This window comes from Scytonema sp. NUACC21, assembly GCF_054684315.1.
This window is the reverse complement of sequence record NZ_BAAFZH010000076.1, coordinates 1-109,549: the sequence shown is the minus strand read 5'-3', so window position 1 is coordinate 109,549 and position 109,549 is coordinate 1. Positions and strand designations below refer to the sequence as shown.

Here is a 109,549-nt window from a genome sequence, read left to right as displayed (position 1 = left end):
CGCGTCAGCATATCTGCAATTGTGTCGTTAACCGCCATCTTTTCCTCTTTAAATCAACATTATTGCTCTCGAAAAGGCATTCCCATTTCTTTTAGTAACGCCCGACCCTCTTCGTCGTTTTTCGCTGTAGTGATAATGGAAATGTCCATACCACGGATTTGGTCGATGCGATCGTACTCTACTTCTGGGAAAATCAGTTGCTCTCTGACACCGAGAGTATAATTACCCCGACCATCAAAACTTTTAGGGCTAACACCGCGAAAGTCACGAATTCTTGGTAGTGTCAGGTTAATCAAACGATCTAGGAAGGCATACATCCGTTCGCCCCTGAGTGTTACCATAATGCCTACGGGCATTCCTTGACGAATTTTGAAGCCCGCGATCGCTTTTTTTGCTCTGGTCACTACAGGTTTCTGACCGGTAATGAGTGCAATTTCGCTTAAAGAGGCTTCTAGTGCTTTAGCATTTTGAGATGCTTCCCCCAAACCTCTGTTCACGGTGACTTTCAGCACCTTTGGTACTTGATGAATGTTTGTGTATTCAAACTGCTTCATCAATTTGGGGACAATAGTCTCTTGGTATACAGTTTTAAGTCTTGTTGCTGCCATAGTCTTTTGTCCTTAATTTCCCTGGGCTTTGTCAGGGAATACGGTCTTTTTTATGAGTGTCCATTGTCACTTGTACGAGGGTCATTTGCTTTTTTACTCATGACTCTTGACCAATGACTTTTGACTATTGATCGATAATTTCGCCAGTTTTCTTGAGCATTCTAACTTTCTTCCCTTCGCTGGTGAAAGTGTAGCAAACACGACTGGCAACGTTTTGCTTTGTAGAATAAAGCATGACGTTAGAACTGTGGATTGGGAATTCCTGGTTAACAATTCGTCCAGACTCCCCTTCCTGCTGGGGTTTAACGTGCTTGGTTTTGATATTGACACCTTTGACGATGACTTTGCTTTCTTGGGGAAGGGCTTTGAGAATTTCACCCACTTTGCCTTTGTCTTTCCCAGCAATCACCTGCACTGTGTCTCCTGCTTTCACGTGCATTTTGTGGAACTTGGGTTGATTCTTCTTTTTAGTTGCCATTACAGCACCTCCGGAGCCAAAGAAACAATTTTGGTAAAGTTTTTATCACGCAGTTCCCGTGCGACAGGTCCAAAGACCCGTGTTCCTTTGGGGTTTCCATCTTTGTTAATGATGACTGCAGCGTTGTCATCAAAGCGAATGCTCATACCACTGTCTCTACGTATATTGTGGCGAGTGCGAACTATCACTGCCTCGACAACGTCAGATTTTTTGACAGCCATGTTGGGGCTCGCATCTTTGACAACAGCGATAATTCTATCGCCCACAAAACCATAACGACAGTTACCCGCGCCTAAAACGCGGATACACATTAGTTTGCGAGCACCGCTATTATCTGCGACATTGAGGTAAGTTTGGGGTTGAATCACTGTTTATCTCCCTTTCTCTGTTGTTAGCTAACTAACAACTATTTCTTTACATCGCTGTTTTTAGTAGACAGGATTTCCGCGACCGTCCAGCGCTTGGTTTTACTCAAAGGTCTTGTTTCCTGAATACGAACGCGATCTCCAATTTTGCACTGATTTTCTTCATCGTGAGCTTTATAGCGTTTGGTTTTCACGACGATTTTGCCGTACTTGGGATGGGGGGAGCGGTTTTCTACGGCGACGACTACCGTTTTTTGCATTTTGTCGCTCACTACCAAGCCCACTCGTTCTTTTACTGCCATAATTCCCTACTCTGCTTCATTAGTGGCTTGATTTGAAGATGCCCGTTTGCGCTCATTTTCTACTGTTAATAATTGAGCTAGGCGGTGTCGGGCGTGTTTGAATTGGTGAGGTTTTTCTAACTGTCTAGTTGCTTTTTGCAAGCGCAATTGAAACATTTGTTTCTTAACAGCAATAATTTCCTCAGCTAATTGTTCGTCAGTTAATTCTCTTGCTTCTGAAATTTTGGGAAGAGCCATAACCTACACCTGTTGCTGTTGCTCTTCTTCAGAGCGTTTAATGAACTTAGTTTTGATAGGAAGTTTGTAAGCAGCCAATCGCATGGCTTCACGGGCTGTTGCTTCGGGTACGCCTGCAATTTCAAACAAAATTCTTCCAGGTTTGATGACAGCTACCCAGTACTCTGGAGAACCTTTACCCGAACCCATACGAGTTTCTGCGGGACGCATGGTAACTGGTTTATCTGGGAAAATACGAATCCAGATTTTACCACCCCGGCGGATATAACGAGTCATTGCCCGACGGGATGCTTCAATTTGACGGGAGGTAATCCAAGCCGGTTCTAAAGCTTGGAGAGCAAAATCACCGAAGTTTAGGGTACTTCCACGGGTGGCTTGCCCGCTCATTCGCCCGCGCTGTTGTTTGCGGAATTTAGTTCTTCTTGGACTTAGCATGACTAATCAGGTGTGAAGTATGAAGTATGAAGTATAAAGTCAAAAGTTATGAAGTATGAAACCTTAATTTTTCATCCTTCATCCTTTATCCTTCGTTAGACCTGTCTTCAAATTGCTGGCGACGGCGATTTTGACGGCGAGACCCAGGACGGTCGCGGTCGCGGTCGCGGTCACGATCGCGGTCACGGTCGCGATTGCCTTGCGCTACGGGAGCTTCTTCTTGTCCGGGAATGATTTCGCCTTTAAACACCCACACTTTAATGCCAAGAATACCGTAAACGGTTTTAGCAGTGCAGTAAGAGTAGTCAATGTCAGCTCTTAAAGTATGTAGCGGTACGCGACCTTCACGAGTCCACTCTGTCCGAGCAATTTCCGCACCATTGAGACGACCACTCACTTGAACCTTAATACCTTGTACGCCAGCACGTTGAGCCCGTTGAATAGCTTGGCGTACCACTCGGCGGAAGGAAACCCGGCGTTCCAACTGTTGAGCAATGTACTCAGCAATCAGGTAAGCATCAGCATCAACTCGTTGTACTTCAACTACGTTAATGCGGATCTGACGATTGCTTCCCAACAATTGTTGAAGACCAGTACGTAAAGATTCAATACCTTGCCCACCTCGACCCACTACGACACCAGGTCGAGCCGTCCGAACTTCTAAATCAATTTGGTCTGCTTTGCGCTCAATCCGCACTTCAGAAATTCCAGCGTTGTTTTGAGCGTATCTACCCAGCTTTTCTTCTATATATTTACGCAGTTTGCGGTCTTCTTGAAGAAGTTCTGGATAGCGATTCGAGTCTGCAAACCAACGCGATTGGTGCTCTTGGGTAATTCCCAAACGAAAACCTACTGGATGTATCTTCTGTCCCACAAATACTTCCTCTACAATTTCTTCCTTGGCGCTAGTTGTTATTCATCAGCAGTTGCGTTGGGGTCTGCGGCAACAGCTACAGTAATATGACACGTTGGCTTGCGAATTTGATAAGCCCGACCTTGCGCCCTAGGCTGGAATCTTTTCAACACCGGACCTTGATCCGCGTAAGCTTGAGTAATGACCAAACTAGCCCTATCTAACCCAGAATTGTGTTCTGCGTTGGCTGCAGCACTTCTCAATACTTTTAATACTGGTTCGCAAGCGCGGTAAGGCATGAATTCCAGGATGATGAGTGCTTCTCGATACGAGCGTCCCCGAATTTGGTCTAATACGCGACGCACTTTTAGGGGAGACATACGTATATAACGGGCGCGAGCCTTCACTTCAGTAGTATCAGTTGCCATAATTTTCTCCATCTTTGCCATTTGTCATTTGTCATTTGTCATTTGTCAGTCGCAAAAGACAAAGGACAAAGGACAATTGACAGTTATCTGCCTGATTTTTTATCACTCTTAGAGTGACCTCTAAAGGTACGTGTAGGTGCGAATTCGCCCAATTTATGTCCCACCATCTGATCGCTTATGAAAATAGGGACGTGCTGCCGTCCGTTATGAACAGCAATGGTGTGACCTACCATGACGGGCAAAATTGTGGAAGCCCGCGACCAAGTTTTAATAACTTCCTTTCTGTTAGCGTCATTGAGCTTCTCAATTTTTCTAAGAAGATGATCGGCAACAAAAGGACCTTTTTTTAGAGAACGACCCATAGTAAAGGATGAAGGATAAAGGATAAGGGATAAAGTCATGAAGAATAAAGCATGAACAGTACTTCATACTTCATACTTCATACTTCATACTTTCTTATGATTCACGTCCGCCACGTCCGCGCTTAGAAGATTTACGACGACGGCGTACAATCAACTTACTGCTAGCTTTCTTGGGTTTGCGAGTCTTCATACCCAAAGCAGGTTTACCCCAAGGGGTGACAGGACCAGATCTACCGATAGGTGCTCTACCTTCACCACCTCCGTGGGGGTGGTCTACTGGGTTCATCACGCTACCTCTAACTTGAGGACGGCGACCTTTCCAACGAGTTCTACCAGCTTTACCCGAACTGAGGTTTCTAGCGTCGAGGTTACCGACTTGTCCAATCGTCGCATAGCACTCGCGTCGTACCATGCGGACTTCAGTAGAAGGCAACTTTAAAGTTACGTAATCACCTTCTTTTGCCATAACCTGAGCCGTAGCACCAGCAGCCCGCACGATTTGACCGCCTTTGCCCGGTTTCAATTCCACATTGTGAACGCTAGTACCCAGGGGAATATTAGACAGGGGCAAAGCGTTGCCATCTTCAATGGGCGCAGTAGGACCTGCAATGATTGTTCTGCCTACAGTCACTCCATTTGGTTGGAGGATGTAACGCTTCTCGCCATCTTCGTATTGCAATAGAGCAATCCGTGCATTGCGGTTCGGGTCGTATTCAATTGCTATCACCTTAGCAGGGATATCGCGCTTATCCCGCTTAAAATCAATAATGCGGTAAAGACGCTTGTGCCCACCACCACGGTGACGGGTGGTAATACGCCCCTGATTGTTCCGACCTTTTGCACGATGGATCGATCTCGTCAGGGATTTTTCGGGTTCGGTTTTCGTGATTTCCGAAAAATCAGAAATGGTGACTTGGCGAGTACTGGGGGTATAAGGGCGAAAAGAACGAGTACCCATTTTCTTAAACCTCTGGGAATAGAACTTGTCTTATCTTCTCTACATCCCCAGCTGCCACTGTGACAATAGCTCGCTTGTATTGGGGCTTAAATCCAATAAACCTACCAACACGCTTCTTTCTGCGTGGTGGTTTTGCAGTGTTGACTCCTAAGACTTTGACATCAAATAAGTCTTCGATCGCCGCTTTGATTTCTGGCTTGGTCGCTTTTGGAGTCACTTCAAAAGTGTATTTATTTTGCTCCATCAAGATAGTCGCCTTTTCAGTCACAATTGGGCGACGTACAAGATCCGGGAGCTTGCGGGGGTCAAATTGCTGGGGTATTTTAGCCACCGTAGACCTCCTGAATCTTTTCTAAAGCTTTTGCTGTAACAACAATCTTGTCAGCGTGGAGTAGATCGTAAACGTTGAGGTGGTCGGCTGCAAGCAGTTTGACGTTCTCTATATTACGGGCTGACAAATAGACGTTTTCAGTGCGTTCTGACAATATCAACAAAGTTTTATTTTCTGGGTTCGATCCCCAACGAGCGATCGCGCCGACTAACTCTTTTGTTTTAGGACGCTGGATTTGATCGCTAAATTCCTCTACTACAATCAAATCATCAATGCGGCTGGCAAATGCTGTTCTCAGCGCCAAGCGTCGCTCTTTGCGGTTCATCTTAATTTCATAATCTCTGGGCTTTGGTCCAAAGATTACACCACCACCGCGCCACAATGGCGAACGAATAGATCCAGCCCGTGCTCGACCAGTTCCTTTTTGCCGCCAGGGTTTGCGTCCACCACCTCGAACTTCCGAACGAGTTTTTGTACTGGCTGTTCCTTGGCGAGCATTAGTCATTTGTCTAACCAAGGCTCTATGCACGACGTGAGACGCCGTTGTTTCCTTGGCAACTTTCAAGTCGAACGTTTTTTGTCCGACTTGCTCTCCTTGCCAATTTTTGACTACACACTCAAACATTTTTAATCCTTCGTCATTAGTCATTAGTCATTAGTCATTAGTCCGTCTGGCGATCGACTTATGACTTTCTACCAACCACGTTTGTTGGAACGATATTTACTAAAGCTCCGGGTTTACCAGGAACAGCGCCCTTGATCAGCAACAAGTTACGTTCTGGATCTACTCGCACCACAGTCAATTTGCGGATTGTCACCTGACTTCCTCCCAAACGTCCTGCCATCCGTTTTCCGGGATAAACACGACCGGGAGTTGTACCCGCACCAATCGAACCCGGTTCTCTATGGTTTTTTGAACCGTGGGACATTGGTCCTCGACCAAAGTTGTTGCGCTTTTGGTTGCCCGCAAAACCGCGACCTATACTTGTACCAATTACATCTACAATTTGACCCGCACTAAAAATATCTGCTTTAATCTCTTGACCTAAAGCATAATCACTAGAATTATCGATGCGATATTCCTTTAAGTGACGCAGTGCTGGGGCTTCTGACTTGGCAAGGTGTCCCAACGCTGGTTTGTTCAGTGCTTTTGGCTTTACTTCGCCATAACCTACTTGGATGGCGGAGTAACCGTCGGTCTGCTTTGTTTTAACCTGGGTAACGGTGCATGGTCCTACTTGAATGACGGTGACAGGAAGTGCTACTCCATCACCATCAAATATTTGGGTCATGCCCAGTTTGGTGCCGAGAATACCGACAGACACAGTTACTGGCTCTCCTTACTTAACTTTGCTTCCGTTCACATCGGACTTTAGACAACAGCTTCCCATACCCTCACAAGGGCGTTTTCAACTGTTCTTGGTTGATCTCTGAAGTCGAATCTGCTAGGTAATCACAGTTACAACTTCTTTGGATCTCCACAACTGTCCCTACTGTTTGGTGAATCCGATTTGTGTTTGTTTCCCACCAAAACAGCCAGAACTTTCTTCCAATATGGAAGAATTTACTTCTGGATTTGATGCAAGGCATAAGAGCTTTGCGTTTCGTGCAGCAACTCTTTTATCTTTAGGAGTTGCCTTGGCACTTTTTTACTGCAGATTCGGGACTTAGGCAGCCAGCTACCCAGTATCCATCAACTGAGACTCACACAATGCCAAAACCAACATTTTTGCTCAGTTTTTTCCCTACTGCTAACCTTAAACTAATCTTTAAGGTTTTCCGGTCTGTTCCAGAGGCTAAGAACTGAGTGTACTGTGTACCTTAGACTAACCTTGGTTGTCCAACCAATAAGCTGTAACTTAGCTTCTTTAGTTTACCAGTCTTTAAAACCATTCTTTCCAGTATATCCCAATTGGGACTTTGTCATCACCTGGGATGGCAAAACCGGGCAAAATGGCAAACACAATGGCAACTATTGACTAAATCTCACGATCCAATAATATAACGCACAGAATTATCTTTGTCCACAGTTTTTCTAACTTTTTTTACTGTAGCACGCCTCTTGTAGGAATAAAGGAGATGAGGGGACAAACCGACAAGAGGAATAACAGATGACTGATGACTAATGTCTAATAATAGAGATATCAAAGTGGGATAGAAATAAAGATAAATCTATGGCACTAATTACCACCGGCAATGGTTTAATTCGCGATTTGGAGAAACACGGTGCTCTTGGTGTGTACGTACCTCTAGAAGGAGGTTTTGAAGGTCGCTACAGAAGGCGACTCCGTGCAGCAGGCTATGTTGCCCTCAATTTGTCTGCAAAGGGACTGGGCGATGTAGCTGCCTATCTCACAAGAGTTCATGGTGTTAGACCTCCACATCTTGGTAAGAAAAGTACGGGTAGTGGTGCGGCTGTAGGTTATGTGTACTACGTTCCGCCAATAGTCACCTCTCAGCTAGAACAACTACCACCAAAATCAAAGGGATTGGTGTTATGGATTATTGAAGGGCACATTCTTTCCGATCAAGAAGTTGAATTCTTAGCAACTCTACCTAGCATAGAACCAAGAGTGAAAGTTGTCATTGAAAGGGGTGGCGATCGCTCCTTCCGTTGGATGCCTTTACAAAAGACTCTGTTAGCTAGTTAACGACAGGTTGTCAGGGCGAACAGTAATAGGAGACGCGCCTTGGCGCGTCTCTACTTTTAATTCCATATTAGAAACTTAGTCTTGATTTTTTGCCCGCACTCCAAAAAACTCACAAGTTGACTGACTGCGGCAAAGTTCCAGAAGCTTTACGTTTGGCACACCTTATTAGTGCAGCAGTAATCAAAGGAGAGAGTAGTAGTTCGGCGTAGTCAATATTACTTTTGTGAACTACCCACCACTAACCCGGAGTACCGGGTATAATGGGGGCTTCCAGTTTCACGGGGGATTGCCTTGTCTTGGACTTTCGTCCTCGATTTGGTCTGACATCCCCTCCACTGGCAGGCTCCCCCGTCCCAGAGGAGATTAGCATTCTGATTCCTTCTGCCCTAATATTTTTTGCGGCGTTCTGGTCCCTATCATGGTGAGTGTGACAACTAGGACAAGTCCATGCACGAAGGTCTAACGGCATCTCATCAACTTGGTAATGACAACTAGAGCAAAGTTTAGAACTGGGGAACCATCGGTCTATTTCCACCAAAACCTTACCTTCTTTTTCTAACTTGTACGCCAAGAAGTTGGTAAAGGTTCCCCATCCTACATCAGATATTGCTTTTGCTAGTTTATGGTTACGAACCATGCCCTTGACGTTGAGGTTTTCGACTACTACAACTTGATTGTCATCTACAACTTTTCGTGACAACTTATGTAGAAAATCTTGGCGGACATTGCTAACTCGTTCGTATACCTTAGCTACTAACTTTGATGCTTTTCTTCTGCGATTACTTCCTTTTTGTTTTCTAGCTAACTTTCTTTGTTTCCTAGCTAAATTCTTTTCATGTTTAGCTAGATGCCTAGGATTACTATATTTTGATGTCTTTTCACCATCATAAGTAATAGCAAAATCCTTAATACCTAAGTCAATTCCAATCACCTTACCATCTGTACTTGATGCAGGATTCTCACCTTCATATTCCATTAACACAGAAGCGTAATACTTGCCAGAAGGATACACACTGACTGTAACTGTTTTAATTGTGCCGTCTAATGGTCTATGTACTTTGGCTTCAACTACTCCAAGTCTGCCTGGAAATTTCAAAAAATCATCGATTTGTTTTACCTTTTGAGGGTATTGAATGGATTGATGATGATGCTTAGATTTGAACTTAGGGTACTTTGCACGACCTTCAAAAAAGTTTTGATAAGCACGGGATAGATTAAGACTCACAGATTGTAATACCTGTGAATAACACTCTCCAAGCCATTCAAACTCTTTCTTAAGTGCTGGCAGCATGGAGTTCAGACCAGATTGAGACAAGCTTTTGCCAGTTGCTTTATAGGTTTCAATACACTTATTTAACCCATAATTCCAAAACCATCTAGCACAGCCGAAATGCTGTGCTAGTATCTGTTTTTGTTCCTCCGTCGGGTATAAACGTACTTTTACAGCCCGTCTCAACACTAGTCATCACCTGCTTAGTGAGGCTTTTACTATTATATACTATTCATAGTAACCCAATTCCGGAAAATTTTCACGACGACTCATACATCTTTCCCCTTGAAACCTACGGTTTACCTTTGGGGAAAGATGCATTCGTCGCCGTCCGGCTTATATCCCGCCACTAACCCGGAGTACCGAGTATAGTGGGGGACTTACGCCGATGCCCGTTAAACTGCAGATAATGGATGCACTCGCATAGAACAGTTTGTGTTGAGAGTGCATCCCTCTGCGGTAGAAAATTTTTTCAATCTTGCTGATGTGAAAACAGGTAAGCACCGCGCAAAGAAATAGCGATCGCCATTACCAACAAAATGGGTACACTGTACCAAGGAAACTTAGACAACGGCAAATAAGCTGCTGCACGCAATCCAATGCTGGCGTAAGTGAGGGGTAATAAGTAAACAACAACTTTGAAAGCAATTGGTAAAGTACTGGGGTCAAAAAACGTTGCTCCCAAAAAAGACATGGGGATAATAATAAAGTTGTTGTAAAGCCCCACGGATTCGAGTGATTTTACAGTCAATCCCACAATCACTCCCAACCCTGCAAAAACAGCGCAACTAAGAAATAGTATCAGCAGAAAGAGTGGGTGGAGAAAACGCCAGTTACCTGTAAAAGCCAATGCCACTACAATCACACCGAGGGAAGTCATTAACCCCCGCGTTACTCCTGCTAGCATCTTTCCGAGATGTAGTGCAAGGGGATGCACGGGAACAAGCAACAATTCCTCAAAGTTTTTGGTAAAGAGCCTGTCGCCACAGATGGAAAATGTTGTTCCAACAAAGCTGACTGTCATTGATGACAATGCTACCATCCCAGGCAAAATGAAATCTAAGTAATTATTAAAGTTACCACTTATTCCAACTCCGGGTTTAATCGAGCTACCCAAACCAAAACCAAAGGCTAAAATGTATATTAGTGGAGATATCAGCCCTGATGAAGCAATTTGTACAAGTCGTACACGTAACTCAAGCCAATCCCCCCAAAAAACTGTGAGGCTATCCGCTAGGAGCGTTTGAAGGTGTGAAATTTTAAAACCCCTGTTTAAGAACAGCACTTGTTGAGTTGCCACTTGATTTTTATAAACGTAAGATTTTCTTTATAATAATCAGTTTACAATTCTTGATACATCAACGGCGAATGGTATGAAAATGCAATGCTACCTGGAAGATTTGCTGATTTTGTCTTTCAGGGCATACTAAAAGAGGGAGCAAAGTTAAAACCACTCCCGACTGTCTTAAACGTAAACTTAATTAAACACTTATGAGACGTAAACCCGCTAGCAGAACAGCTACCCCTCCAAGACCTACAACGACCCCTAAATCCTCTATTTTTCAATCCCCTTTATTTAATCTCACTACCATCGCAATTTTGGCAGGGGTATTTGTTTTGGGTATTGGCATTGGTATCGCTTTTAGCTCCACAGCAACATTTACTCCATCTAACGTCGCTAGCAGAGAATTCATTGATACCAAAGCACCCAACCCCGAGCTTTGCGTGCAGTTTGGAGCCAGCGCTATGGTAATGGATACCCGGTTATTTGTGACTCTCAACCCTTTTAAAGTTTACGTTGGTCAGCCCAGTATGCGTTAATTGGGTGTCCAAGTCAAAATACCAGTTTTGGGGTCAAATACCGCACCACCAGGAAGATTAGGAGCCCAATAGGTTAGTTGATCGCGATCGCTGTCATTGGCAGCCACTTTTATTTGTAGAGTTTTACCTGACGCAGCACGAATCAGAATGGGGGAGTAGGAGAGGGGGAAATTTGCCCCCTATGAAGTGAGTTTGTTAGGACCAAATCTCATCAAAGTCTTCTAACTCACCAAAAATCTCGTCAAACTCCGGACTCCCATCAGGAAAATCCATCTCATCCAAATCAGTTGATGGGGAAGTGCTACCAACGTAGACTGTCACTGTTTTGGTATCTGATGCACCAGTCGCATCGATGACTGTGAGAGTGGCAGTATATTCACCGCTTTGGGCAAAGACGTGGGTGGGTGAGATCCCCACAACTTGTTGTGTGCCATCGCCAAAGTTCCATTGGTAAGTTAATGTTGCATCATCAGCAGCACTCACGCTAGCAGTAAATGCCACTGGGTCATTTTGGTAGACCTTCTTGGGCACTGGTATATCTGTAATCAAAGGTACAGCGTGATTGTTGACATTGACAGTTAATGTTTCTTGAGTGGAAGCACCATCACTATCGACTACTGTCAGGGTAACTGTATAAGTTCCAGCTTTTGTAAAAATGTGGCTGCTATTTTGACCCGTGGCTACCTCACTACCGTCACCAAAGTCCCAGGTGTAGATGAGAGTATCGTTACCTCTATCGGTAGCACTGGCGCGGAAGTTGGCAGTTGCTCCAGAGTTGAGGGTGGTGTCGCCCGATAGATTGGTAATGGTGGGTGCAACGTTATTGACTCTTACACTAACTGTATCACTCGATACGCCACCATCATTATCTGTCACAGTGAAAGTGACTGTGTAGTTGCCGTTGTTAGTCCATGTATGGGTTGGGTTGAGGTAAGAGGAGGGGGGGAGAGGGAGAGTGGGGGAGTGGGGGAGAGTGTCAGTATATTCCAAGATAGTTCCGTCGCCAAAATCCCATTTAATACTATGGGTATCTAAAATACCTGGGTCAGTGAAGCTACCGTTCACGGAGATCGCAGTTCCTTCATTAACTGCAAAATCGTCAAGTGCTTGAGCAGTAGGTGCGACATTGTTGACATTCAGTGGCAGCGTTTGAACGACAGATGCGCCCATTGAATCAGTCACCGTGAGCATTGCAGTGTAAGTGCCATTGTCAGCAAAGGTATGGCTGACAGTTTGTCCCGTAACTGGGTTGCTGCCATCCCCAAAATTCCAAGTGTAGGTCAGGGTATCATTCCCATTGTTCGTAGCAGTGGCGCTGAATGTGGCGGCGATACCTTCTTTGAGGTTGCGTTCTACTGCAATATTTGAGATGGTGGGTGCAACATTGTTGACTGTCACTGTCACAGTCGCTTCATTTGAAATAGCGCTATCGTTGTCGGCAACAATGTAGGTGAAGGTGTCAGTGCCGATGAAGGTGCGGTTGGGAGTGTAGATGATAGTGCCGTCACTGTTGATAATGATGGTACCTTTCGTTGGGGCAGCGCCAATCTGTATACTGTTGGGATTGATTGTACCGTCAGCGTCGCTGTCGTTACTTAGAACTGCGATCGCTACGGGTTGTCCTGGAGCGGTGGTGGCGGTGTCATCATTGGCAATGGGGGCGATGAAGTCGTCTGACAGTAACATCACGTTATCGATAACGACTTTACCATCTCTTGCGCCAAAGCCCAAGAGGTCGAAGTACAAGGTGGCAAGGGTTCCGGGTGTAATGCTACTAATATCTACTTTCACAGTACGCGGTGTGTCCAGAGCAACGTGCGAGCCAGAACTGCTAGCACCAGCGACGCTGACAGTTGGGCTGAAGTAAGTTTGACCGTTGTGTTGCAGGTTGAACAAGGAATCGGTTTGGGTTAGACCGGTGGGAGTGCCAACTAAGGGGGTGAGGGTGCGTGCGTCAAGGAGAGCAACTTCAAAAGCATCGGGTGGAGCGATATCGTTTGTTCCCAAGAAGCTATCAACGATGGTGAACTGAAGGTATTTTGCTCCAGATGGGACAATGAAGCTTTGAGTGAAGTTGCTCAGTAATTGAGATTCCTCAGTTAGTACTGCTTGTCCCTCAATAATATTGGCAGCGCCTCTAGTTGACCAGTCGTCTTTTGAGTTAAAATCACCGTTGAGGATACTTACCAATAGTGTGGAGACCAGTGGTGCGAATAATCCTGCTATGCTGCTGTTGGCAACCGTGTCACTACGGATGGCATTGAGCATTTGCAGTTCTAAGAGCGATGGGATTTTGCGAACACCAGGTGATAATGTGGTGTTCATCAAACTGAATGGATGCGCTTTAGTATCTAAGTGACTACCATCATTCGTGAGGGTGGCACTAAAGTTGTCTCCCACGAAGGTGCGCTTGCCGTTAACAGTTTGGACGTGACGGTCAAATCTTGGGTTACCGTTGATTAAGCCCAGCAGGTGCCCCATTTCATGGAGGACGGTGGTCAGTAGGTCGTACTTACCTACAGCATCACCTGTTGTGGCACGGAAGGCAGTTTCAGTAAGGATTTGAGAGAATTCACTGTTTTCCCAGGGGGTGGGGTCAATGAACCAGCCAACATCGTTGGCATTATCGTCTATGAGGATGGTTCCTCCATTGGGGCGACCAAAGGAGTCAAATTTGGTAATTTGGGCTTCAGCTAGTTGCCCAGTGGGAAGGTCGGTGATTTGAAAGCTTAAATTCAAGGTAGGGTCTAAGGGGGTAGACCATAAGTTGAGTAGGTTATCGTTATACGTGTTATTTGATGAGGGAGTTAAATTATGGACGCTAAAGAGTTGTTGGAAAGGTACGCTGCTGGGGAAAGATGTTTTAGTAGAGCGAATCTGAATAGGATTGATTTGAGTGGAGCTAATTTGTCTGGAATTGACTTGGATTGCGCTGATTTGGAAGGAGCTAACTTGAGTAGAGCGTCCTTGAGTGGGGCATCCTTGAGGGAAACCAACTTCAGCTTGGCAAATTTGGAAGGGGCTAACCTGTGCCGTGCTAATCTTGCTGGTGCTGTTTCCGAGTGTGCCAACTGGAGAGGAGTTAACTTGAACGATGCCCATATGACGACTGTTTTCTTCAAAAACGTCGATCTTGAAGGGGCTACTCTCCAAGGTGTTCGACTGAATTACATCAGTTTCATTGGATGTAACATGAGGAACGTTAATTTTGAGGGGATGATTTGGGATGATACCAGTAGTGGAGGTATATGGAACGTCGATTTGACGGGAGCCATCGGGTTTAATCCAGACGATATTGCTGGGAATAACATTATTCTGCCCAGTGGAGAGTTCCTCAAAGATGCTTGGGAGTTTATTGTGCGAAAGCGAAAGCTGAGGGGAGAAGGATGAAAAGTGATTCTCAGTATCTGCTAAAAGAGGCGCATTTAGTGCAAAATTTGTGTTGCGACGTGCCTCAATAACATTCTGAAGTTGCTCAGGAAGTTGGGAAAAAAAGTTATAACCTGTTAGTTCTTCCACATCGTCTACTGTTACTGCATAGGTTTCCCATACACCAGGATTACTTAGATTTATAACTGTACCATTCTTTAATATTAATTGATTATTTGGGAATTTTCTAGGGTCTACATTGGGCATTATGGCAGCAACAATTTGCGTGTTCTCATTAATATCTGCAAGTCCTTGACCAGGACGTAAGGGAACAATTATCTTCCATAAAAACTCTGGTATCCCAATCTGCTTGGAATTTTCTAACCACAAGTAATTTTTACCTTCATCTCCACCATTTCTTGTCAAAATTCTGCCTAATCGGTCTCTCTCAAAAATTAAATTTCCATCTTTTTCTTTTACTGCGACTAAATTTCTTACTACACCTGGAAGCGGATCTGGATGATCTTCAAAGGGATGACCGGTTGGATAAGCATCATCAGGATATTTCCTCTCAAGGTTGTATCCAGCCCCACCTGCAATAATGTAAAGTTCTACATTATTCTTACTAACAAAACTATTACTTTCGCCTTCTAGATTATTCCAAGGCGTCTTGTTCACATAATGCTGAATTGGAAATAAATTTGTTGTAATGTAAGTTGACAACGCATCTTTGAAAGCTCGAGTGCGGTCATTAATTGGTGCTATATGTCCTTTTTCATATCTTCTGTCTGCATATTTTTCAGCCCTACCTGGTAAATAGAAAGTGTTATTTAAATAGTCAGCTGCTTGAGTTTTAATCCATTCAGTAGGTAATGATTGGTCTGCTACCCACGGATAAGTTAATGGATTCCGATTACTGTAGGCAAGAGGACTAAAAGTAGCATCGACAGGCTTAATACTTTCAGGATTTTCAGGAAAATTATTATCTAAACCATCATCATCAAAGCCAGGGGGATAATTTCTTCCATAATTATTTCCATAACTTGCAATGGGTATTTGTTCTACATACGGATGATATGGGTCGTTAGGTTCGTCTTTCTTAGGTCCACGTCGAACATCTCCCAACCATGCTTTATTTAACTGCCAGCTTACCCAATTAGCACCTTTAGTTTCATTGTTATAAGACAAGGAATACTGCGGTCTTTCAATTAAATAGTTATTTGCATTATTTACTGCATTAGGTCTAGCATCATCTGGATTATCTAGTTTTAAATTCACACTTCTAAAGAAAACATCGTCTAGATAAATTATGCTATTCCCCTCCAATTCAAACTTCAGTAATGCTGATTTACCACGCAAGTACTCTGGTATATCTAAATGGAAAGTTTCAAAACCTTCTGTAGCATAAGCAAGTTTATAGCTATATGGGTCGCTATATATACCATTGCTATAATCATAGTAACCGATTGCATTTTTGCGGAAATACTGAAGTTCACCTTTCTCATTTCTATCATTTGGATTAAGTGTGTGCGGGTCATAAGCCAGATTTAAATCGATAGGAGTTAATTCTTGCCATATGTTAGCGTCAGCTTCTTTAATGGAGACTTTGAGTCTGCCATTACCAGGGTTGGGTACGTGTAGGTCAAATCGCAAAACACCCCAGTCAGGTACAATAAAGCGGTTGTGTGTAATACTTTCGCCAGCGCCTAGTTCCAAAGCATAATTAGGTTGAGAATCATCATATCTCAACTTTTCTCGATGTTTTTGTAAAGAATTAAGTTTTAGCCAATCTACTAAGTCTTCTATGGTCAGTGAATTGCTTAAAGGTATGTTGGCTACTTCTGGAGCGTTGTGTAAAGACCAACCTGGAATGGGCTGTTTCTCCATAATATTAGTAATCGCATCAAAATTGCCATTAAAGAGTGTAGGTACTGCAAAATCACCACGCATCCTAGCTTGAGAAGTATTATCAAAAATCAACGGAGTGCGTACACTTTCTACTTTTGGTAGCTCTTGGCGCTTGTTATAACCGTTACCCAGCACAGAATAATACCAGCCTGTACCAACACCCTCCGTTTGTAAAGTTGAATCTATTTCAATTGGAGGATTTGGTAAATCTAAAATCGGATCTGGATTTGGATTAGGCCCAGGAACAACATTATTTCCTGCGTGGTAAACTTGATACCAAGGTTTGGCATCAGGGAAATTGGGATCGTATAAATCGCTATAACTGAAATCCCCCTGTCGCCGATGAATTGGAGAATTAAGATCATCCCAACTCAAGTTAGCAGTACCACTATACCAAGACAAAGTTCTAGCATGAGGATTTTTATTGTCATCTTCTAATGTAAATCCAACTCGATTGTCGGAATTATTTTTACCTCCAAGATGAATTGATAAATCCGCTCTGTTCTCATTGGTTTTAGTACCTGGTGGTAGCAACTCAGTTGGAATTAAATTGATAATATCCCGTCCTCTAGGATGACTATTTGTGGCTGTTTGATAGTAATTATCTGCAAAGGTAACATTTGACCAAACCTGAACTTTGGGGTCAAAGTAATTATTGATTTCTCCCTTCAAATTTTGCTCAAAATCATGAGGATCTATTGTTGTCATCTGAAGGTCAGGGAACATATCTGGATATTTCTCTTTTGGAAAGAAAGTTCCTAGACGCTGGATAATCTCGCTGTTGACTACTGCACCACGACCAAAGCCAACAAAGTGCATTGATGAATTGAAGATGGCATCCTTTTGAGTTGTATCAAAACTCTGGTTTAACGTAACTAGAGAAGCAAACATACTATCTGCCGCACCTTCAGCAAAACCGGAATTATAGTTTTCTTTTGTAGAATCTGCACTCCAATCTGCTATTAATACTAAAGCTTTACCAAATCCTTTATCTCCAGAAAGCAGTTGCCACTCACCAGTAGAAGGTAGGTATTGCATCACTGTGCCGTCAAGACGTTCCCCTGTTTTCGGGTTAACGTCATCGACAATACTGTCAGCCATTTTTTGAGCTTTTAAAAGTCCATTGGGGTCAAATGGAACACCATCAGGTGCTAAAAATGTCACGCTACTATAAGTTTTGGAGGTGTCAGTGGCTGGTAATGGTAATGGGAGATAGAACTCTCCAGATTCTTTCTTGATTCCACGTTTAGTTCGACTTTTGGCTTCAATACCCCAGTAGTATTGCTGTCCAGCAGTCAGGTTAAGTTTTTCGGCAAAGGGAAATTCATTATTTTTGTAATACCCTGCTATAGTTTCTCCGCCAATCTTCCACTGACCGAAATTTGCCGTTAAATCTAATGCTGTCCAACTAGCTGTTACAACTCGGTAGGGATTGTAGTCGTCTACTCCATCTTTGCGGGTTTTCTTTAATTTATCTTCTGGTACAGGGCTACCAGGTCTTTCCACAAAGCCGTCTTCTCCTGGGAAAAGACCTGAACCTTCTGGGTGTGTACTGATTGTGAGGTTAACTTCAACAACATCAAATGTTTTGATGAATTCCCAGATCAAAATCGGGAGCAGAACTATAGGAGATATAGGTTTTCCAGGGAAAGGTTTTCCAAGTGCTCCAGTCGATGATGGTGATTGTGCAGCTCCTTTAAACTGTACCTGTTTCAAATCCAACCAATCCGGTGGAGTAGTGGCAAGATTAGAAACATAAGTACCAATGGAACCACGATCGCTTTGAGTCCATCCACCAGTAGTATCGGGTACTTCTAGCACACCATAAGTAAACTGATTTCTAGCGCGGTCTTCCTTAATAATCCCGTAATCAGCCGTAACGCTAATAGACGGATTGATATCATCGATTGGTACTGTTAGAAAATCTTTAGGGCTAGCATTCCTAGTGTTGATACCAGGCAATTCAGGTATTTCTATATTGGCTCCAAAAAAATTCTGGGTCAAGTAGTAACGCGAATTTTCCGATCTATCTAACCAATCAATTTTAAACTCACCAGGATTTTTCAGCGTGTAAATAATTTGCTCGACATCATAAGTGAGCACCCCTACACCATTGGGATTAGCAACATAGAGGAATTTATCGTCTCCTGACAGTGCCAAATCAGTTGCAAAGCCAAGGGGAATTGGACGAGTTGCAGCAACTAAACGTGGGTTTTCTCCTAATGGGTCTTCAATAATACCAATATTACTTCCTGCTTGTACCCCATCAACATCTTCCCGAATTGCTCCGTTTTGAAGGAAAGGACCACCGTTATTACCAACCACAAATCCATACTTGCCATTACGGGTAACAGCTACAGAGATTGCATTATTAACATCAAAGTAATCATCTGCCGGACCAAGTTGTAAATTGGCATAGCGAGTTACAGCAGCAAAACTATTGGGGTTATTATTAATAATTTCCAGTACACCATAGCCTTTTCTATCATTTTGGCGATTGGTAAATACCATTTTATTGGCTACTGGAGTTTGACCACTAATATCAAACGGAGCTGCTGCAATACCTTCAACCATACGGTCAGCTTCGATCTTACCAATTTGCTTGTGCCAATTCTTTGTATTTTGAGTGGGTTTAACAGGTTTGTCATCCGGGTCGATATTGACGACAATAATTTGGCTCTTTGCTTGTGGGATAGTATTCGCAAAAACAGTACTAGGTGCAGTAACAAACAAGCGACGACCGTCAGCACTTATTGCCATCTCCCGCAAACCATAAGGTGCAGGTTCTACTTGGATTTTTTCAATAACTTTATGGTATTTTTTCGATCCTGGGTTAATATCAAGTACGTAAATAACCCCCATACGACTATCAGCAATGTAAGCATACCTATCCTGAGAGTCAATCACTATTGAGCGAGGCGATGCATCACTACCCAACTCGATTGGGTTTACAATATCTTTTGAAGTAGGATTGGTGTCGATTTGTTGCAACATCATTGTGTCGATTAATGCGACACGACCTGAATTTTCTAAAGTGACATAGGCTCGACTACCGCTATTTGTAATTGCAATATCGCGGGGGCGATCTCTTATATCATCAGAACCCACAGGAATACGAGCTAGTAGTAGGTCTTTGCTACCTTTAGTCAAATCGGAGAGTAACTCTTGAGTTTTGCCAGCATTAATAACAGAGACTAGATCTGATAATCTCTGCGTACCGAATACATATTCCCCTGTTCTTTCTAGCTGAATTGAGTTGCTGTTGTACTTCACCTCTTCGTAAATTGGCTGCGTACCATTTTGACCTACCAATGCATTCTGCGTGCGTGTAATCGCAATCCTTGAGTCAGCTAAAACAACCGTATTGGGCACCTTAACTGCAACCTCAAAGCGATTGTCCTCTAGCTTGCGGCTATAGTCCTTTAATATCGTACCTTCATAAGCACTATCGCCCATATGGAACTTAACAATTAAGTCCTCAAAACGGCTGCCTTTTTCATCGTTCAATTTTTGTCGCTCGATTAAGATATTGCTGCCTGTTAAGAACAATACAGGGTCAGCAAAACTAATTGTTTCGGTTTGAGTTTTTAAAGACACTTCCGTCAGAACGGGCGCGGATGAAGGATTAGAGCCAGTTGGAGTCGGTATGTTAAGTTTAGTTTCAAAGCTAAAACCATCAAGCGAGCGTTGAACACCAGTTGAAGAGACTACAGGTAAACCCACTGCAGGTACTGCCACTACTTCTAACGAAGAGATATCGTAGGTAGTAGAAAATCCAAAAATGCTTGAAAATACCTCTCCAACAGAGTTGGTTGGGTCTTTGATTGTATCTACAAACCTATGGGCAAAGCCGCGAGTTCTGTCAACCATCCCAAACCCGGTGAACGGGACACCATAACCATGAATAATGGTCAATTTACCTTTAACCAGACGTACACCACCATTACCACCAACACCCATCATGTATTCCCCAGGACGTACAACACCGGAATATGGTGGCGATTGGGTGCGAATATAACCATTTTGAACGATGCCGTACTCTTCAGAAATCCAAATTGGCTTCCAACTGCCAGTTGCATCAGGCAGCGCACCTTTTCGCATAAAGTAGACGGTTGTACCCTCTGCTAATCCTATTGGTGCTTTCACCGCTAATTGTGCTGGTACATCTAACAGGTCGTCGTTAAACTCGAGGTGAAAACCACCAACAAACTCAAAGTCTTTTGGCATTTCAAGCGATAAGTCTTCCAAACGACCTATTTGCTTTATGCTAACGGCGGTATTTTCAGTTAAGGCACCAGGTGCAATCATAACTTGGTAAGAGCCATCGCTCGTTTCTACTGCACCGCCATTTTTACCAATGTTTGCAGAACCGACAGATGGAGCCAAAACAAGCACGGGAACAACAAATTCCGCCCCGCCGTGAATCACAGTCACTGAAGCGATACCGTTATTCTTCGTAGTTATCAACCCATCAGGACTCACCTCTAGGATGTTGGAATTGCTCACAAAATAACGAGTCCCCTTAGCCTCTGTCTTCAAATCAACAGAAGAGGTGACACCATTGAGACCAACCAACAACTGTCGGGTCATATCTTGAGTTAAGGTAACGGCTTCTGGGTATAGATTCAAACCATACTGTTCGGCAATTGAAACGTACAACTGTTCTTGATTCGTAGGTAACAACTCACCCACTCGAAGTGCAGTTACTGCTGTAATACCATTGCGCGATGCACTGAGAACCGACACCCCATCGCTCAATCCAGTCACCTTAGCCGCATTTGATACTGACGCTACGGCTTCCTTATCTGAGGCAAACTGCAAATATGAGTAAGGCAGAATTACGTCTTCTTGGTCAGCAAAATCGCCCCATACAACCAACTCAGTACTCTCACCTTTATCCAACCGCAAGCCGCGTTTGGCAAAATCAAGATTAATCAACGCTGCATTGCTGACATTGACATCCACTTTCACGGGTGTGGATGTACTGTATCCATCATCTGCAACCAGTGTAAAGCCCGCCGCCCCAAAATAATTATCATTGGGTGTAAACAATACTGACTCTCCATCTGCCGTTAAGCTTGCATTCCCATTTTCTGTACTTACAATACGGAAGAATACTGGGTCTCCTTCTGGATCGGTAGCTAATTTATTCAACGCCACCGTTGTATCTAAATCAACGTGGGTAAGTACGTTTGTTGGTGTGACAACGGGCGCACGATTAGCTCTAAAACCATAGTTACTACCCAAAATCTGTACATCAGCTGCATTTAATACACCATCTCGGTTGAAGTCGTAACCCACGTTATAACTACCACTAAGAATTGCTACATCAAGTATGTCGCTATCAACACCATCAACTAACCCATCACGGTTAATATCTCCGGCGATTGTTAGTTGTAAATTATACGTTCCGTTACTAGCGACTTCAACTAAACTCAATCCGGTCTTAGCGATCGCATATAAAGCATAACCCGATTGGCTTACCACCGGAGTCAACCCATTGAGAGCAGACACACTACTTCCAGTAACATCCACACCAACCAAGACAATACCTGTCGCGGTGGAATTGAGTTCGCCCGACCTCAAACTGAAGGTGTAACGTTCATTACCAACACCAGTCGTAGTCTTACCATTCCACAACACCGCACCACCCAAATCACCTTTGATAGCGGACACTTGCGGTGTAGCACCATAACTAATTACACTACCGGGAGTACCGGGATTGCCGGTGGCTAGGGTGAGGAGAGAAGAGGAGGGGGAGAGGGGGGGAGTGGGAGAGGGGGAGAGGGGTTTGGGATTCAACTTTGATAGTGGAGTATCTAGACGAGACTTATCCTCAACCCAGTTTTTACCCCAGCAATCCCATTGAGCGTTTGCGCTGTCGTCAGGGGGAAGAGTTAGCAGACACCTTGATAGACAATGCTGTAGGATTGTGGTATCAAACTCGCAAAGGACATCAAGCTGATTCAGACATCCAAGCTAAATATCAGTCCACCATCAATCGCATTTTGGGTGTTTTTGAGCAAAAGTTGACCAACGAAACCTACCTATTAAACGGAACCTTCAGTGCTGTTGATGTTGCAGCCATATCAGGATTGGGTTATTACAGTCTGAGATTTGGCAATGATTGGCAGCAAGAATATCCTCAATTAAGTCAATGGTTTGAGTTATTGCACCAACGCGAATCAGTGCAGTCTACCATACCACAAGCTTGAGCGCTCTCCATAGCGAAATCTCAAGCAGCTTGACCACAACTAAACTTAACAACAATCAGAGTCTCAAAGGGCGACCCTGATATGCAAGCGCTGCAAAAGACCTTGCTAATTGATTCTGAAGGTGATTACTGTGCTTACGGAATTTTCAAAATGCCTGGTGTTAATTGTGTAGTAGAAATGAGGCAACCGTGACAGATTAAGAAACAGCGCATTTTGTCAATTTGTCACGGGTGGAAATGAGGGCAGGTTGCTGAATTTGATATTTTCAGCTTACCACCTGCCCCTTTTTCTATCCCGAACTGAGGTTAGTCAAGGTAGTCAGAATGAACCCAACCACGCGCACCAACAAGCTTGAGCCAGTCTCCAGAAGAATAGCTCACTCTGACATAACTTCCGTGACGTATGCTGCCGATTCTTTGATAATCAGAACCCGGACCTGAACGGATAACCACTCCAACAGGTGCATTCACCCGTAGCGTGTAAGTCTGGGGACGACGACCGCCAGTACCACCAAGATAATCAGAATGAACCCAACCAGGACCACCAGCAATTTTTACCCAGTTCCCAGAAGAATAACTGACTCTAACATAGCGTCCTTGAGGTATGCTGCCGATTCTTTGATAATCAGAACCCGGACCCGAACGAATAACCACTCCAATAGGGGCGGTCACTCGTAGTGTGCGAACAGGGGCACGGCGACCACCGGTTCCGCGATAATGGTGGCTAGGATAGCTAGGATAGTTACCGCTTATTTCGTAACCAGCTTGAGCCGGACTCATACCAGCTGCAAATGCTGAGCTTGTTGCTGTCACAAACAACATTGCAGCAATAGCCGCCTTCTTTTTAAGAGAAGATACGCCAAAATTGTCATTTTGGTTAAGAGTTTCCATGTGATTAATCTCCTTAATTTGAATTTAAGAATAGTGGTTAGTAAGTTGGTACAAATAAAGTTAACTGAGGAGAGTCGTCCTTGGTCCTTTATCATTAGTCCTTTGTTCTTTACAAATGACTATTCACTAATGACTGATGACAGTTAACATAGTTCCATTTATTTTTGCCCACCTACTCTTGTTTGTTTTGAATAGTTACTTTTATGCCAACTATCCTGTTGTTTTGCTCTTAGTTTCTACTATCGAGTGCTTTTAATGGCTTCAGTTTAAGTCTCTACAATTCCGGAAAAGTTTATATAAGTTGTACCAGGAAAAACAGAGGTCAACTTTGCGATAGGTCGTCCTTTGTAACTATAATGCCAACACTCAGTAACGCTATTTCTAGTAAAATAAAATACTATATATTAAGTATAATAGAATGATTTTTATTTGCAAAACAATAAGTAGACATATCCGACAAAGAATGTAGAGAAGCACCATGGTGCGTCTCTACAACGATTGTAGATAACGCAGGGTTAATTTCTGGAGATATCTAGGTTCTAGAATTTCATAAATTCCTCAGAAATTTTGTAAGGCTCACTTGCTACTATGGTGTCGCATATATCGTTTGGATTAACAGGATAGGCAGGAATGCCCGTCCCACAAGAGGAATGTCCATCCCACAAGATAAATCATTAAATTCTTGCAAATAAGATAATTTTCCTGAATTAACCTACCTTTGGTGGAATTAGTAAAACGGTTAGTTAATCTGTCGATTTTTGTCACCGTTGCCATCTGGTTGATTGCTATTTCGTTGCGATCGCATTTGAGCAAGCTGTTTGAGAGAATCACTGATTCTACGTGGTTTTGGCACTTCACCCCTTCCTGCTGGCCATCCCTCACGCTGACGAGAGCGATCGCCATCTGTTTCCTCTGTTTGGTCGTGGAACAATATTTGTGTAGTGGGGAACGGTAAGTCAATGCCGTTAGCTGTCAGCTTATTCTTAATAGCAGTTAAGACTTTATCCCTTGAATCAAGACTATCTGCTCTTCGCGGTGGAGCTACCCACCAGCGGGCGCGAATGTTCACGGTACTTTCATCAAGCTCCATAACCAATGCATCAGGTGCTGGGTCTTTCAAAACTATATCCACACTATGCATTGCTTCCAGAATCAACTCCTTCGCCCGTTCAATATTGTCACCGTAACCAATGCCAATGTCATACTCCAAGCGGCGGTTATCAAAGGCTGTATTGACAGTGATTGAATTTGTAAACAGTTCAGCATTAGGAATGACTATACGCCGACCATCATAGGTTCGGATAGTTGTGGCACGTGTCTGAATATTTTCTACTGTTCCCTCAAAATCTTTAAAGATAATTTGGTCATTGATTTGGAACGGTTCAGTTAAGAGAATTAAAATACCTGCTAAAAAGTTTTGCAAAATATCACGAAAAGCAAAACCAATTGCCACTCCACTAATACCTAACAGTTGAACTAAATCGCCCGCTTGAAATGTTGGAATAACAATCGATAAAGCGACAAAGAGACCGACTAAGATAATAGCTCCCTGCGATAAACGTCCGAGAACTAGCCCTAGATTTCGTGCATAGCGATACTTTCGGGTAAGACGTCTGACAAGAAACCGAATTGCTCTAGCCGCAAACCAAAACAAAATAAAGACAACCAATGCCAACACAATATTAGGCAGCATGATGATAAAACTATTAATCATGTCCTGTACTTTTTCCCATGCTGCCGATACTGATTTTTGAAAATTCATCACACCTTTTTGCTATACTATTGCTAGAAAGTATTTTAATGAAAACCTACAAAAATATCTCTATCTAAAGTCATGATTTTGTTTATAGAAATCTAGTTGGATTTTTGAAAAAATCTAAAGATTTGTAGGGTGGGTAGTGCCTAACACAACTTAGATTTGGTGGGCAGTGCCCAACGCCACTCCTCTCAACGCGGGAAACCCACGCACGAGGGTGGCTCCCCTACGTGTATTTCAAAAATCAAATAGTAATCCTATAGTTTTTTCTCCATATACGTTTAAACTATTTTTTACTATTTCAGTTAGAAATTATTACTTTAGCAAGATGAAGCGATCGCAAAAATGTAAAATAGCTAAAAAACATAGATGTTTGAGAAACAGTATTACAATATAAATTCTCTTGTATGATATGTAAGAGCAAAGACAAATAGCACCTGTTTATGCCATCCACTTACCCAACTTTCCATTCCCATTTCTGGGAAATAGTATGTTACAGCTGATTCTTGTTGTAATTTCTGTTATTTTCGGTTCAGCGCTTTGTTCTAGTGTAGAAACAGCGCTATTTTCTGTGTCTACTGTGAAAGTAAGACAATTAGCTCAATCTAATAACCCCTCCGCAGTCGCACTTTTGGCAATTCGTGAAAATATGAATCGACCGATTGCGACCATTGTCATACTGAACAATATTTTCAACATCATTGGTAGCATTCTCACAGGTAATCTTGCTGCTAAGGTGTTGGGAAATAGTTGGCTGGGTATATTTTCAGCAGTATTAACCTTCCTGATTATCATTTTTGGGGAAATTATCCCAAAGACTATTGGAGAGCGCTATGCAGAAAAGATAGCCACACTTGCAGCTTTACCTGTGACTGGACTTACCATTGCTTTCACACCCCTAGTCTGGATTCTAGAAACCGTGACTGCACCCTTTACTAAAGGTAAGAAACGACCGACAACAAACGAGGCTGAAATAAAACTATTGGCAAATATCGGTCAACAAGAGGGAATCATTGAAAAGGATGAAGCAGAAATGATCCAACGGGTGTTTCGATTGAATGATGTAACAGCGTCTGATTTGATGACACCCAGAATCATACTGACATATATAGATGGAAATTTAACTCTTACTGAAGCAAAAGCAGATATTATTGCCTCACAACATACCCGAATTATAGTGGTTGATGACTCTATCGACCAAGTCATGGGATTTGCTTTAAAGCAGAACTTGCTGACAGCAATGGTTGAAGGCAACAACAATCAAAAAATTGCTACTCTGACTCGCAAAATTCGCTTTGTTCCTGAAACAATTCAAGCAGATAAACTGCTAAAAAGCTTTATAGACGCTCATGAACATCTAGCAGTAGTTGTAGATGAATACGGGAACGTTGCGGGTGTGGTCACCTTAGAAGATGTTCTTGAGGTCATAACCGGTGAAATTGTAGACGAAACCGATCGCACTGTGGATATGCAAGAAATTGCACGCAAGAAACGAGAAAGAATGTTGCAGTCGATGGGTGCCAAGTAGCTTTTCCTACCCGTTACATTTTTGGTCAAATGAATATCAATGCCTATACCATTTGGGAAGACATACAAAAAATCCGTGACTCCGTCCCCTTAATTCATAACATCACCAACTATGTTGTGATGAATAACACTGCCAATGCTCTTTTAGCATTAGGAGCATCACCTGTCATGGCACATGCCATAGAAGAAGTAGAAGAGATGGTTGGTATTGCCGGAGCATTGGTAATTAATATTGGCACGTTGAGTGAAGCATGGATAAAAGCGATGCAAAAGGCAATGCTCCGAGCTTATGAACTGAACAAGCCGATTGTTCTTGACCCGGTTGGTGCAGGTGCTACAACTTATCGAACAGCAACAATCCGACAGTTTTTTGAAACTGTTAATCCCACAGTGATTCGGGCTAATGCTTCTGAAGTGTGTTCTCTTGTGAGGGAAGAGGCTCAAACTAAAGGAGTGGACAGTAGCCAAAAATCTGAATCTGCTGTAGAAGCTGCAAAGTTAATCGCTCACAGCTCTCAATGTGTTGTGGTAATTAGTGGTGCAAAAGATTTTATTGTGAATCCCAAGCAAGTGATTCAGATTGACAATGGACATCCATTTATGGCAAAAGTGACGGGCATGGGTTGTACGGCAACGGCACTAACAGGGGCATTTTTGGCGGTCAATACAGATGCTTTTATGGCGGCTGCACATACTATGGCAGTGATGGGTATTGCTGGTGAAATCGCTGCACATAAAGCTACAGGTCCTGGCACCTTGCAAATCCACTTTTTGGATGCTCTATACAATTTGAGCAAAGAAAATATAGAAGACAATTTAAGATGGTGTAAAGTATAAAAAATTACTCTGAAATGCTTATCTTCCTTGGGAGCACCCCACAGGCAGCGCACCCCCCCGTTATGAATGGAAGAAACACTTCCCTCACTCCCTCCCTCAAGAGTATTTCTCAAGAGGCAGTTCAAACTGTCCTCTTTTCTAACAATAATAGTTAGTGTTTGTACTGGCAATCGGGATGATGTTAAAGTGAACAAACACAGGAACTATGCTTTACACAATCTTACCAAAGCATCTTCAAAAGGAATGCTTTCTTTAAAAGATGCGATCGCTCTGATTGTGGGCGTTGTTATCGGTGCAGGTATTTTTGAGACACCATCTCTCGTGGCTAGTCATCTGCAAAGCCCTGCAATGGTGATGTTCGTTTGGCTACTAGGTGGTGCCATGTCATTAATTGGGGCTTTATGTTACGCCGAACTGGCAACAGCATATCCTCATACTGGTGGTAATTACCATTACCTCATGCGTGCCTTTGGAAAAAACTGGGCATTTTTATTTGCCTGGGGGCGGCTGGCGGTTGTTCAAACGGGTTCGATAGCACTTTTGGCGTTTGTGTTTGGTGATTATGCCTCAGAGTTATGGCGACTGGGTGAATATTCCCCGTCCATTTATGCTGTGGCTGTCATCATCATCTTGACTGCTGTCAATGTCCTTGGTATTCAACAAGGTAAATCAACCCAGAATTGGTTAACAGTCGCTCAAGTTCTCGGCTTGCTTCTCCTTGCTCTTGCGGGGTTAATTTTTGCTACACCCCCTGCTACAGCTGCGAGTCCTACATCCGGGGGAAATTTTGGTTTGGCGATGGTTTTTGTGTTGCTGTCTTACGGTGGTTGGAACGAAGCAGCTTATATTTCCGCAGAACTACAAAACGTGAAACGGAATATGGTGCGATCGCTCATCTGGAGTCTTAGCATTATCACAGCCATTTACTTACTTATCAACCTAGCATACATACTTGGATTGGGGTTACCTGGTATGGCTTCATCGAAAGCCGTAGCGGCAAATTTGATGCGTCATGCTTTTGGTGAACCTGGTGCTGTGTTTATCTGCTGCTTAATTGGCATTGCAACACTGAGTGCCATTAACGCCACAATTTTTACAGGTGCTCGGACTAACTACGCATTAGGTCAAGATTTTACGCTGTTTTCCTTTATGGGAAGGTGGAAAAGCCGTTCAAATGCACCAACGAATGCTTTACTCGTACAAGGAGCCATAACCCTTTTGTTGGTAATACTGGGAACTATGACGCGTAAAGGCTTTGAAACAATGGTGGATTATACCGCCCCCATTTTTTGGTTCTTTTTTCTACTAAGTGGTTTGTCACTAATCGTGTTGAGAGTGCGAGAACCACAGGTAGAAAGACCATTTCGCGTGCCTTTTTATCCCCTGACACCTCTCCTGTTTTGTCTTCTGTGTAGTTATTTACTTTACTCAAGCCTTGCTTATACTGGCATTGGAGCAATTATGGGAGTGGTGGTGGTGCTCGCTGGTATCCCTTTATTATTCATGACTGACCATCATTAAGGGATCTCATTCTTCCTTCAACTAGTTAAAATAGACTATTAAGCTACATTTGGGTATCAGCTTTGGAAACTGCAACTTGCCCTCGCTGCCATCAACCTGTTAACTCTCAAGCAGTCAAATGTCCCCATTGCCGCGCCGAGTTAAAGGCTTACGGACATCCAGGTATTCCCCTACATCGAGCAACTGGGGAAGGGTATCTCTGCGATACCTGTACTTATCACGCTGACGATACCTGCAATTTTCCCCAACGTCCCTACGCTACAGAGTGCATCCTTTACCAAAACATTGAAGAGAGACAATTGGAGTTACAGCAACAAAGCCAATCTAGCAGCTTTGGTGTCACTATAAGAAACTGGATGCGGCGCAATCAGGCTTTGCTGCTATTGCTTGCTTTATTATTCGTTTGTTTTCTGATTGCTTTATCTACTTCTTGAGTCCTTGAACAGAAATGTTGAGCGGAGATTTTGTAGGGTGGGCACTGCCGACCAAGAGTAGATTTTGTAGTTTGTAGGGTGGGCAGTGCCCACCAATAGTCTGAGTAGTTTGTAGTTTGTAGGGTGGGCACTGCCCACCAATAGTCTGAGAAAGGCGATAAAGTGTGACGCAGGGACGTAATGTTGTATGCCCTTAAAATGTAGTTTATTAACTCAAAAAATGCTGCAAGAAAAAGCCTGGTTACATAAAAGAAAGCAGGCTTTTTAGCTAAAATTGTTAAGGAGAAAATCAAAGATTGTGCGATACGCTGGCACCCTTCACTTTAGCTGGTATGATAATGCCATAGTAGGCAGTAGCGATCGCTGTTAAAGCGTTGAACCAAACATTGTTACCGAACAGTGGCATCAAGCCGAACATGGTTTTAGCCAAGGGCAGGCACCCCATAATGGCGATTACCGTATAAGCAACTGCAAAGACACGATTGAATAGTCGTGCGCTGCTCAAGCTGGGATAGGACGCAATTCCCAACACTCCAACAGCACAGTGTACAAGGTTATGCAAGAAATTAGTGGGAAACAGCCCAAATACGTAGCCAAATCCCATAGCGTAGGCGCTAGAAGTTGCATCAATCGGGACATAAGATGCCGTAGATCCAGGTAACAAAACCAAAGCTGGTACAAATCCAGCCAAACCTAAAAGCAAAAAGAGAATTCCGACGATCAGAGCACAATAGCGCTCTGTCGCATTTGCTGCGTTGATATTTTCCATATTTTCTGTTACCCGAGTTTCGTGCAAATTTTCACTTAATAAGAGCAGCTCGCAAAAATGCTATTTTTACTGATTGCCTTTTACAGACAAAAACAAATTCAATCAGCTTCCTGCGAGACATAACACTTTCCATTCAACTTACATTCCCTCGCAGTAACTCTATCCAAAGGAAGGATTAAATTTTCTCAGCTATTGTATTCATATATACTAAAATAAGCATCTGTGCATCACTTTTACTTAGGGAGTTACAGATAAAAAATCTTCAACTTTACTTAGGAAGTTCCAAATTAAAAAATCTTCAACTTTTTCTTGTGGAACGGGCGTCCTCGCCCGTCCTATATAAGTGGCTCTCTGGAAGCATCCTGTATAAGTATAATGTGCGGGCTGGAAGCCCGCACCACAAAAAACTTCAATGGTGTTTAACGGCAAAACCTTCTTGACCTGTAAACCTCGTACATGAGGAGACTTCCTGCTACAGCGAGATTGAGAGAGTCAGCCGTACCTACGATTGGAATCCGTAGAAGATGCTGGCACAAATCCCGCTGTTGTTGGGTGAGACCTTGGCGCTCCTCACCTAGGAACAGAAGAGTCGAAGGTGGGTAATCGAACTGATGAAAATCAGTTGTTCCGTCTGGTGAAGCACCGATCGCATGGCAGCATTGGCGGCGTATCCACTCACGGAGTGAGGGAAAGCCCGTGCGTACAAACTTCTGGCGGAAGAGTGCGCCCATAGATGCCCGAACAACATCGGGATCGAACGGGTCTACATGCCCACCAATAAAGATAAAGCCAGCACCACCCACAGCCTCCGATGTCCGAATCAAAGTTCCTAGGTTTCCTGGGGAGCGAACGGTTTCAAGAGCCAACCAACACAACCCAGCTTGTGGCGAGACATCACGCAACTTGAACCAGCGCTGACGCACAATAGCACCCACACCTGAAGCACGCTCGGTATAAGAGATCTGCCTGAACTGTTCCGGTGTGACAGGGATACTAGCCACACCCTTGCGACGAGTGTGGCGAACTAGCTTTCGTGCCACCGGTGCTGTCAGCAATTTTTCGCTAAACAGGATTGTCGAAACATCAAAGCCATTGTCAATTGCTTGTACGAAGTTCCGTACACCTTCAATGTAGAACAATCCAGAGGCATCACGATATTTGCGGTCAAACTGAAGCTTTTGTACCTCGGCTAAAGTAGCCTCAACATCTAGCCGATACTGACCGGAACCTTTAGCGCCGGTCATCCTCCTTTTGGGGAGCCATCTTACTCCCTACAACTAAGTTTCCAAAAAGCATAGCTTGTAGCGGAAAAAAACCGCAGAATCTGTTTATAAATTAAAAGATATAATATCACAGATTATCAATAAGGCACTGTTAGTAGTCGGTATAGATAAAGTTAACTACTTAATGCTGTCCTTTATCATTTGTTATTGGTCATTTGTATGGGTTTGGGCTCCATTACATTTCTTAACATAGATGCTTCTATTCTCATCTAGCTACTGGCATTTAAGGATGAATTATCTTTTTCCTATAGCATTAAAGACAATTCTTACTTACCCTATGTTATGCCCAGTTAATAATAGAAACTTTTCTTAATAATCTCAGAGTCAGATACTTCAGCTGTTGGCGATCGTGGTGTGAGAACATGGAGACAGTTAACGACAGTCAACGAAGTCTGAACAGAATGGAACAGCATCGGAAGTCAACGGTCGCGATCACGGGCGCATCTTCGGGGGTCGGTTTGCAGGCAGCGAAAGCTCTTGCCCAAACCGGGCAATGGCATGTGGTGATGGCCTGTCGGGATCTGCCGAAGGCGGAAAAAGTTGCTCAGGCTGTGGGAATACCGAAGGACAGCTACACAATCATGCACCTCGACTTGGCAAGCTTAGAGAGCGTGCGACAATTTGTAAAGAACTTTAGGGAAAGTGGCAGAACTCTGGAGGCTTTAGTGTGCAACGCCGCAGTGTATATGCCCTTATTAAAAGAGCCATTGCGAAGCGCAGACGGATACGAATTGAGCGTTGCCACGAATCACCTCGGGCATTTCCTCTTGTGTAACCTCATGCTAGAGGATTTGAAAAACTCCAAAGCTTCGGAACCGAGGTTAGTCATTTTAGGAACCGTGACGCACAATCCCAAGGAGTTGGGAGGAAAAATTCCACCGCGTCCGGACTTGGGAGATTTGAAGGGTTTGGCAGCTGGATTCAAAGAGCCGTACACGATGATTGACGGCAAGAAATTTGAGCCAGTCAAAGCTTATAAAGATAGCAAGGTCTGCAATGTGTTAACCATGCGGGAACTGCATCGGCGCTATCACCAGTCAACTGGTATCACCTTCAGTTCTCTTTATCCTGGTTGTGTGGCAACAACTGCTCTATTCCGAAACCACTATCCCTTATTTCAGAAACTTTTCCCAATCTTTCAAAAGTACATTACTGGAGGGTTTGTGTCAGAGGAGGAGGCAGGTCGGAGGGTCGCGGAGGTGGTCGCCGATCCTGCGTATAACCAATCTGGTGCCTATTGGAGCTGGGGGAATAGACAGAAGAAAGATGGCAAGTCGTTTGTTCAAGACGTCTCGCCGGAAGCAAGCGATGCTGAGAAAGCGAAGCGCCTGTGGGAACTAAGCGAAAAGTTGGTTGGGCTTGCTTAACGCGACAGGAGTGCCATTTTTTCACAAACTTTTCCCTGTCTGGGGATGCTGCATGACGCAATCTATTCTTATTCGTTATCTTCAGCATCCCGCAGGGTCAAGTCGCTTCTCGAAAATCGTAATTTGTAGTTCGTAATGATTACCACACAGAGAAATCTGGAGCTTGAATAAAGTTGGCAACACCTTTTTTCTTTTTCATAACTAAAGTTATTCATGCATTTTTGATTACGAATTACGAATTAGGATGAAGGATAAAGGATAAAGGATGAAAAATAGGTTGATAGATGGATACTAGCCCTTTAATAAATTGATGGGAACTACCATCTACTTCATACTTCATCCTTAAGTTGACCAATGACTATTGACTATTGACAGATGAATGCAGCGACGAAGATAGAAGCAATTCTCTATTTAAAGGGTAAGCCCCTGTCAATCGGTGAAATTGCCGAGTATGCCGCCTGCGATCGCGCTACAGTTGAGGAAGGCATAATTGAACTTATTGACGAATATGCCCGACGAGATAGCGCTTTAGAAATCGTAGAAACCTCAAATGGTTACAGCTTGCAACTGCGGTCAGACTTTCACGATTTAGTGCAAACTCTAATTCCAGTAGAATTGGGATTGGGAGCATTGCGGACTTTGGCGGCAATAGCCTTAAATAGCCCAATACTCCAAAGTGACTTGATAGATTTGCGTGGTTCAGGAGCATACCAGCACGTTCAAGAACTGGTTGAACTCGGTTTTGTTAAGAAACGCCGTGACAGCGAATCACGTTCATACTCGTTACAAGTCACCTCAAAATTTCACCAGTATTTTCAAATTGAGCAGCTTCCCCAACCCTTCAACACTCAGGAGCAAAAACAACTAGAGCTTGAACTTCAACCACAAACTCAAGGAGATTGAGTTCTGTCGTGAGAATGCATGCTAGTACTCCTGACAGAGGTCTGTCCTTTCTAGTATGGTTTAGAGTAGAATAAGCAACTCAGCTAAAAAATTTGCCAATGGTGTTTGATCCAAACTTTCTGAATGACTACCCTGAGGAACACCCCAGTCAGCTTCTCAATGACGGCTTTGAGGATGATCCCAATAAGTTGCTCAAGTATCTACAGCATCAGCCGCCTGAAGTTTTAGCACGTGTAGCCCAGTCCGTTAGCCCCGAAATTAAACAAATTATTTCGCAAAACGTTCAAGGGCTTGTTGGGATGTTACCTGTTGAAAATTTCAACGTGCAAATTACAACGGATCGGGATAATTTAGCTGGGCTTCTAGCATCAGCTATGATGACGGGGTATTTTCTCCGCCAAATGGAACAACGGATGCAACTAGATCATTTGACCAACGACAAATAGCCATTTGTCACCTGTCGTTTGTCGTTGGACAAATAGCTAATGACCACAGGCTATTGACTATTTATGGGGATAAGCGCCGGATTGTACTTCAAAAGTTTGAATTTTTCCGTCGCGGTTAACTTCTAGTTGCAAAATGTCGCCTACAGCACTGGACTCTACCAGTTTCTGTACTTGCGCTGCAGTTTTGACTGCTTTACCGTTGACTTTTTGAATCATGTCCCCAGGGCGGAGTCCTCCTCGTTGTGCTGGAGAATTTTCTACAACGCCCTTAATCGCAACGCCAGCACTTTGTGTAATGCTCAGGTTGTATTCTTGATTTAACTGCTGTTTTTTCCCAGGGCTGAGGTCCACCATTTCAATTCCCAAGAACGGGTGTTCCACGCGTCCTTTAGTAAACAGTTCATTAGCTATGCGAGCAGCAGTTTCGATGGGGATGGCAAAACCTAATCCTTGTGCATCGGCGCGAATAGCAGTATTTACACCGATGACTTCACCTTGGGCATTTAGTAAAGGACCACCAGAGTTACCTGGGTTAATAGCTGCGTCGGTTTGAATGAAGCTCACTCGCTTGTCTGGAACACCAACTTGAGCGCTTGTGCGGTCTGTAGCGCTGATAATACCAATGGTCACCGTGTTATCCAAGCCCAAAGGATTGCCAATCGCGATCGCCCACTGACCGGGTATTAAGTTTTGTGAATTGCCCAGTGTAACTGTTGGCATATCGTTTGCTGCAATTTTGACCACAGCCACATCTGTTACAGCGTCAACGCCTACAACCTTTCCTTCAAAAGTTCGTCCATCCTTAAGGGTCACTTGTACAGTATCTGTGTCTGATACTACGTGAGCGTTGGTGAGAATTCGTCCATTCTTGCTTAAAATAAATCCAGACCCCGTACCGCGCTCTATTCGTTCTCTGGGAAATGGTTGCTCGTCCTCTCCAAAAAACCGTCGCAACAGAGGATTTTTCAAAGCATTAGAGATGGGATTTGCGACTTTACGGGTAGCGTTAATTCGCACAACCGCAGGTCCAGTTTTTTGAACAGCCGAAGCAATAAAATTCACGTTATCGCCATTGGGAAGCCCAATCTGACCTCCAATGGGATTTGGCACTGCGTTTTCTGGGGGCAACGAAACTGTTACATTTTTTAACTCACGAAATAAACGATTTTGTGACGGGATATATAAACTACCTAATAAGCCAGCAGTGCTGCCTATGGATAGTAGGGATAAATAAATAGCCAGTTGCTTTAAGGATAATTTCATAAAATATTGCAGGAAGTGTGGAAACCCAAAATTGTGGTTTTGGGAGGAAACACGACGCCATACTTTAGTTAGTATGCGTCAAAAACAGAAATTTGTTAGTGGTTAGTGGGCTACTAACTACTACAACATTTCACCCGCCTCTGCCGTCTAAAATCTAGAGTTGAGTGCCTCCTTTATATACATGACTCTTCCCTATCGTCTACTGTTTCTCATTACCATAATCGCTAACATCGTTGGTGTGGTGTATTCGTATCCAGAGCGATCGCTTGCACAGGTTTCTGCTACAAATTGCAAAACTTCGGCGCTAGAACGCTTTCAACGCCACAAAGTAGCTCCAGGCGAAACTTTGGCAAGTATAGCCCAACGCTACAACCTCACCCCAACAACCATTATCACCATGAATCCGGCTTTACAAAACAGCAAAGTGACGGTTGGAAGTGAAATTCAAATTCCTCCCTACAACGGAATTGTTGTTGAAGTGCCGAGGGGTCAAACCTGGCGACAGGTAGCAGCAAGATACAAAATCCGTCCGGATGCACTTTTTGAGGTGAACGGGTGTCAGAAAAACCCTAAAGTTGTGTTTGTACCCGATGTCAAGCAATCGCCAAATCTTCCTGTCACAGAAACTCCAAATTCCACTCTCAGCCCCAGCCAACTGATTGGTTATCCATTGCCACAAGTCTCAAACGTGGCGGTATCCTACGGATGGCAGACCAATCCTACTAATGGTGAGGTTTTCTTCCATAGTGGCATAGATTTGTTGGCAGAAAAAGGAACCTCAGTACAAGCTATTGGTGAAGGAACTGTTGCTTTTGCGAAAGAACAAGGTACCTATGGCAATTTAGTGATCGTTAATCACAGTGGAGGATTGCAAAGCCGTTACGCCCATCTTGACAGCATCCAAGTCTCAGTTGGTCACCGGGTGAAAAAGGGGGATTTAGTCGGGACTGTAGGTACAACTGGAACTCCTACCATCAACCAACCCCATCTTCATTTTGAAGTTCGTTCGAGTTCTTCCCTGGGTTGGACCGCTCAAGATCCACGGGGGTATTTACAGAGGTAAGTAGGTCGAGAGGAAGTGAGGGAGTGAGGGAAGTGTTGCTTCCATTCATAACGGGTGGTGCGCCGCTTGTAGGACACTTTCAAGAAAGCACTGCCCACCATAAATCTCAATCTTTAAAGAAAGTTGGGTGGGCACTGCCCACCATAAATCTCAATCTTCAAAGAAAGCCCACCATAAATCTCAATCTTCAAAGAAAGGCACTGCCCACCATAAATCTCAATTTTCAAACCAATCCAAAATAGAATCTGTAGATTTAACCAGATGCATCCCAGCAGCAGCAAATCGTTCAAAAGCTGCGTCGGCTGCTTCCGTATAATCGACTACATTAGGAACGACAACAGGGGAAGTACAGTCTTCCAGCAAATAAACTTTTCTCGCTAAATTGGGATCTACCTGCTGAATTTCTGTTAATAAATCCGCAATTGTCCAAGCAACACAATGACTTTTAGCTTGACCGGCAACAATCACCCCATCAAATTCTAATAATTGTTGAATTAAACGAGTATTTTTTTGAGCAATAGGGCGTCGGTCGAAACCGTCTAAAATTTCCGGGCTTAAGACAGAATAATTTTCTGTTAAAGGATTATTACCTTTTAATTCAAACTGAGTTTGGCTGTGACGAGCAATACAGTGGAAAAAGATTGCCTCTTCTACAGCAGAAACTAAAGCATGACCGATACCTCCTAACATGGAGTGATAAGACCAAACTGTCAGTGGGTATTTACCGCCTTGGCTTAACTGCTGAAGGTAGTGGTAGGCGTGTTTTTCCAGGAATTCATATTCATACCCAAGGCTGTCAGCAACTCCAGCGTTAACTTTCCAAATTCCTTTCTCCATGTCAACTGGAGTGATATTAGTAGCAGTAGGAATGGGATGTTCTCCTGCTTGGTTAACCCAGAAAATAGGATGGAAAATTTGCATGGTCATGTGAGTATCCATTGTAGGCACAATTGTAGCGATCGCACCTAAATTACGATAAATAAACTCACACAAACGTACATTATCATCTACTGCCCCCGATCCAGATTTCCCACCTACAAATAATTCAAACTCAGGTATGCAAAATGTATTTTGTACATCTATTAATAGCAGACAAATACGAGTTTTATCTTCAGACGCTGGATTGATGCTATATTTCCTTGCCCAATCTCTTGCTTCTTCCGCGCATTTCTGATAAGGTACACGCCAAACTTCAGCAACTTTTTGACAGTTAAAGTGAGGGGGAATTGGTAATTGATTTGTTGTTTGTTTGTTCATAATTTTACATCATGCACAGTGCGTTTTAATTAAAGTCAAGATTGAAGGAATAGAATGTACTACAGGTCTTGGTTACTGATGCATAAAATCATTTTCACGAGCAATAATCTTTATTGCTTATTTAAACAGAAGATTTTAAGTAATGGGTTTAAGACAATTCTTTATGCTTTTAACTTAGCATTAAGGGCATTTTAGCGTAAGACTAATTTACATGATAGCCAAAATATGCTTTCTCGGATTTTACTTAAAAAACATGTAAATTAATTTACTCTAATGTTCTCATTTTCACACCCTGTAGAAAAATGAGCGTTCTTACCTAACCCCTCAACCCCTTTCCTTGTAGGGAAGAATCCAAAGCCTCTCGCCCAGAGGGATAGAAACAGAGAAGCGAGGTTTTCCAGATCCCGTAAAAAGCCAAGAATAAAGCGAAGTGACAATGGAGTAATAGAAGAGCTATACTGAGAACTGATTTAACACAACTTTTCCATGATGGCAATATCTCTTTCGTTAGAAAAACCAAAATACAGAACGTCTTAGGGAAATTGACCAAAAATGGATAAATTGCCAGAAAAAATTTTAATCTGACAAAATATAAATTTATTTATGGTTGAACTACCAGGGATTCAAGTATTAGTACAAATTTATGAAAGTGCTAAATCTCTAGTCTATCGTGGCATCGTAGAAGAAAATAATCAACCTGTTATCTTAAAGCTTCTTAAAAAAGACTATCCTACCCCTGCGGAACTTGTGCGCTATCACCAGGAATATGAAATTACGCGTAATTTAGATTTAGAGGGAGTCGTTAAATCTTACAAATTGCAAAAATATCAGAATACATTGGTAATGTTATTGGAAGATTTTGGTGGTGAATCTTTAGATAGATTACTAGCAAAAAGGCAGTTAACCTTAACGGAATTTCTCAAACTTGCTATACAAATTACTGATATTTTGGTTAAAATTCATCAAGCAAATATTATCCACAAAGATATTAACCCATCAAATATTGTTTTTAATGCTGAAACAGGGCAATTAAAAATTATCGATTTTGGGTTATCCTCTATTTTACTTCGTGAAAATACTGAGCTAAAGAATCCTTATGTTTTAGAAGGAACGTTAGCATATATTTCTCCAGAACAAACAGGCAGAATTAATCGGACGGTAGATTATCGTAGTGATTTTTATTCTCTAGGCACTACTTTTTATGAGATGCTGACTAATCGATTGCCTTTTGAAACTAATGTGGATGTTATGGAGTTAGTATATTGCCATATTGCTAAACAACCAATACCAGTAAATATTATTAATCCACAGGTTCCTCTAGTAGTTTCAGAAATAGTCATGAAACTCATGGCGAAAACAGCAGAAGAAAGATACCAAAGTGCTTACGGAATTAAAGCGGATTTAGAAGTTTGTCTCAATCAATTGCAGCATCAGGGAAAGATAAGTAATTTTGAATTATGCAGTCAGGATATTTCAGATAAATTTCAAATATCTCAGAAGTTGTATGGGAGAGAAGAACAAATTAAGACTTTATTAAAAGCTTTTGAAAAAGTGAGCTTAGGGCAGAAAGAATTCATGTTAGTTTCCGGTTATTCTGGCATCGGCAAATCAGCATTAGTACAAGAGATTTACAAACCAATAACCGAGCATAAGGGTTATTTTATTTCTGGAAAGTTTGACCAACTCCATCGAAATATTCCTTACGGTGCTGTAGTGCATGCCTTCACTCAGTTAGTAAGGCAACTACTTGTAGAAACAGAGGAGCAACTACAAGAGTGGCGAGATAAACTCCTTGTAAGTCTGGGGAGTAATGCCCAGGTAATTGTTGATGTGATTCCGGAAATTGAACTAATTATTGGTAAACAACCTGCACTTGCAGAATTAGCTCCTGTAGAGGCTCAAAACCGTTTTAATTTAGTTTTTCAAAATTTTATAGGAGTGTTTTGTCAAAAGGAACATCCCTTGGTGATTTTTTTGGATGATTTACAGTGGGCTGATTTGGCTACTTTAAAATTAATCCAGTTAATGATGACAGATATAGATAATAAGTATTTGTTTTTAATAGGTTCCTATCGAGACAATGAAGTCAATACAACCCATCCTTTAACTCTTACTTTATCGGAAATTAAAACTTCAGGAGCATCTATTAATACTATTTTACTTTTGCCTTTGGATTTTAATTATGTCAATCAGTTAATTGCTGATACTCTTAAAATGAGTTGCGATCGGACAAAGGCGTTAGCAGAATTAGTTCTAGAAAAAACCCAGGGCAATCCCTTTTTTATGAATGAGTTTCTCAAATCTCTTTATACCCAAGGGCTGTTAGTTTTTGATTTTCAAACACGGAGATGGCAATGGGATTTACAGCATATTCGAGCTAGAGACATTACGGATAATGTAGTTGAACTGATGGCTAAAAAGATTCAAAATCTGCCAGAAAAAACACAGGAAGTTTTAAGATTAGCTGCTTGCATTGGCAATTATTTCGATTTGAAGACTTTGTCCATTGTACATAAAAAAAAGCTGTCAAAAGAGACAGCTGAGCATCTGTGGTCAGCAATACAGGATGGTTTGGTTGTACCCCTGAGTTCTGATTATAAGTGTCTGCAAACAGGCTGTAACTTAGATAACTTAAGTATCACTTACAAATTTGTACACGATCGCGTCCAACAAGCTGCATATTTTCTCATTACAGACAATCAAAAGCAAGCTATTCATCTGCAAATTGGACAACTCTTACTTAAGAATACACCATTAAAGCAGCAAGAAGAGTCAATTTTTGATATTGTCGATCAATTAAATTTAGGTTGTAAGCTGATTGATAACCAAGAACAACGAGATGAATTAGCCAAATTAAATTTAATAGCTGGAAAGAAAGCGAAAGCATCTGCTGCTTTTCAACCTGCCTTTACTTACCTAATACATGGTTTAGAATTGTTAGCGGCAGATAAATGGCAGAAACAATACAAAATGACCTTGGATTTGTACGTAGAAGCTGCAGAAGCTGCTTACTTAAGCGGTCAGTTTGCTGAAATGGAAAAATTAGCTTCTGTCGTGTTGCAAAGTGCTGACCAACTATTGGATAAAGTGAAAGTTTATGAAGTTCAAATTGCAGCTGCTATAGCACAGGGTAAGCTAGTACAGGCTATTGATATTGGGATAAGTGTTCTCAATCTTTTCGGGCTCAGATTACCAAGAAAAGCAACTCAAGTTGATGTTTTATTTTCTATCTTAGAAACAAAGTTTGTTTTATTGGGTAAACGGGTTGAGGATTTAATTCATTTACCTCAAATGACTGTTACTGAAAAAAAATCTGCTATTTCTCTTCTCTGCAAAATTTTTTCTGCTTCTTATCTTGCAGCAACCAATCTCTTACCAATTGTTATTTTTAAAACAGTTACTTTACTAGTAAAATATGGAAATGTTGAAATATCCGCTTATGTTTATGCTAGTTACGGTACAATTTTATGTGGAACATTAGGAGAAATTGAATTAGGTAATCGTTTTGGTGACTTAGCTTTAAGTTTTTTGGAATTATTTAATTCTCGTAAGTTGAAGACTAGTGTGGTCTTTCTTGTTTATAGTTTTATCAAACATTGGCGACAACATGGCAGGCATTCATTACAACCTTTAAAGGAGAGCTATATTAATGGGATAGAAACTGGAGATTTTGAATATGCTGCTTATTGCGCTCATCTTTACTCTAACTATTGCTGTTTTCTCGGTGAAGAATTAGCTGTAGTTGAACGAGAGATGTACCATTATATTAATGCTATTAAAAAAATCCAGCAACAGCGGAGTGCTGATAATATAAGTATTCACAGGCAAATGGTTTTAAATTTGCTAGGTCAATCTCAAAATCCCTGTTATCTAATTGGGGAAAGTTATAATGAGTTGGAAAACATTTCTCTAGCTATTGAGGCAAGAGATTATAGCAAAGTATTTAATATCTTTAGTTATAAATTAGTACTAAGTTACTTATTTGGAGAATACGAACAAGCTATAAACAATGCCATGATGGCAGAAGAACATTTAAAGGGAGGGCTGGGAACGCTGGCTATTCCCGCAGTTTATTTTTACGATACTTTAGCTCGATTGGCTGTTTATCCTTCCTGGCAAACAACGCAACAGAAATCTTGGCATCAAAGGATAAAAGCTAATTACAAAAAATTGAAAGAATGGGCAGCCTATGCTCCCATGAACCACTTACACAGATTGTATTTAATAGAAGCAGAATGGCAAAGAGTTTTAGGTCAAGAGTGCAAGGCAATGAAATCTTACGAGAAAGCCATTGCTTTGGCTAGAAAAAATGAATATCTTAATGAAGAAGCGCTTGGTCACGAGTTAGCAGCTAAGTTTTACCTCGCACAAGGCAACGAAAAAATTGCTCGAGTTTATATGGAGAATGCCCGTTACTGCTATTTGTGCTGGGGTGCAATGGCAAAAGTTCAAGATTTAGATAGCCGCTACCCACAATTATTAACAAGAAAGTTTTCAGAGCGGCGATCGCATGGCTGTAAGGTAAAATTTTCTACCCCACTATCTATTTCTGAGAGAAATACTTCCTCCAGCCTAGATTTAGCTACAATCATCAAAGCATCTCAAACCCTATCTGAAGAAATTGTCTTGGAGAAATTATTAACTAAATTGATGTTGACTGTTATCGAAAATGCCGGAGCACAAAAAGGAGTTTTAATTCTAGAAACTCAGGGTAAATGGTTTGTTCAAGCTGTAGGAGAATTAGATAATACTCCAGTTGTCTTACAGTCAATTCCTCTAGAACATTGTGAAATAATTCCTCTATCCATTATTAATTATGTAACCCGTATTAAAGGAAGTGTAGTTTTAAATGATGTGACTCATGAAGGAAAATTTACTTCTGATTCTTATATAAAGAACTATCAACCGCAATCGGTTTTATGTGCGCCACTGATTCATCAAGGTAAACTAACTAGTATTGTTTATTTAGAAAATAATCTTACTACAGGTGCTTTTACCTCTAAACAATTAGAAATAGTCAAACTCCTCTGCTTCCAAGCCGCTATTGCTCTAGAAAACGCCCTACTTTATGCAGAAAAAGAGAAATACGCATATACCCTGGAACAAAAAGTGGCAGAACGGACAGAACAATTGGAAAAAGCCAATCAAGAATTACAGCGCCTCGTTAGTATAGATGGTTTAACTCAAGTTGCCAATCGTCGTCATTTTAATGAAAGCTTGTCCCAAGAATGGAAGCGTCTGTTAAGTGAAAAACAACCTTTGTCTTTAATTTTGTGTGATGTGGATTACTTCAAACCTTACAACGATTTCTACGGGCATCAGAGAGGCGATGAATGCTTGCGACAAGTGGCAAAAACTATGGCTGATGCTATTAAGCGACCTGCTGATTTAGTGGCGCGTTATGGTGGCGAAGAGTTTGCAGTCATTCTGCCCAACACTGATATTGAGGGTGCTTTAAAGTTAGCTGAAGAGATAAGAATAGAAATTCAAAATCTGAAAATGCCTCATGCCCAATCGGATATAAGTCATTATGTTACTTTAAGTCTGGGCGTTACTTGTGTGGTTCCTGTACCAGAATTATCACCGGAAGACTTAATTGCTACTGCTGATGAAGCACTTTATGCAGCTAAAAAGCAGGGACGAGATTGTTCTGTTGCTAAAGATCTGACAAAATACGTAAGTAAACCAGTGAAAAAAACAAATTAGTGTAACAAAATTTACAATTCATATGTTGTTGACAAATTATCAATATTAATTGCTACTCCATAAATTCATTGACATGGCTGATAGTATTTATTACTTATTTCAATAGAAAATTTTTGGTATTGGATTTGAGAAAGTTCTTTCATGAATCAACTTTTTCCTGTAACTTTGCGTCTATTTATCTTTCTATCTCCTCATCTAAAACATTTTTAACTTTTTTTTCTACAACTTCATTAACCAAATTTGCCCCTGGTATGGCACTCTGAGAAGCAGAGCGTTCTCAAATTTGACATCCTCGCTACAAAAATCACTTGTATTAGGTTATGCAGACCCTGCCCATACTGACAGATTCCAATACTGTGCCCAGCCAACCAACCTTTGACACCACAATCAAACGGCGCAAAACCCGTCCTGTCAAAGTTGGTAATGTCACCATTGGGGGCGGCTACCCAGTGGTTGTGCAGTCAATGATTAACGAAGACACCCTAGATATAGATGGTTCTGTGGCAGCAATTCGTCGTTTGCACGAAATTGGTTGCGAAATTGTCCGCGTTACCGTCCCTAGTATGGCTCATGCCAGAGCATTGGCAGAAATTAAACAAAAGTTAATCAAAACCTACCAAGACGTGCCAATTGTTGCCGATGTGCAATATAATCTTGAGCTACAAGATATCGTAGAATGTCCTTGCTTTCCGGGCTGCTACGCAACGCTTCTGAAATGATTTGCATAGAGGTTCTGGTTCCTTCCGCTTTCTTAATTGCGGCTTCTCTTTCCCCTTCTGCTGCCATAATCGCAGCGCGACTTCTAATTTCAGCTGCCCGTTGTTCTTCCATTGACCTCTGCACGCTTTCCGGTGGTGTAATGCTTTGAATATCCACCCGTATAATGTGAACCCCCCAATTTGATGTTGCCTGGTTCAACTTATCCAAGATTTCTCTGTCCATCGCAGATCTAGAGGCGTTTGTCACCTCAAAAGTATTCTGGGCAATAATTTCTCGGAGAGTGGTTGTAGCTAGTTGGGAAAGAGAGCCTTGAAGATCATCGACTACGTAATAGCTGTCCTTCATGTTTGTAATCTTCCAGAAGACAACAGCGTCAACTTCTAAGTAAATATTATCTTTGGTTATGATATTTTGAGGTTTGATGTCTAAAAACTGTTCTCGTATTGTGTCCTCCATTACAATCTGGTCTACTAAGGGGACAATAAAGTTCAATCCCGCATTGAGTTTGCGATGATACCGCCCCAAGCGTTCGACCAAGGCTTCATTCCCCTGATTTATAAGTTTTGCAGATCCTAATGCATACCCTATCAGCACTAAGACTATTGCAATGATTGGTTCCATGTATGCTCCTAACTAAGTGTTTGGTAGAATTTACCATAAGGACACGGTACTACCATGTCCTATCTTCAGGATAATCTCCAGAATGAGTATTGTACTTATCACAAGTTGCAGCGCTAGGCAAGCCTTTTTAATAAGACACAAAAAGTTACAGCGAGTTGCCAAAGAACACCGCTATTAAATCACTAAGTGGTAACTCTTGCAAGCAATTTATTTTGTTTTTAAATTTACCTGTACACAATCCAATCCGGTTGCGTAGGTTGGGTTGAGGCACGAAACCCAACAAAACGGTTCTCTAGTTGAAAACCCAAACCCAACACAATCGTTCCCTGTTGAGGAACCAAACCCAATAAAATACGGATTGCGTTGGGTTTCGCTTTGGCTCAACCCAACCTACGATTGCGATCGCCCTTGTGAAGGAACCAAACTCAATAAAATACGGATTGCGTTGGGTTTCGCTTTGGCTCAACCCAACCTACGATTGCGATCGCCCTACAAGGTTGTGTTAACTTAATCCTGTTTTTTTCCAGATTCCAACCAAGGTTTGATACTGGCTGGCAACTCAGAAACAAGGCGTAATGGCAATTCAGCTGTAGATAGAGACTGTGCGTAAGCAGGTGTCAAAAAAAGTTGGTAGGTTTTTGCCTCTGGTGTCAGTTGTTTGATAAAAGCCAAAGTGATGCCTTGAGTTAATCGCCGTAAAGATTTGGCTTCCTCACCCCGCCTTTCTTTGACAATAGAATAAGCAGCACTTGCCGGATCGCTGATACTGAGGTGAGTACCCCCAATAGCAGTTAACAGATATTTTTCCCCCTGCAATTGGTTAAATGGTTCTAATTGATGTTTCAAAGCTGGGGTGATAGCGTCTTCGGTTCCTGCGACAATCAGGACTGGTTTAGTAATTTGAGTTATACCTTTTTTGCCAAAGATTTCACCTATAACTGGATTGAGTGCGATCGCACTTTTAACACGCTCATCTTGCAATCGTAGTTTTTTATCTCGTAAAGAAGCTGCCGTACACTGCAACCAGTCACCGGGGGATTTGTCAATATTGAGAGAATCTTTGCAGAATTTCCGCAACTCCTCTAAGTTTATCTCTGGTGCTACCAAAGCCAGAGCAGTATAACCGCCTAAAGAATGACCGATGACAGAAACCTTTTCCGTATTGAATTTTCCTTGAAATTCTTCGGATTGAGTATTGAGTTTTGCCAGTTCATCCAGCACAAAGCTGACATCTTTTGGTCTGTCGATAAATTCAGATGGCGGTAGCAGTTGTGCTAAATTTGCCCCATCTGAAGCTCTATTAACCGATATGGCATTGCTACCAGGATGTTCGATCGCAACGGCAGTTATGCCATGAGAGGCAAGATGATTTGCTACATATCTTAAGGATTTCCGATTTGAGCCGAAGCCGTGGGACAGGACAACCAAGGGGTCTTCAGGGTTCCCTCTACTCCAATAAACATCTACAGGTATGGTACGGTTGCGCTGTCGGTCGTAAAAGTTCACCGTCTGCTGTTGTACGACTTCATTTCCCACTGTAGCTGGATCGAATGGTGCTTTAAAGGGTATGTTACTTTTAGCGGATAACTCCCGTTCCAATAAAAGACCCAGGGCTTGGCTTTGGAGGTGAGTGGGATTGAGTTCCACAGCCAAACCGATAAGTTGAGTTGCATCCAGTGTCACATTTTCCTGGGGATAGGCTCTTAAGAACCCAATTGGGCTCAAACCGTTAAACTGTCTGAGGGCTATGTTGAGGGCGGCTTGTAAGGTTTCCACCGTACTACCCGGTATCGCAGATCCCAGGGATGCTATGATTTGTTTGCCTTGTGGTGTTTGCCGCAATTCATTAATAAATTTGTCTGCAAAAGCTGGATCTATAGAGAACCGCTTGGTCAAAAACTCTCGTACTTCCGTTGTCAAAAAGGGTGACAAAACTTCCATCCCTTCTGGTAGTTTCCCGGTTTTAGCAAACTTTTCTAAGTCTGCGATCGCTACCGACTGCTGAAATGGACCCAAGCGGATTATCACTGTTTCTGCTGCCAAAGTAGAGGAAATTCCTGCACCCCAACTTAAAGCGAGGGTCAAACTAAACAGCAATCCTTTGACCAAGGATGCTTTAGGCTGAGGTTTGCTTACCTGAAACTGCATATAAGTTACTAGTCACTAGTCATTAGCTATTAGTAGCGCATTTATCAATGACGTTATCGCTGAAATACAGTTTCATTTTCTTGCTTAAATTGGGAGATTTGAATACTTTAGTATGTAGAACTTTTGTATTCAAAGCTTTAAGTTTGTATTTATGCAAGCTAGCAAACTAGACACTATTTTGGGGCTAGAAATACAGCGTCGTCGTACAGAGAAAGGTTGGTCGCAAGAATATTTGGCAGAAATGACAGGTCTGCACAGAACTTACATCAGCCAGCTAGAACGAGGATTAAAAAGCCCATCTGTGAGAGTTCTCAGTCATATTAGTCATGCTTTAGGTATAAAAATGAGTGAATTTTTACGATCTGTGGAGGAATTCTTGGGTGCTGACTGAGAATGAAGTTGAAAGATTGAGGAAAGCTATAATTGCCACTGTGGCATCTCCGGTTATCGGCTCAATAGAAGATTATGCTTGGGAAGCAATTTTTCATTACATCAAAGATATTCCTCTTTCAGATCCTGCTTTAGGACGTAGCAAACTGCTCTATGATGCTGTTGATATTTCGACTCAAACAGGTTGGTCGCTAAAATCGCTTCAACTTAATAATCTCGCCGTAGGAAGCACATTTTTATTTGTCATTCAAAGAGCGGATGTGATTAAAAAAGCTGTTCAACTTGGTTTTCCCGGTCTCACTGAACGCTCTTCACCAGAAGAGATAGGAGCAGCTATTATTCAGCATTGGAATGAAAAAATTTTAACAAGCCAGTCAGTGCAAGGAGTTGTAAATAGTTACGAAGGTATACTTTTAAAAACGATTCAAGGTAATGAATATGCCTACTGTGAATATGCACTAGAACCGCTCGATCCAACAACCTTCTCTTGGGCTTGGACTGTCAATAAAACTTCTGGCAAAGAAGGAGTAGGATTACAAGGAAATGTTGCAGGCAAAACAGATTTAGTGTGGTATAAAAATCAAAAACAACTTTTCAAAGCCAGAATAATTCTTCCCGAAGCCGTTCTTATTAGTATTGAACGAGTTCGCCTTGTAAGCGATCGATATGTAGATACTATCCTAGAAGCATTACGAGCACAAATTAGCAAGCCTCTGTTTGATAACATTCCTGAAGCAAACAAGTAGCGATCGCTTTAGCTAAAAGTGGTGGTACCGATTCTCCGATTTGAGAAGCCATATCAGTATAGGTTCCTAAAAAGTGAAATTTGTCTGGGTAAGAATGTAACCTCGCAGCTTCGCGTATCGTTATAGTTCTATTTTGTGTAGGATGGAAAAATCTACCAGAGCCGGGATGAAACATCCATCTTGTGATTGTTCTTGCTGGTTCATCCCAGTAAAGTCTTCCATAGGCACCACTATAGTGCTTCTTAGGGGCTAGTTCTGGTGGCAAATCTCTTGCATCTTGCCCTTCTTTTAAAAGACTGACTCTTTTTGTTTGAATTGGGCTTAAAGCACGAGCAACGTGGTTAACAATTTTTGTACTTTCACTACGCATTATACTTTGATATATGGTTTGTGGTGGTGATGGATAACCTTGATTACAGTACTTTTGCCCTGCATACAATGGAGGTAAATCTCCAATTGCATCTCTAACTGTAACAATAGGAGAAATGGGTGACTCGAATAAATTCATCTGGAAAGTAGAGAATTGCACATTTTTACGTTCGCTTTTGATATCGTTAAAGTGTGTTGGTTTGGGAAAGTGAGGCAATTGATTCAAACTAGCTATGAAAAAAGCCCTAGTTCTTGTCTGCGGTATTCCATAGTGAGCAGCATTTAATGAAGTTGAGGCTACTCGATAGCCAAATAATTTCAATTGCTCCGTTATTTCGTTTTTGACTACACCATCATACGCTTTCAATATTTCAGACACATTTTCTATAACTACATAAAGAGGTCTAAACTCTTGTACGAATTCTAAAAAAGTTTTATGTAGTTGATTTCGAGGATCGTTCAGATTCCTTTCCCCTGCGGGGGTATTCTTTGAAAACCCTTGACAAGGAGGACCGCCAATTAACGCTGTTAGTTCTTCTGGTTGTAAGCCAAGCCACAACCGCAACTCTGAAGGATTTACTTTACGTATATCTTGATTAATAACTTTAGTTTCTGGGTAATTTAGCTCATAGGTTGCTAAAGCTTTTTTATTTATATCAATGGCACATAAGGATTTCCAGCCCGCCAAATGAAATCCCGTAGTTAATCCACCTGCACCTGCAAATAAATCAATTAATTTGTACTTCATATTTTGAATACTATAGTACTCAATTCGTATTGTCAACTGATTTTATAGTCTCAGACACGCTTTTTGTCTGCCATGTTGATTTTAAGGCGCTGCAAGACACCCGGTTTCTCTCAGGAAGCCGAGTATCTGACTACTTTAGTCAGTTATTGACAACACCAAGGACAAATAACTAAGGACAAAAAATATACAAGCTATAAGCACCTTCACTTATTCTTCTTCATTCAAAAAACTTTCTTCTAGAAATAGCATTCCCGATTTATTAGTAGAGATTTCAAGAATAAGTTCTTCATAAGCTGCCATGCGCTGTGTCACCGTTCTATAGTCATCGGATTGGGTACACAATTCCTCCCAGAGGTCTTGAGTGCGAATGGTAGCACCATCAAGAACATCTTCTGGATCGATTCTGAGAGTGCGTTTTTTCACCCAGTCAAGAGATTTAATAAACTTGACCATTGCATCATAACCTCCAGTTCCTTCGTCTGAGTACTTGGGAGTGGAAGGCATTGTTGCCATGTCACTAACTGCCCCGGTAAACATGCAGACTGTATTGGGTTCTTTGAAAAGAGCGATGAATGAAGCGACTCCAGAATCAAAACCCAAATCGCTTCGATTTTGCAGCCACAGTAAAACGTAAAACTGTTCTTGATATTTTTGAATAATTTTTATTAAGTTGTACGCTCCAGAAGTCATGCCTTTGCCAGCCATCGGGAATAAGTTAATTCTCATATTTTTCCTCTTGCTAACGAATAAAGCCCGCACAGGCGGGCTAAAAGGGTTAAAAAGACTGGGTCTGGTAAAACTTCTAGAATCCGTCAAATATAGTTCTTATAATCCCTAACACAGCACCTATAGGATTAAAGATTGTACCGATAGTATCACCAGCCTTAGCTGCGCCAGAACGGTAGACGACGATAACATCATTATTGCGGAGTATGGGATTCGTATCCTCATTAATTCCCGCTTTAAAATCCATCTTGACTTTACGTTTTGTAACAGATCCATCAGGATTGAGGCGAATCAAATCCACAGCCGAGCTGCTAGATCTTGCATCGTTGAATCCACCAGCGGCTAGCACTGCTTGGTTCAAGCTGCTGTTGGGCTGAATCTCCACTTGTCCGGGTCTTTTTACCTCGCCTACAACACCCACTTGTATGCGGCTGGGAGATAACGTTGTTGTCGCTAATTGAGTAGCCTCTGCTCGGTTAACTTCAGTTGCTGTCGGAAACACAATTGTATCTCCGTCTTGTACAATCACATCCTGATTGATATCAGCACTCTGGATGAGTTGCCAAAGATTGACATTTATGGTTTGTTCTCCACCGGTTCTTGTAGATCGGCGGATGAGGACATTACGAATATCAGCTTGTGGTGTAATTCCTCCTGCTAATTGCAGTGCCCGTGTTAAAGTCGGTAAACCAGTTATGGTTGGCGCACCAGTAGGTGAGGTACCGCCACCCCCGTCTCCAGCACTTTGGGTGATCAGATAAGTTCCCGGACGAATCACTTCACCAATAACTGCTACCGTGCGGGGTCTGGTAGGGTCGGCGGCGAAGCTGGCTGCAGCCATATTGCGTGCGCTTGCCAAGTCTAGATTAGTTGCTGTTGGCACATAGATGGTGTCTCCATCGCGCAGGGTAATATCTTGCGGTAGTTTACCCGTGCGGATGAAGTCGTTTAAATTGAGATAAGTGACTTGTTCTGGTCCTCGTCCTAGCTTACGTCGTAATTCTACCCTAGTTATATCGGCACTCATTGTTGTCCCTTGAGCAGTCGTAATTGCTGCTAGGACTGTTGGGTATTGTACGCCAGGATTGTCGCCTGCGCCTCCTTCTAATCTGAGGGAATAAGCGCCGGGACGCGTGACTTCTCCTGTTACAGAAACGTTAATCGGACGGGGCGATAATAAATTGACTGAGATAATAGGACGTTTGAGATAGCGGGAGTATCTTTGAGCCACTAAGTCAGCAGCTTGTTCCGTTGTGAGTCCCAGAACGTTTACGCTACCAATCAAAGGTAGGTTGATTCCCCCTCCGGGTGGAACTTGGTACTCGCCTGAATATTCGGGAACTTCAAATACACTCACTCTGATGCGATCGCCGCCTCCTAGTGTGTAGTTTGTGTCTACCTGAAAAGTCTGCCGTGCAGGTGGTTTTTGTTGAGCGAAGCTGGCGGTTGGAATAGAGATATTTACAACAGCACTTAGCAATACCACACCCACTACTGATTGGGTGAGCCATTTCAACATACTTCTATTATGCATGCTTACCTGAGACTACTATCAATAACATGACTGTCTACACATTTTTAGCGTGATTGACTATTTTTACGTATTCTAGTTCCCTGATGTTCATATATTCTTCAATTAAATTATCTTTCAGGAAGGTAATTATTTATTATCTTTTAAATTTTTTTAAAGTTCATTTAAAGTTCAACTTCTATTATGCAAAATTCCTGTAAATATATTGATATTCATTATCTTATTTCTTAATATTTATAATAAGCCACATTGGTATGAAAAGTATGATTGGACTACAAAGTACACTCGGTCATCAGGGGATAATTATTAACTGTTATTTGTTCATTGTTGACTTATTTTCAAATCTTGGATTTTTTGGACAAAAAATTTCTCTAACGATGGACGTGACAAATTCATGGCTATAATTTGCCCTCCCATCAGGCGAAGACTTGCCAGAAAATCATAATAGTCTCCATTGAGTGTACCCTGCCAAGAACCATCTGCTTGGTATTCCAAATTGTCAACCCATTTATTGAGAACTTCCCTGTCACCGCCGTGACCTTTGACTGAATACACATCAGTTGTTCCCAAAAGTTCATTGAGGGAACCAGTACACACTAACTCACCTTGAGCGAGGATGGCAACGCGATCGCAAATTTGTTCCACTTCACTCAGGACATGACTGTTAAAGAAAATTGTCTTACCCGCCGCCTTAAGGGACAGGATAATTTCCCTCATCTGATAGCGTCCTACAGGGTCCAGCCCGGACATTGGTTCATCTAAAAAAACCAGTTCTGGGTCATTGATCAGTGCCTGCGCCATACCGACCCGTTGTAACATTCCTTTCGAGTAACGTCGAAGGAGTTTTTTGCGGGCATCAGATTGAGATAATCCCACCAGTTCAAGTAATTGGGGAATTCGTTGGCGTTGCACCTTCTTGGGAATTTGAAATAGCCCAGCTGTTAGCTGTAAAAATTCCCATCCCGTGAGATAGTCATATAAATAAGGATTTTCAGGTAAATAACCGATACGTGCTTTGACACTGCAATCCCCAAGTGGTTTGCCTAGTAGCAACCCCCGACCTGATGTTGGACGGACAATCCCTAGTAACAATTTTAACAAAGTTGTTTTCCCGGCACCATTTGGTCCAAGCAAGCCAAAAGTTTCTCCCTTGTAGACTTTTAAGGAACATTGTTTGAGGGATACAACTTTCTGATTCAAAAAGAAGCCGGTGCGATAGACCTTTCGCAACTCAGAGGTGAGGACAACTGGCGGACTATCGTGAGTGTTCAGTTGAGGATTTGGGGCGTCTGCAACAGACTTCATCTTTTGGGTCGGGCAACAACGGAATATGGTGGTTTGGTTTATAGGTTACCCAGTTGACTGTCAATAATAACATTATCGCAGCAGTAGGGAATGGGAAATGGGGAGTGGGGACTGTAAGAAAGTAAATAAATATTGACTTTTTTTTCCCCTACTCTCCACCCCCAACCTAAAGCATTCCCTTAGAACTGGGGATTGTACCAGCACGACGGGGATCGATTTCCAATGCCATCCGCATTGCCCTAGCAAAAGCTTTGAATGTTGCTTCAATAATGTGATGGGAATTAATGCCATCTAACTGACGAATATGTAGCGTCATTTGACTGTGGTTCACTAGCGCTACAAAAAATTCGCGCACCAGTTGAGTATCATAAGTCCCCACCCGTTGGGTAGGGATCTCTAAACCATAGCTTATGTGGGGACGACCGGAAAAGTCTAAGGCTACCTGAATTAATGCCTCGTCTAGAGGTGCAAGGAAATGACCAAATCGGACAATTCCTTTTTTATCGCTGAGTGCTTTGCTAATGGCTTGACCTAAAGTGATACCCACATCCTCATTCGTATGGTGAGCGTCAATGTGCAAATCTCCCGTCGCCCTCACCTCCAAGTCGATCAACCCATGAGAAGCGATTTGATGCAGCATGTGGTCCAAAAATGGGATACCAGTTGCGACCTTGCATACCCCTGTACCATCAAGATTGATTTTAACGTACACATCCGTCTCGCCTGTCGTGCGGCTAACTTCGGCAATTCGGGCGGTCTGGGTTGGCGAAATGTGTTGTGGGGAGGAAACTTGGCGTAGGGCATTTTCCTTGCTGGAGGCATCGCTAATTTGCATAAAGACCAGAAATCAATACTTTTTACAGGATAATGGGTCAGAGCCATTTGCTAATGACCAATCACTAATGGTAAATACACAATTAGGTCGGTCGGTACAAATCAAGGTAACTCTTTAGGGTTTATCTTGGTCATTAGTCATGACTCAATTGTGATTTACAAAGGGCAACTGACGCAGGACTAAGGACAAATAACAGTCAACACAGTTATTTTTATTTGCACCCACTTCCTTGTTGAGCAACTCGCTGTATTATTTTCTTACATTCCCATGATTTCATATCCTGCATCCACATATAGAACTTGCCCGGTGATTCCACTGGACAGGTCACTACATAAAAAAGCTGCTGCATTGCCTACTTCTATCTGAGTGACAGTGCGACGCAAGGGAGCAACTTGCTCCACATGGTGAATCATATCCAAAATCCCTCCCACCGCACTAGAGGCGAGAGTACGAATTGGACCTGCGGATATGGCGTTTACCCGAATATTAGCAGAACCCATTTCAGCAGCAAGGTAACGCACGCATGATTCCAACCCAGCTTTGGCTACTCCCATTACATTGTAGTTCGGAATAGCCCTGACTCCGCCCAAGTAAGAGAGGGTGACAATGCTTCCTCCCTCAGTCATTAAAGGTTTAGCATAACCTGCTAATTGTACTAGAGAGTAAGTACTCACTTCCATTGCCGTAATAAAGCCAGAACGGGAGGTTTTGCTGAAATCTCCACTGAGGTCATCTTTATTGGCAAAGGCGAGGCAGTGGATAAGGATATCTACCTTACCCCACTTCTGGTGGATTTCTTCAAAGGTAGACTTAACCTGCTCGTCGTTTTGGACATTGCATGGCAGAAACAACGAGGGATTAAGAGGTTCGACCAATTCTGCTACTTTTTTCTCCATTTTGCCTTTCTCATCCGGCAAATAGGTAATGCCAAGATTCGCTCCTGCTTTATGCAGCTGTTGGGCAATACCCCAAGCAATGGAGCGGTTGTTTGCAATTCCCGTTACAATGGCGTTTTTTCCTGTCAGGTCTAGCATATTAATTCTTAATGTGAACATTCATGCTTGAGCATACTAGAATCTGACGCTATTTTGTCTGGCGTTTTGACCACTGTTAGTAAATATGATGATCGGCACCCCTGTTGTTTACCACAAAATTGTTACTGAATCATGAAGAAAATCTCAATATATCTTCGGTTTTTCTCGAGAAAACTGTTTGGCTAAAACTTTTGTAATTAACTGCTAAAAAGTACTAGATCTAAACAGGAAAAATTATGTATCATGATGAACAAATAACTATGAGCACCAGAGGATAAGTATAGGAAAGAACAGAAAGGTTGACAATGTGTGATTGATTTTTCAGGTGTATTCTTAGGAAATTAGTTTTATTTTTTTTGGCATTGGGTAGGGGAAGGGAGATGATGACACAAGATAAGGCCCTAGCAAATGTTTTTCGCCAGATGGCAACTGGAGCATTTCCTCCAGTTGTAGAAACGAGTAAAAAATACTCCGGGATTAGCTTCACGCTTCATAAATGGGGTATTGGCAATCAAGCCTTTAGCCAACCTAGCCAAGTACCAAGCTAGGCAAATGATGATCGAACGTGCTCAGAAAATAGGTGTTAATTGGTCTCAACAAGTAAGAAACCTACAAGCACGAGATTGGGCAAGTGATTTGGCTAAGGTACAAAACCCTCAAATAACTTACCCAGAATACTATCTAACGTCTTTCCACGCTTATGAAGGAGGAAATCTCAGTTGGAAAGCCGCCCTGGAAGTAGAAGTGGCAGCATACACTGTCCACGCTGGCATTTGGCCTAATTCTGGAGCACAAGGCGATCCCAAACTGCGCCAAAGTTATCATGAGATTTTGACAAAGAAATTGACCAAAGCGCCGCAAGACATCCTAGATGTGGGATGTAGCGTAGGACTGAGTACTTTTGCACTACAAAAAGTTTATCCCCATGCTAATCTGACGGGGGTGGACTTATCTCCATATTTCTTAGCTGTTGCTCATTATCGCACTCAGGAGCGCCATGCTAATATCAACTGGATTCATGCTGCAGGTGAATCTACAGGGCTACCAAGTGCTTCATTCGATTTAGTTTCAATGTTCCTCATTTGCCACGAGTTACCCCAGTTAGCAACCAAACAGATTTTGGCTGAAGCCAAGCGTCTGTTGCGTCCTGGGGGTCACTTGGCAATTATGGATATGAATCCACAATCAGAAATCTACAAGAAAATGCCACCATACATTTTCACTCTGCTTAAGAGTACGGAGCCCTATTTAGACGAATATTTCACTTTGGACATTGAGCAAACATTAGTTGATGTTGGGTTCAATCCCCCCTCCATCACCCCCAACAGTCCCCGTCACCGCACGGTCATTGCCCAAGTGCGTGGTTGATTTTTATCTAGCGTTGTGGGCAGTGCTACCGCCACTGCTCCTTCTGGTGTACTACTACAGCCGTATTCCAACAACTATATCTTTGTTGCGGCTGTTGTTATTCTTTTTTATTGGGTCTATATCTGGTTTCCTCGCTTTTTATTTGCAGTCGGTCTTTGAAACAATCTTTCAAGGGGTCGTAAATTGGCGATGGATACAGAGGTCGCTATTTGGTGTTGCCCTGAGGCAGCTCGTTGAGATCGGTCCAATTGAGGAAGGCTGCAAGTTCTTAGCACTTATGGCTCCCATCGGCTATTTTCAACGTCAATATCGGTTACGTTCCAGTACAGTTTTTCTTTGTAGCATATCTGTTGCATTAGGATTTACTGCTGAGGAAAACTGGATCTATCTTTATCACGGCTTTCAGGGCACAGCGTCCATTTTGGAACGGCTCATTAGTACGCCGGTACACGCCATGTTTTCTGCTCCTTGGGGATATGCCTTGGGAATGTTTATTGGTTCTAACATTCACTCAAATCAATTGAAAAGGCAAGTTTTGAAAGCTTGGTTCAATTCCGTTGTGTGTCATGCTCTGGTGAATGTTCTCTCTCTTAGCGGTCGCTATCCATTACCCCTGCGTTTCCTCAGCTACGGTTTGTTTCCATTTTTGTTGTGGATGTTTTGGCGACTAGAACAATTGTTGCAAAGGGTGCAAGGTCAAAATCCAGTCACCCTTATTTCTGGTCGTGCCTTCAAACTACGTCTGTGGAAATGGGTTTTGACGCTATTCACCCTCATGTTCGGTGGACATGCAATTTTTGTGCTGTTTGCCTTAGCCAGAGATTTGAGCTTCCTCAATGTGTCACAGCTTTTTTACACTGAGGTTGCATTATCCATATTGAATCGTTTGTGTTTCAGTCTGATTCTTGGTTTTCTGGCTCGGGCAATCTACCGACACTTGCGACGGTTAGCAAGCCGCCGCCGATATTTTTAGGTTGAACAGCTAGAAGTCCCACATCTGACTCGATAGGGCGGTGTAGGTAGTTCAAGTTGCTAAGAATTTCCGTGCCAAGGGTCGTGGAATTAACGAAAGTGCAAATGCTGCTAGAGTTCTCAGGTTGAACTTTTGCCATCGCAGGGCATGCAAAAGATAGGGTCTTGCTTCTTGAGCTTGTTCAGCTTTTAGCAAGCCTATAGCTAATGTTGTATGTGCTTGTAACCATTTTTCTTGGAAATAACCTTTAAATTCCTGCAACTGCTCATCTTCCATAAATTTACGGTAGCAGTAGATTCCAGCTTTTCCAGCCCTAATCTTTGACTGAATGCTCATAGCTCCATTTACAAAGGTTTCTGATGCAGTATGCACGCGGTATTGAGCCAGTCGTTCGGGAGAGTAATATGCTCCTTTTCCAGTGCGGCATGCAAGGTAAGTGAGGTATAAATCCCAATAAGAACCCATTTGGGGAGAAAAATCATCCCATTCAATCGCATCTTTGCGAATAACGGTTGCCACTGCACTAGGAACAGCCTGATGGACTAGTCCTATTTCATAAAAAGGCTGGTAAACTCCTTCATTCAGTCGATCTCGCCGCCAACGCTGAGTGTTTTCTTCTGTGGCTGTGTCATCCACTTGACCCTTAGAATCAATGATGTAGTGGTCGCTAAATGCTGCTGCTAGATTCGGATGTGCCTCTAGTTGTGAAACCAGCTTTTCCAAAAAGTCCTTGTTCCAGATATCATCATCATTCAAACTAGCAACATATTTCCCTCGAGCTTCTTTGAATGCACTTATAACATTTAAGGCTATTCCTAAATTCCTTGTGTTGCGTCGGAACCGAATCCTTGGGTCTTGAAAAGATTCAACAATATCTTGTGGATTCTGGGCACTTCCATCATCTGAAACAATAATTTCTATATTTTTATAAGTCTGGTTAACAGCACTTTCTATAGCTTCTCTCAGATAACTGGGACGATTATAAGTGGGAATGACTACACTGACCAGAGATTCCTGTAAATGGTGTTGCGCTTGTAGCATTTTAACTCCTTTCGGTTAGCTCAGATTTTCCCAGCAGACGCTACTTTACATTCTTAATTTTCTTATTTAAAGAAAAGTTAAGGAATAACAAACATCGGATTAAATAATAGCATTTGTTCAAGTTATAAATCTGCCAAAATGAATTTTATAATTTATTCTTCCTCGATTTCTTATCTTGCTACAAATAAACTCATTAAACTACAGAGATATAACGATCGCTTTTTTACTGCCCGTAACCCTTGTAAAATCAACCTTTTCAACAATGCTACTACATTTATCTCTGTTATTTTGCTAACATATGCGGTCTTATATTTGTTTTCAATCGAGTTTTTTTATACATATCTGTAATCGCATATTACAAATTGGTTTATAAATGTATTTTCCCCAAGAACCGAGCTTCTACATTGTACAATCATTAGATTCTATTATATTTTTATAAAATTTGATGCGATCCGTCTTAAGGAAGACTTTGTTAAACCTGAGATTAATAAAAACTTAAGCCATCCAATACTCTCCTTAATTAGATAAAGTTTCGACAGACCAGCCATTTTACAAGAAAATCCCTTTTTTTCTTTTTATAAAGACTATTAGAAAAATTAATGGACTAGTCATAACATCTTCACAGTTATATGAAAAGATAAGGAAAAAAGGATGCAGCAACTAGCCAGTTGGAGTATGGAGAAGATAAGCGAAGAAACTTGGTTTATTGTCAAAAGCTTATAAAATTCTAAAAGCCTATCGCAATGGATAATTTTTGGATAGCCTTGATATTTCTTTAGCTGTTAAGTAAGACACTACAATTAAAGTTAACTGCATTAAAATTTTTTATTGTTCTGGTCAAGGTAGTTTGACACATCAAAACACAAGACATCACAATTGCTGCACACAATTTAGGGTGAGCAATGCCCACCCTACAATCGAAGATAATTAAATAAATATTAAGAGTAGGGAGTAGAAAATTCTTGACTTTTGGAATCTACTTCCCGCTGAAATCCTAAACACGCAATAAAACTGACTCGTTCTGTGCATCAGTGACATTAGGCTCAGATTCAGTACAGTAAATTTCACAGGAGTTGTTAGGGCTTTCGATGAGTTTCACTTTGTAAAGCTTTGCGCCCAATTCCCGAATGGGAGATCGCAATAAATTACTGATATGAAGTGCGATATTTTCAGCAGTAGGAACAACGTCAGCAAAGTAAGGGATGTCCTTGTTGAGGAAGGTGTGGTCAAAAGGCTCAACCACGTAATTTTCTATCGCTTGATTGAGGGCACCAAGATCGACAATCATACCAGTGCGCGGATCCATTTCCCCTTTAACAGTGACTTCCAGATGGTAGTTGTGACCGTGACCGTTAGGGCGAGCACACTTACCATAAATATTGAAGTTCTCTTCATTGCTAAGCTGAGGATGAGCAAGCCGATGGGCGGCGCTAAAGTGAGTGCTAAGGGTGAGGTAAGCTTCCATTCCGTTTCCTAAATAATCAGCCCAAAGTTCGGGATTTTCAAAAAGCTGCACGCGGACTACGGGCAAATAAGGCGCTATTCGGTGCCAGATCGCCCGTGCAATGTTCTCAGTTGTGGGAAGAGTTTCAAGAAATTCTGCCCACACATGGTTGAGATAGGAAAAGTCCAGTTGGCTGGTCACTTCTCGCTTGATAACCTGTTTGACGTCAGACAAGTTCAGAACCATGCCATATTCATCCAGTTCCCCAGCTAGGGAGACAAATAAAACATAGTTATGTCCGTGTCCGGGAAATTTAGAGCAAGCCCCAAATTTCTCAATGTTTTCTGCATCACTCAGTTCTGGTAACCAATAGCGATGACTAGCCGAAAACTGAGCGCGGCGATTTACAATACACTGCATAAGTAACCGGAAACAAAACTTAAAATTTCTTAAACTTTTTCTGCTTCCAGCATAAACTAATTTTTGTCCGGAAACTACTGATACTTTTAACCCTGACATTTTCCGACATTAGAGTCATCCTCAATATCGAGTACAACATTACCAACAGAGTTGGCAAAGGTGGTATCCCACATCGCCTTGAGGAAAATCTCCACGGCTCCTTTCCTCAAAGAGTAGAAAGGTTATTTATGGAAACAAATAAAACATTATTCCTTAGTAAATCCCCGTACCTTAGGCATGGGGATTGTTGTTCCCTGTTCCTGATTCCCTGCTCCCTTTTAAGAATTATGAATTAACATATGCACCCATAGACTGTTGTGCTTCACGGTATAAACGAGTGGCAATGCGAAACATTTCTTGACCAGTATGCAGGTAATGGTCGTCATAATTCAGGGGATAGAATTTTAACTCATCTAGCCCATCACCAATTTGATTAAGACAGTAGTAGAGATGAGCTGCTGCTCTTGCTAGGTTCGGAGGATTCGGTAGAGAACGAAATTTCAATTGCGCCTGCTTGAGATCGTCGCGACAGGCATCCAAGTAATCCTGAAATTCATCTAGAAGGACATCATCAAAGGGGTCGGCCGAGAGTTTATCAATTTGCTCCTTTAAAGAGTAGAGAATGCGAAAAACTAAGCGATTCACTGGCTGATAAACAAGGTTCAGCCATTCTTCGATTTGTTCATCGACATCTTTCCCTGTTTGCCGTTTAGCTCGATATTGCTTTTGAGCCGTTGTTGTTCGCTGTTGGCGAACTGTATTTGCTCTGTCAAAACGCTGACGCAGTTTTTGGTCGTAATTTTTGCGGTTTTGAACATCCCCTAAAATTTCGTAGGCTGCGTTAATGCGTATAATTTCTTGAGAGTCGGACGTTTCCTGCTGACTATCTGGATGAAAAATTTTTACCAAGCGACGATAAGCTTGCTTTATCTCCGCTTGGCTGGCATTAGGACTAACTTTCAGTGTTTCGTAGTGGTTCTTAGGATCTGCCATTATTCCAATTTAACAAGCTATAAGCTTTCCGCTCGGACAACCCAATAAAAATATGGCTGAGATCTGAGCGCTCAGTATAATTAGCCAACGCTAGCTGTGACTTTGGGCTCTAAGTCTTGGAACAATGGTGTACTTAAATACCTTTCTCCAAAGCTAGGCTGAATCATCACTATCAAACGTCCTTCGTTTTCTTTTCTTTGGGCAACTTGAATTGCCGCACACAAAGCTGCACCGGAGGAAATACCAGATAGAAGCCCTTCTTCTCGTGCCAAACGCCGACCGTAGGCAATGGCTTCATCATCTGTTACGGTAATCACTTCATCTATGATTTTTACATTTAAAACTTGAGGCACAAACCCTGCACCAATCCCCTGTATTTTGTGGGGTCCTGGTTTTCCTCCAGATAAAACTCGGCTGTTAGCTGGTTCAACTGCGATCGCTTTAAAACTTGGCTTGCGTGCTTTAATCACCTCTGCCACACCCGTAATTGTACCACCTGTGCCTACCCCAGCAACAATGATATCAACTTGTCCTTCCGTATCTTCCCAAATTTCCTCCGCTGTAGTTTCCCGGTGTATTTTGGAATTAGCTGGGTTGCGGAACTGTTGCAACATAAAAGCATTTGGTGTTTTATCAACTATTTCCTGTGCCCGCCGAATTGCTCCACTCATACCTTCAATTCCCGGAGTCAGTTCGAGTTCGGCACCATAAGCCCGTAACATTGCCCTTCTTTCAGAGCTCATTGTCTCGGGCATGGTCAAAATTAAGCGATAACCTTTTGCTGCTGCTACCATTGCCAGCGCAATTCCCGTATTACCAGAGGTTGGTTCTACTAGCATTGTCTTCCCTGGAGAAATTAATCCTTCTTCCTCCGCATTGATAATCATGCTCACTCCAATTCGGTCTTTGACTGAGGCAGCCGGGTTCATACTTTCCAGTTTCACCACAATCCGAGCAACACAACCTTCTGCTTGGGGAATGCGGTTCAGTTGTACTAGAGGAGTACGTCCAACAAGTTCCGTAATATCACGAGCAATACGCATACTGAAGTCCTTTGTGCTTTGTGCTTTGTGCTTTGTCCTTTGTGCTTTGTGCTTTGTGCTTTGTCCTTGGTTTTACTAATGACAAATCACAAATGACTAATGACTAAATGTAGTACATTATGTCCAATTGTCGCCGAGAATCTCGTTTTTCACATAAATCTGCCAGTGTATAGTTTTGCAAAACTGCATTTGCTGCTTGCCTTGCTTCTTCCCAAATTTCTTCTACGACGGCGTTATCGACGGTTGTGAGGTTGCTATCCTCCTCATTAGTTCGCACGTCTAGCCCTTCCAAACAACTCAAAATCTCGAAAAGTGTTATTTTCCACGGTTCTCTTGCCAAAAGATAGCCCCCTTTCGATCCGCGCTGGCTTTTGACCAAACCACCACGTCTTAAGGTTGCTAGGAGCTGTTCTAGATAGCGATCCGGTATACTTTGCTGTGCCGCAATCTGTCGAATTTGAAGCGGTTCCCCGCTTTGATGGTGGAGTGCTAGCTCCAGTAAAGCAAGAATTGCGTATTCTGATTTACACGATAGTTCCACAGGCAATTTAGGGAGTAAGGGGAGTGTCTGAGTGAGGGAGTGTCTGAGTGAGGGAGTGAGGGAGAAATTATTTTTTCATCCTCTTCATCCGCCTCGTCCTCGTTGTCTTCCTTGGCCTCTTATCTATTATACTCCGGTTCTCCACTAGGGTATGTTCTTTTTCTGGATAAAATCCTAACAAAAAACCCCGCTTAGTGACGGGGAGTTGTTTAGTATCGTTTGTTAACGATTGGTTTTTAGTAGGGGCGGCTTTAACAGACTAGTCTCCTAAGGAGACAGTGTCAGTATAGTTATACCAACCGCCCATATGGTAGTTGTCAGGTTGATGTGGCGATTTCACTGCTAACCACTATCCACTAACTACTAACAATCTTCTAGAAAGTGAATGTTGTTCTCAAGGTACCAACAATCGCATCATCGTTGTCACTGTCTTGACCGGGTGCTGTCAACCAGATTACACCAGGAGTAATGGAGATGTTATCGTTTACTTGGTACTTATAGAAACCTTCAAAGTGGTAAGGTGTATCGTTAGAACCCGATACTCTGCCGCGAGCATAAGGTTCTGCACCAGCAAACACACCTAAAACGTTACCTTTCTTACCAAAGTCGGGAAGTGCGATACCAGCTCCATAGCTCCAAGCTTCGTAGTCATCATTAGAACCAAAACCTGTAATGTCGTGGTAGGAAACGAAGCCACTGATGGAGAGTTTATCGGTCGGTCTGAATGCTAAAGATACTCCGTAGGAGTTACTGGAAGATGGGCTTGTGGTGCTGAGACCGTTAGCTAAGGCAGTACCTACAACAGGGAAGTTTCTGCCAGCTGCGTTTGAACCAGCCAATCCACCGGCATCAAACAGAACGCTACCTGCATCGTGATAACCGTGGACGTAGGTTGCAGCTATTGCAAAGCGCTGACCGAGGTTAAAGTTTAACTGCCCCAATGCAGCATAGTTCCCTGCAAAAATACCGTTGTCATCGCCAGGGTTATTGGGTGAAGAAGCCAAGTAACCTACAGTTAAAGAACTTGGTCTGAGGATACTGCCACCTTTACCGAGGTTAATATTGAGGGCTGCACCCGCACCACCTCCAATGCGGTAGATGGGGCTTTCTGAAGCGAAGGTGGACAATGCTCCATTACCACCGTCGTAGTCTTCAAAATAAGGGTTATTGGTAGCAGCATAGTCACTGTGAATACCACCGGTTGCTGCTACGTAAAGTTGGGCAGGTCCAATGGGAACGTAATATGCCAACCAATCTAGAGCAATATCGTTGCCATTGTTATTGAGGTTGAAGGTTTGCAAGCCTTCACCACTTTGGTCGTTATTAATACCACTGCCACTCAAGTTAAATCTGTTGGCATTACCCGCAGCTAAACGGGTGTGCAACATATCTCTCCCTGTAAAGCTAGTTTGCAAGTCCAAACGAACCCTGTTTTGGAAGACTGTGTTGTTGTTTTCACCAACATTATCTCCAAAAGCATCGCTTAGAGCGAAGATAGCTTCACCGACCAGTTTGGTTGTTGTTGAGAACTGATTAGCTTCCAATTCCGCTGCCCGTGCTTCTAATGCATCAACACGACCGCGTAGGGTTGCCAGTTCTGCTGCAAATTCTTCTTGCAACCTCTGCAAGGTAGCTAGGTCTTCTTTTCTGACCAAGTCAGCGGTTGCTGTTGCTATTAGTTCATTAACCCTGTCCAAACAGGCATTTAAACCTGCTGCAAATTCGTAACGGGTTAAAGCCCGGTTACCACGATAGGTACCATTAGGATAACCAGCGATACAACCGTAGCGTTCTACTAAGGACTGCAACGCTTGGAATGCCCAGTCTGTTGGCTGCACATCGGAGAACTGAGACACTGATGTCACTTGAGCCTGAGTTTGACCTCTGCCCTCGTTGGTGTACTGGTTCACTTGATCCAACACGTTAACTGGTGTTTGTTGTGCTTGAGCCATCATTTCTGGCTTTTGAGCAAGTTCAGTTGCACCGGAATTTGCTGATACTGATGTTAAAGCCTCTTGATTTCCAACTTGTGAGACTTCTGCTGTCACACCAACGGAATCAGTGGGGTTTTGAGCAGCCATCGCTGTCGCGGAAACCAACAACGTTGCTCCTAAAACTGCTGGACTAACCACCAAAGATTTCCACAAGATATTAGCCATTTTTCCTCTTCTCCTCACACCTTACAGTAGATAACTTTGTTTGTTGCAACTATTCTCGGGTTCGCAAGTTTTTGTTGATACTTGTGGATTAGGCATATACGCCCCATACACTATTTTAGTTTTTGCAAAGCTAACGACTAGTTAAGCTTAGGTAAAGAATTTATGTAATTAACTTATGCAAAAACATAGCTGCATAGTTAGTAATTATAGTTCACCACAATCGGATGGCAAGATATAAGCGATCGCCTTATAAACTGTCACACAACTTGCCTCAGTACACAGATATAAATACAGACAAATTGTGTCCCCCATCTCTGTCAACGTTCTCAAAAATCGGCAACGCGCCATGCAAAATTCAGCAATTTTTGCCCGAAGTCTTCAGCTATAAAATCGCTTATTTGAGTTGAGAAATTACTGCCGCTAAGTCAAAATCCTTCTGCGTCAACCCACCTGCATCATGTGTTGAGAGTGAAATTTTGACTCGGTTGTAAGAAATTTCTAAATCTGGATGGTGTCCTGCTGATTCGGCTGGTTCCACAAGCTTATTTACGAACTCAATCGCTTGGATAAAGTCCTGAAACTTGCGGGTGCATTGCAATTGCGACCCAGCCACCGTCCAATCTGGCAAACGTTGTGACAGTTCTTGAATTTCCGTCTCAGAGAGTAGTTGTGCCATATCAAATCATCTCAACAACTCCGATTATTTCATTTGTAACACTTCGTACTGAAAATGGCTTGTGTTTTTCCTCACTAGTTTTCGCCCCTCTCACTACGGACTACACGAGAAAGTATCAAGGATGAAGGATAAAAAACTAGACCCACTCTTGCAGTGGATATGTGCTACAGGGATTATCTGTAAAGCTCTGGCTTTATCCCTCATACTGCGCCTTTCAGACAATAGATGCCTGGTTCGCTTTTTCTCCTAAAACATGGGCTTATTAGTTCCCATCATAATTCTAGTTTATGGATTCTCAGACGTTCATCTGTCTGAAGACGTTCCTACACAATATATACAAAATACTGATAAATCAATTAGTTGCTAGTAGTTAGTGGTAAAGGCTTTGCTCTACCTAACGTTACCACGACTCTCAAGTCAAGTTTTCAAACAATTTGTTACCATTTCCCATAGCAGCTTATTCCATCAAACCGCCCCTGACTGGCAAGAACGGTTGAGAGAATATGTCGCTCGACTCATATCTCTCCAAAAAGAGGAATAATGAATAGACATGAGTGGGAATTAAGTTACAGCTACTAGCCCGTGGTGCTATCACCCTACTCATCTAAATACAACTATCCGCTCTAGCTTAGATCTAGGGATCTAAGTTAGAGCGGTCTAGCGGCGGTAGATATGTTTCATGTTACAAAAATAGTACATGAAGAGTTAAATCAAGCTAGGATAGCAGAAAAGAAAACGGCATCAAAATTAAATGTTTTGGATAGAAAAAAGTATTTGATAGTTTAAAAGGAAATAAATTTACAATTTTAAAAGCGGAAAATAAGTTGACAGAAAAGCAAAAATAAAAATTAGATAAAATTAAAGAAGCTTCGCCTTTAATAGCAATAATGCATACATTAAAGGAAGATTTTCATAACATATTTGAGATGAAGAAAGATTTAGGAATATGAATGTTAGAATTAATCAATTGGTTAAAAAAAGCCGAACCATATTATCAAAAAAGTGTGCGGACAATTAAACGATGGTTTGGAGAGATAGTAGGATATTTTGAGCACAAAACCACCAATGGGGTAGTAGAAGGAATCAATAATAAATTGAAACTTATAAAGCGAAGTGGATTTGGCTTTAGAAATTTTCGCAATGAGTGAAATTAGAGCTTTACTTTCTTGGCATCATTCTGTCAATTTAGCACGTTAAGTACGCAAGAACCAAATTTTTTAGCAGCGGTACCCCAAATTTATCTGGCTTATCCAGCTCGTTCGCAATGATGCTGCGGTACCTAGCCAAAAACCGATCGCGTTGCTGCAACGCCATCTCTTTCTGCGATCGCACAAAGCTCACCACTTCCTTGGTTTGCCGCAACATTGCCTGCGTCACACTCAATTGAAACCCCTCTAGTTGGGGTACCATTTCAATCAAACTGGCACTGGCAACTGCGATCGCCTGCCGATAAAGTGACTTTTCATTTTCCGAGAAGCCCACAGTTACCCTAGAATCTGCTTTCAGCAACTTTTGTGCTAGGCGGTCACCATCCAATCCAATATTCATCAGTCCATCAAGACTGACGCTGCCTTCCAACAAAGTCTGCGCCACTGCTAGTAAAATAGCTTGTTGACTGCCCTTATCCAGATTTCTTGCTTCTCGTTCAAACAAAGGCTGCAATTCTCTCTGCAGTTGGCTTACCATCTCTTGAGTCTGCTGTTCCAACGCTTGTCGCTTTTCCCTTTCAGGCAGGGTATCCGTAGCCACATCAATTGCTTGCTCCAGCAATTTATTGGTCAGCTTATCCCCAATTCCAAAATTATCCACCACTGTTTTGGCAAGAGCTGGACCAACAATTTTCAAAATAGTGGCTGCGGTTAACGTTAAAGACATGGCTGATTCTTATCAACAAAGTTTCTGTTTTTGGCGGAAACGTTTCCTGAGCGAGTTTTAACCCCTGGATGGATTACTACCGTTCCCACCTTGCCTGAGTAGATATTCCCAGATGCGCTGAATCTCAGTTTGGAACGATTGGCGATCGATTGCGGCTTGCTGTCTGTCTTCGGCTGCTTCAGCTGCTAAGCGCTCGGTAGTTGTTGTTAGTTTTGCGATCGCGCCTTCAATTCGAGTTAGAGCGTCATTGTGAGCAAGCACTATCTCAGCTGTGTCGGTCAGAATTGCTTCTAGTCGGTCCAGTCTACTGCTAGGTGGTTCTGGTGTGTTGGTCATTTGTTCTCTTTTTGCTCCTTCGTCTTTTTTGACTGTGCTGGTGGTTCCCAGTAAATTAATTCACTTGGCTGCACTTGGTAATAATCACATATTTTGTTTAAAGCTGTGACCTGCGGTATCCAGTCTGGGTTGTTATACAAGTTATAAGCGGTGCTGGGCGCGATACCTGTGTCTTTGTAGAACTGGTATCTCGTAATACCCATCCCGTCTACAAACTGTTTAATCCTATTTTTAATGGGCATTCAGTGATTATAAACGGTTAGTATTACAACCATTCATGATGCCTGAATTACAACCGCTCGTAAATGTCATTCGTTTTTATTATAAAATGGTTAGTATTAATGAGCGATTATCATTAGTATAGCAAGTGTAAAGAGAGAAAGTCCAAGCAGTGATGCTTTGGAATCCCACGCGCTTTTAGCCGTGGGAGGACGTCAATTTCAGTCTCAAGGGTTTTTGGGCTGGTATCCTTATAAAGAAGTTCGTGTTTGTGAGGGGGAATTGCATGCGATCGCTCTTAGCGGGAATCATTCTCAGCTTCGGATTATCTTCATTGGTGATGCCACCGTCTTCTCTAGCCCAAGGAAAACAGCAGGTGTCTAATGCCCAAATTGCTGCAATGGTGGAAGCATTGAGACTTGCTGCACCAAAAACAGGAAAGACAGATGATGGATATTACAGCGATTGGCAAGTGAAACCAGAAACTCTTAGAGGTTGGTCAAAAAATTGTCTGAAGAGGGAAGTCACACCAACTCAGTTTGAAAACGATGCTAAACTAGCACGTCAAGTTGTCTCGTGTATTACGACTCGCGAGTTAAACAAGCAGTACGCTGCCACTGGCAATGAAACTGCGGCTGTCAGTAGCGTGGCTTGTTGGTGGATGACTGGTAACTACACCGGTTGCAACAGTGGGTTTACAGGTACCTATGTGAAAAAAGTTGTTGGCTACTATCAGCAGCAACGTTCAAAATCAACTTCTGGCAACTCTAAACCAACAACCAGTTCACCTTCATCATCGACTCAAACACCAAGACAGCAGTCAAGACCAGCTTCCACCAAACCTACACCAACAAGCAGCCCATCTCCATCCCCAACCGTGTCACCCACCAAACCTACACCAACAAGCAGCCCATCTCCATCCCCAACGACATCACCCACCACAGCGCCACCAACAAGTAGCCCATCACCAACGACATCACCAACACCTTAACTTAGATTATGTCGGTACGGTTGATAGGTGAAAAACAAAGTCTATTGCCCCCCGTTATCTGGGGGGTAAGAAAAGTGTGTTTGGCATTGGGTATCAGTTTACTTTTGACTGCGCCCGGTTTGTGTGAAACTCCTTCAAAAGCTGCCCAAGACTTGGATATAAACCCAGAAATTATTAAAAATAGTCCTGTTTTGCAACGGTGGCGGCGTCAAATTCCCAATGTGTTGGAAGATATCAAAAATGACCCCAGTTTTCCCACAAGAATACGGCTGGGCTTGTCTTACTTTCCTTCAACAGAGCAAGCATTTGGAGTCAATGTTGGTTTTGAAGATATTTTTATTGGTCGCACCGGCTTGACAGTACGTGGTGAGTATCAAGCAGCATTTAACGGTCAGCGCGAAACTTATGGAGCCGATGTACATTACTATGTACGCCCTTTAGGTAGCTATGTTAATGTTGCAGCAGTGGTAGGGTACCGCCACTTGGAAACAGACAGCTACTCAACAGATGGCGTGAATTTGGGTGCCAAGGTGCTGTTGGTATTGTCTCGTGACGGTGCGGCAGATATTTCTTTAACTCAGAGTTGGGTTAGTCCCCGCACAAGTGAAGAAGTTGGTTTAACTACCATAACGGTAGGTTACGCGATCGCGAACGACCTTCGCCTATCTACAGATATTCAGTTCCAAAACTCCCGAGAAGATAAAGATAGTCGAGTTGGTGTGGTTTTGGAGTGGATACCTTGAGTTTGTAGAATAATACATATGTACGCCTATCCTTAAGTTCGGGTTTGAACTAGCAAAATAACCAGTGCCAGTACTAGCCAAAAGTGCATAAGTAAATATTGCTTGCACCAATAACAATACAAGGGGTTAAGTACGCATTGGTAGAAATTATGTATTTAGAAAATAATTTAAGTACAGGAAAGTTAACATCAACACGATTGGAAGTTGTTAAACCGTTATCCTCACATACGGCAATTTCCATTGAACAGTCAGAACTGTTGGCAGAGTGCAATCGTACTTTAGAATATCGGGAAGCACAACGCACTCTGGAACTACAACAGGAAATTGCAGAACGCAGACGTGCCGAAGAAGCAGCACAAGCAGCAAACCGCGCTAAAAGTCTTTTCTTGGCAAATATGAGCCATGAATTGCGATCGCCACTCCATGCTATTCTCGGGTTTGCCCAGTTAATGAATAATAGTGATGATTTATCTCTAGAACAAAAAGACAACTTGCAGGTCATTATCCGCAATAGCGAACACCTGCTTACCTTGATTAATCAAGTCTTAGATTTATCAAAAGTTGAGGCAGGATGCGCTACTCTCAAGGAAGTCAAGTTTAACTTATATCAATTACTGGATGATTTGAAGGAAATGTTCCAGCTAAAAGCAAACAATAAAGGGTTGCAGCTGTCATTTCATCGAGCAAAAGAAGTTCCTCAATACGTGCGTTGTGATGAAGTGAAGTTGCGTCAAGTATTGATAAATTTGCTTTCCAATGCAGTGAAGTTCACCTCATCTGGTAAAGTCGTGCTAAAAGTGACAGTTGAAGAAAATAAACTGTCAACCTTACATTTTGAAATTGCTGACACGGGTTGCGGTATCGCTGAATCTGAGTTAAACAGCATCTTTGAAGCTTTTGTTCGGACGCCTGCAGGACAAACGTTGTCAGAAGGAACGGGTTTGGGGTTGTCCATTGCACGCTCTTTTGTGCAAGTCATGGGCGGTGACATTAGCGTCAATTCTATTGTCAGCAGTGGTAGTACTTTTCGGTTTTACCTTCCTGTCCGTGTCGTTAAAACTCCCGTTTTCACAAACCAACAACCTACTCGCCGCGTCGTCGCTCTCGCACCCAATCAGCCACAGTATCGCATTCTAACAGTAGACGATAACCGGGACAATCGCCAACTTCTGATAAAATTGCTCTCTCCTTTGAATTTTAAGTTGCAGGAAGCAACTAACGCTCAAGACGCGATCGCAATTTGGAAGGATTGGAAACCACATCTGATTTTTCTGGATATGGAAATGCGCCTTTCAGATAGTACTGAAACGACTCGGAAGATTCGACGTTGGGAACAACAGCATAACTTTTCAGTCCCGACTAAAATTATTGCCTTAAGTACTAAAGTCCTGCAACAACAGCAAGCAGTTTTCTTAAGTGCGGGTTGTGATGATTTTATCTGCAAACCTTTTCAGCAGGAAGAAATTTTTGAAGCCATACACAAATACCTTGGAGCGCGTTACTTGTATGATGAATTTGCCCTATCTACAACAGCTTCAAATGGAGTCAACGTTTTGACAAAAGCTGTCCTGGCTGCCTTACCCCGTAATTTAGTAGCTAACCTACACCAAGCTATCATTGCTTTAGATGTAGACTTGATACAGAATGCGATCGCTCAAATCTACAAATTTAACCAACCCATTGCCGTATCTATAGCTAGTTTAGCTAATAATTTTCAGTACGAACAGTTGTTAGGTTTAACACAAATTCTAATTGAAAATACATAATTGAGTTGGAACGCAATCTATGAAAATTTTTCTCAATGAGGGTGTAAGCGGTAGTAATGAATGGGATTCAAAATTTCCTAGTTAAAGGAAATATTTTAATTATTGATGATACACCTGACAACTTAACCTTTTTAAGTAGAATTTTGTCAGCAGCAGGATATAAGGTATATCCTGCCCAAAGTGGTAAATTGGCTCTCAACTTTATTCAGTCGAATTTGCCTGACTTAATTTTGTTGGATATCATGATGCCTGAAATGAATGGCTATGAAGTATGCCAACAGCTAAAAGCCTCTCCCAAAACCCAAGATATTCCAGTTATTTTTATTAGTGCCTTGCATGAGGTTTTTGACAAGGTCAAAGCCTTTTCTCTGGGTGCAGTAGACTATATAATCAAACCTTTTGAAAAGCAAGAAGTTTTGGCACGCGTTGAAAATCAATTGCGTCTGAGAAGGCTTTCTAAAGAACTTTTAGAACAAAATATCCGGCTAACAGCAGAGCTTGAAGAACGCAAACGTGTAGAAGAAGCACTGCGGCAACAAAAAGAACTTTTACAAACTATTTTCGACCACATTCCCGTGATGTTGACTCTTTATGATAATGAAGGACGCATTCATTTGGTTAATCGAGAATTAGAACGTATTGTCGGTTGGTCTCAAGAAGAACTTAAGGTAATCGATCTCCTAGTAGAAAGCCTTCCCGATCCAGAGGTTTATGCCTTAGCTCTAGAACATATGATAGCAGCCACTGGAAAGTGGCAAGACTTTAAAATGAGGATTCGTTCGGGACGCTATGTGGAGACTTCTTGGGCAAATATTCGATTGAATAAGGATACGATTATCGGTATTGGTCAAGACATCACCGAGCGCAAACAAGCTGAAGAAGCATCTGTTCTAGAAGAACGCAACCGTATGGCAAGAGAAATTCATGATACCTTAGCACAAGCTTTTACGGGCATTATAGTGCAGCTTGGAGCCGCTTCACGGGTAATGGCAGGTGCTTCAGAGGAGGTAGTAGAACATATTAGGACGGTACGGGAACTTGCTCGTAGAGGATTGGCAGAGGCACGTCGTTCGGTAGAGGCACTCCGCCCGCAATTGTTGGAGGACGGTGACTTGTATAGTGCTCTCAATCGATTGACAGCGCAAATGAAATCATATTCCGGCACTAATATTATGTGTCAAGTCACAGGTAAGGTATATCCCTTACCAACGGAGGTAGAAAATAACCTGCTGCGGATTGGGCAGGAAGCATTAACTAACGCTGTCAAGTATGCCAAAGCTAGTGAAATCAGAATTGAGGTCGTGTATGAAAAAACACAGTGCCTTCTGCGGGTCAAAGACAATGGACGGGGATTTGACACAGATAATGTGTCGGTAAGTAAAGGTTATGGGCTTTTGGGAATGAAAGAACGAGCTCAACACATTGGCGCACAACTGACTATACAAAGTCAAATCGGACAGGGGACAGAAGTTGAGATCGTGGTTCAGAACTTTCAGAAATTTGGTTAGTGTTTAGTGGAAGGCAATCGGCATTATGAACCAGTCGAAAAATACGATTCGTGTCCTAATTGCTGACGATCATCCTGTTGTACGACAGGGTTTAGCAGCAATGATTGAGCGAGAGCCAGATATGACAGTTGTTGGACAGGCGCGGAACGGGTATTCTGCTTTAGAAATGTTCCGCGAGTATGAGCCTGATGTGGCGCTCATGGATTTGCGAATGCCTGAAATGGGAGGTGTTGCCGCCATTACTGCTATCTGCGCTGAGTTTGAGAATGCGCGAATTGTTGTCTTGACAACCTTTGACGGTGATGAAGATATTTATCGCGGATTGCGGGCTGGGGCAAAGGGTTATTTGCTTAAGGATGCTGAGCCAGAAGAACTTTTAGCAGCTATTCGCACGGTTGTTAGTAACCAGAAGTATCTTCAGCCCACAGTAGGAGCAAAACTTGCAGAACGGATGAATAACCCAGAACTTAGCGATCGTGAATTACAAGTCATCCGCTTAATGGCAGTTGGTAAGAATAACCAAGATATCAGTGCTGCTTTGCGTATCTCTGAAAGTACTGTTAAATTCCATGTCAACAATATTTTGAGCAAATTAGGAGTCAATGACCGGACGCAAGCAGTCATCCTCGCCCTCAAACGTGGAATTGTTAATCTTTCTTAATATCCAAAGGAATCTGTTTCACCTATGACCTCAATGCCTTTGTATACCTTACCTGCTGGGGATACCTAGCCAAAAGTACAGGTGTTACCCCCATATTTAGTCTAGCTAGAAACTCAACTCTAGGAGAGCGACAACGATAGGTAAATTGTCGTATATTAACCCTTTGTAAACGATAGGCACTCCAAACTCATCCAAACAAAATACTGATTGGGAGCCCGACAAGTGCTATTGTTTACAGCTCTTTATCTGCCCATGTAAGAGAGGGAATCTTGGAGAGGAGGGAGATAAGGGAAGTAACTTGCACGGGGTTATTTTCCTTTATCTCCCTTTACTTATATGGTTCTTTTTCCTTGGTTATGGTAATGGGCAAGCGAGTTTTTACATTCCAAAAGACATAATTAAATTAGTAACTTAAACTTATCAAACTTTTATCCCTACTCACGTGTCATCCTACTTAAGTAGGAATTATGGACGCTTTGCCCAAAACAAACGAATATCACTTGCTCCAAAGAATTATTACTCTGCAAAAATTTTTTCACCTCACCTATAGCAATCTCAGTAGCGCTTTCGATGGGAAAGCCATAAGCACCAGTACTAATAGCTGGGAAAGCAATAGTTTTGATTTGATATTGTACTGCCAATTCTAAACAACGACGATAACAACTGGCTAGCAACTCATTCTCGTTATGATTACCACCTTCCCATACAGGACCAACGGTATGAATCACCCATGTTGCTGGAAGATTATAACCTTTGGTTATTTTGGCATCACCTGTTTCGCAAGGTCTGAGTTTTGAGCATTCCTCCCAAAGTCCGTCACCTGCAGCACGATGGATAGCGCCACACACACCGCTACCCGGCATCAATTCTTCATTTGCTGCATTGACGATCGCATCCACCTGTAGGTGTGTTATGTCGCCTTGAATCACTGCAATTCTACTTTTATTACCCATGATTCAGCTCGATTGCTCAATATAAAATGTTCTAGTTCATCCATAATCTCAACATTAGCGCCATGCAAACAGATGAAAATTGGGAAACAACCAGTGATGCAGCTGTGAGAGAAAATCCTTCCTTAACTAGTGAGCAATATCGCCAAAAAATGCAGCGACGAAAAGAAGTTCAAGAACAACGAGTTGCTCAAGCGTCGAAAGAAAAAGGGTTAATTATTGTTAATACTGGTAATGGCAAAGGCAAGACGACAGCAGCGTTGGGAATGGTGTTACGTTCCCTGGGTCATGGATATAAAGTAGCAATTATTCAATTTATTAAAGGAGCTTGGGAACCTTCCGAGAAAAGAGTATTCAGTATTTGGCAGGGTGATTTGCTAGAATTTCATGCTTTAGGTGAGGGCTTTACCTGGGAAACCCAAGATCGAGATCGGGATCTTGAAAAAGCAGTTGCCGCTTGGCACAAAGCCTTAGAATATATCCGCAACCCAAATTATAAATTAGTACTTTTGGATGAGATTAATATTGCTTTAAAACTAGGCTACTTAAAAATAGAAGAGGTTTTATCTGGCTTGGAACAAAAGCCATATAGCAGCCATGTGATTCTTACAGGGAGAGGCGCACCACCAGCGTTAATTCAACGAGCTGACTTGGTGACAGAAATGACATTAGTTAAACACCCTTTCCGCGATCAAGGCATTAAAGCACAGCCAGGAATCGAGTATTAGTTATAAATTATGAATTATGAATTATGTTTTTTCACAATCCATTATTCATAATTCATAATTGGTTTTTACACATTTGCAAAATACGGCGATCGTTAGCACTGACATTGAGAGGATAATATTCTTGCAGTCCTACTTCGTGGGCATAAACGCTTGGTTCATCATCCATCAAAGTAGGTATGTTGCTGTTTGTGGCAATTTGAGTTTGACTTTTGTCACCGGGGTATCCTGTCACGGTCATTGCCAACTCGCCTCTAGAATCGAGTGTGCCGTTAAAACAACTAAATTCAGAATGGGGCATATATAAAGCACCAATAACTTTACCCTGTTGCTTCTCAAATACAATGTAACCTTGTCCGAGTTGACTGGGTTTTGGTGACTGACCGTAGAGGTAAGTCCCATCTTTTTGTGGAAGTTTCGCTTTACTAGGTGCAACTGCAGAATTTTTTACCAATGTTTGGGAGTCAAAAATTTGTGAAGTAGCTGTATTTACTTTTGTTGAATGATTTGTTACCTTGGCATAGGTCACTTCATTGCTGCGTGCAGGTTGAATGCGATCGGCAAAGGTGCCAAGTGCGAAAAGCAAGCCAACAAGGGGTAACCCCAACTGACGTGGGAAAAGGTACTGTCTCATATTTTTAACCCTATTTCTCCTAGTGAAAGATTGCTATTGTTGTCTGTTACCGATTAGTACTGTATTTGAGTGGTCGGGATTGTTGGCTCCACCAACAGCTTGATTTGCATTTTTAGAAAAATTATCTATTCAGAAACTAAACAGCGGCTAAACTTTAGTTGTTAATCTTCAAGGTATCACCGCTCACTTATTTATGCTTCATCCATTAGATTGAGCCTATAGGGTGAGTGTAATGAAACGTGGGGGTGACGCAAAATTGATAGTTGGCTCTGGGAATTGTGAGGTTTTAAGAGATTTAGCACTGTTGGCATCGCGTGCATCTGATGGTGCCTTGGACAAGAGGTAACTACAAAGGGATATCGGTGAATTCCGGAAATATTCCGTGATTTTGCCAAATTTCTTTTTATGTTTTTAGGTCTCAATCTACCTAGGTAAGTACATATAATGAGGTATTTGTAAAGTAGACAAATAAGTATCTGTCTACTAAGAACTAAAAAGAAAAAATGCCTCCTGAACTCAGGAGGCATTTTATAAAGATTAAAGTTGTACAAACGTTGCATACCAACTTTTACAGACCTTGTATGCAACGTCTCTACACTAGCTAGCGACATATTCCTTGACGTTAGCACGACGGCGACGCAGGTGAGCAAGGGCTTGATGCTCTAACTGACGAACCCGTTCGCGGCTCAAGTTAAGCCGTTCGCCAACTTTTGCCAAAGACATTTCGTTACCATCCACTAACCCAAAGCGCAGGGCTAACACTTCGCGCTGTTGGGGGGTAAGCTCTGATAGCATATTGTTCAAATCTTGGCGCAAGAACTCCTGAGTCATGTAATACTCTGGAGATGGTCCTTCATCTTCGAGCATTTCTTGCAATTCAGTGTCTTGGTTATCGCCAACTTTAACATCCAATGAAACTGGCTGACGCGCCATATTCAAATACTCTCGAATCTGGGCGGGTTCTAGTTCCAGTTCTTTGGCAATTTCCGCAGGGCTGGGAGATCTGCCCAACTTTTGAGCGAGTTCCCGCTGCACTTTTTTGATTTTGTTGAGCTTCTCAGTGATATGGATGGGTAGGCGAATTGTGCGTCCTTGTTGAGCGATCGCACGAGTAATGGCTTGGCGAATCCACCAGTAGGCGTCGTCAGAGGAGCGGGGTTAAAGGTAAACTTATCAAGGATGGGTTCGGTGAAAAATGCTTCGAGACGGGAATCAGAAATGTTAGGTATAATCAGGTTTTGCTCCACTGTCAGACGAATTTCGCTGCTGCCGTAAACTTCTGCCAAACGAGCAATATCAAACATATCTTCGGCATAGAGACGCCCAACAGGAACGTGCAACCCTACATAGTTCAATCCTGATTGTTTTTGCTTGTACACTCCAAGATGGTCGCGTTTTTCCCAGTCAATTTCATCCCGTGCAGCAGCGCTAAGCAATGGCTTACCCAATTGATGTTCGACTTCAGTACGAAACTTGTCCAGACCCCATTCATCAATTAACCACATCAAGCGAGATTTTTGTCGATTTGCACGCAAGCCTTTATCGCGAAACACTTCCAAAACCGCTCTGCATAAAGCGACAACATCCTCTGGAGGAACCCAAGCATTCAGGGGGATTGCAGCTTCACAGCGTTTGGCAGAAAAGAATCCACCTACTAGGATATTGAAGCCAAATCTCTTTTGGGGTGTCAGGGAAGATATGATTCCCTCCTCGGACTCTTCCCCACTCTCCCCCTCCTCTCGGAAGGCAGGTACAAAAGCTAGGTCGTTGATTTCCGCATGAACAGAATTATCCCGTCCACCGGTAATTGCAATGTTAAACTTGCGTGGGAGGTTGGTAAACTCGGAGTTTCCTTCACCGTTGTTGGTAATCATGTCCTGAATTTGTTGTACCAACTCTCGCGTGTCAAATAGCTCCTCTGCATCCAACCCTGCTACAGGGTCGCCTGTGATGTTGCGGACATTATCCATCCCTGACTGAACGCTAGTTAACCCCACAGCATGAAATTTCTCAAAAATCTCTGGTAAATCCTCAATCCGGATACCCCGGAGTTGGAGATTCTGCCGAGTGGTAATGTCTGCGCTGCCATCATCACCGTAACGCTGTACGACTTCAGCTAAGGTTCGCATTTGTTCGCTTGTCAGAATACCGTTAGGCATCCGCAACCGCATCATAAACTTGCCTGGAGTGACAGGGCGAAAAAAAACTCCTACCCACTTCAGCCTATGGTCGCGATCCGTCTCGTCTACTGCCTCCCAGCCCATAGCCGCAAATTTTGCAATTTCTGCCTTCACGGCGAGTCCATCTTTTTCTGCTTTGAATTTCTCAAATTTATTGAGGCTAGCTGTGGAGGTAGATGCTGTATCAGTCATGATCTCACTCTCATTGCAAATTGTTAATTAGTTGGTTATTTTGGTGCGATTACAGTTCTTATTCAAATGAGCTACAACTCTGATGTGGAAATGGTAGAACAAATATCTGATTTATGAGGTTTTTACCTCTTGAGGCTACGATTTGCTTGTAATAAGAAGTTTTAGGAGCGAAATTGCTCAATACAAATCAATTCTATGACCTCATAACTTGTTAGACGGTAAAAGACATATCTGTTATTAACGTTATTGAGTCAGGACAAATTTGCTAGTTATGCATTTCGTGAATGTCGCCAATCAACTTCAAACCTTTATTTTGTTGATTTTGCAACTGCTTACACTCACCTACGTTAAACGCGTCCAGCTATTCAAATCGTATACGCCGTTACAAAATATCTCGCAATATGAAGAATATGTATCACTTTGATGCAATATTTACATTATGCAATGTTCGGATAAGAACAAGCATGAAAGGGATATTTCCCTAGAATTCCCGCCACATCTGCTTTTTTGGTGACGTTTTGAAAAAACACTTGTTTGAAAAACTCAAGCAGGAATTAGCGGTGGGTAATAAGTGATAAGTTTTTACTATAAATATTATTAAAAAATTTTTGAAAATCTTCAATGCCGTATCCGTACATCTATAGGGCAGGACAAATAAGGTCTATCAATATAAAGAATGGATGAAGGAATGACGGAGCGTAGTGAAGTCCTTTATACTTCATGTCATACTGAGTAATTTATGCGTTGTTGTTCTGACAACGTCAATGCTACTCCTGATACAAGAGTATAAAAATGATTTAAAGTATCTTTGGTCTCCTGTTCCGTATTACGATTTGAGCCAAATTTTAAGTAAAAACCGTAATTTGCTATGGATGACGTCATTTGATGTATTCTGGCAAGCAGATTGCGGATAGCACTTTGGTTTATTCTATATAGCTCAAAGATTCTATCGGGGCTACACCACCCTAGTTGTTTTCTTGTAAAACTAGGTATTATTTTAGTGTAAACCTATACGCGCAATGCTATTCTTGAAATCACTGTTTGTCATATGGCACTACTGCAATCACCTCAACCACTGACTCAAAAAAGAAATACACGTACTGTAGGACGCGGTTCCCAACCTTTATTTTTAATAATATTTACCTTGCTGCTGACAACAGGCATTGGCGCTCGGTTAGTATATTTACAAATTGTTGAAGGTGCAAAATTTCGGCAACGAGCAGAAGACAACCGGATTCGGATGATTCCCAAACAGCCAGAACGAGGCAACATTTTCGATCGCAATGGCAAGTTGTTAGCAACGACTCGGTACCCGCGTTCAGTATACTTGTGGCCTATGGCACACACAAAGCCATCATGGTCAATTGTGGGTCCGCGTTTGTCTAAAATTCTAGATAAACCTGAAGAGGAAATTGTTGAGAAATTGGAAGAAGCAGGTGCTAACTCCTCTCTCGTGCGGATTGCCCGCGACCTCAATGAAGCGGAAATTACGGGATTGAAGGAGTACGAACATGAACTTCCAGGCGTAGAAATCCATACGGAAGCAGTACGCCACTATCCTCATGGGGTTGCCCTAGCTCATATCATAGGATATACACGGGAATTAACTGCCGACCAGTTAAAAGAAAAGAAAAAGGACGGCTACCGACTCGGTGATGTCATTGGTCAAATGGGTGTGGAAAAAGCCTATGAAAAAACATTGCGAGGTGAATGGGGCGGACAGCAAGTAGAAGTAGATGGTAGGGGTCGCCCAATCCGCGTGTTGGGAGAAAAACAGGCAAAGGCAGGGAACGACATTCGCCTGACTATAGATTTGAACGTGCAATTGGCAGCTGAAAAAGCTTTAAAAGGTCGTAATGGCTCTATCGTCGCCCTTGATCCAAAGAACGGTGCTGTCTTGGCAATGGTCTCTCACCCCAGCTTTGACCCAAATATTTTCTCTAAACAAAAACTCTCTAAAAAAGATTGGGAAAGCGTACAGGGCGAAAACCATCCCTTGCTCAATCGCGCTGTCAGCAGTGTGTACCCACCCGCCAGTACTTTTAAAATTGTCACCACAACGGCTGGGCTAGAATCGGGTAAATTCTCCCCCAACACAATATTACAAACCTATGGTTCACTTACCGTTGGTGGGGTGACCTTTGGTGAGTGGAACCATGCTGGATTCGGTCCTTTAGGATTTACAGGGGCTATGGCATGGAGTAGCGATACTTTTTTCTACCAAGTGGGTCGGGCAGTTGGCGGTCCAACGTTGATTGAATGGACGCGTAAATACGGTTTTGGTAAGAAAACAGGTATAGAGTTTGTATCTGAAGAGGCGAAAGGTAACGTTCCTGATGAAGCATGGAAGCGAAGAGTGTGGAAAATGCCTTGGACTGTGGGCGATAGTATCAATATGTCTATCGGTCAAGGTGCTTTACAAACCACACCGCTACAAGTTGCTGTCATGTTTGCTGTCCCTGCAAACGGTGGTTATCGAGTGCAACCCCACTTACTTAAAGATAACGAAGACGCAAAAACCTGGCGTGAGTCACTCAATATGAAGCCAAGTACGGTTAAAATTTTGCAGGATGGGCTGCGAAAGGTTATCACTGAGGGTACGGGTAAAGCACTCAACGTGAAATCAATTCCTCCAACTGCTGGTAAAAGCGGTACTGCTGAGGCATGGAAGAACCGTGTCAAAGCAAACCATGCTTGGTTTGGGGCGTATGCTCCTGCTAATAAGCCAGAAATTGTGGTTTTAGCATTTGCCGAACACTCTGGCGGTGGTGGTGGTAGCGTTGCTGCTCCAATGGTACTGCAAGTACTGGAAGAGCATTTCCGGCATAAGTCTCCCGGTAAGTCGCAGAAACCAGCCAATAAAGCAGGCAATTGAAAAAATAGGGACTGAGGACTAGGGCGTTTTTTCACAGTGTTAGATGATTCCACCAGCCAAATCTGGTGGGCATCCTCGCACAACTAATATGAGGGAAGTATGTAATGCCATCTATTATCACCGAAAAACGGGGTGTCATTGGGATATGCTTCCGGGAGGCTTTCCTCAAGGTAAAAGCCTGTGGGGGTTATTGCGATACCTGAGGAGCTGGTTTATAACCTTTGTCTCCGTAAAAAGTTGTTAAACTATCACTATCGCCAACGAAACGCCAATGCCAAGGTTCATAGCTGACACCTTGAGTATTATTTTTGGGAAAAGACAATTCAAAGCTGAAACGTGCTGCATTTGCTTGCAGCCATTGAAAAGCTCTGGTTTTTTCAAAATTGGTGTTAAGGTCTGTTGACGGTGCTGCTCCATCTCCGATATCCACAGCGTAACCTGTATGATGTTCGCTATAGCCGGGGGGAGCACTTACAGCAGCCCGTTGTGGAGCTGTTTGATTCCGTTCTCTCCCGACCTGAAAAAATAACTGCGTCTGCTCTTGCACCGAGCGGAAGCCAGAAATTGGAACTAAAACCACACCTGCAGCCCTTGCTGCTGCTGACATCTCTTGAAACTTCTCTGAAGCAGCTTTTCTCATTCTAATGCGCCCATCACGAGAAATCGGTTGAAGTTCAGCAATAGGAGCCTCTGGGTATTCAAAATGCCCTAAAACCTGGTTTTTGGATTTGGTAGAATCACCAGAATCTGATGAAATTGCAGGAGATGAACCTGCAGAAGGCTGAGAATTATTTGTTTTTTTAGACGCAATGAATAAGAATAACAACCCACTCATCACAGCTACTAAGATAAATCCCGCTATTCCTCCACCCAACCAAATTAACCACCGGACGCCTACCTTGGAGCTTGCATCAGGAGTATCGCGTAAGGCTACCGGAATATCTTCACTCTTAGTAGGTGGTGTTTCTTGTGGTTGTTCGGAAAAACCAGCATTATTCACGAATCCACTCCTGCTTTTGATGAATAACCATAAAAATTGTAAACTGGATAAAAGAAAACAAATTCAGTAATATTTTACATCTGCACTCATTAAGTCCCAGCTTTGATAAAACTCCAAGAACTGTACCTCATGTTAGTGGGTCTAGTCCTTTTAGGATATATCCTGGGACGCAAGTTACCCGCCACAGTTCCTACCCAGTTGGGTCGATTCCTTTTCTGGGTAGGAGTACCGATAAGCATTGTAATTTTTTTACGAAAAGCTGATTTGTCAGGACCAATTTGGATTGCGCCCGCGATCGCCTACTTAGCCATTTTACTAGGGGGATTTTTAGCTTGGCTAGGAATTCAAGGGCAAACCCATTTCACCAAAACCATACCCCAGAAACCGACTCAAGGTAGTTTTATCCTAGGGGCAATGGTAGGTAACACAGGTTATATTGGTTATCCTGTCATACTGTCAATAGTTGGTACAAAATACTTTGCTTGGGCACTGTTTTACGATTTACTTGGGACAACATTAGGAGCCTACGGACTGGGTGTTGCCCTAGCAGCCCGTTTTGGCGATAATGTCCAAAGCCACGGGCGGGTAGCTCGGGCAATTCTCATCAATCCAGCCTTATGGAGTTTTGGATTTGGTCTTCTGTTCCGACAGGTTAAAATTCCCGCTCCCATCAATTTTGCTTTAGAGATCGTAGCCTGGATTTCAGTTGCTTTATCCCTGGTGTTAATTGGGATGCGGTTGAGCAAACTCAATTCTTGGCGCAGTTTGCCAAGGGCTAGCGCGAGCGTAGGCATCAAAATGCTACTAGTTCCCCTATTAGTCAGTAGCATTATCCCGATGCTGGGTATAACTGGAGAACCAGCACAAGTCCTGATACTGCAAATGGCAATGCCTCCAGCTTTTGCTACATTAGTTCTTGCGGAAACTTTCGACCTGGATCGCGATCTTGCAGTGACCTCATTAGCAATGGGAACAGCTATGTTTCTGTTCACTTTGCCAATTTGGTTAGTGCTTAGTAGATAGTAGTTAGTCGTTAGTCGTTAAAAAGTACCACTAACCATTAACCACTAACTACTAACCATTGCTAAGAGATCCGATGGATTCATTAACTCATACCGTTCAAAGGGTTGGTGTATCCAGGGGTTGTCGGGTAAGTAATCGACATAGTAATCGGGTGCGATCGCAGAACAAGCTTTGTACCAAATGACACCTGTCCGAATTTCTTCTATGGGGGACTGACTATTTTCTTTTAGCCAAGGGACGCTTTTCTGGAGAGTAATTCCAGAGTCCACTAAATCATCTAATAAAAGAACGTGAGAGCCTAAGTGTTCAGTTGTCATGGTTAAGTGGCGTGAAAATGTGAGATCGCCTCTTTCTTGCTTTCCCGGACCACTGTAAGATGATGTTGCCAAGATAGCTAAGGGCTGGTTATAAATACGGGAGAGAATATCTCCAACCCTCAGTCCCCCTCTAGCAAGACAAACAATCTGGTTGAATTCCCATCCAGACTGGTAAATCTGAGCAGCCAGTTGTTCAATTTTTTGGTGATAATCTGACCAAGAAACGTAAAGGTCTGGCATGTTAGTTAGTGGTTAGTCGTTGGTGGTTAGTCGTTGGTGGCTGGTAGAACAAATGACAAGTGACAAATGATAAATGCCACTTGTACAAATGACTATATGCAACATAGTTGATTTTATTACAAGCTTAAAGATTTATGAACAATTCTGACGCAGGTGCTCATTCGCAACAAACATATGAGAATGAAAAATTAGACTTCAAAACCAAACTTGCTTTTGGTGCAGGTGATTTAGGCCCAGCAGTAACTGCAAATATAAGCATATTTTTTCTGATGGTTTTTTTTACTAATGTTGCTGGTATCTCGGCAGGTTTGGCTGGTAGCATATTGCTGATTGGCAAAATTTGGGATGCAGTCAACGACCCTTTTGTAGGTGTACTCACTGACAGAACGAAATCTCGATGGGGTCGGCGTCTACCGTGGATGTTTTATGGTGCGGTTCCTTTTGGTGTTTTCTTCTTTTTGCAATGGATTGTACCTCGATTTAGTGACAATCCCAATGCTAACCTTTGGGCTTTGTTTTGGTATTACGTACTGATTGGTGTAATATCACAAGTATTTTACACTGTTGTCAATTTGCCATATACGGCAATGACGCCAGAACTGACTCAGGACTATGACGAACGCACTAGCCTTAATAGCTTTCGTTTTGCTTTTTCCATTGGTGGTAGCATTGTGTCCTTGCTCTTTGCAAAAGTTGTTTTCGATAACGTTGCTAACCGTCAGCAGCAATACGCAGTACTAGCAGCCATCTGTGGAATCATTTCAATATTGGGACTGTATTGGTGCATTTGGGGTGTCCGCGATCGCATCATGGCTTTTGAAGCAAAACGCACTTCACAGGAAGAACCCGAATCGTTACCTATTGTAGAACAAATCAAAATTGCTTTTAGCAATCGACCTTTTCTCTTCGTGATTGGTATATACCTTTTTTCCTGGTTAGCCGTACAAATTACAGCAAGCATTATTCCCTACTTTGTTGTTAACTGGATGGGATTGAAAGAATCGGATGTCCCGACAGCACTCATGGGAGTCCAAGGAACCGCCCTTCTGATGCTATTTGTTTGGAGTGCTTTGAGTCAGAAACTTGGGAAAAAAGTTGTTTATTTTATGGGAATGAGTTTTTGGCTGATAGCACAAGCAGGGCTATTTTTCTTACAGCCCAATCAAATCGGCTTAATGTATGTTTTATCAGTTATGGCAGGTGTTGGAGTTTCTACCGCTTATCTCATTCCTTGGTCAATGATGCCAGATGTAATTGAACTGGATGAACTGCAAACCGGACAGCGCCGTGAAGGGGTTTTTTATGGCTTTATGGTTCTGCTGCAAAAGTTTGGTTTGGCACTTGGTTTATTTTTAGTAGGAATATCATTAGAAACATCGGGTTTTAAAGAGGCTGTTGCTGGGCAAAGCGCACTACCCGTACAACCAGAATCAGCGCTTCTTGCCATCCGCATTGCCACTGGTCCTATTCCCGCAATTTGTTTGATTTGCGGTCTAGTTTTAACGTATTTTTATCCAATTACCCGTGAAATTCACGCACAAATTATGCTGCAACTTAAAGAACGGCAAAATCATCAATGATTTTTAGCAAACAATGTCAGTAGAGTAGCCAAATAATGGAGTCAACCGTAGTCAAGCACCATATATTTGTTCACTTTTTCGGCTCCTCTGTAGTCGCTGCTACTAGCAATTGAGGCGTAGCCTCAACCAGTGAGAGCGTAGTGTAGTAGGAACTTTTAGGCAGTCTACCCAAGCCTAGTACAATGAATGTGGGAGTCGCAAACCCGTTCTAGATTCATTGCACACCTGAAACATTACTGTTTTAGGCTTTCCCTTGTACAACGAACTCGAAATACAAGGTTAGTTCTGTGCCGCCATATCGCTTTTAGCCCGATGTTACGTGCGGCGTTTAAGCCCGAATGCCCTAGGTAACCATCAACGGTTCCCACAAAATTTGCGCCACTTTGATAATTCTGGAAATCAAATAAGGTAGTGGGAAACTCGTTACTACGCCAAACTGGATGACCCCAAGGATCGCGCAAAGGAAGTATTTCTAGGATTTACACGTGTAGTCAAAATGCCATAATCTTGATAAGCAATTCGACAAGTTTTTTGGTAAATTCTGGATTTCAACCAGTAAGCTCTTTTTTGGTTGGAACGACGAGAATATTTACCACGTTGTGGTTTGAGATTTCCCAAATGCTCAAAGCTAATTACAGAACAATGCCATTTTTTGGCTAATTCAGCAATTTTTCTGGCATAAGCTTTAGCTGCTTCCATCTCACGATGAGGTAAGCGCCTCCATGCTTTTGAGCAAAAACCTTGATGGATAATTCCCGTTTGTCGCATTTTTAAGGCTATTTGTCCAAGAGATCTCTTCCTACGCTCTGTGTGGCGTTAGGCGGGTGGGGTAGAATTTGCGGATCGTAAGTAATGAGTCGAATATGATATAAATTTATTTCTTTATTTTAGAGATATTGACAAATTGACTTTTTGTTAAGTTACCAATGATGTACGTTAAACTTCATTCCAATACGGTTCTTTGTCATTTGCTAACTGTTAAGTCATGACCGATCTTTCAGTCAAACACCCACAATATTGGGAGCAACGCTATCAAGAAGGAACGACTCGTTGGGATTTGGGACAAGCTCCACCGCCGTTTGTAAGCCTTTTATGTTCAACAGCAGCACCAACTCCAGGACACATAGCTGTATTGGGGTGTGGAAGGGGCTATGATGCTTTGCTATTTGCCGATCGCGGTTTTGAAGTTATCGGATTTGACTTTGCTGATTCGGCAATTACTGAAGCTCTTGCTTTAGCTCAAGCATGGAGAAACGTCAAGGAGAAGAACACTTAGGGCAGTTTCAAGTTCTTAAGTAAGGTTGTTGGTGGGTTTTAGCCCTACCTACTTTAATCTTGGCGTTCTTGGCGACTTGGCGGTTGATACTTGAGCAACTCCTCTCCTTGCTTGTTACGGATATACACACCGCTACCCCATCACAATTATTTCTTAAATTTGTAATGATACTTAATATAAACAGAAATACCACAAGCACTTTAAACTAAATGTCAGCCCCAAGCATAGACGAAATTACCACTCAGTTAGACAGTTCCAACTTACGCGATCGCATGGTAGCCCTTGCGTCTTTGAGGCATATTCCTGCAGAGGATGCAGTCCCTTTGATTAAAAAGGTGTTGGATGACGAATCTATCCAACTTAGGTCAATGGCAATCTTTGCTTTAGGGATTAAGCAAACAGAAGAATGTTACCCTATTTTGATACGAATTCTAGAAAACGATCCAGATTATGGCATTCGTGCTGATGCTGCTGGTGCCTTAGGATACTTGGGCGATCGGAGAGCTGTAGAACCTCTAATGCGGGCATTTTATGAGGATACCGATTGGCTTGTACGGTTTAGTGCAGCCGTAGCTCTTGGTAACCTAAAAGACAAGCGTGCTCGTGATATCCTCATCAAGGCTTTGGATAGTAAGGAAGTTGTCATACAACAAGCAGCGATTTCAGCAATCGGAGAAATCAAAGATGTGGAGTCTGTAGATTTAATTCTGCGCTTCGCCCAATCAGAAGATTGGTTAGTGCGCCAACGCCTTGCTGAAGCCTTGGGTCATCTTCCCAGCCCTAAGAGTGTCTCTGCCTTGAAATACTTAGAGAAAGATAGCCATCCCCACGTTGCTGAAGCCTCAAGGATATCCCTCAAGCGGTTACAAGAAGCGGGCGAGTCTTAATAAAAAATCCGAGATTTTTGATTGGAACAAGTCAAAGCAAAATATAAGCTGTAACCGCTCATATACGTAGATACACGCAGATAGAAAAGAAAATTATCTGCGTCCATCTGCATCTGTCAGCGGTTCAAAATCTAAAAATCGATTAACTTTCACACCTCCTGCTACCTTTAAAGAAGTGGGAAGAATCAGGATTTTGAGGAAAGGTAGTTTCTTTCATGGATATAAAAGAGTTTTTTGAATTGAGCGCTGGTAAATGGTTTTCCCACCGTACCAGTCACCATTTGGCATTTAAGCAATCAGAAGACGGCAAATCAGAAATCGTTATTGAATCGCTGGCAAAAGATCATCCCGAGGTGGTCAAATTGTGCCAACACAACGATATCGATCCCAGCAATGCTTCCTGTGGTGCTAGAGTGACTTGGAATTGACCAATGACCAATGACCAATGACAAATGACCAATGACCAATGACAAATGACAAATATTTATGTTTTTAGACCAAAAGATTATTCTCGATTTGCTTGGTGGTGCTTTAGTTACACTACAGATTACTGCGCTTTCTGTTGTTTTAGGCACAATTGCTGGTTCCTTAATTGGAATAGCAAGACTGTCGCCAATTGTTCCCATACGCTGGATATCTCGCGCATATATTGATTTCTTTCGGGGTACGCCCTTGCTAGTGCAAATTTTTATGATTTACTTTGGTTTACCCGCACTAGCTCAAAACTTTGGCATACCTTTGCGTTTCGATCGCTTAGTCGCTGCTGTGATAGCTCTCAGCTTCAATTCTGCGGCGTATATAGCTGAAATTGTTCGTGCTGGTATTCAATCTATCGAACCAGGACAAGCAGAAGCAGCAAGTTCCTTGGGAATGAGTGGATTTCAGACAATGCGTTACATTATATTTCCCCAAGCCATGCGTCGCATGATCCCACCATTAGGAAATGAATTCATCACCTTACTGAAGGATACCAGCCTTGTCGCAGTTATAGGCTTTGAGGAACTGTTTAGGCGGGGTCAGTTAATTGTGGCTGATACTTACCGTGCTTTCGAGGTTTACACTATCGTTGCCATTATTTATCTAGTTCTAACCTTGGCTTCATCCCAATTTTTCTCTTTCTTAGAAGTTTGGACAGCCCCAGTCAAGCGTCAGAAACTTAATCGTGCAAAAGCAAGTTAAGCTAGCAAGGGGGAAATTCGCTTTTCCCCTGCCAGCAGGGATTAAAGCACCATTATTTATTTATGCGTAGAATAGAAAACATTTATTTCGAGGCGGGTAAGCGCGAGAAAGAATACGTCCTTGTTCCAGAGCAACTACATTTATGTATGGGGTTCTCCCCTCTGCCCCCAGCACAGACCTGCCCCTTGTCCTCTTCGGTGTGATATTTTTTAAAATTATAAAGGTCCACCATCGGGATACATTACTGCCAGCCGTTTTTTACGGAGTTCGACTGTTTCTAGATAGATTTCTTCAATTTGTTGAAATACGTCGTCAGAAATACCGAGTTTCTTTGCTGCTCTGAGTACTATAGCCCGTTCTTTTTCACTATATTCTCCATCAGCACAACAAGCTTGTATTGCATCATAAATTAGGAAACGTCGTGATTCATCGACTGAAGAATGTCCACTAACGACTGTCTCGATATCTTCATCAGTCTTGTAAACTTTGAGTTTTTCAATGATTGCAGGGTTGCAATTGTAGGCATAGGCATATCCAATCACCCAATCTCTTTCTTCATCTGCTAGTGTTCCATCACCACTAGCACAAATAAGCAGCGATTTGTAATAAGATTCATAAGCTATGTCTACTGGAAGCTGTTTAAAACCAAATTTTTCCTTAAATAACCACAAAGTGCCTAATCTGTTCTCTTCGTCTTGAGTATTGCTAGCCATCTTTGTTTTATATCTATATCGTTGTAATTTACAATTTAGATTATTGCAGATTACAGCATGATTTTTGCATATTCACGGTTTTTGAAAGTATAGAAATAGCTAATGTTTTCAAGAATAAACAGGAGTTGAGCATCCGTGAGATGGCGATCGCACAGATGAGGGAGATCCAGATAATAAAATGCCCAGTCGTCGCTTTCGCCCATAGGGCGAAAGCGCCCCAGCCCTCGGCTTTGCCAACAATATTAGTCTTATTGAAAACAAAATGTAAAATATAGTGTTCTTGTGTCAGCTACGATCGTATAGAGTAAAATCTCGATCTAGCCAAATAACATAGAACACTGCTCTATCTCGATATCCAACCATTGCTTTTTTTCCATGAAAACGGAAAGCAATGAGATTCGCGTCTTCTTTGAGAAATTTAGGTATATTTACTTTTAAACAATGCCTTGGAATTCTCTCATAACCGAGACTATGCCTATCATCTGACTGTATTTTTGCCCAAGTAAACTTGCTTAATTTATGGATTTTACGAGCAAAGGTAGCTTGGTCATTTGTTTCGCATTTTGTTAAGCAGTAATCTCCGTCAAGATAATGCAAGGAAAAAATGGGGTTCTGCTGCTCTGGAGGTTTTTCTATAACCTCCTGAGGAGAATTTATTTTTTTTCCTTTTTCTCTTGCAGGAGATTTTATTTTCTTATTACTCATCCCCGTCGTTGACAATTTGAGTCTTGAAATATTCTTTCAGAGACTGGTGCGTAATGATACTATTTCCCGCACGTGCTTCCAGCCAAGGCAATTCATTATGCGTCATGTTACGAAGTTTCCATCCCCTTTCGGGGCGAGGGAAGTGTAAAGTTTCTGTAAAGAGTGGCAAGAAGCAGGATTTAAGAATAGTTTCCATCCCCTTTCGGGGCGAGTGACGTGTAAAGTCCGACGTTGACGCGACTTTGACGGAGGACGTATTGAGTTTCCATCCCCTTTCGGGGCGAGGGAAGTGTAAAGTACACCAGGGCGGATGCCTCCATCCTAGCGCTGGTAGAGTTTCCATCCCCTTTCGGGGCGAGGGACGTGTAAAGAATTACTGCAAGCTTAATCTTGCTGGAATGTACCATTGTGTTTCCATCCCCTTTCGGGGCGAGGGACGTGTAAAGGTGGATCTCTCCTTCGAGTTCTTGCGGAGAAACAATTGTTTCCATCCCCTTTCGGGGCGAGGGACGTGTAAAGTATATGAAAAAAATCGATCCGGATTTCGATTTCAGGAAAGTTTCCATCCCCTTTCGGGGCGAGGGACGTGTAAAGTCTTCTTGTCGGCTCCATAATCCTGGCATGGTTTGAAGTTTCCATCCCCTTTCGGGGCGAGGGACGTGTAAAGAGTTCACTTCTAGAAACCTTACTACAAGCGAGTTTCAGACCCCTCAATCGACGCACCTCTAAAAAACTATCAAAAATTTTCCCAAAATGGTCAATTTTGCAGCCTGAAAGTCTTACAGCGTAAGCCATCGACACACCTTAACGAAGTTATGAGGTTTTCAAGGATCGGGCGAGGTGCGTCGATTTGAATTAACACACTTAGGCTGAAGTATATGATGTGTGGATTGAGAAAGTAAAAAATGACACAAAATGTAATCTTTCTTCCCCCACTGGTGCGATTCAGTAGCCAGAAGGAGAGGTTAGGCGGGGTAAAAATCGTGTGCAACTTCAGAGAAAATTATTATAAATTGGTGTGAGGAAAAAATGTCTAAATTGTTCTGGAACACACTTGGTATTGGTCTTGCTGTTCTGGGTCATGGGCTATTGCCGACAAAAATAACTCTTGCAGGCGAACAAAATACAGGAGCGGAGCAAAAAACAGATATATCACAATTTACGCTTTCTACAGAACAAGTCAAAAAAACTTCACAAGATACTTCCTTAGGAATCCAAATTATTCCCGTTTCCCATCCCAATTTGCAATCGCAAATAGTAGATGGTAGCTTACAAGATAGCGACAAGCAGGAAAAGACGCGATCGCTTGCTCAAGTCACATCAGTTTCCCAGCTATCAGATGTTCAACCTACAGATTGGGCATTTACTGCTTTGCAATCCTTGGTAGAACGTTATGACTGTATTGAAGGGTATCCAAACAGCACCTATAGAGGTAACCGCGCCATCACCCGATATGAATTTGCAGCTGGTGTCAATGCTTGTCTTGAGCGAGTGAACGAACTGATTGCAACAAATACCAGCGACTTGGTGACAAAAGAAGATTTAACAACATTACAAAAATTACAAGAAGACTTTGCAGCGGAACTAGCAAGTTTGCGCGGTAGGGTAGACGCATTAGAAGCAGTCACCGCCAAACTGGAATCACAGCAGTTTTCGACAACAACCAAACTCAACGGAGAAGTTATTACTTATCTGGCTGATGCTTTTGGAGACGATGCTAGCGAAGTCAACAATACAGCGTTCTTTTACCGCGCCCGCTTGAATTTTGATACCAGCTTTTCAGGTAGCGATCGCTTGCGTGTTAGGCTACAAGCAAGTAATTTCAGCCTCCTCAACGCTGGCAGACCAAACATTACAAACACCAGAGGTGGTGGTTACGGCGCACCTCAACGATATGCCTCTACCTTTGCCAATGCCTTTTCCGATGAAACGCGTCTGTTAGCGTCTTTCGCCTCTGAAAGCGACAACAATAGCGATATCTTACTTCATGACTTGAGCTATAACTTCCCTGTCGGGGATCGGCTGAACTTTTATATTGCAGCTGGGATCACAGATCCAACTTACTTAGGTGCAGACCCCATTAGCCCATTCAGCGATTTTGCCACAGGCTCAATCTCCAACTTTGCTAACTCTAACCCCGTTTTATATCCAATGGGACAAAGAGCAGGAGCTGGATTGAGCTTTAAAATAACAGATGCACTTGTTTTATCTGGTGGATACGTGGGGCAAGATACAAACAGCACGGGTGGTCCAAATTTACCAGGTGCAAGTTCGGGTATCTTCAATGGAGGCTACACTGCCTTTGGTCAGCTGACTCTTTACGGGGGTAACCTGACTGCTGGCTTAGTATACTTGAACACTTATACACCGCAATTTGGGATTGATACCCTTGCAGGTAGCAATGCAGCTAAAGTCAGTACAGGAACTTTTAATACCAGTGGTATAGATGACCGAGTCTCTGCGAACCACTATGGCTTTATAACTAATTATAAAGTGAGCGATCGCTTTCAAATAGGAGGCTGGGTAGGGTATTCTAATGCACGACTTTTAGGTGTGGATGCAGATGGAAACCGCACCGGGAACAGAGGAGATGTGCAAGTGCTCAACTATGCAGTCACCTTGGCTTTTCCCGACTTGGGGGCAAAAGGTAATTTGGGTGGAATCGTCTTTGGTATGCAGCCTAAAGTTGTAGATACCAGTAACTCGCGAGTAGCCCAAGCCATTGGATTGCCAGATGGGAACCGATCCGACCGCGATACAGGGTTCCACATTGAGGCATTTTATAGATTCCAGATAAACGACAACGTTTCTATCACACCTGGAATTTTCTGGTTAACAGCGCCCAACCACGACAATCGTAACCCCGATGCCATTATTGGCGTTTTAAGGACTAGCTTTGTGTTCTAATGATTGCTATTTGCAACTGCATTGCAATTCTTTTGTGGTGGGCATCCCGCCCGCCTCACCTACAAAAACTGTTTTCCCATCACCGCTAAAGCAACCCCCATCATCACAACCAGCGTCACCTTACCACCAGGAACAAGGGGTTGAGCCATACTGTTTGAGCCCTCCGACTCTTGGCGTTGCTTCCAACTCATTAACGCAGGAACAATTCCCCCTAAAACTGAAACACTAAACGTTCCAACATAATCCAGAGCAGTGAGGAAGATATTGGGATTGAGTGCTGATAGACTCAAAGGGGGCAAAAGAATTAGAGAGTAAAGGGGCAAACGCTTGGAGGGGTCATTGGGTGACACAGATGAAATATCTTTGAAAAAATCCAGCAACCCATAAACAAATCCAATGAATGATGTTGCGATCGCGAACTCTGAAAAAATGGAGATAAGCACGCCCAACCATTCTCCCGCACCCCCAGAGCGAAGAATTTCGAGTGGGTCAAAAGTTTTGCTCCCAGAAGCAATCTGAATTGTATCTATACTGACACTTCCCAAAATGACTGCATTCCATGCCAAGAACATCACAAGGGGAATAGCAGAACCAATGATGATAGACTGACGAACTTTGCGGGCATCTCCTTCAAGCTGACCCACGATTGTTGGAATAACATTATGGTAGAACAACGCTACAAACATAACAGAGATAGCAGGAGGAAGTGCTCTCCAATCCTGAAAGAAGAAAGAAGATGTTTCAAGGTGGGTTGACCCTAAAAATAATAATCCCGCAAATGAAATAAGAACAATCGCGACAAAAGCGCTATTTAACTTCTCAATAAACTTTTCTCTCCCAAGATACATGATGCCTCCAAAGAGGAGAGTAAACGCTGTAGTTCCTACCCATGCAGGCAAAACGTTTTGCATACCCCAAACTTTTTCTACTGCGGATAGCAAAATATTTCCACCTTGGGCAACATACGCCACAAGCAAAGCGTAGTGCAAGAAAAGATAAGCCCCACCAGCAATTCTTGCTCCCAACGAACCTAGGGTACTCTCAACCATCACCAACAGACCCAAACTCGGACGCCCCACACGACGCATCGTGTTTAAAGTCACTTCCGCAATCAAAAGACCCGAAACCAAAGCATAAAGCCAAACAGCGATGAGCAGGACTGTAGATGGGACTACACCAGAAGGCAAAGTCACCGCAGGTAGAGCAAGAATACCAGCACCGATAGTTGTTCCAGCAACAAGGGCGGTGCTTCCCAAAACGCTACCCGGTTGATGACTCAGCTTATTTCCGTAGAGTTCGAGATTGGAAAACAATCGAGTTGCTTCTGGAATGTCCGACTTCAGAACCATCTTCATGGGAATTTAGCTGCAATATACGTTTCTGCAAAACAATATCTAAATTTATGTAACATATTGTAGCAAAATGGTTCGTAGTTGCGCTTTAGCGCCAGATACTCACTCAAAAAAGCTGCCAACAAGTATCATTTCTGCATGGTGGGCAGTGCCCACCCTACAACTACAACTAAAGTGGTGTTAACCAATAAATAACTCCTCCAACAACTTTATTTTGAAAACCGAACTCAACTAACTTCTCTGGCGTCAAACCCAAATAAGTCCAGTGAGGTGTATCTCTTTCTACAGTCCGAAACCAGCCATTTAAATTTAAAACCTGTTCCTGCAAAGCATTAGTGGCACCTAAATCGATCGCCAATCCCCAAAGATGTTGCGACGATCCCGGTGGTGCAACAACACCAAGAATATTTGTTTCCTCACCTTTTTGCACGCGTTCTAAAGTTTTGTTGTTAGCGTACTTTTGCCAAAACCTCAAATTTGTTGCAAAACTGCGGGTACAATCACTCGCACCATAACCGGATTTTAGAGGAATTGGCACTTCTGCTCTCGATCTATTTAAAGCGTCTGCTGCTGATTTTTGTAGGTAGCAGTTATTGGTATTATTCACTTTACCCATGTTTAGGGAAGATTGAAATTGTTTTGTTTCTTGTTCGTTGCTAAATACGACTTTTGGCGGAAGTTTAATTCCTGTCTGTTGATTTATGAATGCAGCACCGTAAGCACGTAACAAGGTGTACTCATATGTGTTGGGATTGGGGAGAGTTGGCAAGTTGTATGTCACTAATGCTAAAAAGCGCTCTCTTTCAGGCAGGCTGAGATTGGGAGTGGGTGGAGTAATGACAGAAAGAGATACCGTTGGTTGAGGCATATCTGTACAGGGCGGTTTTTGCTCTCCAGAACTATTTGTTGAAGGAGCGATCGCGCAACCTTGTGTTTGTCGAAGGCTCGCACTCCGATCGCGGGTAACCCCATGACTGGTAACTAGAGTGAAAGCTATCATGACAATCAGAGCAACAAAAGCTAGTTTCTTGATAATTCGTTGCATTTAAAATAATCTTTTATTTAATTAAATATAAAATATGTAATACCATTTCACATCGATCGTGATACATATAAATCTTTTAGAGACGCGCCATGGCGCTTCTCTACAACTTGTATCATCTTTTTCGTGAAACCGTGCAACTACGCTTTTTACCATATTCTAATTAAAACTCATTGTCATAAACATAAAACTTATACCAGTTCTCCATGAAGATGTACTTAATTTTAAAATGAACCGCCAAGACGCCAAGAACACCAAGAAGCGAAATTTAATCATTTATTGCCAGTTTATAGAGAATTAGTATTAGACTGTTTTATAGCTAAAAAATAAATTAAATTGATAATTCTGATTTGATTTTATTACAAAAAATTATAAATTCTTGAAAGCTTGGTAAATCCTCAGTTTTTTCTTGAGTTTTTCTCAACAATTGCTCTAAGTAGTGTTTCTTTAGCACATCACCGGGATTGTTTTTGGAATCAGCAATATTTTTGGCTCTAAAAACTTCTTTTAAATATGCCTCATGAAATTGAGCATGAGTATTAAATCCCTGATATTTAGCCATAAGCTCTGGGCAATTAGCTGAAATATCATAATAACGCGTATATTCTAACAATGGGCTACTTTGGGGATTTTTTAGATAAATTTTTCTATTGCCTAAAAACCAGGTTTCTATACAGCGATTTTGTATAATGATTGCAAGCTTAGTATTTCCTGTTTGAATCTTATCAGCCTGTAAAAAATCATAAATTTCTTGTTTCAAATCATTTCCAGTATTCTCTTCTGCATCTAAACAAATCGCCATATAATTATATTTACCATTGCTACGAATATCTTCAATAGCATTAGGAAGATGTTCGTAAATAATTGAAGGATAGCCTTCTGCACTAAATAGGTAGTAATTGTTTTTATCTACCTCGTCATAACTTTGAACTCGTTGTAGTTCTGGAAGTAAATAACTCAGCCAAGCAGGATAAACTTTTCTCTCAGTTTTTTTGCCTTCGACAAGAAAATAGATATTCATCCTACTGCTATCCCTTCCTTATACGCATCAAGATTAATTAACTGTACAAAGGCTTGATGCTTGGATTTTCCTAAGTTAAAATCCTTTGCGTTTCTAGCTGTTACCACACCTTTTCGACGAGTTACTATCTTCCAATGCGCCATTTCAATATTATTAATAACATATGGATGATGGCTTGTAAGTATAAACTGTATATTTCTATTTCTTAATAATATATCTGTAACAACATCAATACAATTTACCCCCGAACTATTTTCAAATTCATCAATCAATATTACAGTCCCCTCTGCAGATAAGTAAAGTTCACTAATATGCAAAAGTGTCCTAAACATGCCTGAAGAAATTTGATTTTGATTAATCCAATGATTTACCCCTTTTTCTTTTATATGGATGAATGGATATTCCGCTAAAAATCTGGAAAAATCATCTTCATTATCATCCGGTTCTATTTTGATATCTTCTACCTGAACAAAGATGTCTATAAAAGTCTCTTTGATTTTAGTAAAAACCTCTGGAAGATACTTATAAGCTATTGCTAACTTTGTCTGAGGTTGTAAATTCATTTCTTGAATTTCTTCCAAGGAATAAGAAGCATTTTTAGCTAGTGATGCATAAATACTAATGGAAGCTGCATTGATAGATTTAGCTATAACTATTGACTGTTCGCTATAAATAACTTTATTAAAACCCTTTTTGATTGGAGCAATATCTTCTTCTTCACTCAAGATTTCAACTATGCTTTTAAAAGATGATAATTTTGGCAATTTATTACCACGAAATATTATCTCGTTACTACTTCTTTCTACAATTTTTTCATTATTTTGATACAGTTCTTCTCGAATAATTTTAAAATTCTCCTTTTCCGATCTATCATCTTCTATAATCAAAGAAGTTACCTTTTTGTTTTCAAATTCTCCTTTCCACTGATAATTATAATTTTGAACTGTAAAATTTATGTCCCATTCTATGCCATTTAATGATTTGCCCATAGCTATTTTTCGCAAATTCATAATAGATTCTAAAATTTGAGTTTTTCCAACTCCAGAAGCACCAACTAAAAGAGTTAAGTTGGAAAATTCAATAGGTTCAAATTCCCATTCTAATTCACGATCGTGGTACGTAATTTTATTTATTCTCATTCCTACTCCTATTGAAATTAGCTAGAATTAGAGTATTGACTTAATATTGATATTAAACGAAGCTTTACAAGTTTTGTTATTTTTTTATAAAAAAATATAAATCGACTTAAAATAATAATATATTTTATTAGAATTTATTTTTAAAAAGATATTATCAAATTAAGCAAAAGCACAATGCATAGTACAAAATTCCTCAGCCATTCAAACAACTTCTTTTAAATCTCTTTTTTGAGAGTATAGCAACTTATAGAATCGGAATTTTAAGATAAACCCGTATCAATCAACAGAATGGGCGATCGCAGTTAGAATAAGTATGAGTTCTTGCTGCTTTGTTTAGACCATGACCCTGCCCACTTGTGTTGAATTCCAAGACGCTTTTGATGTTATTGTTGTCGGTGCCGGACACTCCGGTTGTGAAGCAGCCCTTGCTACCGCACGTTTGGGCTGTCGTACCCTGCTGTTGACACTTAACTTGGATAAAATTGCTTGGCAACCCTGTAACCCAGCAGTTGGTGGTCCTGCGAAATCCCAGCTGACCCATGAAGTAGATGCCCTTGGTGGGGAAATTGGCAAAATGGCAGACCGTACATACCTGCAAAAGCGCATTCTTAACTCTTCGCGTGGACCTGCGGTTTGGGCATTACGCGCCCAGACGGATAAAAGAGAATACGCAGCACTCATGAAGGGGATCGTTGAGAATCAGGAAAACATGGTAATTCGCGAAGGCATGGCTACAGATTTAGTGCTTGGCGCTAACGATGAAATTGTCGGCGTTCAGACTTACTTTGGTGTAGCCTTCCAGTGCAAAGCAGTTATCTTGACAACAGGCACATTTTTGGGAGGAAGGATTTGGGTTGGCAATAAATCGATGGCGGCGGGACGTGCGGGAGAATTCGCAGCAGAAGGTTTGACAGAAACCCTCAATCGCCTGGGATTTGAAACAGGACGATTGAAAACAGGGACTCCTGCACGAGTGGATAAGCGCTCGGTAGATTTTAGTAAGATGGCACCCCAACCTGGAGATGAAGACGTTCGGTGGTTCAGCTTTGACCCACAGGCATGGATAGAACGGGAACAGGTACCCTGTCATATTACCCGCACTACGCCAGAAACCCATCGCTTGATTCGGGAAAATTTGCACCTGTCCCCAGTTTATGGTGGGTGGGTTGATGCCAAAGGACCGCGTTATTGTCCCAGTATTGAAGATAAAATCGGGGGTTCCCAGAGTTGAGCGAACTTCGGGGTGGGGTAGAATTTGTGTATCGTAAGTAATGAGTCGAACATGATATAAAGGGCAGACAAAAGTTAACTCTAAGAAACATTAAGTTGCACTGTTTTTTGAAGAAGCAAGGGGGAATTGGGTGCGTTGCAACGAGGGAGAAAATAATATGAAGAATGTTCTGTCACTAAGTTAATTCTTAAGTTTCACATCTTTATGATGAAAACTTAAAGTGACCTTAAGCCCCGTGGTGAGGGTGGACAAATCACCGTGTTAGTAAGTGCAGGTATATGGAAAGAGATTTGTGACCTTAAGGGCAATGCAAAAAAGGATGACTCCCTGTTCGTCTCAGAAAAGAGCACCTATCTTTGCCCAAGTATGGTCTTTCATATGGTGAAAAATGCAGCAACGCGTGCTGGAATCGAAGGTGATGTTAGCTCACACTGGCTCAGCTAAGAATTTCAAATGTGTTCATTATACACCTTAGTATGCCAGGTAGTTCTATGTGTCTACAATCAAAGACTGTAGCGATAACTGCATTGTCTGGGGCGGTACACTGAAGCTGAATTGCTTTAGTCGAGAAAACCAACCGCTTGCACGAGTTCGCTGCCGTGCATTGCTCAATCCTTACTGCCCTCAGACGAGGGTACTTCTGCCTTCTTAACAAATCTGATTTTATCTACAGTTTTAATTCAATTTATTGAAATCAAAGTCCTTAACTTACCTTCATGGACGAAACTTGGGATGATTTGTAGGATTAATTCATTAAAGAAATTTCGGAGGAGCACGCTGAGCAAAATGCTTTATAACCATTTTTTCTAAGCTTTTGAAGTAAGAAATACTAAAGAGAATTAGAAGTCAAATATGATTATTCTCTTTACACAAAGACTGTTTAAACTAACTGTTGATATCTGCGATGTTTATATCTCGCTATTGAGGGTTTCTACATGACTTCCGTCTAAACTCTTCAAACTAGTGTTTTGATGATTTCGTGTCTATTAGGCTGAAACGAAAACTGTTGAGAAAAATTAAAGAGCGATTATGCAAACAGAGAATTTGGCTATTAAAAACTACGAGCGCACAAAATCAAAAGATTCGATAACAAAGTCTCTTCTTGACTTGTTTCGAGAGCAAGCCCAGGCTCAGCCCAACAAAGTAGCTGTTGTTTGTGATGATGAATGTTTAACTTACCAGGAGCTTGCTGAAATCAGTTCGCGTTTGGGTGTGTATCTTTTGCATCTTGGTGTTGCTGTTGATGAATGTGTAGGTATCTTCGTTGAACCTTCGCTGGAGTTAATTGTTGGAACTTGGGGCATACTGTTCTCGGGTAGCGCTTATTTACCGTTATCACCAGAGTATCCCGAAGAACGATTGAGATATATGGTCGAGGATGCAGGTGTTAAAATTGTATTTACACAGGAAAAGTTGCGGGGTAGATTGGCGGAATTGGTGCCCTCAGGTACCCGAATTGTTACTCTCGAAGAGGCGAAAGAGTTTGAGCTTCCATACGGTATCCTTGAACAGGAAAAACTTTACCAGCGATCGCATTCAGAAAACTTAGCTTATGTCATTTATACTTCTGGAAGTTCGGGAAAGCCGAAGGGCGTGATGATCGAACACCGCAGTATTATCAACCAGATGAATTGGATGCGAACTGTTTGCAAGTTGGATCGAACTAAGGTTGTTCTGCAAAAAACACCCATAAGTTTTGATGCAGCACAATGGGAAGTTCTTGCGTCCTCTTGTGGCAGTAAAATTATTATGAGCCGTTCTGGGGATTATAAAGATCCTGAAAGATTAATTGACACTATTATCCGACATGGTGTAACCACTCTGCAATGTGTTCCAACACTGTTACAAGCGCTGCTCGACACGGACACATTTCATAATTGCAAATCACTCACGCAGATATTTAGTGGTGGCGAGGCGCTATCAAAAAAACTTGCACTTCAATGTATTGAAGCGCTGCCAAATTGCGACTTAATTAATCTCTATGGACCGACGGAATGCACTATCAATGCCTCCGCCTTTATGGTTGATAAAAATACCATAGCTGATTGCTCTAATACAATCCCGATTGGTACTCCCGTTCACAACACTCAGTATTACATTCTCAATAGCAGTCAATCGCTAGCAGCGGTTGGGGAAATCGGTGAGTTATATATTGGCGGTGTTCAGCTTGCACGCGGATATATTAATCGACCAGACTTAAATCAAGAAAAGTTTGTCAATAACTGGTTTTCAACAAATTCTGAAAGTACCAAACTGTACCGGACTGGCGACTTGGTTTATTGGAATGCAAACGGTACTGTTCAATTTGCTGGTCGCTCAGACAATCAGGTAAAACTTAGAGGCTTTCGGGTTGAGCTTGACGAAATAAAGCAGATAATTGAGACGCATGATTGGGTTAAGAATGCAGCTGTCTTAGTTAAAAAAAATTCCCGTACCGGATACTCTGATTTGGTTGCTTGTATTGAATTGAGCCCAAAGGAAGCTGCTTTGATGGATCAAGGGAACCACGGAGAGCACCATCAGTCGAAGGCAAATAAGCTTCAAGTTAAAGTTCAGGTGTCCAATCCCGGATTAAGGAATACTGACGATAACAGTAACGAGATAGCGATCGATCTTCCTGGTAAAACACCAACTCAAGAACACCGGCAATTAGCGTTTGCTCGGAAATCCTACCGTTTATTTGAGGGAGGTGCTGTTCACAAAGCTGATATTCTCCAGATACTGGATAGACAAATTACTGATGGCAAGACCTACAGCTTGGTTAATTCTCATGATTTGGATACGTTAAGCTTCACAGAATTAGGTCAAATATTAAGATATTTCGGGCAATTCCATAGTGACGAGCGTTTATTGCCTAAATACGCTTATGCATCACCAGGTGCATTGTATGCAACGCAAATGTACCTCGAATTGGTTAATGTAGCTGCTTTGAAGCCCGGTTACTATTATTACCACCCACTACACCATCAATTAATACTAGTAAATGAAATAGATGATGCAGAAAAGGCACGAATAAAGATACACTTTATTGGGAAGAAAAAAGCTATTGAGCTAGTTTATAAAAACAATATTCAAGAGGTACTTGAAATTGAAACCGGTCATATGTTGGGTTTGTTTGACGAAATTCTTCCAGCATATAAGCTTAGTATCTCCGATAGCGATCGCACGCCAGATGTAAAGGATAAGGTGGGATGTTCAGGGGAGGACTATTATTATCTAGGGACTTTTGCCCTGGTGCCTGAGATTGGGTTATTGTCGCCGGATTCTGTTGATATTTATGTGCAAAGTCATCCTGGAAAAATTGCCGACCTTCCTGCAGGTCAATATAAATACAAAGATGGTCGCTTGGAAAAAATCTCAGATGACCTCATCTTAAAGAAGCATGTAATAGCTATCAATCAGCGAACTTACGAACAAGCAAGTTTTGGAATCACAATGATTGGTAGAAGCAGCGATACATGGGCGAACTATATTGCTCTTGGCAGAAAGCTGCAATATCTGCAGATGAACGATCGAAATCTTGGTTTATTGTCTTCGGGATACAGTTCTGAGACTGGTAACGATCTTCCTGCAGCAAAGCGGATAACAAAGATACTAAGCGCTAGTCATGAAGAACCAGGTCCTTCTTACTTTTGTGTTGGTGGCCGCGTGAGCCATGAGCAGTTAATCAGCGAGGGGATGAAGGAAGACGCCGTTCAGATGAAAGGTCCTGCAGAGTTGCTGAAAGATGACCTACGCAACTTTTTGCCTGATTACATGATGCCTAACAAGATCGTAATAATGAACGAGTTACCTCGTACTGCCAATGGTAAGATTGACGTTAAAGCATTGCTCGTGTCGGACAAAGTGAATATCGAAATAGCCGAACGGCCCATCATCTCACCTCGTACAAATACCGAACAGCACATAGGGGAGATTTGGAAGAAGGCAATGAAGTGGGATTCTGTCTCGGTGCAAGATGATTTTTTTGAATCCGGCGGAAACTCACTTATTGCGGTGGGAATGATCAACAAAATTAATAAAGAGCTTCATTGTACCTTACCTTTGCATACTATCTTTGAAGCTCCAACCATTGAGAAGTTGGCTCGTAAGGTTGACGGTGATGACCTTGAACCTTCTTCGCGTCTAGTACGCTTATCTTCTACGGGAGTAAAGAATCCCGTCTATTGCTGGCCGGGACTTGGTGGCTATCCAATGAATTTGAAGTTACTGGCAGAAAAAGTAAATATCAATCGACCTTTTTACGGTGTTCAGGCGTATGGAATTAACCAAGGAGAGAAACCATTTTCCTCGGTTAGTGAAATGGCTGCAGAAGACATTAAGGAAATAAAACGTATTCAACCAGTTGGACCTTATACGCTTTGGGGATATTCTTTTGGAGCACGAGTTGCTTTTGAAGCTGCCTACCAGCTCGAGCAGTCCGGTGAGCAGGTGGAAAATCTCTTTTTGATTGCTCCGGGGTCGCCAAAGGTTCGATTTGAGAACAAAGTTATTCGTGATTATCAACCTGTATTTGGCAATAAAGCTTACGTGTCAATTCTTTTCTCGGTTTTTGCACGCAGTATCACCGACCCTGCACTGGAGGAGTGTTTGAAGGTGGCAAAGGATGAAGACAGTTTCGCATCATTCATTTGCTCAAGGTATAAAAACCTTGATTTGGAACTAGTAAAACGCATAATTAAAATTGTACATCAGACATATGAAGTGAAGTACACATTCCACGAACTGGCCCAGAGGCAGATTGCCGCGCCTCTAACTATTTTTAAGGCAAATGGTGATGATTACTCGTTTATTGAGAGCCGGTGTGGGTATGCTAAAAAGGTTCCGACGGTCATAAACCTCGAAGTCGATCACTACAGTATGCTCAAACCGACAGGCATTGGCGAATTGGCAGATGCAATTAATACAGTAGATTCCAACTAAGTGCGGTAAGGATTGTGGAACAGGTGAAACGCCTGTTCTACAAGACAAATTGCTCCCCGTTCGCTTCTTGTCGATCTATAAACTTATATCTTAACTTCCGGTTATTACATAGATTCTTGATTTACCAGCATTTAAAATATACAAAATCTTCTTAATAGTTTTTTGTTGAGTTTTTGGAGTGAGATTTTATGAGCCCCAGAAGTATTTACTTGATGGCAGCGCTGGTCGGTGGCGCTGTTTTACCCGTTCAGGTTGCTCTTAACGCTTTTTTAAAACGTTATGTTGGTCAGCCAATGCAAGTTACATTTATTTCATATCTTGCTGGTACTATTGCATCACTTACTATTTGTTTTCTTGCTCGTTATTCACTTCCTACTTGGGCTTCGCTGTCTCAAACGTCATGGTGGATGTGGATAGGAGGCTGTTTGGGAACTTTGTATGTTTGGTCAACTATTTTTGCAACACCTAAAATTGGGGCAGCATTGACATTGGCGCTTACAATTGCAGGTCAAATGATTGCAGCACTTTTTTTAGATCATTTTGGTGTCATTGGTCTTACTAAGTATCCAGCTACTCCATTACGCATAGCAGGAGTCGTTTTCGTTATTATTGGGGTTTCTTTGGTTGCTGCTAAAAAATGAACATGGTATGTACTTTGTGCAAAAACGTAAAATATTTTAGAGTTGAAATAAATCTATGACGGCAGTTACAGCTCGCTTGCGAAACATCTTGCTGACATCTTTGTCACCTATTATCTGGGGAACGACATATGCGGTGACTACGGAATTCTTGCCACCTAATCACCCGTTGTTAGTGGCTGCATTGCGATCGCTACCTATTGGTATTTTGTTAACTATAGGGTTGAGACAACTGCCTAAAGGTATTTGGTGGTGGCGCATTTTGATATTGGGCATTTTGAATATCGGACTTTTTCAGGCGCTGTTGTTTGTAGCTGCTTATCGTCTTCCGGGGGGAGTTGCAGCGACGGCGGGTTCTATTCAACCGTTGTTAGTCGTGCTGTTTTCATGGCTAATGTTGAGTGAAAAACCATCTAAGCTATCTATTTTGGCTGCGGCGGTCGGCTTTCTTGGTGTTGGGTTGTTGGTTCTTGACCCTAATGCGCGTCTTGATGGTGTTGGCATTTTTGCTGCGCTAGCTGGAGCGGTCACGATGGGATTGGGAACTGTATTAGTTAAACGGTGGAAACGTCCAGTGTCTCTACTTGTTTTTACAGCATGGCAGTTAGCGGTTGGCGGAATTGTTTTACTACCGATTGCTTTGGCGATCGAAGGTTCGTTCACTCATCTCTCAAGAATCAATTTATTGGGCTTTATTTACCTAGGTCTAATTGGTACTGGGCTTGCTTATGCCCTTTGGTTCCGAGGAATTGATAAACTTAAACCTACATCTGTTTCATATCTAGGGTTGCTAAGCCCTGTTATTGCAACCATTGTTGGATATGTTTTTCTACAACAGACATTCACGTTAGTTCAGCTAATTGGGGTAGTAATTGTATTGATGAGTATTTTAATTGGGCAGGGAAGCAGTTCATCAGACCGACGTTCTAAAGTATATGCCAAAAGAGTTTAGATAAATGAAAAGTGAGTTTTGAATAAATTCAGAGGAAGAACAAGTTTTCAACTCAGAAAACGACTCCTACCCGTGTAATATACGGCAATTCATAAACACCCAACGTCTTTCCAGTTTCACGGCGGTAGTTTGCCCGTTGTGTGGCTGTCTCTATTTCTCTTTAACATTGTGAAACTTCTCAAGCTTATTTCGATTCACCCAACGATTGATAAATTCGTTGTTTTTGCGTACCTTGATTTGTACTTGCTTGTCGCCTAATTTAACAACTTCAGCAGGTATTTTGTGGATATCGGCAAAGTCTGCACGAGCTTTGTAAAGCCAAATGACTTTCTGTCCAACTTCAAACTCATCGGGATTGTTAACTAAGGAAGAAGAAGTTTTTGCCCAAGAAGGGAAAGCAATAACTAAGTTAAGCACAAGTACTAAGACCACTAAAGATATTCGGAAAAGCTTCATGTTTTTTAATGATTACAGACTTTGAGTTTTGAATTTAGCATTTTGAAGGGTTTTGATAAGTCCCATTAAACTCAAGCAAATAACCATCAAGGTAATTGGAGTCAGTGAGGCACTATCTAAGATAATAAACACACCTAAGCCAATCAATACAAAAGGCACAAGATTGTTGCCGTAGCGGCTTAGGATATTGGTGATTGCAGGTCTACAGGTAAGTTTGTATGTGAGAGCGCACCAAACCCCGACCAGTAACAAGAAGACTCCAATGATTACCAGCAAATTAGGAAGGGCAGAGTGAGCAAACAATGGCATATAGATACCGACATTGTCACTGCCATTAGCGATGGTAATAGCCGCGACACTATAAGTTTGGGGAGAAAGAAAACTAGAAAAGGCAGAAGAACGAGACAATTCTGTTTCTGACTCGGTTTGAGATGATGAATCGCTTTCAGGGTTCAGCAGACGGTTTATCCCAATGGTGATAGGTACTAAACCTAGCAACCCAATCCAATGGGATGGCACTACTAAGCCTCCGAGAAAACCAATTAAGCTGGCAATTACTAGAGTACAGAAGCCCAAGTACTGACCAATTACGATGTGCCGACGGCGGAAAGTCGCATTTACCTGGGAGAATAACAGCGTCAGTATAATCAAATCATCCAAGTTTGTGGCTGTAAAAGCTGCGATACCGGTGGGAATGGCTGTAACGAGTGAGTGCATTTTTCTTTCTCCTCAATCTTCTGACTAGCGATGTCCGAGCTCGCTTTGGTTTATATCTGCAAATGCTTGTGTTTACCAGATGTCTTTCAATGTACGCTGACCAAACTATAAGAGCAAATACTCTTTGTTTTCAAAACGATAGATTAAAGTGATTGTTCAGCAAAAATTTCTCAAATCAGTGCTATGAGGGCTAGCACTTCACAATCAGCATTTGCTAATGATATTCATTGTCAAAAAGTCCATCAATTTGTAAACCAATGGTTTACAGGCACGGAAATGTAAACCATTGGTTTACACCACTGTCTGATTTTTCTCAGCAAACTACTGTCACTAAACTCAAGCCCTGTAATGCTTATCAAACTAAGGGAGTAATGGGGAGTAGGAAAATGATAATTTTTATCTGTCAAAAGTAAGAAGATAATAATTGTATTGACTGTAACACTGAAACTTAATGTTTCGCATCATGTTAAATCATCTGCCTCCACTCAAAACTAGGGGAGGCTATTTTTTTAATTTGTTCGCAAATCAAATTAAATTTATCTATCACAAGTAGGAAGTAGGCAGGTGTAAGAATCACCACACTTGAAATTAACATTTTCTTTTGAAGTGTTTCACTCAATCTATCAAGGCTTGAACAAATTTTAGGAGGAGAGAGTTATGCAGAATGATAAGGATTTGACTTCCTCTAAAACCGAAATAACCTTGCAACAGGGAGATTCTGGTGCTGCTGTAACTCAATTGAAGGAGCTGCTAAATGCTCAGGGTTCTACACTGCCTACAGATAGTATTTTTGACACAGCAACTCTTTCAGCAGTCATCTCATTTCAACAGAAGCATGGATTGCCTGTCAATGGAGTTATTGATTCCCAAACTTGGACGGTTCTGCAAAAGGTTGCAAGCTCGTAAAAACGTAGTTTTTCAATAACTCATAAAGATGTTAACCCTAGGTAAGGATTCTTGCCTAGGGTTACTAATTTAATTTTTTACGCACAATGGCTCCATGAGGGTCACTCAAGTTTTTTGAGCTATCCCCACTCACAATCATGGTTGGCAAAACATTTGTTAATTTACCGCTCTTCTTATCAGGAGACAGGGTAATAATTCCCAATCCAGGACAACTTCCCTCTGCTGCATGTGCTACAGATTGTGGATGTGGACCCCGTAAAGCAACATAAATTTTATTACTGGCTAAAGACACATCGGCCAAATCGGGGGTTGGATCGTTTTCGTGCATTGTTCCTAAAGTAGTTCCACACGCTCCAGATGTTGTCAAGCTGTATGTTCCTTCATGGCGAAAATAGAGATTATCCCAAGGAGCATTTACCTTAAATACTTCGACATTATTGCGTATGCGATCGAACTGGTGCAGGTATTTACTATTGTTTGAACTTAAAGTGTTGACGATGACCATTCCATGTGCATCTCGATTGTTGCCCGGTATAATCTTGCCATTATCAGAATCCGTCCAGACAGCAATTGGCAAGGGCTGATTGGGTTGATTATAGCTTGGTGCTAGAGGATAGTCTTGGGTAAATCGATAGACTGTAAATTCTGAAACATCTGGAGCAGAGGTTCCAGTATTTAGCATCATAAATCCATCAGCGGATTGACCTCCACAACCCGCAGCACGAACTACATTCGCATCATATTCAGCGACTATTTTCATTGGTGCTGTCGTGATATCAACTACAAACATCCCGCCACCGCCTAAAGTCACGTAGCTATGCTTGCTATTGTCAGAAATAATTGGACAAATTACCGTATTGGTTGGGCGGATTCCTGAGCTTTGTTTGGGCTTTCCATTGGGAGTCTCGGAAGGCTGTCCGTCTGCCACGTTTCCAGTTATAGTACAGTTAATGTTATCATTTGGATTGATATCTACAGCAATAGGTTGAGCAGAGACTCTTCCCGTTCCGCCAATCATATCAAGACTGGCATCAGCATTATAGTTAAATACCGTGACTTCTCCCACAACATTTTTTTGAATATCCACTCGCTCTAGCATTCGCCCATTCTGGTTAGCGATGATGATTTTTGTCCCGTCTGGAGACACTGTAGACATATGATTCTGTCTACCAGTACTAGTTTGAGTAGTACGAAAGAGACACACAGCTTGTTTTGTTTCCCCATCTACAATTCCCAAGTGTCCTGAAGCTACAAAATTTAGCGTCATATATTTGTTATCTGGAGTTGGGATAATCCCGTGAATTCTGTTGACATGAGACCCTGTAGTTGCTAACGCATTTGGGAATAAGTCAGTGACTACATCCAATACCAACGGATTGTTCACTGGTGGGTTTTGTTCTAAGTCTGCGCTATCATAAATCCTGACTTTGCCACCATACTCTCCGTTCGGAGTTGCTGCTGTAATTCCCTGGGTATTGCCTTGATCGCTTAACCAAACTTCATACCCTGAATCACCTGCATAGGCATCTGCTGAAAATAACATTAAGCTTAAACCTATCGTGTAAGTGATAAATTTTTTCATAAAATCTAGTATTTGAAATTTTAGGTATAAATATTTTATCAATCTATCCGTAATTTCAACGTTATTTATGTAAATTGTTGTGTATGTATAAATATGACAAGTTAAGAAACAACGACGCAAAACCTAATGCGCTCGCCAAAGAATAGCTGAATTTTTCTTATAGTTTACAGGTACAAGAATGTAAACCAATGGTTTACTTGAGGTTTATGCTAAGCTGTCATATATTTAGCGTTACATACTGACTCGTGAAGAGCGTCCTTTGTCATTTGATGGTGTCAAGGCGTGGCTGCCACTAGAAATACATCCACTGTAAGGAATAATTACAATTTTTGTATATCTCGTCACTTTTTGCTCAAATAGTAAAAAATCTCTTTTAGTCACGACTATTAGAAGCGCGAAAAGCTGCGGAGCAAAGCCGTCGCGAATATTGAAAAGTCTACTATTGGGAGCCTAATTCAAATTAGACTCTCAAATTCTGAATTGAAAAGGATAGAAAAATGGTTCAAAGTTTAAAAAAAGCTAACTATACAACTAGCGACCTAGATAGACTCGCGCAAGAGCTAAACCGAGACGGAATTTGTGTAATTCGCGGTCTATTTGACAAAAAACTGATTGAAGAGTGGGC

General features: G+C 42.1%; 92 protein-coding genes and 13 pseudogenes. 44 read left to right on the top strand and 61 right to left on the bottom strand.

Annotated elements, in window-relative coordinates:
• Nucleotides 1-59: 59 nt before the first annotated feature.
• From rplE to rplC, 13 genes are all read right to left on the bottom strand, one after another.
• Nucleotides 60-608 (bottom strand): 50S ribosomal protein L5, encoded by a 549-nt coding sequence (gene rplE / locus ACYRY3_RS16110; RefSeq protein WP_460202635.1) that lies wholly within the window; start codon nucleotides 606-608, stop codon nucleotides 60-62.
• Between the two features lie 124 nt (nucleotides 609-732).
• Nucleotides 733-1,086 carry a 50S ribosomal protein L24 gene (rplX, locus tag ACYRY3_RS16105; protein WP_460202634.1) on the bottom strand — a complete coding sequence of 118 codons (354 nt, stop codon included), beginning with the start codon at nucleotides 1,084-1,086 and terminating at the stop codon, nucleotides 733-735.
• Nucleotides 1,086-1,454: a 50S ribosomal protein L14 gene (gene rplN / locus ACYRY3_RS16100; protein WP_460202633.1), complete on the bottom strand. Its 369-nt coding sequence runs from the start codon at nucleotides 1,452-1,454 to the stop codon at nucleotides 1,086-1,088. Before rplN ends, rplX begins: the two co-directional genes overlap by 1 nt.
• Before the next feature lie 38 nt (nucleotides 1,455-1,492).
• Nucleotides 1,493-1,753 carry a 30S ribosomal protein S17 gene (gene rpsQ, locus ACYRY3_RS16095; protein ID WP_460202632.1) on the bottom strand — a complete coding sequence of 87 codons (261 nt, stop codon included), beginning with the start codon at nucleotides 1,751-1,753 and terminating at the stop codon, nucleotides 1,493-1,495.
• Between the two features lie 6 nt (nucleotides 1,754-1,759).
• The gene (gene rpmC / locus ACYRY3_RS16090; protein WP_460202631.1) at nucleotides 1,760-1,990 is read right to left on the bottom strand and encodes a 50S ribosomal protein L29; all 231 of its coding nucleotides are present in this window, start codon (nucleotides 1,988-1,990) and stop codon (nucleotides 1,760-1,762) included.
• A 3-nt stretch (nucleotides 1,991-1,993) separates the two neighbouring features.
• Nucleotides 1,994-2,425, bottom strand: coding sequence for a 50S ribosomal protein L16 (gene rplP, locus ACYRY3_RS16085; protein WP_460202630.1), 432 nt, complete (start codon nucleotides 2,423-2,425; stop codon nucleotides 1,994-1,996).
• Between the two features lie 85 nt (nucleotides 2,426-2,510).
• On the bottom strand, nucleotides 2,511-3,299 hold the full coding sequence (gene rpsC, locus ACYRY3_RS16080; RefSeq protein ID WP_460202629.1) for a 30S ribosomal protein S3: 789 nt from the start codon (nucleotides 3,297-3,299) through the stop codon (nucleotides 2,511-2,513).
• 38 nt (nucleotides 3,300-3,337) lie between these two features.
• The gene (gene rplV, locus ACYRY3_RS16075) at nucleotides 3,338-3,706 is read right to left on the bottom strand and encodes a 50S ribosomal protein L22 (protein WP_460202644.1); all 369 of its coding nucleotides are present in this window, start codon (nucleotides 3,704-3,706) and stop codon (nucleotides 3,338-3,340) included.
• An 83-nt stretch (nucleotides 3,707-3,789) separates the two neighbouring features.
• Nucleotides 3,790-4,068 carry a 30S ribosomal protein S19 gene (gene rpsS, locus ACYRY3_RS16070; protein ID WP_460202643.1) on the bottom strand — a complete coding sequence of 93 codons (279 nt, stop codon included), beginning with the start codon at nucleotides 4,066-4,068 and terminating at the stop codon, nucleotides 3,790-3,792.
• 94 nt (nucleotides 4,069-4,162) lie between these two features.
• Nucleotides 4,163-5,026 carry a 50S ribosomal protein L2 gene (gene rplB, locus ACYRY3_RS16065; protein ID WP_460202628.1) on the bottom strand — a complete coding sequence of 288 codons (864 nt, stop codon included), beginning with the start codon at nucleotides 5,024-5,026 and terminating at the stop codon, nucleotides 4,163-4,165.
• Nucleotides 5,027-5,030: 4 nt separating this feature from the next.
• Nucleotides 5,031-5,357: a 50S ribosomal protein L23 gene (locus ACYRY3_RS16060; RefSeq protein WP_460202627.1), complete on the bottom strand. Its 327-nt coding sequence runs from the start codon at nucleotides 5,355-5,357 to the stop codon at nucleotides 5,031-5,033.
• Nucleotides 5,350-5,982, bottom strand: a complete 633-nt coding sequence (gene rplD / locus ACYRY3_RS16055) for a 50S ribosomal protein L4 (RefSeq protein WP_460202642.1) — start codon at nucleotides 5,980-5,982, stop codon at nucleotides 5,350-5,352. Before rplD ends, ACYRY3_RS16060 begins: the two co-directional genes overlap by 8 nt.
• A gap of 58 nt (nucleotides 5,983-6,040) precedes the next feature.
• On the bottom strand, nucleotides 6,041-6,682 hold the full coding sequence (rplC, locus tag ACYRY3_RS16050) for a 50S ribosomal protein L3 (protein WP_460202626.1): 642 nt from the start codon (nucleotides 6,680-6,682) through the stop codon (nucleotides 6,041-6,043).
• Between the two features lie 489 nt (nucleotides 6,683-7,171).
• Between rplC and ACYRY3_RS16045 the strand changes: the two genes are divergently transcribed.
• Both ACYRY3_RS16045 and ndhN read left to right on the top strand, forming a co-directional pair.
• Nucleotides 7,172-7,336, top strand: a complete 165-nt coding sequence (locus tag ACYRY3_RS16045) for a hypothetical protein (protein ID WP_460202625.1) — start codon at nucleotides 7,172-7,174, stop codon at nucleotides 7,334-7,336.
• A 195-nt stretch (nucleotides 7,337-7,531) separates the two neighbouring features.
• Complete coding sequence (ndhN, locus tag ACYRY3_RS16040; protein WP_460202624.1) at nucleotides 7,532-8,008, top strand: NAD(P)H-quinone oxidoreductase subunit N; 477 nt, start codon at nucleotides 7,532-7,534, stop codon at nucleotides 8,006-8,008.
• Nucleotides 8,009-8,246: 238 nt separating this feature from the next.
• On the opposite strand, the gene ACYRY3_RS16035 is transcribed toward ndhN, so the two are convergent.
• Nucleotides 8,247-9,467 carry an RNA-guided endonuclease InsQ/TnpB family protein gene (locus tag ACYRY3_RS16035; protein ID WP_460202623.1) on the bottom strand — a complete coding sequence of 407 codons (1,221 nt, stop codon included), beginning with the start codon at nucleotides 9,465-9,467 and terminating at the stop codon, nucleotides 8,247-8,249.
• A gap of 283 nt (nucleotides 9,468-9,750) precedes the next feature.
• Nucleotides 9,751-10,578, bottom strand: a complete 828-nt coding sequence (locus ACYRY3_RS16030; protein ID WP_460202622.1) for an ABC transporter permease — start codon at nucleotides 10,576-10,578, stop codon at nucleotides 9,751-9,753.
• 191 nt (nucleotides 10,579-10,769) lie between these two features.
• Here ACYRY3_RS16030 and ACYRY3_RS16025 point away from each other — a divergent pair.
• Nucleotides 10,770-11,096, top strand: a pseudogene (locus tag ACYRY3_RS16025) (DUF3172 domain-containing protein); the annotation flags it as partial.
• Here ACYRY3_RS16025 and ACYRY3_RS16020 read toward each other — a convergent pair.
• The 3 genes and pseudogenes from ACYRY3_RS16020 to ACYRY3_RS16010 form a co-directional block, all read right to left on the bottom strand.
• Nucleotides 11,096-11,248 (bottom strand): putative Ig domain-containing protein, encoded by a 153-nt coding sequence (locus tag ACYRY3_RS16020; protein WP_460202641.1) that lies wholly within the window; start codon nucleotides 11,246-11,248, stop codon nucleotides 11,096-11,098. The pseudogene ACYRY3_RS16025 and the gene ACYRY3_RS16020 overlap by 1 nt on opposite strands.
• A gap of 46 nt (nucleotides 11,249-11,294) precedes the next feature.
• The gene (locus tag ACYRY3_RS16015) at nucleotides 11,295-12,497 is read right to left on the bottom strand and encodes a PKD domain-containing protein (protein ID WP_460202640.1); all 1,203 of its coding nucleotides are present in this window, start codon (nucleotides 12,495-12,497) and stop codon (nucleotides 11,295-11,297) included.
• Between the two features lie 3 nt (nucleotides 12,498-12,500).
• Nucleotides 12,501-12,749: pseudogene (locus ACYRY3_RS16010) on the bottom strand (Ig-like domain-containing protein); the annotation flags it as partial.
• A 1,164-nt stretch (nucleotides 12,750-13,913) separates the two neighbouring features.
• On the opposite strand from ACYRY3_RS16010, the gene ACYRY3_RS16005 reads away from it, so the two are divergent.
• Complete coding sequence (locus tag ACYRY3_RS16005) at nucleotides 13,914-14,489, top strand: pentapeptide repeat-containing protein (protein ID WP_460202639.1); 576 nt, start codon at nucleotides 13,914-13,916, stop codon at nucleotides 14,487-14,489.
• A 96-nt stretch (nucleotides 14,490-14,585) separates the two neighbouring features.
• On the opposite strand, the pseudogene ACYRY3_RS16000 reads toward ACYRY3_RS16005, so the two are convergent.
• Nucleotides 14,586-21,677 (bottom strand): annotated as a pseudogene (locus tag ACYRY3_RS16000) (DNA/RNA non-specific endonuclease); the annotation flags it as partial.
• 509 nt (nucleotides 21,678-22,186) lie between these two features.
• Between ACYRY3_RS16000 and ACYRY3_RS15995 the strand changes: the two are divergent.
• The gene (locus ACYRY3_RS15995) at nucleotides 22,187-22,591 is read left to right on the top strand and encodes a glutathione S-transferase family protein (protein WP_460202638.1); all 405 of its coding nucleotides are present in this window, start codon (nucleotides 22,187-22,189) and stop codon (nucleotides 22,589-22,591) included.
• 305 nt (nucleotides 22,592-22,896) lie between these two features.
• Here the strand turns inward: ACYRY3_RS15995 and ACYRY3_RS15990 are convergent, their stop codons facing one another.
• Both ACYRY3_RS15990 and ACYRY3_RS15985 read right to left on the bottom strand, forming a co-directional pair.
• On the bottom strand, nucleotides 22,897-23,481 hold the full coding sequence (locus ACYRY3_RS15990) for an SH3 domain-containing protein (protein ID WP_460202621.1): 585 nt from the start codon (nucleotides 23,479-23,481) through the stop codon (nucleotides 22,897-22,899).
• Nucleotides 23,482-24,220: 739 nt separating this feature from the next.
• Nucleotides 24,221-25,243 carry a mechanosensitive ion channel family protein gene (locus ACYRY3_RS15985; protein ID WP_460202620.1) on the bottom strand — a complete coding sequence of 341 codons (1,023 nt, stop codon included), beginning with the start codon at nucleotides 25,241-25,243 and terminating at the stop codon, nucleotides 24,221-24,223.
• Nucleotides 25,244-25,727: 484 nt separating this feature from the next.
• On the opposite strand from ACYRY3_RS15985, the gene ACYRY3_RS15980 reads away from it, so the two are divergent.
• The 4 genes from ACYRY3_RS15980 to ACYRY3_RS15965 all read left to right on the top strand — a co-directional run bounded on the left by ACYRY3_RS15980 (nucleotide 25,728) and on the right by ACYRY3_RS15965 (nucleotide 29,556).
• Nucleotides 25,728-26,765: a hemolysin family protein gene (locus tag ACYRY3_RS15980; protein ID WP_460202619.1), complete on the top strand. Its 1,038-nt coding sequence runs from the start codon at nucleotides 25,728-25,730 to the stop codon at nucleotides 26,763-26,765.
• Nucleotides 26,766-26,794: 29 nt separating this feature from the next.
• The gene (gene thiM, locus ACYRY3_RS15975) at nucleotides 26,795-27,601 is read left to right on the top strand and encodes a hydroxyethylthiazole kinase (RefSeq protein ID WP_460202618.1); all 807 of its coding nucleotides are present in this window, start codon (nucleotides 26,795-26,797) and stop codon (nucleotides 27,599-27,601) included.
• Nucleotides 27,602-27,787: 186 nt separating this feature from the next.
• The gene (locus tag ACYRY3_RS15970; protein WP_460202617.1) at nucleotides 27,788-29,122 is read left to right on the top strand and encodes an APC family permease; all 1,335 of its coding nucleotides are present in this window, start codon (nucleotides 27,788-27,790) and stop codon (nucleotides 29,120-29,122) included.
• Nucleotides 29,123-29,184: 62 nt separating this feature from the next.
• Nucleotides 29,185-29,556, top strand: coding sequence for a hypothetical protein (locus ACYRY3_RS15965; RefSeq protein WP_460202616.1), 372 nt, complete (start codon nucleotides 29,185-29,187; stop codon nucleotides 29,554-29,556).
• A gap of 289 nt (nucleotides 29,557-29,845) precedes the next feature.
• On the opposite strand, the gene ACYRY3_RS15960 is transcribed toward ACYRY3_RS15965, so the two are convergent.
• On the bottom strand, nucleotides 29,846-30,325 hold the full coding sequence (locus tag ACYRY3_RS15960) for a DUF4383 domain-containing protein (protein ID WP_460202615.1): 480 nt from the start codon (nucleotides 30,323-30,325) through the stop codon (nucleotides 29,846-29,848).
• A 419-nt stretch (nucleotides 30,326-30,744) separates the two neighbouring features.
• Complete coding sequence (locus ACYRY3_RS15955; protein ID WP_460202614.1) at nucleotides 30,745-31,569, bottom strand: TrmH family RNA methyltransferase; 825 nt, start codon at nucleotides 31,567-31,569, stop codon at nucleotides 30,745-30,747.
• 440 nt (nucleotides 31,570-32,009) lie between these two features.
• Here ACYRY3_RS15955 and ACYRY3_RS15950 point away from each other — a divergent pair, with 440 nt between their 5' ends.
• The 3 genes from ACYRY3_RS15950 to ACYRY3_RS15940 all read left to right on the top strand — a co-directional run bounded on the left by ACYRY3_RS15950 (nucleotide 32,010) and on the right by ACYRY3_RS15940 (nucleotide 34,324).
• Nucleotides 32,010-32,975, top strand: coding sequence for a protochlorophyllide reductase (locus ACYRY3_RS15950; protein WP_460202613.1), 966 nt, complete (start codon nucleotides 32,010-32,012; stop codon nucleotides 32,973-32,975).
• Nucleotides 32,976-33,350: 375 nt separating this feature from the next.
• Nucleotides 33,351-33,878, top strand: a complete 528-nt coding sequence (scpB, locus tag ACYRY3_RS15945) for an SMC-Scp complex subunit ScpB (RefSeq protein WP_460202612.1) — start codon at nucleotides 33,351-33,353, stop codon at nucleotides 33,876-33,878.
• Nucleotides 33,879-33,976: 98 nt separating this feature from the next.
• Entirely contained in the window at nucleotides 33,977-34,324 is a 348-nt protein-coding gene (locus ACYRY3_RS15940; protein ID WP_460202611.1) for a DUF760 domain-containing protein, read from the top strand.
• Nucleotides 34,325-34,381: 57 nt separating this feature from the next.
• On the opposite strand, the gene ACYRY3_RS15935 is transcribed toward ACYRY3_RS15940, so the two are convergent.
• Entirely contained in the window at nucleotides 34,382-35,587 is a 1,206-nt protein-coding gene (locus ACYRY3_RS15935) for an HhoA/HhoB/HtrA family serine endopeptidase (RefSeq protein ID WP_460202610.1), read from the bottom strand.
• A gap of 181 nt (nucleotides 35,588-35,768) precedes the next feature.
• Between ACYRY3_RS15935 and ACYRY3_RS15930 the strand changes: the two genes are divergently transcribed.
• Nucleotides 35,769-36,650, top strand: a complete 882-nt coding sequence (locus tag ACYRY3_RS15930; protein WP_460202609.1) for a peptidoglycan DD-metalloendopeptidase family protein — start codon at nucleotides 35,769-35,771, stop codon at nucleotides 36,648-36,650.
• Between the two features lie 32 nt (nucleotides 36,651-36,682).
• A complete protein-coding gene (locus tag ACYRY3_RS15925) occupies nucleotides 36,683-36,892 on the top strand; it encodes a hypothetical protein (protein ID WP_460202608.1) in 210 nt (69 codons plus the stop codon).
• On the opposite strand, the gene ACYRY3_RS15920 is transcribed toward ACYRY3_RS15925, so the two are convergent.
• The gene (locus tag ACYRY3_RS15920; RefSeq protein WP_460202607.1) at nucleotides 36,867-37,907 is read right to left on the bottom strand and encodes a cysteine hydrolase family protein; all 1,041 of its coding nucleotides are present in this window, start codon (nucleotides 37,905-37,907) and stop codon (nucleotides 36,867-36,869) included. The two genes, ACYRY3_RS15925 and ACYRY3_RS15920, sit on opposite strands and share 26 nt — an antisense overlap.
• Before the next feature lie 603 nt (nucleotides 37,908-38,510).
• Here ACYRY3_RS15920 and ACYRY3_RS15915 point away from each other — a divergent pair.
• Together ACYRY3_RS15915 and ACYRY3_RS15910 are read left to right on the top strand one after the other, a co-directional pair.
• Entirely contained in the window at nucleotides 38,511-43,613 is a 5,103-nt protein-coding gene (locus tag ACYRY3_RS15915) for a diguanylate cyclase domain-containing protein (RefSeq protein WP_460202606.1), read from the top strand.
• A 320-nt stretch (nucleotides 43,614-43,933) separates the two neighbouring features.
• A pseudogene (locus ACYRY3_RS15910) lies at nucleotides 43,934-44,266 on the top strand (flavodoxin-dependent (E)-4-hydroxy-3-methylbut-2-enyl-diphosphate synthase); the annotation flags it as partial.
• Here the strand turns inward: ACYRY3_RS15910 and ACYRY3_RS15905 are convergent.
• Nucleotides 44,220-44,954: an SPFH domain-containing protein gene (locus tag ACYRY3_RS15905; protein WP_460202605.1), complete on the bottom strand. Its 735-nt coding sequence runs from the start codon at nucleotides 44,952-44,954 to the stop codon at nucleotides 44,220-44,222. The pseudogene ACYRY3_RS15910 and the gene ACYRY3_RS15905 overlap by 47 nt on opposite strands.
• Before the next feature lie 262 nt (nucleotides 44,955-45,216).
• Between ACYRY3_RS15905 and ACYRY3_RS15900 the strand changes: the two genes are divergently transcribed.
• Complete coding sequence (locus ACYRY3_RS15900; protein WP_460202604.1) at nucleotides 45,217-45,465, top strand: hypothetical protein; 249 nt, start codon at nucleotides 45,217-45,219, stop codon at nucleotides 45,463-45,465.
• On the opposite strand, the gene ACYRY3_RS15895 is transcribed toward ACYRY3_RS15900, so the two are convergent.
• Nucleotides 45,462-47,102, bottom strand: coding sequence for an alpha/beta hydrolase (locus ACYRY3_RS15895; protein ID WP_460202603.1), 1,641 nt, complete (start codon nucleotides 47,100-47,102; stop codon nucleotides 45,462-45,464). The two genes, ACYRY3_RS15900 and ACYRY3_RS15895, sit on opposite strands and share 4 nt — an antisense overlap.
• A 151-nt stretch (nucleotides 47,103-47,253) precedes the next feature.
• On the opposite strand from ACYRY3_RS15895, the gene ACYRY3_RS15890 reads away from it, so the two are divergent.
• Together ACYRY3_RS15890 and ACYRY3_RS15885 are read left to right on the top strand one after the other, a co-directional pair.
• On the top strand, nucleotides 47,254-47,493 hold the full coding sequence (locus tag ACYRY3_RS15890) for a helix-turn-helix domain-containing protein (protein ID WP_460202602.1): 240 nt from the start codon (nucleotides 47,254-47,256) through the stop codon (nucleotides 47,491-47,493).
• Nucleotides 47,483-48,238: a hypothetical protein gene (locus tag ACYRY3_RS15885; RefSeq protein ID WP_460202601.1), complete on the top strand. Its 756-nt coding sequence runs from the start codon at nucleotides 47,483-47,485 to the stop codon at nucleotides 48,236-48,238. The genes ACYRY3_RS15890 and ACYRY3_RS15885 overlap by 11 nt, the downstream gene beginning before the upstream one ends.
• Here ACYRY3_RS15885 and ACYRY3_RS15880 read toward each other — a convergent pair.
• The 6 genes from ACYRY3_RS15880 to fabI form a co-directional block, all read right to left on the bottom strand.
• Nucleotides 48,195-49,355, bottom strand: a complete 1,161-nt coding sequence (locus ACYRY3_RS15880) for a DNA cytosine methyltransferase (RefSeq protein WP_460202600.1) — start codon at nucleotides 49,353-49,355, stop codon at nucleotides 48,195-48,197. The two genes, ACYRY3_RS15885 and ACYRY3_RS15880, sit on opposite strands and share 44 nt — an antisense overlap.
• A 207-nt stretch (nucleotides 49,356-49,562) precedes the next feature.
• A complete protein-coding gene (locus tag ACYRY3_RS15875; protein ID WP_460202599.1) occupies nucleotides 49,563-50,081 on the bottom strand; it encodes a hypothetical protein in 519 nt (172 codons plus the stop codon).
• A gap of 76 nt (nucleotides 50,082-50,157) precedes the next feature.
• Nucleotides 50,158-51,615: a polysaccharide biosynthesis/export family protein gene (locus ACYRY3_RS15870; protein ID WP_460202598.1), complete on the bottom strand. Its 1,458-nt coding sequence runs from the start codon at nucleotides 51,613-51,615 to the stop codon at nucleotides 50,158-50,160.
• 318 nt (nucleotides 51,616-51,933) lie between these two features.
• Nucleotides 51,934-52,917: an ABC transporter ATP-binding protein gene (locus ACYRY3_RS15865; protein WP_460202597.1), complete on the bottom strand. Its 984-nt coding sequence runs from the start codon at nucleotides 52,915-52,917 to the stop codon at nucleotides 51,934-51,936.
• Between the two features lie 166 nt (nucleotides 52,918-53,083).
• Nucleotides 53,084-53,752 (bottom strand): imidazoleglycerol-phosphate dehydratase HisB, encoded by a 669-nt coding sequence (gene hisB, locus ACYRY3_RS15860; protein WP_460202596.1) that lies wholly within the window; start codon nucleotides 53,750-53,752, stop codon nucleotides 53,084-53,086.
• A gap of 257 nt (nucleotides 53,753-54,009) precedes the next feature.
• Nucleotides 54,010-54,786, bottom strand: a complete 777-nt coding sequence (fabI, locus tag ACYRY3_RS15855; RefSeq protein WP_460202595.1) for an enoyl-ACP reductase FabI — start codon at nucleotides 54,784-54,786, stop codon at nucleotides 54,010-54,012.
• 380 nt (nucleotides 54,787-55,166) lie between these two features.
• On the opposite strand from fabI, the pseudogene ACYRY3_RS15850 reads away from it, so the two are divergent.
• The 3 genes and pseudogenes from ACYRY3_RS15850 to ACYRY3_RS15840 all read left to right on the top strand — a co-directional run.
• Nucleotides 55,167-55,271: pseudogene (locus ACYRY3_RS15850) on the top strand (global nitrogen regulator NtcA); the annotation flags it as partial.
• A 67-nt stretch (nucleotides 55,272-55,338) separates the two neighbouring features.
• On the top strand, nucleotides 55,339-56,154 hold the full coding sequence (locus tag ACYRY3_RS15845; protein ID WP_460202594.1) for a class I SAM-dependent methyltransferase: 816 nt from the start codon (nucleotides 55,339-55,341) through the stop codon (nucleotides 56,152-56,154).
• Complete coding sequence (locus ACYRY3_RS15840; RefSeq protein ID WP_460202637.1) at nucleotides 56,147-57,127, top strand: PrsW family glutamic-type intramembrane protease; 981 nt, start codon at nucleotides 56,147-56,149, stop codon at nucleotides 57,125-57,127. The genes ACYRY3_RS15845 and ACYRY3_RS15840 overlap by 8 nt, the downstream gene beginning before the upstream one ends.
• 51 nt (nucleotides 57,128-57,178) lie before the next feature.
• On the opposite strand, the gene ACYRY3_RS15835 is transcribed toward ACYRY3_RS15840, so the two are convergent.
• The 7 genes from ACYRY3_RS15835 to ACYRY3_RS15805 form a co-directional block, all read right to left on the bottom strand.
• Nucleotides 57,179-58,168 carry a glycosyltransferase family 2 protein gene (locus tag ACYRY3_RS15835; RefSeq protein WP_460202593.1) on the bottom strand — a complete coding sequence of 330 codons (990 nt, stop codon included), beginning with the start codon at nucleotides 58,166-58,168 and terminating at the stop codon, nucleotides 57,179-57,181.
• A 994-nt stretch (nucleotides 58,169-59,162) separates the two neighbouring features.
• Nucleotides 59,163-60,032 (bottom strand): 6-carboxytetrahydropterin synthase, encoded by an 870-nt coding sequence (locus ACYRY3_RS15830; RefSeq protein ID WP_460202592.1) that lies wholly within the window; start codon nucleotides 60,030-60,032, stop codon nucleotides 59,163-59,165.
• A 324-nt stretch (nucleotides 60,033-60,356) separates the two neighbouring features.
• Complete coding sequence (locus ACYRY3_RS15825) at nucleotides 60,357-61,064, bottom strand: J domain-containing protein (RefSeq protein WP_460202591.1); 708 nt, start codon at nucleotides 61,062-61,064, stop codon at nucleotides 60,357-60,359.
• 80 nt (nucleotides 61,065-61,144) lie between these two features.
• Complete coding sequence (gene cysK, locus ACYRY3_RS15820) at nucleotides 61,145-62,107, bottom strand: cysteine synthase A (protein WP_460202590.1); 963 nt, start codon at nucleotides 62,105-62,107, stop codon at nucleotides 61,145-61,147.
• Nucleotides 62,108-62,210: 103 nt separating this feature from the next.
• Nucleotides 62,211-62,648, bottom strand: coding sequence for an RrF2 family transcriptional regulator (locus tag ACYRY3_RS15815; RefSeq protein ID WP_460202589.1), 438 nt, complete (start codon nucleotides 62,646-62,648; stop codon nucleotides 62,211-62,213).
• A 374-nt stretch (nucleotides 62,649-63,022) separates the two neighbouring features.
• A complete protein-coding gene (locus tag ACYRY3_RS15810) occupies nucleotides 63,023-64,807 on the bottom strand; it encodes an iron uptake porin (RefSeq protein WP_460202588.1) in 1,785 nt (594 codons plus the stop codon).
• 394 nt (nucleotides 64,808-65,201) lie between these two features.
• A complete protein-coding gene (locus ACYRY3_RS15805) occupies nucleotides 65,202-65,483 on the bottom strand; it encodes a 4a-hydroxytetrahydrobiopterin dehydratase (protein ID WP_460202587.1) in 282 nt (93 codons plus the stop codon).
• A gap of 651 nt (nucleotides 65,484-66,134) precedes the next feature.
• Between ACYRY3_RS15805 and ACYRY3_RS15800 the strand changes: the two are divergent.
• Nucleotides 66,135-66,680, top strand: a pseudogene (locus ACYRY3_RS15800) (ISL3 family transposase); the annotation flags it as partial.
• Here the strand turns inward: ACYRY3_RS15800 and ACYRY3_RS15795 are convergent.
• The 3 genes from ACYRY3_RS15795 to ACYRY3_RS15785 are packed head-to-tail and all read right to left on the bottom strand — an operon-like array spanning nucleotide 66,669 to nucleotide 67,936.
• Nucleotides 66,669-67,358, bottom strand: a complete 690-nt coding sequence (locus ACYRY3_RS15795; RefSeq protein WP_460202586.1) for an NACHT N-terminal Helical domain 1-containing protein — start codon at nucleotides 67,356-67,358, stop codon at nucleotides 66,669-66,671. The pseudogene ACYRY3_RS15800 and the gene ACYRY3_RS15795 sit on opposite strands and share 12 nt — an antisense overlap.
• A gap of 57 nt (nucleotides 67,359-67,415) precedes the next feature.
• A complete protein-coding gene (locus tag ACYRY3_RS15790; protein ID WP_460202585.1) occupies nucleotides 67,416-67,694 on the bottom strand; it encodes a hypothetical protein in 279 nt (92 codons plus the stop codon).
• Nucleotides 67,691-67,936 (bottom strand): helix-turn-helix domain-containing protein, encoded by a 246-nt coding sequence (locus ACYRY3_RS15785; RefSeq protein WP_460202584.1) that lies wholly within the window; start codon nucleotides 67,934-67,936, stop codon nucleotides 67,691-67,693. Before ACYRY3_RS15785 ends, ACYRY3_RS15790 begins: the two co-directional genes overlap by 4 nt.
• A gap of 157 nt (nucleotides 67,937-68,093) precedes the next feature.
• On the opposite strand from ACYRY3_RS15785, the gene ACYRY3_RS15780 reads away from it, so the two are divergent.
• From ACYRY3_RS15780 to ACYRY3_RS15755, 6 genes and pseudogenes are all read left to right on the top strand, one after another.
• On the top strand, nucleotides 68,094-68,297 hold the full coding sequence (locus tag ACYRY3_RS15780) for a hypothetical protein (RefSeq protein WP_460202645.1): 204 nt from the start codon (nucleotides 68,094-68,096) through the stop codon (nucleotides 68,295-68,297).
• Nucleotides 68,200-68,664, top strand: a pseudogene (locus ACYRY3_RS15775) (hypothetical protein); the annotation flags it as partial. The gene ACYRY3_RS15780 and the pseudogene ACYRY3_RS15775, both read left to right, overlap by 98 nt.
• Before the next feature lie 332 nt (nucleotides 68,665-68,996).
• Nucleotides 68,997-69,647 carry a hypothetical protein gene (locus ACYRY3_RS15770; RefSeq protein WP_460202636.1) on the top strand — a complete coding sequence of 217 codons (651 nt, stop codon included), beginning with the start codon at nucleotides 68,997-68,999 and terminating at the stop codon, nucleotides 69,645-69,647.
• Nucleotides 69,648-69,796: 149 nt separating this feature from the next.
• Nucleotides 69,797-71,413, top strand: a complete 1,617-nt coding sequence (locus tag ACYRY3_RS15765; RefSeq protein WP_460202583.1) for an ATP-binding response regulator — start codon at nucleotides 69,797-69,799, stop codon at nucleotides 71,411-71,413.
• Nucleotides 71,414-71,469: 56 nt separating this feature from the next.
• Nucleotides 71,470-72,921, top strand: a complete 1,452-nt coding sequence (locus tag ACYRY3_RS15760; RefSeq protein WP_460202582.1) for a hybrid sensor histidine kinase/response regulator — start codon at nucleotides 71,470-71,472, stop codon at nucleotides 72,919-72,921.
• Nucleotides 72,922-72,946: 25 nt separating this feature from the next.
• Nucleotides 72,947-73,582: a response regulator gene (locus tag ACYRY3_RS15755; RefSeq protein WP_460202581.1), complete on the top strand. Its 636-nt coding sequence runs from the start codon at nucleotides 72,947-72,949 to the stop codon at nucleotides 73,580-73,582.
• 434 nt (nucleotides 73,583-74,016) lie between these two features.
• Here the strand turns inward: ACYRY3_RS15755 and ACYRY3_RS15750 are convergent, their stop codons facing one another.
• Nucleotides 74,017-74,535 (bottom strand): O-acetyl-ADP-ribose deacetylase, encoded by a 519-nt coding sequence (locus ACYRY3_RS15750; RefSeq protein WP_460202580.1) that lies wholly within the window; start codon nucleotides 74,533-74,535, stop codon nucleotides 74,017-74,019.
• 62 nt (nucleotides 74,536-74,597) lie between these two features.
• Between ACYRY3_RS15750 and cobO the strand changes: the two genes are divergently transcribed.
• Complete coding sequence (gene cobO, locus ACYRY3_RS15745; RefSeq protein WP_460202579.1) at nucleotides 74,598-75,260, top strand: cob(I)yrinic acid a,c-diamide adenosyltransferase; 663 nt, start codon at nucleotides 74,598-74,600, stop codon at nucleotides 75,258-75,260.
• Nucleotides 75,261-75,312: 52 nt separating this feature from the next.
• On the opposite strand, the gene ACYRY3_RS15740 is transcribed toward cobO, so the two are convergent.
• The 3 genes and pseudogenes from ACYRY3_RS15740 to ACYRY3_RS15730 form a co-directional block, all read right to left on the bottom strand.
• Nucleotides 75,313-75,891, bottom strand: a complete 579-nt coding sequence (locus tag ACYRY3_RS15740; RefSeq protein ID WP_460202578.1) for a hypothetical protein — start codon at nucleotides 75,889-75,891, stop codon at nucleotides 75,313-75,315.
• A 597-nt stretch (nucleotides 75,892-76,488) separates the two neighbouring features.
• Nucleotides 76,489-77,031: pseudogene (locus ACYRY3_RS15735) on the bottom strand (sigma-70 family RNA polymerase sigma factor); the annotation flags it as partial.
• A 2-nt stretch (nucleotides 77,032-77,033) separates the two neighbouring features.
• Nucleotides 77,034-78,263: pseudogene (locus ACYRY3_RS15730) on the bottom strand (ferredoxin--nitrite reductase); the annotation flags it as partial.
• Between the two features lie 1,048 nt (nucleotides 78,264-79,311).
• On the opposite strand from ACYRY3_RS15730, the gene mrdA reads away from it, so the two are divergent.
• Both mrdA and ACYRY3_RS15720 read left to right on the top strand, forming a co-directional pair.
• Nucleotides 79,312-81,138, top strand: coding sequence for a penicillin-binding protein 2 (mrdA, locus tag ACYRY3_RS15725; RefSeq protein ID WP_460202577.1), 1,827 nt, complete (start codon nucleotides 79,312-79,314; stop codon nucleotides 81,136-81,138).
• A 43-nt stretch (nucleotides 81,139-81,181) separates the two neighbouring features.
• A pseudogene (locus tag ACYRY3_RS15720) lies at nucleotides 81,182-81,349 on the top strand (transposase); the annotation flags it as partial.
• On the opposite strand, the gene ACYRY3_RS15715 reads toward ACYRY3_RS15720, so the two are convergent.
• Entirely contained in the window at nucleotides 81,326-82,138 is an 813-nt protein-coding gene (locus ACYRY3_RS15715; RefSeq protein WP_460202576.1) for a M15 family metallopeptidase, read from the bottom strand. The pseudogene ACYRY3_RS15720 and the gene ACYRY3_RS15715 sit on opposite strands and share 24 nt — an antisense overlap.
• A gap of 102 nt (nucleotides 82,139-82,240) precedes the next feature.
• On the opposite strand from ACYRY3_RS15715, the gene ACYRY3_RS15710 reads away from it, so the two are divergent.
• Complete coding sequence (locus ACYRY3_RS15710; RefSeq protein ID WP_460202575.1) at nucleotides 82,241-83,161, top strand: AEC family transporter; 921 nt, start codon at nucleotides 82,241-82,243, stop codon at nucleotides 83,159-83,161.
• Nucleotides 83,162-83,205: 44 nt separating this feature from the next.
• Here ACYRY3_RS15710 and ACYRY3_RS15705 read toward each other — a convergent pair whose 3' ends face one another.
• Nucleotides 83,206-83,718 carry a phosphoribosyltransferase gene (locus tag ACYRY3_RS15705; protein ID WP_460202574.1) on the bottom strand — a complete coding sequence of 171 codons (513 nt, stop codon included), beginning with the start codon at nucleotides 83,716-83,718 and terminating at the stop codon, nucleotides 83,206-83,208.
• 134 nt (nucleotides 83,719-83,852) lie between these two features.
• Between ACYRY3_RS15705 and ACYRY3_RS15700 the strand changes: the two genes are divergently transcribed.
• The gene (locus tag ACYRY3_RS15700; protein WP_460202573.1) at nucleotides 83,853-85,298 is read left to right on the top strand and encodes an MFS transporter; all 1,446 of its coding nucleotides are present in this window, start codon (nucleotides 83,853-83,855) and stop codon (nucleotides 85,296-85,298) included.
• A gap of 426 nt (nucleotides 85,299-85,724) precedes the next feature.
• Here ACYRY3_RS15700 and ACYRY3_RS15695 read toward each other — a convergent pair whose 3' ends face one another.
• The gene (locus ACYRY3_RS15695; protein ID WP_460202572.1) at nucleotides 85,725-86,066 is read right to left on the bottom strand and encodes a hypothetical protein; all 342 of its coding nucleotides are present in this window, start codon (nucleotides 86,064-86,066) and stop codon (nucleotides 85,725-85,727) included.
• Between the two features lie 217 nt (nucleotides 86,067-86,283).
• Between ACYRY3_RS15695 and ACYRY3_RS15690 the strand changes: the two genes are divergently transcribed.
• The 4 genes and pseudogenes from ACYRY3_RS15690 to ACYRY3_RS15675 all read left to right on the top strand — a co-directional run.
• A complete protein-coding gene (locus ACYRY3_RS15690; protein WP_460202571.1) occupies nucleotides 86,284-86,574 on the top strand; it encodes a hypothetical protein in 291 nt (96 codons plus the stop codon).
• Between the two features lie 209 nt (nucleotides 86,575-86,783).
• Nucleotides 86,784-87,461, top strand: a complete 678-nt coding sequence (locus tag ACYRY3_RS15685; protein ID WP_460202570.1) for a HEAT repeat domain-containing protein — start codon at nucleotides 86,784-86,786, stop codon at nucleotides 87,459-87,461.
• A 215-nt stretch (nucleotides 87,462-87,676) separates the two neighbouring features.
• Nucleotides 87,677-87,886 (top strand): annotated as a pseudogene (locus ACYRY3_RS15680) (phycobiliprotein lyase); the annotation flags it as partial.
• A gap of 91 nt (nucleotides 87,887-87,977) precedes the next feature.
• Nucleotides 87,978-88,640, top strand: a pseudogene (locus ACYRY3_RS15675) (amino acid ABC transporter permease); the annotation flags it as partial.
• A 215-nt stretch (nucleotides 88,641-88,855) separates the two neighbouring features.
• Here ACYRY3_RS15675 and ACYRY3_RS15670 read toward each other — a convergent pair.
• From ACYRY3_RS15670 to ACYRY3_RS15655, 4 genes are all read right to left on the bottom strand, one after another.
• On the bottom strand, nucleotides 88,856-89,353 hold the full coding sequence (locus ACYRY3_RS15670) for a TerB family tellurite resistance protein (RefSeq protein WP_460202569.1): 498 nt from the start codon (nucleotides 89,351-89,353) through the stop codon (nucleotides 88,856-88,858).
• A gap of 50 nt (nucleotides 89,354-89,403) precedes the next feature.
• A complete protein-coding gene (locus tag ACYRY3_RS15665) occupies nucleotides 89,404-89,556 on the bottom strand; it encodes a hypothetical protein (protein WP_460202568.1) in 153 nt (50 codons plus the stop codon).
• 82 nt (nucleotides 89,557-89,638) lie between these two features.
• The gene (locus tag ACYRY3_RS15660; protein WP_460202567.1) at nucleotides 89,639-90,058 is read right to left on the bottom strand and encodes a hypothetical protein; all 420 of its coding nucleotides are present in this window, start codon (nucleotides 90,056-90,058) and stop codon (nucleotides 89,639-89,641) included.
• A complete protein-coding gene (locus ACYRY3_RS15655; RefSeq protein ID WP_460202566.1) occupies nucleotides 90,051-90,254 on the bottom strand; it encodes a hypothetical protein in 204 nt (67 codons plus the stop codon). The genes ACYRY3_RS15660 and ACYRY3_RS15655 overlap by 8 nt, the downstream gene beginning before the upstream one ends.
• Nucleotides 90,255-91,087: 833 nt before the next feature.
• Here ACYRY3_RS15655 and ACYRY3_RS15650 point away from each other — a divergent pair.
• Nucleotides 91,088-92,965, top strand: a complete 1,878-nt coding sequence (locus tag ACYRY3_RS15650) for an iron uptake porin (protein WP_460202565.1) — start codon at nucleotides 91,088-91,090, stop codon at nucleotides 92,963-92,965.
• 59 nt (nucleotides 92,966-93,024) lie between these two features.
• Here the strand turns inward: ACYRY3_RS15650 and ACYRY3_RS15645 are convergent, their stop codons facing one another.
• The 4 genes from ACYRY3_RS15645 to ACYRY3_RS15630 form a co-directional block, all read right to left on the bottom strand.
• A complete protein-coding gene (locus ACYRY3_RS15645; RefSeq protein WP_460202564.1) occupies nucleotides 93,025-94,320 on the bottom strand; it encodes an amino acid permease in 1,296 nt (431 codons plus the stop codon).
• A gap of 166 nt (nucleotides 94,321-94,486) precedes the next feature.
• Nucleotides 94,487-95,362 (bottom strand): D-alanyl-D-alanine carboxypeptidase family protein, encoded by an 876-nt coding sequence (locus ACYRY3_RS15640; RefSeq protein WP_460202563.1) that lies wholly within the window; start codon nucleotides 95,360-95,362, stop codon nucleotides 94,487-94,489.
• Nucleotides 95,363-95,690: 328 nt separating this feature from the next.
• Complete coding sequence (locus ACYRY3_RS15635) at nucleotides 95,691-96,380, bottom strand: hypothetical protein (RefSeq protein ID WP_460202562.1); 690 nt, start codon at nucleotides 96,378-96,380, stop codon at nucleotides 95,691-95,693.
• Nucleotides 96,377-97,519, bottom strand: a complete 1,143-nt coding sequence (locus ACYRY3_RS15630) for an AAA family ATPase (protein WP_460202561.1) — start codon at nucleotides 97,517-97,519, stop codon at nucleotides 96,377-96,379. The genes ACYRY3_RS15635 and ACYRY3_RS15630 overlap by 4 nt, the downstream gene beginning before the upstream one ends.
• Nucleotides 97,520-97,859: 340 nt before the next feature.
• On the opposite strand from ACYRY3_RS15630, the pseudogene ACYRY3_RS15625 reads away from it, so the two are divergent.
• The 4 genes and pseudogenes from ACYRY3_RS15625 to ACYRY3_RS15610 form a co-directional block, all read left to right on the top strand.
• Nucleotides 97,860-98,732: pseudogene (locus ACYRY3_RS15625) on the top strand (FAD-dependent oxidoreductase); the annotation flags it as partial.
• Nucleotides 98,733-99,794: 1,062 nt separating this feature from the next.
• Nucleotides 99,795-103,673, top strand: a complete 3,879-nt coding sequence (locus ACYRY3_RS15620; protein ID WP_460202560.1) for an amino acid adenylation domain-containing protein — start codon at nucleotides 99,795-99,797, stop codon at nucleotides 103,671-103,673.
• 188 nt (nucleotides 103,674-103,861) lie between these two features.
• Nucleotides 103,862-104,314: a DMT family transporter gene (locus ACYRY3_RS15615; protein ID WP_460202559.1), complete on the top strand. Its 453-nt coding sequence runs from the start codon at nucleotides 103,862-103,864 to the stop codon at nucleotides 104,312-104,314.
• Nucleotides 104,315-104,369: 55 nt separating this feature from the next.
• A complete protein-coding gene (locus ACYRY3_RS15610; RefSeq protein ID WP_460202558.1) occupies nucleotides 104,370-105,263 on the top strand; it encodes a DMT family transporter in 894 nt (297 codons plus the stop codon).
• A 150-nt stretch (nucleotides 105,264-105,413) separates the two neighbouring features.
• Here the strand turns inward: ACYRY3_RS15610 and ACYRY3_RS15605 are convergent, their stop codons facing one another.
• Together ACYRY3_RS15605 and ACYRY3_RS15600 are read right to left on the bottom strand one after the other, a co-directional pair.
• The gene (locus tag ACYRY3_RS15605) at nucleotides 105,414-105,719 is read right to left on the bottom strand and encodes a hypothetical protein (protein WP_460202557.1); all 306 of its coding nucleotides are present in this window, start codon (nucleotides 105,717-105,719) and stop codon (nucleotides 105,414-105,416) included.
• Between the two features lie 12 nt (nucleotides 105,720-105,731).
• Nucleotides 105,732-106,436 (bottom strand): cadmium resistance transporter, encoded by a 705-nt coding sequence (locus tag ACYRY3_RS15600; protein WP_460202556.1) that lies wholly within the window; start codon nucleotides 106,434-106,436, stop codon nucleotides 105,732-105,734.
• Between the two features lie 657 nt (nucleotides 106,437-107,093).
• Between ACYRY3_RS15600 and ACYRY3_RS15595 the strand changes: the two genes are divergently transcribed.
• Entirely contained in the window at nucleotides 107,094-107,342 is a 249-nt protein-coding gene (locus tag ACYRY3_RS15595) for a peptidoglycan-binding domain-containing protein (protein WP_460202555.1), read from the top strand.
• A gap of 64 nt (nucleotides 107,343-107,406) precedes the next feature.
• Here the strand turns inward: ACYRY3_RS15595 and ACYRY3_RS15590 are convergent, their stop codons facing one another.
• Nucleotides 107,407-108,924, bottom strand: a complete 1,518-nt coding sequence (locus ACYRY3_RS15590) for a YncE family protein (RefSeq protein WP_460202554.1) — start codon at nucleotides 108,922-108,924, stop codon at nucleotides 107,407-107,409.
• Nucleotides 108,925-109,549: the final 625 nt, after the last annotated feature.

Bases quoted from the DNA above. Each gene is read 5' to 3' on its own strand.
- rplE (WP_460202635.1), bottom strand. From the start codon at position 608: ATGGCAGCAACAAGACTTAAAACTGTATACCAAGAGACTATTGTCCCC.
- rplX (WP_460202634.1), bottom strand. From the start codon at position 1,086: ATGGCAACTAAAAAGAAGAATCAACCCAAGTTCCACAAAATGCACGTG.
- rpsQ (WP_460202632.1), bottom strand. From the start codon at position 1,753: ATGGCAGTAAAAGAACGAGTGGGCTTGGTAGTGAGCGACAAAATGCAA.
- rpmC (WP_460202631.1), bottom strand. From the start codon at position 1,990: ATGGCTCTTCCCAAAATTTCAGAAGCAAGAGAATTAACTGACGAACAA.
- rplP (WP_460202630.1), bottom strand. From the start codon at position 2,425: ATGCTAAGTCCAAGAAGAACTAAATTCCGCAAACAACAGCGCGGGCGA.
- rplV (WP_460202644.1), bottom strand. From the start codon at position 3,706: ATGGCAACTGATACTACTGAAGTGAAGGCTCGCGCCCGTTATATACGT.
- rpsS (WP_460202643.1), bottom strand. From the start codon at position 4,068: ATGGGTCGTTCTCTAAAAAAAGGTCCTTTTGTTGCCGATCATCTTCTT.
- rplB (WP_460202628.1), bottom strand. From the start codon at position 5,026: ATGGGTACTCGTTCTTTTCGCCCTTATACCCCCAGTACTCGCCAAGTC.
- rplD (WP_460202642.1), bottom strand. From the start codon at position 5,982: ATGTTTGAGTGTGTAGTCAAAAATTGGCAAGGAGAGCAAGTCGGACAA.
- ndhN (WP_460202624.1), top strand. From the start codon at position 7,532: ATGGCACTAATTACCACCGGCAATGGTTTAATTCGCGATTTGGAGAAA.
- ACYRY3_RS16005 (WP_460202639.1), top strand. From the start codon at position 13,914: ATGGACGCTAAAGAGTTGTTGGAAAGGTACGCTGCTGGGGAAAGATGT.
- ACYRY3_RS15990 (WP_460202621.1), bottom strand. From the start codon at position 23,481: ATGGAAACTCTTAACCAAAATGACAATTTTGGCGTATCTTCTCTTAAA.
- ACYRY3_RS15985 (WP_460202620.1), bottom strand. From the start codon at position 25,243: ATGAATTTTCAAAAATCAGTATCGGCAGCATGGGAAAAAGTACAGGAC.
- ACYRY3_RS15980 (WP_460202619.1), top strand. From the start codon at position 25,728: ATGTTACAGCTGATTCTTGTTGTAATTTCTGTTATTTTCGGTTCAGCG.
- thiM (WP_460202618.1), top strand. From the start codon at position 26,795: ATGAATATCAATGCCTATACCATTTGGGAAGACATACAAAAAATCCGT.
- ACYRY3_RS15960 (WP_460202615.1), bottom strand. From the start codon at position 30,325: ATGGAAAATATCAACGCAGCAAATGCGACAGAGCGCTATTGTGCTCTG.
- ACYRY3_RS15955 (WP_460202614.1), bottom strand. From the start codon at position 31,569: ATGACCGGCGCTAAAGGTTCCGGTCAGTATCGGCTAGATGTTGAGGCT.
- ACYRY3_RS15950 (WP_460202613.1), top strand. From the start codon at position 32,010: ATGGAACAGCATCGGAAGTCAACGGTCGCGATCACGGGCGCATCTTCG.
- scpB (WP_460202612.1), top strand. From the start codon at position 33,351: ATGAATGCAGCGACGAAGATAGAAGCAATTCTCTATTTAAAGGGTAAG.
- ACYRY3_RS15940 (WP_460202611.1), top strand. From the start codon at position 33,977: ATGGTGTTTGATCCAAACTTTCTGAATGACTACCCTGAGGAACACCCC.
- ACYRY3_RS15935 (WP_460202610.1), bottom strand. From the start codon at position 35,587: ATGAAATTATCCTTAAAGCAACTGGCTATTTATTTATCCCTACTATCC.
- ACYRY3_RS15930 (WP_460202609.1), top strand. From the start codon at position 35,769: ATGACTCTTCCCTATCGTCTACTGTTTCTCATTACCATAATCGCTAAC.
- ACYRY3_RS15920 (WP_460202607.1), bottom strand. From the start codon at position 37,907: ATGAACAAACAAACAACAAATCAATTACCAATTCCCCCTCACTTTAAC.
- ACYRY3_RS15915 (WP_460202606.1), top strand. From the start codon at position 38,511: ATGGTTGAACTACCAGGGATTCAAGTATTAGTACAAATTTATGAAAGT.
- ACYRY3_RS15905 (WP_460202605.1), bottom strand. From the start codon at position 44,954: ATGGAACCAATCATTGCAATAGTCTTAGTGCTGATAGGGTATGCATTA.
- ACYRY3_RS15895 (WP_460202603.1), bottom strand. From the start codon at position 47,102: ATGCAGTTTCAGGTAAGCAAACCTCAGCCTAAAGCATCCTTGGTCAAA.
- ACYRY3_RS15890 (WP_460202602.1), top strand. From the start codon at position 47,254: ATGCAAGCTAGCAAACTAGACACTATTTTGGGGCTAGAAATACAGCGT.
- ACYRY3_RS15880 (WP_460202600.1), bottom strand. From the start codon at position 49,355: ATGAAGTACAAATTAATTGATTTATTTGCAGGTGCAGGTGGATTAACT.
- ACYRY3_RS15875 (WP_460202599.1), bottom strand. From the start codon at position 50,081: ATGAGAATTAACTTATTCCCGATGGCTGGCAAAGGCATGACTTCTGGA.
- ACYRY3_RS15870 (WP_460202598.1), bottom strand. From the start codon at position 51,615: ATGCATAATAGAAGTATGTTGAAATGGCTCACCCAATCAGTAGTGGGT.
- ACYRY3_RS15865 (WP_460202597.1), bottom strand. From the start codon at position 52,917: ATGAAGTCTGTTGCAGACGCCCCAAATCCTCAACTGAACACTCACGAT.
- hisB (WP_460202596.1), bottom strand. From the start codon at position 53,752: ATGCAAATTAGCGATGCCTCCAGCAAGGAAAATGCCCTACGCCAAGTT.
- fabI (WP_460202595.1), bottom strand. From the start codon at position 54,786: ATGCTAGACCTGACAGGAAAAAACGCCATTGTAACGGGAATTGCAAAC.
- ACYRY3_RS15845 (WP_460202594.1), top strand. From the start codon at position 55,339: ATGATGATCGAACGTGCTCAGAAAATAGGTGTTAATTGGTCTCAACAA.
- ACYRY3_RS15835 (WP_460202593.1), bottom strand. From the start codon at position 58,168: ATGCTACAAGCGCAACACCATTTACAGGAATCTCTGGTCAGTGTAGTC.
- ACYRY3_RS15830 (WP_460202592.1), bottom strand. From the start codon at position 60,032: ATGCAGTGTATTGTAAATCGCCGCGCTCAGTTTTCGGCTAGTCATCGC.
- ACYRY3_RS15825 (WP_460202591.1), bottom strand. From the start codon at position 61,064: ATGGCAGATCCTAAGAACCACTACGAAACACTGAAAGTTAGTCCTAAT.
- cysK (WP_460202590.1), bottom strand. From the start codon at position 62,107: ATGCGTATTGCTCGTGATATTACGGAACTTGTTGGACGTACTCCTCTA.
- ACYRY3_RS15810 (WP_460202588.1), bottom strand. From the start codon at position 64,807: ATGGCTAATATCTTGTGGAAATCTTTGGTGGTTAGTCCAGCAGTTTTA.
- ACYRY3_RS15805 (WP_460202587.1), bottom strand. From the start codon at position 65,483: ATGGCACAACTACTCTCTGAGACGGAAATTCAAGAACTGTCACAACGT.
- ACYRY3_RS15795 (WP_460202586.1), bottom strand. From the start codon at position 67,358: ATGTCTTTAACGTTAACCGCAGCCACTATTTTGAAAATTGTTGGTCCA.
- ACYRY3_RS15790 (WP_460202585.1), bottom strand. From the start codon at position 67,694: ATGACCAACACACCAGAACCACCTAGCAGTAGACTGGACCGACTAGAA.
- ACYRY3_RS15785 (WP_460202584.1), bottom strand. From the start codon at position 67,936: ATGCCCATTAAAAATAGGATTAAACAGTTTGTAGACGGGATGGGTATT.
- ACYRY3_RS15765 (WP_460202583.1), top strand. From the start codon at position 69,797: ATGTATTTAGAAAATAATTTAAGTACAGGAAAGTTAACATCAACACGA.
- ACYRY3_RS15760 (WP_460202582.1), top strand. From the start codon at position 71,470: ATGAATGGGATTCAAAATTTCCTAGTTAAAGGAAATATTTTAATTATT.
- ACYRY3_RS15755 (WP_460202581.1), top strand. From the start codon at position 72,947: ATGAACCAGTCGAAAAATACGATTCGTGTCCTAATTGCTGACGATCAT.
- ACYRY3_RS15750 (WP_460202580.1), bottom strand. From the start codon at position 74,535: ATGGGTAATAAAAGTAGAATTGCAGTGATTCAAGGCGACATAACACAC.
- cobO (WP_460202579.1), top strand. From the start codon at position 74,598: ATGCAAACAGATGAAAATTGGGAAACAACCAGTGATGCAGCTGTGAGA.
- ACYRY3_RS15740 (WP_460202578.1), bottom strand. From the start codon at position 75,891: ATGAGACAGTACCTTTTCCCACGTCAGTTGGGGTTACCCCTTGTTGGC.
- mrdA (WP_460202577.1), top strand. From the start codon at position 79,312: ATGGCACTACTGCAATCACCTCAACCACTGACTCAAAAAAGAAATACA.
- ACYRY3_RS15705 (WP_460202574.1), bottom strand. From the start codon at position 83,718: ATGCCAGACCTTTACGTTTCTTGGTCAGATTATCACCAAAAAATTGAA.
- ACYRY3_RS15700 (WP_460202573.1), top strand. From the start codon at position 83,853: ATGAACAATTCTGACGCAGGTGCTCATTCGCAACAAACATATGAGAAT.
- ACYRY3_RS15695 (WP_460202572.1), bottom strand. From the start codon at position 86,066: ATGCGACAAACGGGAATTATCCATCAAGGTTTTTGCTCAAAAGCATGG.
- ACYRY3_RS15690 (WP_460202571.1), top strand. From the start codon at position 86,284: ATGACCGATCTTTCAGTCAAACACCCACAATATTGGGAGCAACGCTAT.
- ACYRY3_RS15685 (WP_460202570.1), top strand. From the start codon at position 86,784: ATGTCAGCCCCAAGCATAGACGAAATTACCACTCAGTTAGACAGTTCC.
- ACYRY3_RS15670 (WP_460202569.1), bottom strand. From the start codon at position 89,353: ATGGCTAGCAATACTCAAGACGAAGAGAACAGATTAGGCACTTTGTGG.
- ACYRY3_RS15665 (WP_460202568.1), bottom strand. From the start codon at position 89,556: ATGGGCGAAAGCGACGACTGGGCATTTTATTATCTGGATCTCCCTCAT.
- ACYRY3_RS15660 (WP_460202567.1), bottom strand. From the start codon at position 90,058: ATGAGTAATAAGAAAATAAAATCTCCTGCAAGAGAAAAAGGAAAAAAA.
- ACYRY3_RS15655 (WP_460202566.1), bottom strand. From the start codon at position 90,254: ATGGAAACTATTCTTAAATCCTGCTTCTTGCCACTCTTTACAGAAACT.
- ACYRY3_RS15650 (WP_460202565.1), top strand. From the start codon at position 91,088: ATGTCTAAATTGTTCTGGAACACACTTGGTATTGGTCTTGCTGTTCTG.
- ACYRY3_RS15645 (WP_460202564.1), bottom strand. From the start codon at position 94,320: ATGAAGATGGTTCTGAAGTCGGACATTCCAGAAGCAACTCGATTGTTT.
- ACYRY3_RS15640 (WP_460202563.1), bottom strand. From the start codon at position 95,362: ATGCAACGAATTATCAAGAAACTAGCTTTTGTTGCTCTGATTGTCATG.
- ACYRY3_RS15635 (WP_460202562.1), bottom strand. From the start codon at position 96,380: ATGAATATCTATTTTCTTGTCGAAGGCAAAAAAACTGAGAGAAAAGTT.
- ACYRY3_RS15630 (WP_460202561.1), bottom strand. From the start codon at position 97,519: ATGAGAATAAATAAAATTACGTACCACGATCGTGAATTAGAATGGGAA.
- ACYRY3_RS15615 (WP_460202559.1), top strand. From the start codon at position 103,862: ATGAGCCCCAGAAGTATTTACTTGATGGCAGCGCTGGTCGGTGGCGCT.
- ACYRY3_RS15610 (WP_460202558.1), top strand. From the start codon at position 104,370: ATGACGGCAGTTACAGCTCGCTTGCGAAACATCTTGCTGACATCTTTG.
- ACYRY3_RS15605 (WP_460202557.1), bottom strand. From the start codon at position 105,719: ATGAAGCTTTTCCGAATATCTTTAGTGGTCTTAGTACTTGTGCTTAAC.
- ACYRY3_RS15600 (WP_460202556.1), bottom strand. From the start codon at position 106,436: ATGCACTCACTCGTTACAGCCATTCCCACCGGTATCGCAGCTTTTACA.
- ACYRY3_RS15595 (WP_460202555.1), top strand. From the start codon at position 107,094: ATGCAGAATGATAAGGATTTGACTTCCTCTAAAACCGAAATAACCTTG.
- ACYRY3_RS15590 (WP_460202554.1), bottom strand. From the start codon at position 108,924: ATGAAAAAATTTATCACTTACACGATAGGTTTAAGCTTAATGTTATTT.